Origin of the sequence: Thalassoglobus sp., from assembly GCF_048270125.1 — a bacterium.
Classification (GTDB): Bacteria; Planctomycetota; Planctomycetia; order Planctomycetales; family Planctomycetaceae; genus Thalassoglobus.
The window spans coordinates 1-85,541 of the sequence record NZ_JBLWTN010000025.1 but is presented as its reverse complement, the minus strand read 5'-3'; the positions used below and the strand labels follow the sequence as shown (position 1 = coordinate 85,541).

Below are 85,541 nucleotides of genomic sequence, written 5' to 3'. Positions count from 1 at the left end.
TCAACAGAAAAGAGGAAAGTTGTGATGCGTCAAGATGTTGCGTCGAATAAACCTAAGCGGCAATCACAGAATTTTCACCACGACCATGGAGGACATCCCAAGGGACAGTAGCCGCCGCATGCGCACCAGGTTTAGGCTGGTGTGTTTTGTTTGAGGGCGAATTTCGAGTTGAATTATAATTGGAGAGAACATTAAATCGATGGATCTTTCTGCATCCAACCGTCAACGTATTCGGTCCGCATAGCACACCTTATTTCCTGCTCTAATGCTCTTCAGCGTTTGCTTGTTGTTTCTCGCTCTTCTGAATTGAGCCATCATCTTCAAGTGCTGGATCGTAGGGATGTTCCCTTTCCCATTCGTGCCAGAAATCTGCAGGATGGACTTGTCGCCAGTTGGCAAGAGCAGATCCGACATGGCTGAAGAAAGTGTATCGCTGTTTGATCTCGGCGCGGGTCCGTGACTTCGTCGTTGCCACAACCCAGTCAACCGCCTTTTTGATCTGCTCATCCGGTGGATGAAGATCCTTTGGAGCAATCGACAACCATTCCAGATGATGCCCAGTAGCGATTACCTTCTTATAAATATCTTCGTCGCTTGGATTGCTCACCGCTTCTGCTCCGTCTGGCCAGTTTCCCGGCCATGAACCGTCAGGAAACTGGCTGACGATGATCAGATCTCGAACATCTTCGAGATGCGCGTAGACTGTGTCGCGAACAGGATCACTGAGAATGTTTTCGAACTTGTCATCCAGACGAATCAAGAGCACCAACGAGTAAACGCGGTGAGTCCCGCTGCAAACGCCCAGTTCTTTTTGGCCGCGCATTAAACGTTTCGCCAACAGGTCGAACGAATACTTCCGACCGCCGTCCCCAACCCATTCATTGGTCGGGGCAATCCACAATCCGAAGGCCATTGCGGTCCACTCGACTTCGCGTTCATCAAGCCGGAAGTCTCGCAGAGACTCCTGAACGACATCGTAAAGAGTATGGTCAGAACGTGACGGTCCATAGACCGGAGTATCCAATCTGGCTCCCGCTTCCGTTACGCAAGCAATCAGATGATCGTGATGATACGACGCACAAATTTCTTTTCCCCAGCGAACGCGGATGCCTGTCGGCTTCTCTTCAAGCAAGGGAAAATTTTTCATCCTCTCTCCCCAGGAATCGATATACACACTGTGGTCCGTCAGGAACCGGAGCATCTCTTGACCAGATACTGCGTTCGGATTTTGAAATGTCGCCTTCACTCCCCAAGTCCGCAAGGCGTGCTCGATGTGGTTTGGCTTCATTTCAGTATGATCAAAACGTGGTTGGATTTTCTCCAACACGGCCGCCAACGCTTCATCGGAAACAAGATCAGGCCGATTATATTCTCGCTCGATCTGCACCGGCTCTTCACGCGGGATAGGAACGGGAACGAACGGTTCCTTCCCGAGAAACTGAACCTTCAAATCAGTCCGAGCTTGTGAATTGCTGACAATCAACGCGATCGAAAATGCTCCCAGAACAAGAAGCTGCACGATGCTGAATGTTTTGAACGTTGATTTCTTTTTCATTTGAGGATCTCAAAAGTTGAGTCAGTGTTCAGCAGATGCAGCGCAATTCCAAACGCTGTATAGATGATCTGCCTCGTGGCGAGCAGAACGTAAAGAGCAATCTTGACTTTGCTTTAAATCGGATTCTTACGCTCGAAGATTATTGTGGTATTGGATTCGTAAGCCGTCTTCCATTTCTCTGTTTCCTGCTTGATTCGATCAACCAGTGCAGGATGCCTGCTCGGCCTCAAAACAATCGTGTTCACGCTGTAACGATCCATAATTGCTTGCCATGATGACGAGCCATGGGAGACGGCGTTGTAGTGCTCCCAGACTTCTTCAGGGATGAGATGCACGTGCGAAGCAGCAAAGACCTGCAAGTTCTCTGGACCTGCCCAAAGAAGGTAATCTCCCCAGTCAAACGTGTTGTAAATCTGCCCTTGTGGTGGATGCTGCTTCAGGTATTTGGCAGCTTCGAGAGGTGTCGACCGGGAAACACTTTTTTCAAACCGCTTCTGAGCTTCCTCTGGAGTCTTGGGGCCGCCATGGAGGACTGTGCCTCCAAACGGTGTGTATGCAAAGAAAATCCACAACAGTCCCAGAATGGAAACGGAGTACAATCCGCCTCGTTTCGGTGCAGCTGGTCGCGACTTCATCCAAACTCGCCAGACCGCTGCTGCATGAAGTCCAAAATAGTAGGCAGCGACAGGTGCCCACCAGACAATGATCCTTGAAGTCCACATCGCCCCGACTCCGAAGCCGACTAACAACAGGACTTCCCCTGTCGTCACGCGACGCGGTGAGAGCCGATACAGCGCGATTAAACTGAGAGCGAGGACCGCAGCCGCCTGACCTTGTTTCATTCGCAAAGTGAGCGGCTCCCATTCAATCACTCCGGCCATGTTCGGATGACCGGAGATCGAGAAGACAGCTGGATAAATTCCAATTCCGTATGGATTAAGCAATGCCGCCGCGGCTGCGAGTTCGGTCAGAATAAACAACTGCCGTGTCCGCGACTCTGCAAGCACCATTTTGACGTTTCTGGTTCGACGCAGCACATCGATTGCGCGACCGACGGTCAACGCCCCGAGCGTCACAATGCCGACGATAAACGAGCCATGAAGATTCGCCCAAATCGCGAAGATCGCAGGAATCGCAACGTAATACCATTTTCGCCAACGGAAAGATGTCGCCATCGCCAGAACCGCAGCGAAGCACATCATCCCGGTCAGTTGAGGGCGGACGATTGCCAGTTGTTGGTAATCTGCCCAGTAGAACAAGAAGACTGCCAGCAATGAAATAGCGGCGTGTTGAGTCCGGGCATAAAGCGAAAACGCCAGACAGCCAGCGACAAAAACAATCGACGAGGCATACAGGAATTGAATTCCCGGCACTCCGAACTGTTCAATCGTGAGATAGCCGATCAATTGGCTCAGCCAGGCAGTGTCAGTCAATGACATACCGACTGAAAGAGGCATGAACGGTTCTGTTTTGGGAAGCGCACCGTGAGACCAGATCCATTCCCCATAAAGGAGATGTCCCCAGAAATCGGTATGCCACAAAGGCGAATAATTGAGCAAAACGAACAACGTCCCGAGCGCGCCGATAATCAGCGTCACAGCACTAGAGGCTTTCAGCCCTTCGGGAGTACGATCCTCCAAAAGAGCGAGATTCGGTTGTCCATCTTCAGTTTGGTATTGTCTGGTCACGGGAGTCTCTTCGACCGGATGTTGATCAACGTCTTCAAGGACTGTACTCATGGGACGGAACTTATCATAAGAGAAAGCTTGAGACACCCTCAGTCTGCTGCAACCTGAGTCGTCCGGAAACAATCCGAACCCTGAGTTTGCTTCCTCGATTTGCGAGAAAGCCTTCACAGCATCGGTCACCGGACAGGTTCTTAAACCGCTCAGCCATCAAGACAATCAAATCATCAATCGAAACAATTGAGATGGCATCAGAGCGAAGAGACTGTGTTCTAGGACTCTAGATTTACTCGGACAGCGAAGTCGACCAAGAACTGAGAGAGCCCAGTTCACAATCAAAAAACCTGCCATCATTGCGGGTCGCACGAATACTGACGAAACTTACGAATTGCACAACGACAACCAGTTTTAGCGATACGTCTACAAAACACACCCTTTTCACACCTCCCGAGAACTCTGACAGAGGTGATCGACAAATCGAAGCCGCTGGTCGAGGTGGCGAGGAATAATCGGACCGGGAGAAATTTCGAACAGATCCAGCTGCACCTTGACGCGAAACGCCTCTTTGCGATCTGATGACGATTTTCCGGGCAAAGCAGACCTTGTCACTTCTGAAAAGTCATCCAAGATGCAAAACTTGGAACTGTCAGAGGCATAGACCCGTTTCGCTGGAGACTTCCAGCGACCAGCGAAACAAATCAGGAACTCCCAATGTACGGCTCAATTCAACAGCAATTACAAAAACAACTCGAAGAAGTCCGCGAACAGGGACTGGAAAAACGAGAACGCAAAATCCAGACGCCGCAGAACGCGCGTGTTCTTGTTGCAGAGCGAGAAGTCTTGAATCTGTGCGCGAACAACTATCTGGGTTTGGCGGATCATCCGAGAATTGTGGCAGCCGCTAAACAAGCTTTGGATGAGTGGGGATTCGGGATGGCATCGGTCCGTTTCATCTGCGGAACGCAAACGATTCACCACCAGCTTGAACAAAAACTGTCCGACTTTCTCGGCATGGAAGAGACGATTCTGTATTCGTCCTGCTTCGATGCCAACGGCGGCCTGTTCGAAACGCTTCTCACAGATCAGGACGCTGTCATCTCTGATTCCTTGAATCATGCGAGCATCATTGATGGCATTCGCTTATGCAAAGCACAGCGTTTTCGTTACAAAAATAACGACATGCACGATCTGGAGGAGCAACTCAAGCAGGCTGAGTCGGCTCGCTTCAAGCTGATCGCCACAGACGGCGTCTTCTCGATGGATGGGTATTTTGCCAACCTGCAATCAGTCTGTGACTTAGCAGAGAAGTACGACGCGCTTGTCATGGTGGACGATTCCCACGCAGTCGGGTTCGTCGGTGAAAACGGTCGCGGGACACATGAACATTGCGACGTCATGGACCGGGTCGACATCATTACCGGAACGCTTGGCAAAGCCCTCGGCGGCGCGAGTGGAGGATATACATCTGGTCGTAAAGAAATCATTGACTGGTTGCGACAGCGCTCACGTCCTTACCTGTTCTCAAACTCTCTCGCTCCCCCGATTGTGGCTGCTGCCATTGAAGCCCTTGATTTCCTCAGCGAAGACAAATCTCAGATTCAAAAGCTCAAAGAGAACACAACTTTCTTCCGAACTGAAATCGAAAAACTCGGTTTCACGGTCCTCCCCGGCGAACATCCTATCGTCCCGATCATGCTCGGCGATGCCGCCTTGGCAAACAGTATGGCGGATGAACTCCTCGAACGAGGAGTGTACGTCACCGGTTTCTCGTTCCCCGTCGTCCCCAAAGGAGAGGCAAGAATCCGAACCCAAATGTCCGCCGCACACTCGCGAGAAGATTTGCAGTTCGCGCTGGAACAGTTCGCTGCCGTGAAAGCTGAACTCGGATTATAAGTGATTCACCGAGAAGATCAGGGCTCATCTGGACTCGACAGATTCCCCAATTGATGCCGCCCGCTTAGTCTCCGGAGAATGACTGGGGGAATTAATTGACATTGAGAAGAGTCGCCATTTCAGTGATGAAAGATGCCCTGCACGAACACGAGAATCACGAATGCGTGGTAAAGTAGCGGTTGTGTCGATCCTGCTGCTTTTTTGGATGTTTCACATCAAAGCTTCATTCTCGACATATTCAGGTTCTGCAAATCCGGAAAAACTGGAAGCGTGACCAGAGGTTTGTCATCAATCGATGAAAGTCGGCCTGTTCGTTGGTTTCCAGACTGAGTTATCATCGAAAACCAAACAGGGGAAGTTCGATGCTGGTTCGGTTTGACCTGGCTATCGGAGTTTGGATAATGAATCGATCTTTCTAGAACTGATCCTAAAACCTGCTTGCCGCTTTTCATCCAAATGAAAGGCTTCGCGACCAAGGTTTCCGGACAGGGACTCAAACATTCGACCGAGAATGGTTACAGAATGAAATTTTCATCTTGCTTTGTACTCACTTCAGCGATGATCTTGACTCTTGCAGTCGATGCTCAAGCTCAGCTAACGCGAGGCTTTGATCGACGAATCCCTTCGACAGCGTTGAACGCAGAAGTGATTCGACAACCATCGCTGCAAGTTATGGAAGTGCAGATCAAACTGGTCCGCCTTGCCTGGGTCGATCCTGCTGATCCAAAAGCAAGTGATGCCAAGAAAGCAGAAGTCTGGTATCTCGTCTGGCGTGCAATCAATCGCCCTCTTCGTTCGCGTGAGGGGAGTGACACACTCGCTGTGAACCAACTTGATCCTTTGCCGGGACCGATGCAGTTTATCCCGCAGTTTACGCTCGTGACTTACGACGATCCCAACACTGAGATCCCGAATCAAATTCTCCCGGACCAGGTGCTGCCTGGCGCGATCAAAGAGATCGAGAGAATCGAACGTGTGCCGTTGAATAACTCTGTTTCAGTGATTCAGGACTTCCCGGAAACTGTGGCAGAGGATGCTGAAAAGCAGCCATGGATTTACGGTGTGGCGACCTGGAAGGGTGTTGACCCCAAAACCGACCACTTCAAAATCCTTATGACAGGTTTCTCAAACGGGTATGAAAACAAAGGGACGATTGAAGAACCGGAAATCTGGCGGAAAATTATTGTTCAACGATTCTATCGCCCCGGAGATGAGTTCGACCCGACATCGAAGGAGTTCCAGTTCAAAGGTGAGCCCGAATGGACCTACCAACCTGAGCGAGGAAAAGCTGCTCCCGAAGGAAATTGATTCTTCGCGACGCCAGCCATCAGAAAGAGCACTTTCGTTCATTTCCCGTAGCACTGGGCCAGCAACCTGTGAAATGAACTCTTTTCAGTAGTCGAGAGATCAACTTCAGAATCAGTCCTGATGATGTGGACGTCCTGCCTCGTGACTTGCAGTTTATGAAGCCATCAAAGTTGAAGTCATAAAAGAGATCTTCGCGGAGACAAGAGAAACTGTAATTCTCTTACGAAGAATTCGATTCGTCGTCGGTCGCAGGTTCATACTTTGCGACCTCAACCAGAATCGGTTCGCCAGGTCCACCTTCTTTGATGACCCGAAAGTGTAAGCCTTCCCAAATCGATTCATCTCCAACCTCGGGGAATCGCTCGAGGGATTCGTGCATTAACGCCACGATGGTTAGCAACCTGTCTTCGTCCGGCTCGAAATCAATTTTGAGCCATTGCGACAAATAGCGGAGTGTCGTCACCCCTTCGGCAATGATCTTTCCATCTTTTCGCCGTCGAACCGGTTCACGGTCCAAGAGACGTTTTGCCCTGCTTGATTCCGGGTCGAGAAGCGTGTCGAGAATATCATCTTCTGTGATCACGCCGATCGATTCCCCATACTCATTGATCACCACAGCGATGCTAATCAGTTGAGACCGTAACTGGCTGAGAGATTCTGCCACGGTCGCACACCAGGGGACATAGGTGACCGGTTCCGCAATTGCTTCCAGATCTCGCTCTGGAAGTGAACTGATCTCATCAAGTGGGATGGCAGAACTGATTGTGTCTCTATCTTCACCGCCGATCAACAGATAGGCCGGCATCCGAGAATGATTGTAGATATCCTCTACGGTCACCGGAGACTGATAGATTTCGTAAGTCCCGCGCGGACGCATCAGTTCTTCTGCCGTCATTTCTGAAAGATGCAAAATTCGCCCGAGGATTTTTTGTTCAAGTTGAACGAGTTCTGTGCCAAGCTCAGAAGTCTCAATGGCTCTTTCGATATCGTCCAATTCCAGATAAGGCTCTGCTTTCAATTGCGGCCACATCGCCCTGCGTAATCCGCGTGTTGTTGCTCCCAGAACAGGCAGGATCGGAGCCAGAACACGCACAGCCCCAGAGAGTGGCCAACTCGCCCAAACTGCGATCGTCCTGCGGAATAATACGGCAAGGCTTTTCGGAGCGACCTCGCCGAACAGGATCATGGCGAGGAGCGAAAGGATACTGAAAGCTCCGGCCATCGTCGGAGCGCCAGCTTCCACAAGTCGCTTGGCAGTCACCAGGCTGATGGAAAAGTAAGTCAGGTTGATGACCAGATTCCAGAACAGAACAACCGTCAGTAGCTGGTCTGGCTGACGCATCAGTTTCGCAGCCTGCCTCGCACTTGCCCCCCCTGAATGCAGGCGACGCAATTCTTCTCTGGAGAGATAGAATAATGCCGTCTCACTTCCCGAGAAAAAAGCCGACGCCAGAATGAGCATGCTCATAAAGAGCGCCCCAGGCAGCCACACGGAGACTGTCGCGAAAAGTTCGTTCATCCTCGATCAGTTGTCGTTCGTCCAAGAGCAACATCGAAAGCGCTCACCGCAGGGACTAGAATTGCAGTAATCGTGAAGCCGAACGGGAACAAAACCGCCATCAGCACAGCGGCTGTATTCCCCAGTAAAAAGCTGACAATGGCGTAGAACGTCATGAACGGCAGGATCAATCCGCAAATCGACAAGGCAGTCGAAGGATTCTTATGCGTAAGTGACATCCACAGTCCCAGGCTGCCCCCACCGATGAAAGCAATGAATGGGACAAATTGCATCTCGAATGAGCTGCGAGCTTCGACAATCAAGATCATGCAGACAAAAATTCCTATGAACAGAAAGAAGACAGTCCCCAAACTGTTCAAGATCGCTGATCGCGAGTTTTCAAAGGACAAGCCAGAGTGAATTCCGAGCGCCGTGGCGAACAGAACCAGTGTCAGGTTTCCGATGATGACAAAAATGAGCGACTCCAGATTCATCTCGCCGCGCATCCAGGACATCGCCACAAACAGAAATGGGACGAGAATCACTTCTTTCATATTGAAGAGAACACCACCCATCTTGCCAAAGATAAATTCTTTGGCTGTGACCTCCGTGACGAGCAGGAGTTCCAGAGTCTGGCCATCACGTTCGGACGTTAAGGAGGTCACCGCTTGAGCGTTGATCAAAATGAACGAGATCAGTGAAAGCAGGGTGAATGCCAAGCCAGGTGCTGAGATAATTCCCAGCATGAATGTGGTCTCTTCAGGAATTTGCCGCAGCCAGAAGATGCAAGCCACAGCGAACGCAAAGTACGCTCCCTTAATGAGTCCGACTTTTTTACCGTAGGCCTGTGTACAAATCTCTCGCCAGATAATTGGCGACTCCCAGATCGTGCGTGAATCGCGAACGTGCGATGGTTCCTTTTCGCGATCCTCGCTCGTCTTATCAGCTGCACTGAGTTCTTCAGATTTAATAAAGATCGTACGTGGCGGGTTCCAGACTCGAACGCGTAAACAGGTCCAGATCGAAATTCCGGATGCCAGCACAAACAACCCTGCAACTGCGGGCCACGCTTGAACTGTCGGAATCGCAACACTTGGCTGGCTTGTAAGTGGATTAAGAATGTCACCAAGTGCACGAAACGGATTGAGAGCACCAGCAATCATGGCCAGCGACGAGCCTTCTCCCCCAAAGAAACCGACCGTCTCGACAGCTCCCAAAAAAAGTCCTGCCCCCATTAATGTGATAGCAATGATCTGAAAAGTTTTCTCTTTCCAGTATGCGACGAGCGTCCCCCAACTCCCAGCTGCCAATGCGGTGACAAAACAGAGGGCCTCAAACCAGACAACTTGTTCGAACGTCACTCCCCCCAGCTGAGTCAATAATGTGAAGATCGGGACAGAGACCAGAATCATCACAAAAATCGGCAGCAGGCTGGCGATCGCTTTCCCGATCACAAGCTCGCGTGACCGCAGATCTGTCATTAACAGTAGAATGAGTGTGCGACGATCTTTTTCTTGAGCCACGCTTCCTGCTGTGAAGAGCAACGACGTCCCAAGAACAACAACCAGCTGCACAAAGCTGAGCAAGTTGAAGATGAAGACGCCAAAACGGGAAATATCGCCTAAACCACGCGGCGGAGCGAGCGCAAATGTCGCTTGCGCACCTGTGAATACCAGAATAGTCAGGGCTGCCGCATAGCCAGCTCGGATCCCGAAGTGCTTCGGTTTTCGTGGGTCAGTAGTGAGTTCACGGGTGACAAGTGGTCCAGCAAGCAACGCATTCTCCGCGTGGACTGGGTTATCGAATTGAAATTTCAGAACGCGAAGTATAAACGCTGACGACGAAAGTGGCTATGAGGGGACCTGCAAATTTTATGCGAAGGTGTTGATGTTGAGGTGCCGAATTCGTTGAAAGTCCCAGGTCTGATCCGTAAAGTGTACGTGTGTTATTTGTGTCACAATCTTTTTTATTATTGAGACAGTGACTCTTCTGCTCCAAATTCGGGACAGATTCCGCATTTATATTATTTTCGTTTCTTTGTATCGGAGCATCCGCTCCTGTTCACGAACAACCTAGAGGAACTGATGTCAGATTCTGTAATCGAAATCCGCAACCTCTCGAAAGTTTATCGAGACTTCTGGGGACGCTCTAAAGTCAAGGCTCTCAACTCTTTAAGCCTGGATGTCAAACGTGGTGAAATTTTCGGTTTGTTGGGGCCGAACGGATCAGGGAAAACGACAACCTTGAAACTTCTGCTGGGACTCCTGTTCCCATCTGAAGGTCAGGTTCGAATCCTGGGTCAGCCCGCACATGACGTCGAAAAAAACGAACGGATCGGCTACCTGCCGGAAGAATCATATCTGTATCGCTTCCTGAATGCGGATGAAACGCTCGAATTTTACGGGCGGTTATTCAAGATGTCGAAAGCGGAACGCCGGAAACGAAGCGATGAACTCATTAAACGAGTCGGCTTGGATCAAGCACGGCGGCGACAGCTCAAAGAGTATTCAAAAGGGATGACGCGCCGAATTGGATTAGCTCAAGCCTTGATCAACGACCCGGAACTTGTCCTTCTTGATGAACCGACCAGTGGACTCGATCCGCTCGGAACGCGGGACATGAAGGACATGATCCTGAAACTTCGTGACGAGGGGAAAACCGTCGTCATGTGCAGCCACCTGCTGGCAGATGTTCAGGATGTGTGCGACCGAATTGCGATCCTCTTCCGCGGTGAGCTGAAAGTGATCGGAAATGTTCAGGAACTGCTGTCTTCAAACGATGAGACTCAACTGCTGACAAGCACTTTGAGTGAAGAAGCAATTCGTGATGTCAAAGAAACACTGAAAAAACATGGAGCGGACGTGAAAAACATTTCTCATCCGACTTCGACTTTAGAAGACCTCTTCCTACGAACTGTTGCTGAGAGTGAAGCACGACCAGGACGTCGGTTCGAACCGGGCGAACGTCCAACGAGCGAAAGCGCCTAAGTTCCGCTTGGTGCCGTTGAAATTCTCCCCATACAACATTTCGGACTGAGGTAATCATGTCTATTGAACCACCATCCTTTGACGTTGCCGCAGCGTTATTGAATTGGGTCATCGCTATTGTGGCATGTTCGGTCATCGGCCTGGCAGCCGGTTTTGCTGGATCGCTTGCATACCGGGGGACGTCCGGTCCTCGCGTGTTCTGGAATACTCTGAAGCGTGGATTCCGTGATTTAACACGTCTTTCACCGGGTCGCATCGGAGCCATCGCGTCGCTGACAATCAAAGAAGCGATTAGTCGGAAAGCCTTCGTGATTGGCTTTCTGTTCCTGCTGCTGTTCATGTTCGGCGGCTGGTTTCTATCCAGTTCCGACGCAGAAAAGCCCGCTCTTCCGTACATCACATTCGTGATGACTATCATGTACTTCTTGCTAAACCTGATGGCGATTTTGATTTCTTGCTGGGGTCTTCCGGCAGATATCAAAGCGAAGTCAATGCACACCGTCGTCACGAAGCCTGTTCGCCGTAGCGAAATTGTCATCGGTCGTATCGTCGGTTATTCCGGTGTTGTACTCTCAGTTCTCGCCGTCACTTCGATCTTCGGATACGTTTGGATTCAAAGACAGGTTCCGCAACAGGCGAAGGACCAATTGATCGCGCGTGTACCAGCCTATGGAAGCCTTTCTTTCCTCACACGCACTGGTCAACCTTCGGAGACAGGTACGAACGTTGGAGATATCTGGGAATACCGGGGTTATATTGAGGGGCTCTCAAAAGCGCGGGCCATCTGGAAGTTTGACAACCTCGATACAGCAGAGCTGAGAAAACGTGGAGAGATTCGCTTTGAGCAAAAGTTTGAAGCGTTCCGAACATATAAGGGCGATATCGAAGAGCAGACTCGGTATCAAATCACCCTCGTCAATCCGACCACAAAATTGCGGATCCCGATTGAAAAATCTTACCCTGTTGCTGAACACAAACAGGACCCTGAACTCGCAGTCGTCGTAATTCCGGGTGAGATTGAATACCAGGAGAGCTACGAGGTCGGAGCGAATGCGAAAGTCGCAAATCTGTTCGACGACCTGATCGATAACGGTTCATTAACCGTTGAAATCGCCTGCATCGACGATCAACAGTATATCGGTTGCGCCGAAGGGGATCTCTTCGTTCGAATGGAAGACCGATCCTTCTTGTCTTCCTATCTGAAAGCAAATATCGGATTGGCGTTTATGTTGGTTCTGGTCGTCTCGATCGGAACGACATCGAGCTGTTTCGTCAAAGGACCGGTCTCAACATTGCTCACAGGCTCCATGATCATCATGGGAAATGTGATCTACGAATTCGTCAATGAAGCAGTCAAACAGCAGCAGGAAAGACAAGACGGCAAGATCATTGGTGGAGGGATGTTGGAGTCGATTTACCGGCTTGTCACAGGGATGAATCAAACAACCCCCCTTCCCGACAACCTCGGAATTGCGAAAGATATTATAGAGAAGCTGGACGAGACAGTCTTCAACATCCTGTTTGTGGTCCGTTCTGTCATTCCCGATTTCACTTTTTTCAGCATGAACAAATACACTGCCAACGGGTATGACGTCCCTTGGACAGGAGCGTTGCTGCCAAGCATTTTGATCACTCTCGGATTTTTATTCCCATTAATTATTCTCGGTTATTTTAGTCTTCAATTACGGGAGCTTGAGCACAAATGAGCAAACTTACTGTTCAGCAGCGAAAGCTGCTTTATGCCGGAGTTGCTTTGTTAGCACTCATTCCGGTTTTGTTCCTGGGTCCTCCTTCGACCCCTGCGGTCCTGAAGGAAGACGGAACAAGAAACGAAGGCTCTCGTGGAGGAACTTTGGCCCAATTGCGTACTGAGTACGAATTGGGAGAGTCCAGCCTCGGTGATGTTGACCCAACCAGTGCCTCGTGGAACCTGGTTCTACTGGGGATGCGCGGAGTTGCCGCGAGTTGGTTGTGGCAGAAAGCCGACCACTACCGGACCACGAAAAACTTCAACCAACTCGCCGAAACGGTTGAGTCCATCATCCTGTTGCAGCCGCACTTTAAGGCTGTCTGGGAGTACCAGGCATGGAACTTAACCTACAATGTCTCTGCCGAGTGCGACGATGTCAAAGATCGTTATCACTGGGTGAAGCGTGGGGCAAAGTTCATGATTCGAGGAACAGAACGAAACAAAAAAGTTCCCGAATTACAGTTCAGCACTGGTCAGTTCTTTGGAACAAAGATCGGCGTCGCTGACGAAAAAGAAGTTTACCGCCAATTCTTTCTAAGCGACCCGAATGTTGAGATCTGGGGCGGAGGACCTGATGAGACCATCAACCCCAAAGGAATCGACAATTACTTAGTCGCCCGTGAGTGGTATCTCAAAGCGAACGACACACTGGAACTGCCGAATGTGGAACAGCATCGGATGGACCAGGCCTTGTTTGTGGCCTACCCCTATCGTTGCCTGATGGAGTACGCACGCTTCCATCAGCAGGACGGAGTGGCGGACCAGCTCGATGAAATCGAAACACTCAACCTCGAGCCCGAAGAGGAACTTGCTCGACGTGAAAATGTCTACAAGCAATGGGCGAACGAAAGCCAGAAAAACTGGAGCGACGCCTATCGCGAATGGACCGACATCTACGGACGGAAGCGAATCGAATCGAGCGGTGGCGGCACGATTATCCTCGAATACGACAATAACGTCCTCGAGCAACTTGCCGAGGAAGACAAAATGACACTTGCCGACAAGCAAAAGTGGCAAAACATGTATCGTAAGACCACATCTTACGATAAATGGAAACGTCATTGCGAAATCGAACGTCGAGACGAAATGACTCGAGCCCGCTATCACCTCACCGAAGGTCGCCGGTTGTATCGAAACGTGCAGGACTTCGAAGGTGCGAAAAAGTACCTTGAAGAAGGAATGGCACTACTCGATTCAGTCATTCAACAGTATGTCGCAGAAGATGGCAGTAATGTCATGCTGGTTGATGAGCCGGACACCGTTGAAGATTCCATCAAGGCGATCCTGATGTGGCAAGCGGTTCTTGAACTCCTCGGGGAACCAGTTCCGGAGGATTTCCCATTGAAGCAAGTTTGGGAGAACCCAGAATATCAAGCCTTACGAGAAGACCTCACTGATCGCTTCCTGCTTTGGCAAGGTGGTTAATCAGTACGCAGCCGATTTTTTGGTAATTGGGTGAGGTCGAGCAAATTGCTCGACCGTTTACCCGTGAACAGCGATTACGTCCATGAAATAGCGTCTACCCACAAGGCAGATCCCGCTACAACTTTCAAAACTTCTCCACTGAAGTTTTTGAAAAGGTGTACGTGAGTTGACTCGTGGAGATGAGTGACTCGTCACACGAAAAGGACGTTTCACGGACATTAGAGCATCTTTCGAATTAGCTCGCAGGTTCTGCCTCGTGGCGAACAGCATTTCTACCAGTGAAATGCGTTCTTCACGGGCACACGGTAGAGCAGGCTGCTCTAGAAACACGAAAGTCTTTAAGTCAAAACGTCCCCGGTGAAGATCGGGGACGTTTTTTTATTGAGAAGCTCAAATCTTGAGCAGATCGTGTCGTGATTTCTAACGGCAGCAACAGAAAATCGTGTCTGCCTGTTTGAGTCTTGTTGAATTCGTCGATACACTTAGCGTTTGCGATGAGTCATTGTGAAGAAGTGTCTTCGAAACTGAGCACACTCTCGTTCTCAGCCGATGTTGTGACACAGACGCACCTGTCGCTGGCAATGACCTGAATACCGTTTTGTGAGACGTTTTATGTTGGGTATGTTTGGACTTGGAACTCCTGAATTAATCATCCTTGCGGTGATCGTCCTGCTCCTGTTTGGCAGTCGACTTCCGTCAGCGATGAAGAGCTTGGGAATGTCTGTCAATTCCTTCAAAAAGGGCATGGAAGAAACAGACGAGGACGACAAAAAAGACCCTGACCACATCGACTCTTGAGTCGACACTCCCCCAGCGACTCGCCTTTCATCTCGTCACAAATAAGCCCTGTTTTCGTGCCGAATGCAAGATGTCAAAACTTCATCTCTGCGGTTCATTCTTACTAACGCTCACCAACAGACTGACTGACGTTCATTGAGATCACCGCAAATCCTTTCAACCTAGATCCTCTTGCGTATGTTCAGACTAACCGCAAGCCCCGCAAGATAATCAGACTCCCAGTAATCACGGGAGTTTCACCTGCTCCCGTCCCATGCCTCCCGGGTTCGTCAATTTTGTAATTCCTTGAGCATTTCCGAAAATTGTTTTTCTGTCCTTGGCGAACAGTCCATGACCTCGTGAAAGCAATTTTCACGGCCAGGAAAAGCACTGGAAATCTCTGAATTCAAATTGGCTCAAAATGTTGCAGGAAAAATCATGCTGTTCGCTGCTGAAACGATTGCCAACTTAGAAGCTAACTCACACTATCTTGGGCTACATTGGGCTGACTGGGCCATTCTGTGTGCATACCTGCTCGGCATCACTGCACTTGGAGTCTGGTCGTTCAAGAAGGTTAACGACTCTGACGACTTCTTCATGGGGGGACGTCGGTTTGGCAAAGTCTTCATGATGTTCTTCGCGTTCGGATCGGGAACAAGTAGCGAACATGCCATTAGTGTTTCGGCAGGATCATTTCGTAACGGCCTCGCTGGAATTTGGTATCAGTTTCTTTGGCTTTGGGCGACTCCGTTCTACTGGATTGTGGCCCCTGTTTTACGACGTATGCGAGCGCTCACAACCAGTGATTTCTTCGAAGCCCGCTACGACACATCGACGTCGCTGCTTTATTCAATCCTCGGCATGTGTATCTCGATTACGTTCATTTCAGCATCGCTCTTCTTTGGCGCAAAGATGGTCACAGGCCTTAGCGGCGGGGAATTTCCCGTGGAATATGCCGTCGGTGCCATGACGGTGATGTTTGTGATTTACGGACTGGCTGGCGGACTGGGAGCTGCTGTCATTACCGACTTCGTCCAGGGGATCCTGACTATCATCTTTTCTTTTCTCCTGCTCCCATTTGCGTTGTACTACGCCGCTCAGGTTACCGGTGCTCCAGGTGGGTTCGCTGCACTTCATCAAGGAGTCCCCGGCTTCTCAGGTGAGGACATGCTTAGCATGACGCTCACGAAAGAACTTGCAGAGAGCCTGGGTAAAGAGCCGATCACAATTTTTTATATCGTGATGATGTCAATCAACGCGTTGATTGGAATCGTGGTTCAACCGCACATCATGGGCGTTTGCGGTGCGGGGAAAACGGAATATGAAGGACGCTTCGGGTTTACGGTCGGGAACTTCATGAAACGTCTTTGCACAATTGCCTGGACGTTTACCGGCTTGGCGTGTGTGATCATTTACCTGACTCCCGACAATGGGTTCATTTCGTCTGAACGTTTGGCTGAGCTCAATGCTGACCCAGTCAAGATGAAAGATTTTGCCGACAGCGTTTTTGGATACGCGGCTCACGATATTCTCCCGCGAATCAGCCCGGGACTTGTTGGCTTACTGTTTGCCTCTCTGCTCGCAGCGATCATGAGCTCGTGCGATGCCCACATGGTGATGGGCTCTGGTCTGTTCACGGAAAATATTTATAGAAAATTCATCAATCCGAAAGCTTCGGAAAAGGTTATGGTTTGGGTGGGGCGGTTTTCCGGAATTGGAATTGTCGCTTTGTCGCTGTTGCTGATGTCCCAATTCGACGATGCCATTCAAGTGCTGACCCGTTACGTCAATGCTGTGCCAGCGTTCATTGGACTCGCGTTTTGGTTCGGAATTATCTGGCGAGGCTACACGCCCGCTGCAGTTTGGACATCAACACTCACCGCCGCCGGACTATGGTATCTGACAACAAAACATTCTCCCTTCGACTGGACCACAGCTGAAGAGGGCTCCAAAATCTTACAACGCAATATCGACTATCTTCCCGGATTGTTCCGTGAATGGCTGTGGGACAACTTCCCCTTCACGAAGTATGAATCGCTCAAAGAGGGCAAAGTTGCGACAAGCATTCCATGGCAGTACGTCATCTATCTGGGAGGTGGTGCAGGAGTTGGGTTGGTGACAAGTTTCCTCACGAAGCGTCCCGATGAAAGCAAGCTGGAGCACTTCTTCACCTTACTAAGAACGCCAGTTCGGCCGGGAGAGAAGGTCCACGAACCTTGCACCTTGCCGGAGAATCCTCTCCCACCAGAAACTGGAAAACTGATTCCGATCAAAGATATTGAGCTGCCAGCACCAAGCTTCGTCGGAATGGCTGGTTTTATCATTTCATGGATCGTCGTCGGATTGCTCGTCGCCTTAACGTGGTGGTTAGCACAGCTAGGCGGATAAGCAACTCCCCTTGAGCCGGATTGCTGCACTGAAATTCAAGATCACACCACAATCCCTCGGGTATCGTTCTGATCGATGTTGGTTTTGATGTCTCGTTAGAGCAGTTTGCTCTACCGTGTGCCCGTGAAGAACGTATTTCTCCAGTAAAAATGCTGTTCGCCACGAGGCAGAACCTGCAAACCAATTCGAAAGATGCTCTAGTTTTTGTTCGAGCTGACAGGCTTGATTCTCTCAATGATTTTTGGAGAGAAGAAAGCCAGCAGCAGCCCGATGATTGAGAGAACAGCACCGCAACGGACACTCCACGGCTGATACTTCCAACGAACCGTAGCCTGCTTTGCAGGTTCGTCTAATTGAATATGCTGGCGACGAAAGAGGGACTGCTTCTCGGCAGATTTTTCATATCCGGTCCAACCGGGATAGTTGAGATCGGTCAGCACGACGTCTGCATCAAGAGTCTCTGCGGAACTTTGGAACGTCACGACCACTTCATTCGGTGATGAATCGACGTTCACTTCGATTTCCGGGTGCCCTTCCACATACGCTCGTCCAAGAGCGTCGTTAAGTCTGTAAAGGTAGTACGGTTCCCGGCGTCCGAAGGCGCCGTTGAGCATGAGGTCGATCCACTGGGAGTGCAGCGTCACATTCCAGGTTGCCTCGTCGATTGGAGCTTCCAGAAGTAAGTGAGTCACACCAAAGCTTCGCAACCGGTCACCCGACTCCTGAATCTCAGCTCCATTGTCCGTCGAGAAATCGAAGCGGACCTGATCCTTTTCGTAGATCTCCGGCCCCAACCCGAGGTACACCGGCAGCGAGGAAACTCCTAACATCGACGGGACATTCTCTCCCGGTGCATACAATCGAATGTTCCCGCCAGCCTGTTTAAAGAAGTCTCGCAATTCACTTCGCTCTCGAGCAGCGATCGGCGGATGATCGACCATCACGACATAAAAAATGCTTCGTCCCCAAGCGGCTCCAAATCCGGGAGCATATTGCCGGCTGACAGCCCATAGATCAGCAACCAGGATTCCAATCAAAACTGAGCCAAGCAGCGATCTTGAGGAACTGCTCAATGTCAGTTTTCGAACCAGAGAATCAAAAATCCCTCCTGCCATTAGTGAAAATGCGAAACAGGTAACGAGAGAATATCTGCCGGGTCCACGGAAGAATCCGAATCCTGGGACATCCGACAAATAATACGTGGGCCAACCGGTAGCAAAGAGCAGCCCGCCCAATCCGATTAGCCCCCAACGCCAGAAACCGGGGAGAGGATTTCCACGTCGCAAACTTGGAACCAGACAGCCCAAGAGAATTAAAAGGATGGTCAACAGTCCGCAATAAATGAAGGCCTCCACCTGATTCGTTTCAGCGGGAACGTTCAGCCATCCGGCATCACGAAGAAGATGATCAGTCAAATCGTCCTGAGCATGCCAAGCCCAGGGTTGCCACAATTGTGAAATTGCTTCTGGTGGAAGGTTCCCATAGGTCGGAGAGAATTTTTCATTCACGTCTTGCCGTTGGCTGAGAGATTTGAGCTCCCAGCTAGGCAGCAACTGAACGGCACCAATTAGAAATCCGCAGCCGATGAGAAGAAAAAGCGGGAGCAGTTGCTGAGTCGGCCTTAGAGTTTCGATCTCTTCTTTTATATGCACTAAGAACGGGAACCACACCAGGACGAGCAGAGTGATAAAAGCCATATTGTAATGACCAGCAAGCAGATCCATCCCCAGAAACAGCCCGATTGCAACGAGGGCCCACTTCTTCTGTGACTGCAAATAAACAGTTGCTGCCCACAAAATCGCGGAAAACCAGGCTCCTCCGATAATCGTCCACTCCAGGCAGATGCGAGCTGGAAACCACCCATAAACGAATGCTGTTGCAGTGAATGTGGCCGCCAAAACAGTGAGCCCCAAACGGCGCCCCAAAGCCCAAGTCGCCAGGAAGGCGATCAAATAGTGGAAAAGCTGAGAGACGTTATAAGCAGCGTTGACGCTCAAACCGCTGTAAAGGAGGAGATTTGGAGGATAGAGGACTCCCGTCTGCGATTCCCCAAGAGTGGGATATCCGAATCCGACAAATGGGTTCCAAAGCGGAATTGTGCCCGACTTCACAGAATCTGCAAAAAACGCTTTTTGCGGGAAGTAATACGGGTACATATCCCCCCCCATCAGCCCGCCCCCGGTCCAAAGCGGCCAGAAGAAGACCCAAGTCAACCCAACCCCCAGAAGAAAAACGACGCAAACCTTTACAGTCGAAGACCTTACCAAAGATTCCCCAGATTGTTTCCGACTCATTTCTGAATCCAGTTTCGAAGTGGCACGGAGCCTGCATTGTTACGTATTTCGGCATCGACGCCATGACCATCATTCAGATGGTTGAAAATTTCCAAAATCAAAATCACACATTCACCAGCAGAAAGACTCAGGCAAACTCAATGAGCGGGGGGTTTCCCCGTGCGGTCAGTTGACAGACACGATTGTCGATTCAACAATCCCGCATTGTAAGTCTTTCAAAAGAGTGGCAGGAAGCCAGATGGAAACCATGAACGGAATCAGACTTACTTTGAGTTCCATCGGGACCTCAATCTCTCAACTCCACAAGTTTGGTGAGCTTGTCCAACTTCTCAAAGACGCACAGCTCGATTGACCGAGAACGGAATCCTATCGTCGAATCCAGCTTCCTCTGATCTGTGCTGATCAAAACACATTCCTCCTCCGTCGACACCAGCGGGGGATTTACGGAGATACACTCATGACACGAAGTCTCGCGTCCTGTATTGCATTCGTAGCATCCGCTTTCGCAGCCTCATTCTCATTTGCAGCAGATCCGGACAACATTGTCTACGATTTTAGTGCAGTATGGTGTGGGCCTTGTCAACAAATGGCTCCACTTGTCGCCCGGTTAGAACGAGAGGGCCTGCCAATTCGCAAAGTTGACTTCGACAAAGAGAAGGAACTTGCGAGCAAGTTCAACATCACTAGTTTGCCAACGTTTGTGCTGGTCGTTGATGGCAAAGAAGCTCATCGCCAATCGGGAGCAATGACAGAGACAGATCTTCGTCGTCTCGTCGCAAAAGTTCCAAAGGCCTCTGGTCCGTCGATCGCACAAGGGAATGGAGTCCCCAACGTCAGTCTGGGGAATCCTGGTCCTATGCCTGAGACATCCCCCAATGCAAATGCAGCAGAGAACAGAACGTCAGAGCAAGCTTCAACCGGATCGCAATTGAAGGAAATGTTTTCACTCGGAAGGAATTCCAGCAAGAGTGATGAAAACACTTATCGCGGAAATGATACGAGCCTGGGAGAAGCGACTCCCAACCAGAACATTGCCAACCATTCTGCCGACCCTATGGACTCCAGTGTCCGTATCCGTGTCATTATCGATGGGAAGATCAACCTTGGTTCGGGAACGATTATTCATTCTCAGGAAGGGATCGCCAAAATTCTGACTTGTGCCCACATCTTCCGCGGCTTCAACGATGAGGCCAAAATTGAAGTCGACTTGCAGATCAATAACCAAAAGCAAACGCACATCGCACGATTAGAGAACTTCAACGAAGAGGCTGACCTCGGACTGATTTCGGTCTCCACAAGCAAGCCGTTACCAGTCGCGTTGATTGCGAAAGCTTCGCGGGCTCCTGCCGCAGGGGAACCCGTTGTCGGGATCGGTTGCAGTGCTGGCGATGACCCGACTCGCGAACAGATTCGAGTCACTCAAATCGACAAATACCTTGGACCACACAACATCGAGTGTACAGGACTTCCAGTTCGTGGACGCTCAGGTGGTGGGTTGTTCAACTCGAACGGTGAAGTCGTCGGGGTTTGTATCGCTGCCGACAAAGAAGGAAACCGTGGACTCTATTCTGGTTTGCTTGCAGTTCATTCTCTTCTGGAGGAAAACCAACTCGCGTTCCTGTATCAGGAGCAGCAGCCAGCGGTTCCCGCACAGACACCACAAGAGATGGTCGTGCCTGAGCCGGCTACACCTGCTTCCGCATTTCCAGTTGCATCTCACGAACCTGCTCCGACATCGAATCCATGGCCGGGCGATCAAGGTGGACTCGTCGCCAGCACACCAGTCGATCCCGTTGCCCCCCGTGTCCCGGTTGATTTGAAAACCGGCGGAGCTGAAGTCGTCGTCATCATTCGTGACCCTGCTCATCCCGAGCAACAAAATCGTGTGGTCATAATTCACGATGCAAGCTCCAAGTTCATGACCTATCTCGATGGAGAACTGGAAGGTCCTCAAGATGGGCACGGACTGATGTCCCAATACACTCCGATCCGCCCAGTCGTCCGACAGTTGCGAACTCAGAACGTCAACAACACACAACTCGCAGGCTATCAGTCAGAGTCACCAGCGAACTCGCAAAATCGTCTTCTTCGCAGCGAAAGCCTTCAACAAACATCTCTCTCAACGCCTCTCGTACCACGCCGTTACGTCCGATCAACGGGCGGCTCGCTTGTGAAATAACCTCATTTTATTGACTTCGCACAAGCATTCACTTATCCTGTGGTGTGCCAATTCTGGCAAAGAACGAATGGATTTTCCTGAAGAACACATCTCAAATTGACAATCTGGATATGGAGGCTGGCATGAGCACTAATCGGCGATTGCAACAATGTACGGAGTTAGAGTACATCCTCTTGGGGGATTTGCGAGATCTCTTGGATGAACCAGCTGACAGTGAGACCGCTCACTGGCTGGAAGCTGTCTTAGACGCTCTGCTCGATACCCTTCCAGAAGAATTCGCATTGAAATCCGATCACGGATATCTTCAGGATGTTCTGGATCGATTTCCAAATTGGGATTCGAAAGTCGCGCAGCTGGAAGAAGGCTACGCAAAGCTCTTTCAGCGTCTTGAACAACTCCGTGATCAACTCACACAAGGTGGCGATTTCCAACGAATTGCCGTCAACGTCTCTGCTGACCTGAATGAATGGATGACAAACTTCATTCAACATCATCAACAGGAACGAGAACTTGTTTCGATTGCTGCCAGCTACGATGTTGGTGGCAACGGCTAAAGTGTTCTTGAGTAACGCGAAAGAGATTGACAACAAACGGCGTTGTATTCACCAACTCAGTCAAAAATGACGCCGTTTAAACAGCTATCGAGATCACTTCATTAAGAAGATTGCTCTGATCAATCCTGTTCAGAGTAACTCCCGTTCTCTCAATCAATTCGTTTCTCACTGAACTGTCTTGAGATGCTGCAATCTTTAGGCAGCATCCGCTACAACTCTAAAATTTCTTTATGCGTGAAAATCCCTACTCGCTTCGCTACTCTATACCGTAGTAAAGAGATGAGCCTCGCTGTCATGCGCGTTTAATATGCCTGTTCGACGCTCTTAAATCTCGCACTTTTTTTATATGCTGAACCTGAGGAATTCGAATGCCAAATAAAACGACACGTCGCGACTTTCTTCAAACCAGTGCCGCAATTGGAGCGGCCGTTTATGTTGGAAGTCCTAAGGCGTATGCACAAGGTGAAGAACGCTCTGCGAACGAGGTAGTTTCTTACGCCTGTATTGGAGTTGGTGGAAAAGGAAGTAGTGACTCCGCAGACGCATCGAAGCACGGAAACATCGTCGCAATTTGCGATGTCGACGATAAGACACTCGCAAAAACTGGAAATCGACCAGGTTTCAAAGAAGCTGAACGCTTCAACGATTTCCGTGAAATGCTCGACAAGATGGGCAGCAAAATCGATGCGGTGACGGTTTCAACTCCCGACCACACTCATGCTCCCGCTGCTGCGATGGCCATGAAAATGGGCAAAGCCTGCTTCTGCCAGAAACCGCTGACCCATTCAGTTTGGGAAGCTCGCCGACTTGTCGAAATCGCTGAAGAAAAAGGCGTGAAGACAATGATGGGCAACCAGGGAACTGCAAGAGACGGCTTACGCCAAGCAGCTGAACTGTTGAAGGCAGGGAAAATTGGACGGATCAAAGAAGCACACATCTTCACCAACCGTCCTGTGTGGCCTCAAGGTGGACCTCGTCCCGAAGCAACCACTCCGCCACCGAACCTCCATTGGAATTTATGGCTTGGAGCTGCACCTGAGCGTCCATACGGTAAAGGTGCTTATCACGACTTTGCTTGGCGTGGATGGTGGGACTTCGGAACGGGAGCATTGGGCGACATGGCTTGCCATACGTTCAACATGCCGTTTGCCGGTTTGAATTTGGCGAATCCAAAATCAATTCAGGCAGCTTGCACCGGGCACAATCAGGACAGCTATCCGAAGTCATCGAAAATCGAATTCGAATTTACTCACCCGAGTGGCGAAGGAACGATGCCAGTCCACTGGTACGATGGCGGAAACATGCCCGATGAGAGCTTACTCAAAGGTGTGAAATTCAAGCACAAGAGTGGCGCCATCATTGTCGGTGAAGACCGGACACTTTACTCCTTTGAAGACTATGGAGATAAGTGGGTTCTGATCGAGAACGACGGGACCGAGATTGCTCAAAAAGACGCTCCTCAAATGGAGTTTGAAAAATCTCCAGGTCACTTCACGGAGTTCCATGAATCGATCATCGGCAAACGAGAAAACGCGATGTCCAACTTCGCGAAGTATGCCGGCCCGTTGACCGAAACCATCCTGCTCGGCAACCTTGCTGTCTGGGCCGCTGCAAGCGGTGAGAGCAAGAAAATCGAATGGGACGCGAAAAACTTGAAAGCGACCAACGCACCAGAAGTGATGAATGTCGTCAAGAAAGAATACCGAGAAAACTACGGTTCTTACCTGGACGCTTAATCAACTTTATTGAGTTCTAGAGCAGTTTGCTCTACCGTGTGCCCGTGAAGAACGCATTTCTCTAGTAAAAATGCTGTTCGCCACGAGGCAGATTTTGCAAACCAATTCGAAAGATGCTCTAAATCGAACAGCCCTGAGAAAACTCAGGGCTGTTTTTATTTCGACTCCACAATTTTAGAGCTGGTCCTGAAACTTGAAATTGCTCTCTCAAACGTTGAGGAAAGCGACGATTCCAGAGGTTTTCGGACTGGTTCTAAATTAAAGCTGCTGCATCTTCACGGGCAACACCGCAGAGCAAACTGCTCTAAAACAAGAGCGGTTCCACCTTTGGGCCGTCAATTTCAATTCCGGGTGGACCATCGAAATGTTCTTCAATGAATCGATCCCAGGTGTCTCGGGTCTGTTTTGAAATCAGCTTGCCTACTTCAGAGTTACACTCCTGACAGAGCATCATGGGAGAACTGAAGCTGATGCCCTGCCCCGAATCAAGTAGCAGCTCGTTTTCTTGAAACAGTCCGACCATTTCATAACGGTGAGTACTCGCTCGATCGGCTCCACAAAACGAGCAAGCCGCCAATCCATCTTCGACAGTGAACTCTTCTTCTTCTTCGAGTTCCGATTCTTCCTGGTCAGACTCTTCTAACGCCTGAATGCGTGCCAAGAGTTTCTCACGAAGTTTCGTTTCAATGTATGCCTGAATATTCCGAGATGTTTCTTCCGAATATTGCTCGCGCATTTTCATCGCGCACGACATGCAAATTGCCATCTCGAACACAGTCTCTTTCCCCACGATGTGTTTCACGACTGTGTAGACTGTTTCCGACTCAAACAGATCACATTCACAATCAATGCACTTCGCAAATGGGAGTTCAGTGTATTCAGAGTAGAAAATCCGGGGGATGTCATCGCGATCAGGCATGCTGTCTTTTCTGTGTATTACTGGCTGAACTGTGTGGAAGGTGCCGCGCTGTGTGCGATATCCAACTTAATGCAGGATCTCATCAGGTCGCTGGACCAGAAGAATTACAATATTCTTCATGCCCGCGAAGGCCACTTTCAGGACATCCTGGATTGCTTGCAATCGCTCAAAATACAAACACCAATTTTGGATCTGCCTCAGAGTGGGAGGACCAAGGTGATAACATTTGAAACCGAACTGACAGATACTATCCCCTGGATTTCAATCTCCGAATCGTTGATCAGCACGAGAGACCGCTGACAGGCAGGACTCTCATGCTTTGAGCGACGATCGTCATAAAGTTGTTAGTCGTTGAGCAGTTACGCCGGGTCGTCGGTTTCATCTCCATCTTCGTGGACATCAATAAACTCGACGGCTTTGTCTTTATCGCTTTCGAGCACAAACAGTCTCACTTTTGTGACTCCGGTAAAGCCTCCCTGGTGCTCGTTTTCCATTTCACATCGAATCCCCTCTCCTTCGAGTGCAGCACGGATTACGTCAGCTTTGGAAATATCGCGGGTGGTGTAAATCGGGACAAGCTTCTCATCAGACATCGTCGTTTCCTTTAGGAGATTCCAATTCAATTATACGAGACCGACTTCAAATTCCGGAGTCGGTTCTCAAAGCTTCCGCTGCTTCAGCTTCGGACTGATCAATGAAATGGTCGCTGTTTGTATCGAGAGTGTCAAACATCTCGCGAGGCCCCAGGAATTCTCTCCAGGAAATCTCTCCATCGAGATTATCATCCATGCGACTGAACCAGACCGGACCGGAGACCTGCTCATTGGTGCGGCCTTGTCGCTGATTCATCATATTATTCTGGGCTCGGGCCGGGTCGATCTCAAAGAGTTGTGGCTGAGTGAAAGTGACTCGGAACTCAGACATCAGTTCATCGGGAAGTAGTGCCTGATCGCCGTTTAAGTCGTGCTCCAGTAAGCGTTCGGGGCCAGCGAGAAATTCTCTTGGATTCAATCGCCGGTCGAGATTGGTATCGAGAATTTCAAACAACGTTTTGGTTTCATTCGAAAGCAGTAAAATCAAACGGCTTTGAGCAGCCAAGCCGTCCATTGTAAAGAAGAACTGAATTTCCTCGCGAGTGACTTGCTGATTTCCGTCGAGGTCGACGGCTTCAAAAGGGACATCTGCCTGCAGTCCATTGAACTCCATCGGGTCCAGATATTTGTTTTTGTCGACATCAGACATGATGAAGCGTGTTAAAAATAACCGTGTCGAATCGAACTGCTGGTAGACTTTACTTGTGGCTCGCCATTCTACGGGCATCCCGCCGATATCGATCGTCGGACGGTTCCTGCCTGTGTATTCCCCTTTGACAACTTCCACACCTGGTGGTGAAAGTGAGACTTTCATAACGAAATCTGGGCGAGAACGCTTGAGGTAAAGCTCCCAATCATCTCTGTCCCAAGCTTGATCATCATTCAGATCAAACCGGCTGAAGTCGCGCTCGGCCAACCCGGACAGGATTTTCGCAGAGACAGCCTCTTCGGTGGAGTAATGTTCGAAGAGCCCGGAGATGGCCTGTTCGATTTCTGCATCGTCTCGAATAAAGAAGAGCGGAACCGGCTCTTCCTTCGCTTGTTCCTGCTGCTGAGCCTGGACCACTGAAATCGGAAACGGCTGAAGTTCCGCCACACTCAGAGTCTCGTCATCGTCAAAGTCAAACGCCTGCAAGACTTTCAACCCCTGCTCAACTTCGTCCGCTGAAACTTTCCCGTCCTTATTAATGTCGAGATCCTCATACAAGCGAACAGTCGCCGCCAGCTTGGGAGGTGCTCTCTCGATTGATAATGACGGACCGAGTGCATTTTGAATATGTGCAGTCAATTCCGCCAAAGTCACTTGCTGATCATTTGGCGAGACATCAATGCTCGTCCACGTTTCACCGAGTCGCTCGACGCCCACTCGCAATCTCCCCTCGGTCGGAATTTGCTTTGCTTCTTCCGGGCTGAGCGTTCCGCTGGAGTCTTTATCGAGTTGTTTGAAGACTTCTTTTGCGTATTGGCTGCGCATCTCATCGATGCTGAACCGACCTGCAATAAACTCCATCTCAAGTACCACAGGACGATTCGGGCCTAAAAACAGCAGACGAGACGGACCTGACTGCTGACCGAAAAGTTCAGCGGGAAGAATCGTCAGGCCAACACAAACGAACAGAAGAATCAGCCTTTGGAGATGGAATTGCGGCATAAAACGCTTCCTTTCTCAGAAGCAGACAGACTCACAACTGGAGACTCACTACGTTCGCGGCTGAAATTTTGTTTGCTAAAACAGCAAATCGAGCTAAAAACCCATCAAACATCACAATTTTGACTCACTTGGGCGTCCATCACTGAGTTTTCCGATTAATACTCAACTTGGAGCAGATTCCATCGTTGTCCTCACATTCTGTCTCGTGGTGAACAGTCTATGAACTTGTCAAAGTGATCTCTTCGAGGAGGAGAACCATTGAAATTGCCTGCATTGATTCTACGGCGTACCGAGCAGGCTGTCACGCAGGAAATAACTCACAAACCGGGGGATGACCGGAACTCCGAGAAGAATTACGGACTCGAAAGCCGGGCTGTGTGCGAAGCGAATCTTCTCGGGAATCAATTCTCTGAAGACCGCAGCTTGACCAGTTTTCATAAACGTTCTTATACTGGGGCTTTGAGACAGATCAGACAAAGTTGACAGGAACTTTTCCATTGCAGTGAGAGTTCCCTTCCACGGAAGATGTTTACACACAAAAGTGTCCATTTGTTGGTTTGAGGGGTCAAATCAAGGCAATCGGCGTCAGCTGAGTCTGAATACAAATTTGACCCTTTATTGCAGCCTGACAAGGCACTACGCCAGGATGACGGACCGCCATGAGCGAACAAACACAACAACCCCCTGTCCCAGCTACTCCGGACGAGAAGCCTCAAGGACCGGAACACCACTATCATCATGCAGCCGAGAAAACGGAACTGGAGAAGTGGCTGACTGCAGGCTTAAAAAAGATTGAGCCGTATTCCAATCAGATATTGATGGGATTTATCGGCGTGACCGTCGTACTGATCGCTGTCATCCTCTGGTCAAGAAGTTCCGTCTCTTCACAAAAAGCGGAATGGGAAGAATTCGTTGAGAACCGCGTTCCCGACGACTACATGAATCTGGCAAAGAAAACGCCGGGGACAACAGTTGGAGCCTGGTCCTTGCTGCAAGCAGGCAGAGGATTTCTTCAAGAAGGGTTACGCACCGCCCTCACCAATCGTGAAGTGAGCGACGCAAGGCTGACAGAATCTGTCGAAGCCTTCGAAAAACTCTTGAAGCAAACGAATGCTCCAGCAGCCGCTCGGGAAGAAGCTCTTTTCGGTTTGGCAACAGCACGTGAAGTTCTCAATGGCGATGACACATCTCAAGCGATTGCTACCTATCAAAAACTGATTGAGGAGTTTCCCGAATCAGGTCATAAAGCTTGGGCAACACAACGCGTGGAAGCCTTGCAGAAAAAATCGACCCAGGAATTTTATGCCTGGTTCCGACAACAAGATCCAAAACCAAGTGACAGACCGCTCCCGAGCGATCTCCTTCCCGGTGGCATTCCCGCACCCGACCCAACAAACCTGGAACTTCTCCAGGACAATCTCTTGAACTTGCCATCGGCAGGAGTCGGTGAGGCCAATCAGAACACTGTTCCTTCAGAAGAGGAAATGAAAAAAGAGGGCGAAGAGCCGGTGAAGGCTGATGACGAAGCCCCCAAATCATTCCCAAACCCTGAAAAAGATGATGCCGCAAAAGACGCAGCCAAAAAGGGATCTGAAGAAACAGCTGACAAACCGGCTGAGCCCGTAAAAGAAGAAGGCAAACCAAAAGAAGACGCCAAGCCAGCTGAACCAAAAGCTGCTGAGCCAAAAGCTGCTGAACCAAAGGCGGAAGAACCAAAGGCGGAAACTGAAGCAGAAGCTAAACCTGCGAAAGAGCCTGAAGCCTCAGCTGAAGAGGAGACCAAGGAATAGAGCCGCCTCGCGCAATCTGAAGACATCTTTTCAATGTCGTCACAGACATAATACCTGCTCTTCCGTTTAGCTCCGCGCTTCATGTGTGGAGCTAAACTTTTTTCCGACACCAAATTTCATGAGTGATGACCTTTACACCTCGAAACAGGACCTCACAGTCGAGTCTCGCGCACACGGTTGGCGAATCGACCACTACTTGACCCGTATCTTCCCGAACCACAGCCGTGGTCAATTTCAACGAGCGATCGAACAGAATGTCGTTCTGGTCAACGGTCTCCCGGTCAAGGCTTCCCGCCGCTTGCGTGTGAATGACCGCATCTCTGTGCAGTTACTGGAAGAAGCTGAAAGCGGGATTGCCGCCGAAGACATCCCTATCGAAGTGATCTTCGAAGATGAGTACATTGCCGTCATCAACAAGCACGCAAATCTTGTCACGCATCCCGGAAAATCAAACTTTACGGGAACTCTCGCAGCTGCAGTGCAATATCATTTCGATCAACTGAGCGATATCGCTGGCCAGCTTCGACCAGGCATTGTTCATCGCTTGGACCGAGACACGACTGGTGCGATCGTGATCGCAAAGAACAATCAGGTCCATCACCAATTGACAAAACAATTTGAACAGCGAACCGTGAAGAAGGAGTATCACGCTATTGCCCGTGGGAACTTGGAACGGGATGCGGACTACGTTCGCACTCACGTCAAAGTTCATCCGAAAGTACGGGAGAAAATGATCGTCTGTGAGCCGACTGAAAAATCGAGAGAGGCGATCACCAAGTACAATGTCCTCACACGATACCGGGGCTTTATCTACGTTCAGTTGCTACCCGAAACAGGCCGGACTCATCAGCTCCGGGTCCACTTGCAGCATCTCAAAGCACCAATCATTGCAGACAGATTATATGCCGGGCACGATCGTGTTTTTGAATCGGAACTTGCAGAGACAGACTCCACCGAAGACGAAACTCCATTGATCTCTCGACAGGCATTACACGCACACAAACTGACAATTCGACATCCAGTCACGGATGCCATCATGGAGTTTGTCGCTCCACTTCCGGAAGACATGCAGCGAACCTTGGTTGCCTTAGAGAAATACCGTTTATTGAGCTAGACTCCTTCCAGAAGCCTTCTTCTTCAAGAACATTGACTGAAAGAGATAAGATGAAACTCGCAAAAGTAAAAACCGCAGACGGCACTGTTCGAGTTGCAGTTGTTGAAGAAGCTCAAGTCCAGTTACTCGATCTTTCGGAATCAGAAAACATCTCCACGCTGGCGGATGTGCTGAACTCAGAGAAGCCGCAAAAACTTGTGGAGAGCCTTCTTGCGAGTGCAGAAGCCTGTGCATTGGATTCCGTGCAATTCTTAGCACCGGTCGATCATCAGGAAACATGGGCAGCAGGTGTGACTTACAAACGGAGTCAGGTCGCGCGAATGGAAGAATCCGAGACAGGAGCTTCTCACTATGATCTCGTCTACACCGCTGATCGTCCTGAACTCTTCTTCAAGGCCACGCCGAATCGCATTGTCAACCCGGGCGAGGCTGTCCGTGTTCGCTATGACAGCCAGTGGAGTGTTCCGGAGCCGGAATTCACGCTTGTCCTGAATCCGAAAATGGAGATTGTTGGTTACACAATTGGCAACGACATGTCCGCCAGAGACATTGAAGGTGAAAACCCGTTGTATCTCCCGCAGGCAAAAGTGTATCGGCAATGCTGCTCGATCGGACCAGTCGTTCAACTCGCTACGGAAACGTTAGATCTTGCAGCTACCAAGATTGACCTGCTCATCGAACGTCAGGGAGAGACCATCACTTCCGATTCCACAAATCTCGGCGAACTGTATCGCAAGTTGCCCGATCTGGCCGGCTGGCTGGGGCGAGAAGACGAATTCCCAAACGGTGCGTTTCTGCTTACCGGAACAGGAATTGTTCCCGATGATGATTTTTCTCTTGAAGATGGCGACGTGGTCACCATTTCAATTACCGGAATCGGCTCGCTGAAAAATCCCGTTGTCAAAGGAACTGGTCCGGTTACTCATTGAGTGCTCGCAGACGAGCAAGATGAATCTTGCGAAGGTCACCCACCCAAGCCACTTGAACCATCGACTGTGATGCTACGTTTCTTCGGGATGAATTCAATCAGCCGGTGCGAAGATGGGCTGAAGGAAGCTCCGGGACGTTCCTGGAAGTACAACGTCGCATCTTTTCCAATTCCGCGAAGAATGAACCGTCCGAGTCGTTCGTCAAAGGAAAGTTCATCTGCAACAGCCCGGAAAACCTGTCCTTCCAGCTCATTGACATTTTGTGCGAACAGTTCCCAGTATGCTCGGTCGTTGAACTCTTTCTGGAAAATCTTCAGAGTGCGGCAATCAAGTCGCACCGCATCCTTCACCATCGAGACATGATCTTCTTTGAACTTCACTTGTGCCTGTTCCACGGGTGCTGAGAGAATGCCGATTCGCTGCCGCTCAAAGTTTGCGACCTTCTGCTCGAAGTTTCCAGTCAGTTTCCCAGAGAATTTTAGACGAGAATACCGCCACTTTTGCTCTTCGTCAGAGCGAATAGGCCGGTTCGCCTCAGCTGCATCGCTCGGTGCAAGTTTCAAACCGTCGCCCAGCGACCAAGAGTGAATTTCTCCGTCACCGAGTCCGACAAAATCACCGGTCAGCTGATTGATCGTAAACTCTGCAAGCTCTCCCTGATAGACGCCGACAAGTTTCGTTCCTTCAAACTTCCTTGATTCCAGTTGAACCCCAAGTCGGGCCTCGATCGATTTCACATCGACTTTCTTTGCGGGGTCAGGCTTTTCCAGCAGAGAAATTCGCTGGGTGAGTCGAACAGTTAAGTCATTGCAATTCATTCGTGAAATTGATTCCTGATGACCACTCAGCGAGCAACTGACAGCTTCAAAGAAGCGAGCATCAAGTCCGTTGAACACCATCTTCTCCTGCCATTCCACTTTGAGGGTGGCAGGTTGATCGAGCTCTTTCCCGTCCAGATCGCGAGTGACTGGAATCAGAAACGCTCCGGGACCAATGACCGAGACTTCGTTTCGTTTTTGATTGAAGCTAAGATTTGCTCCGCCGATACGAGTCGGTCCGAACTCCACGGTCGCTGGATTTTCAATTTCTCCGAATTGATCGAGTGTTCCAAGGACAGTCACCTGTTGATCCTCGGCCCCGTCTCGCGTCGCGACGACACGTGTCCCTGTCAAAACCACTGGTGACTCTCCACCAAACTGCTGCAATGAAGGGCTGGCTTCCGGTTGATGTCGGACATTGACGTTTCCGACGCCATCGAGTTTCTTGAGTTCAATTTTTCCATTGCTCTGATCGTGGATCAAGTTGATCTGAATTTGATCAGTCGACACATAAATGGGATCACGCTCTTTAGAATTTCGTGAATCGTCGGTGTAGCTCGCACCCAAAACTTTATTGTCCGCTTCTTCTTGAATCACTCCCGGGACAAGCAACACATTGATGAGATCCGAGTTTTCAACAATGACATCTTTCGAAACCATTTTGACGTTTCCAGCTGCCAGTGCTCTGGTCAGCGGAAGTTCCTGATTGAGAATCGTTTCCGGTTCTTTAATTTGTTCGGCCTTATCCAGATCGACCCACAATCGGAGTTGGTTCGCAGCCATACCCATTTCAAACGTTCGCTTCCCCGAAGCACTTTCCATTTCAGGAATGACGACTTGAGCCCCTTCGAGTAGCTCAAGAATGTGAAGTGGTCCTGTCTCATCAGGAAAGACGTTGACAGCTCCAACCCAGGATGCTTCTGCATGCGACTTCCCGAATCTCTCGTGCGCAACTTCAATGCTTCCCGGGCCACGGCATTCGATTTTTTGAATCCTGTTTTCAACGGTATGTTCGACCAAAACATTCGGGCAGGCGAATGTTGCATCTCCTCGCTTCACCACGACCTGTTTGGGATCAAGAAATCTGGCGGTTCGAGTGACGACGTCGTAGGCGAGATCCTGCATCGTCGCGACAAGTTTCTGTTGTTCAGAACGGATTCGAATCTGAGAGTTGCGTCCTACTAATCCGTTTTGCGTCGATCCAAAAGCTCGAACTTCACGAAGAACGAGATCGTCGAAGAACTCACTTGATTTGCCGTTTTCTTTTGCAGTCGGAGCCGGCTCAAATTGAAGTCGAAGCCTTTCCGCTTCCAGAGTTTCGGCCATCACCCGTCTCTCGCCAGGCTCGAGATGAGTGATCTTGACTCGGCTATTAAATGTCGCCTGCTTTTTTAAGACGTGATATTCGAAAGGGCCATCACAAGTCAGCAATGCCTGGTGACGCACACCATCTTCAAAGAATGTGGTATCAAGCCGAACGTCTTTCCGAAGAGTGATAACAGAAACTCCACCAACGCGAGGCATATCTTTCCCCAGCACTGCATCCTCGGAAGGAGTCAAACTCAAGTTGATTTGATCGGCTGTCCCGGCGACTTCAGTCTGATCGTTCGCTGTCGGGCCGTAGTGAAAGCTTACAGGATAGTCGCTGTAGAGCTGTCCAGATTGTTCGGAAAACACAAATTGCTTTCCATCGATGACAAGTCCGTCAGCTCCGTCGATATGGACAACTCCTTCGAGTGTCGCCCACACGATCCGCCCCGGCTTCGCATCTTTCAGGTGTAAAGCTGCGTCGAAGAATTGATTCTCGAACTGAACAATGCCTGTCTCTGCGATCAGCCGATAAGGTTTTGCATCAGGACGGCGCGGGTCGGTCCAGAGCATGGCAATCGGGGACATGCGGACTTTGTTTCCACTCGTCTTGTCCCGTTCGACGTCGCGTGTATAGAAAAGTGTATTCTTCGACTGGAATGTTTTAATTTCGCCCGCTTGAAGCCATTTCACTTCGGAGAAATGCTCAGAGACGGCGTCAGAAAGAACCGGAGGCTGATAGCCAGAAATTTGCGCGACCACCTGATCCGCAGGAATCTTTTGAGCCACGGTGAAAGGAACGACAAATGATACATACAGAAAATACACTGACGAGATGAATAACATCGTCCCAGTCGTCAGCAGTAAACGAATCAAGAGTTCGGCTCCGCTAAATCATCGGTCGTGGAACCTTCCGCAGGCAGCCAGCCAATCACGTCCGTAATGTCAATCAATCCGACAGGCTTTCGGTCCGCACTGACAACGGGAATTTCACTAATTTTTCGCGTCGAGAGAATCTCGATGACGTCTGAGAAAATGGAATCGGTACTGAGTGTGAGCGGTTCTTTCGTCATGACTTTTGAAACTGGCTCATCAAGAACGGAGTCTTGTCGAGTTTCAAGGAGTCGCGCCAGGTCACTATCGGTGAACAGCCCCGAAAGAGCCCCCTGTGCATTCACCAGCAGGACGGCGCCTGTTCGACGTCCCGGTTTGGCTGATTGTGTAATCACGTCGCGCACGGTCTCGAAGTCGGCAGCAATGCGAAGTTGATCTTTGGGACGCATCAGTTCAGTCACCGGCTTCAGTTTCTGTCCGAGACTTCCACCTGGGTGAAACTGGGCGAAATGATGCGGCATAAATCCTTTCGCTTCACTAACGACAAGTGCTAACGCATCACCGAGCGCCAACATCGCGGTTGTACTGGTCGAGGGAGCGAGTCCCCAGCGGCACGCTTCACGAACACGCCCAATTTCCAGGACGATATCGGATCGAAATGCTAAGCTGTTGTGGTGGGTCGCTGTGATACAGATGACAGGGATCGCGAACCGTTTGGCGGTGGGAATGACGTTTAGAATTTCTTCCGTTTCACCACTGTTCGAAAGAACAATCAAAACGTCGTCCTCATGCAGACAGCCTAAGTCTCCATGGACCGCTTCTGCGGGGTGCAGGAAGTGAGCGCGTGTTCCCGTTGACGAAAGTGTTGCGGTAATCTTCTTCCCAATCAGCCCAGCTTTCCCCATCCCGCAAACAATGACACTTCCGGTACATTCTTTGACGAGATTCACAGCGGAAAGGAATGATGCGTCCATATTCCTTGCCAGATTCAGCAGGGCTTCCGCCTCTTGTCGAACAATTTCTCTTCCGGATCGGAGTTGTTCAACTTGCGAATATGGGATCAAATGTTCAGCGGAAGAACTCACAATACGCATCCTGCACTAGAATAAATCCGAGATTGGGCAATCATTGCCACAATTTTTCATCATAAGTCCGATACCGAAACTGGGTCAACGTGTCTTCAGACCGTAACCAGTCGGCAACCCACTAGAAAAAGCGAACTCTTTCACCTGAATTTTAGAGATTTCCGGCTCTCAAACGGCACCAGAAACAGCAAGCTCAAAACAATTGCGTACCGACAATGAGGCAGATTTTGCAGCCGCTGCGTTAGACTCAGAACACGCAAGAGCTCTAGCGACCGAATTCAATTTCGAGAGCTGGATTCTCTTCCGAAGTGACTTTAATACTGAGAGCCTGATGCTGAACTTGCCCGATCACGCGAGATGGGTGTTCAAAATAGTGATCGAGAATTTTCTGAACGTTTGGTGAAGCAACCTGAGATTCGTCAAGAGATTGATAGCGCGAAGCAAAAAGGATGAGATAGTCCCCTGGGGCCAAATTCGAAAACGTAAATTCTCCCTCATCATCCGCCAGCTGAAACCCTCCGCCTAAGGCTGTCACGGCGGCAGCGAGAACATCTTGGTCAATCTGCTTGGCTCCCACTCGAAAACCGTTTCCTGGAAGTTTGGTATTGGATCGATTTTGCGCAGGAAGAATCAGGACACGCCCTCCTTTGTCAGGACGAATTTCTCCGGTGGCAGATTTGTAACTGAGTGTTCCGGCCACCTCTGAGCCTGCCGCTTGCACGACATCTCCCTGAGGCAAAGCTGGTTCAGCCTTTGGAGCGACGACTTCGATTTTCGCTTTTCCGTTACGATTCACCACAGATTCAGACAAGCCTGATGAATCTGGCGAGGTGAAGCGGCCGATCAGAAATCCGAGTATCAAGCCTATGACAATCCCGAGAATGGCGAACCTGATCGAATTCCCCGAGCGGATGAAGACTTCCTCAGGTTCTAGAATGGGGATCGCCATGTCGAGTTGGGCGAGTTCTTCCTGAAGTTGCTCAGGCGTTGCAGTCTCCGCCTCCGAGGAGACCTTGACCGGCGCCGATCGAGGAATCGGTTCAGCAACGATGACCGGGATATTCTCGGCATGCTCAGATTCCACCGCATCGAGGATTTCTTCGGGATGTGGCTCCTGAGAAACGGGGACATCGACAGGCTCGCCATCTGGCCCGAGCGAAGCCAGCGCGCCAAGAGCACGCTGAAGGTCACGGTCTTCGAAATTCAAACGAGGCGGAGGGAGCGGAGAGACTTCCCCATCGAGATTCGGAACTCGCAGAGTCCTCCCGCAGGTCGGGCAATCTGTAACACTTCCGGCCTTAGAGCGAGAAATTCCTAAAAATTGCTGGCAATTTGGACATCGAAATTTAATGGGCATGGAGAGTCACCTGATTTTGCGGGACTTCGTTCCAAATATCTTTCCCGAAAAAAAACGCTAGTCAACATTCCATCAATGATCAAGCGCGTCTGGGACGATCATAACGATACAGCCGATTGTTCTCCTTAGACAGTCTGCAGAATCTGCCGATTCATTGACTTTGTTGGTGTAATGTACCATGCGTGATCAAAACATAATTCAAGAATCCACTGGGATTGGGTATCGAATTCTCACCGCGCCCTGGATCTGGGCCGTTGGTGCCACCTGGCTCTTCTATCAACAGATTCCCCACCTGCCCGTGGCGAAAGAGCTCGCGCTGCGATACTTCTGCGGTCATCCGCTAGAACGTGTCCTCGCTGGGTTGTTCTTCGTTGGACTCTCAATCATCGCAGTCAAAGCTGTTTTGATGATCTTTGAGTTACGAGCATTATACAGCGTTCCGAACTTTGGCATCAAAGAGGTCAGCGACGATCTCGACCTAAACGTTGGTCGCTTTCAAAACCGATTAACTTCGGCCTCGGCACAACTCCAGAATACATACTGGGGACGTCGACTCGACCATATCCTCGCGTTCTTCAAGGGCAAGCGATCCGGTCAAGGAATGGGAGATCATCTCACTTATCTCTCTGAAGCGGCCGCCGACCGGTTGCATGCCAGCCATCAACTCCTGCAAACTGTCATCTGGTCGATTCCGATTCTCGGGTTCCTCGGAACCGTTATGGGAATCACGCTGGCGATTGCGAATGTCACTCCTGATCAATTGGAAACGTCGCTGGATGAAGTGACAAATGGATTGGCCGTCGCGTTTGATACGACCGCTTTAGCACTTTCTTTGTCGCTCGTCTTAGGCTTCGCCTCGCTATTCATTAAACGAGCGGAAGAAGATCTACTCAGCCAAATCGATGAACGAAGCCGCCTCGAAGTCAATCGATGTTTCCCGCTGACCCCAGACAACAGTCACCCGTTGCTGGAAGCCGAGACTAAGGCGTCTGAATCGCTACTTGAACAAACAGCAGCGATGATCGGCAAGCAAACCTCTGCTTGGTCATCCGCTCTGGAAGAATTGCGGACTCAGTGGTCAGACACTCTTCTCGTCCAGCAAGAGAAATTGACACAGGCGCTCACTGACGGGACTGGGCAAACTCTTTCGACACATGCTCAACAGCTTTCGGAATACCGTCAGCAGTTTCTGGACTCACAAGAATCAATGAGCTTGCAGTTCTTCAAAGAAATTCAGGCACTTGCTGCCAGTCGTGAAGCTGCGGAACGGGAAATGTTCGCAAGCATCCAAGAGCTCTCCAAGACATTGAGCTCAAACGTCGAAGCCACTTCGCAAGAACAACATGAGAAACTGGACGTGTTGCTGACAGGCTTCGCGAACAGAATTGAAAACTGGCAAGAGAACTTCTCACAACTGACATCTGCACTTGCCAGCCAAAGTGAGAACATGGTGAAACAAGGGGGCCAGCTTGAGAGAATCATTGGTCAGGAAGAATCCTTGCTACGCTTGCAAGGCCAGCTCGACCATAACCTCGACACGCTCCATACCGCCGAGACGTTTGAGCAAACACTCCACAACCTCACAGCCGCTGTGAACCTGCTCACAGCACGATCGCGTACCCGTGATGCAGCTTAACCGAAAGACCGCTGAGTTGTGAGACTTTCCAGTTCACGACACCTTCCAGTTCTGTTTTCAGTTCTCTATTTATTGTCTCAAATTACTGAGTTTCCGTGCGTCGACGTTCCAGCACACCTTCTGTCACTCTTTTCCCATTTCTGGCCGTATTGGTCTGCACAATGGGTGCGCTGATCTTTTTGCTGCTGGTCATCACTCAAAAAATTCAAAAACAATCTCAACTCCCAATCGTTTCTATCGAAATTCTGAATCAGGAACCGGACGAAGAAGTCGCTTCTCCTGAATTCCCGGTAGTGAAGTCAGTCGAAGAACTTGAGAATCTTCTTGGAATTGTGACGCCAATTCTCACTGATGAGCCGGACGAACTCGATGAGAACGAGCCAATCCTGCCTCTGCTGGCGGGGAATAGTCTCAAAGAAAATGAACTTCTTAAAGCAGATTGGGAAGCCAAACAAGCTCGCCTGCGTGCGGAGTACAATGCTCAATTGCAAGTCGCGATGCGCAAACAAAACCAAATCGACCAAGAGTGGAAAGCGAAGGTTGCAGCCCTCTCTTCAAATATGCAGCAGTTGGAAGAACAACGGAAAGCGATGGAGCGAGACCGCTCCCGCTTGCACGACGAGTTGAAACAGATCCAGTCTGAGCAAGAAAGTCTTCTCCAATCGCTCAAACAGAAACAACTTGAAATGGGTCAACTCAACAGCCTGACGGCCGAAGAGAAAGAGCAAAGTCAACGTTTGCAGAATCGTGCCGCAGAACTGACTCGCCAGCTTGCCCGGCTCGAAGAGGAGATTGCCAACCTTCCTCCCGAAACCGAAATCGTCGCTTATGATTCACTAACGGGAACGGCTCGAAAGCCAATCCTGATTGAGTGTCGCAAAAAAGAAATCGTATTTGTCGCTGAGGGAGTTGTCCTGACAGCAGCGGATCTCAGTGGATTTCCGCCCGAATACAATCCGGTTCTGGCTGGCGCGGAAGCACTTGTTGAGTATTGGTCGCGGGAACGAAACAACAACGAAAAACCATATATTTTGCTTGTGGTCCGACCAGAAGGGACAACAGGATTCTATATCGCACGTGGCCTGCTCTCAAAACTGGATCACCGTTTCGGCTATGAGCTCGTCGATACGAACACCGACATCAGATGGTCAGAGTCAGAACCGGGAGCGATTCGCGCCTGCGAAGAAGCGGTCGCTGCGGTCTTAGAAAATCGAAACCGCGTCGCTGCAAAAACCGGACGGCTCGCAGCAGTACGGGGACCACTCAACTATTCTAACCGAGCAGGCGAGTTTCATATCCCGGAGCTTGACGCCTCGAACCGTTCCAAAAAAGGGAGCTTCTTAGGCGATGAGAAATGGCTACCTCCCAGCCGAGATGACTCAGCAGAGATTCCTCGAATCTCACCAACGCACCCGCAATCAGGGGCACAGTCAGGAACTCAATCACGGTCACAATCACTGTCTCAATCACAACAGCAGGCACGTTCGCTAGGACAGTCGCCAACTGAGTCGCAAATTCAATCACAGCCTCCATCACTATCGCAGTTGCAATCACAACTGGACGCTCAACAGCATACTTCCCGCCAACCTGAAATGGCTGGAGCACCAGAGAACTCCAATCGGGAATTTTCTTCTCGGGAACCTTCATCTCGACAGCCTTCCAACAGGGCCCCCCGGACCGAATCTCGACGCTCCAATTCTGGTGCTGACGCGCAGCGAGTTTTTGATATCAACCCAAGGCCAAGATCAGCGCAAGCACAACAACCACCGGGACAATTCTCCGCTCAAAACGCAAAGCCAATGCAGCAATCAGAGATGCCTGCAATGCTTCCCATCAATCCCTTCGAAGGACAAACCTCAGACCAAAAATCTGGTGGAAGCAGCACGAACGGAAGACCTGCTCCGCAGAGGCAGGGAACGATTGGAATTGAACGCGAACTGGAAATTCATTTGTGGTCGGATCAATTCCAGATCGATGATCAAATCCCTCTCAAAGTTCCAGAAGGAACAGCCCCGGCTGAGCTGAAAGCAGCACTCTCTTCAGCTGTTTCGAAATCAACTGGAGACTGGGGAACTGCTCCTCAGACGTACTTCTGGAAGCCGGTCGTCAAAATTGTGATTCACCCCGGAGGTCTGCTCCACTACACAAAAGCGAAAGAACTGACTCAGGATTGGGACGTTCCTTCGAGTATTGAATACGAGTTGCAGTAGAAGTCCGTTAAGCACTCATTCACGATTTCTCAGAGTCCCTTTTGCCAACCTGAAATCGAATAGAATATTCTCGTGTTTATACCTCAATATCGAGAAGGCTCCAGTCACGGGAGAACAACATCATGAGTCGCCGACATGTCGAAGAGTCATCATTCGGCTCAGATTCCTTCCTTGATGTGATCGCAAATATCGTCGGGATTCTGATCATCCTAATCGTGGTTGCAGGTGTTCGCGTAAGCCAGGCCCCTCTGCTCTCCATTGAATCCGAAAAACTCAAAGTCACCGAACCTGAAACATCTGCTTCCATTGAACTGCTTCCAGCTGGACCAATCGAGGGAGAGTTCCCGGTCGATGCAGAACTGTTCAGCGAAGTTCAGCCTGAATCCGAGCAAATTGTGTCTGCTCCCGATTTTGTCGCTCCACCTGATCTGAACTTCCCTGCCATAGCTCAAGTCGTGATCCCCAAAGAGTTGGAAGAGAAGACGAACACGATCAAAGAGCAGGCAGCGAAGAGCAAAGAGCGAGTCTCCAGCCTCAAAAAGGAACTGGCAGTACTCAAATCGAGCAAATCCAAAGAACAATTGAAGCTTGATGAGCTCAAGGCGCAACTCTCAGCGCTCTCAAATTCGCTGCAACAGAAGAGTCAGCTTTCAGAATTGCATGAGACGGATCAACTGAAATCGCAACAAATCATAGATCTTCTCGAGAAGCGACTCGAAGAGACCAGCGAGAAACGACCAGATCCTGAAAAGCTCGCCCACCGCTTGAATCCTGTTGGGCGAGTTGTTTCCGGTAAAGAAGTTCATTTTCGCATTCACGACAATAAAATTTCGTACGTCCCTGTCGACCTGTTAGCAGAACTTGTGAAACGTGACATGCATCGTCGACGTGATTTTTTGATGAACCAACCACGCTTCCAATCAACAGTCGGACCAATTAGCGGATACGAAATGGAGTTCCTCGTTCAGCGAGAATCGGGGTCACTCCTCGAAGGAGCTCGTTTCGGGACTGGCATGATACGAATCTCGGTGACGGACTGGGTGATTCACCCTACGAGAGATGTGGAAGCGGAAACCTTCGAAGAGGCAATTCAGCCAAGGTCTCAGTTTCGCTCGGCCCTCATCTCCGAAGGATCGAACGCCACGATTACATTCTGGGTCTATCCTGAGAGTTTCGAATTACACCGAAAACTGAAAGAGCTCGTCCAGGATTCTGGATTTTGGGTCGCTTCACGTCCACTTCCAGAGGGCTATCCGATCGCCGGATCATCATCGAGCGGTTCAAAGTCAATCGCGCAGTAACGGCAAGAATTCTATGACGAAATCTGCCACAACTTCTTTTGAACGACCGAACAAAAACATCAACACTGGAAGCGGGCTGCACCAATTCCACACGCCTGCAACAACGCGACCGCTTAATTGCCGCCAGTATTTCCGCCGTTCGCATTTCCATTATTCAAATAACTGAAAGTGAAGACATCGGTCACATTCGTAATTGATGGTTGAAGCGACAATCGGACGTAGCGGCGGTCTGGCGAAACAACTGCTTGAGCAGTCATCGATGTTCCTTCTGGAATCGTTTGCACAACCGGAGCGTACCCGACGGCCCCTGCTCGACGTGTAGGACCGAGACGATCTTCAGCAAACTGTTGATGAACTTTTGCCTTTCGCTCGTTGAGACTTCCGACAGAATGAAACCGTAACGGAGCTGTATTGAGCATCGACAATTGAGTTCCAGAAGTCGGTTCCAATTGGGAAAGATTGCGTGGCTGTGTTCTCCGTCCATTTGGAAGATCGATCGTGAACCCACTTTCTTCGTCGTTGAAAACCACGGTCCGGACGATCTTCTCTTCTTCAGGAGTCCCGGCATTGATGAGGACCGAGACAGTTGCCCGGTTTCCGACGACCTCGCCAAATGACTTCTTCACTCGAATCTGGTAAGGGCCGGTCACTCCCTGTGGGCATACATACGACTCGTAGCAATTCGCTTGGTCTGGCCCAGCTCCGTCGTGCATGAAAATACCACCCGCGATCGTCAACGGGGTTTCAAAAGAGCAGACGGCTCCGAGTGGCTCTTCGACATACAGATCAAGATCGCCGCCTCCGCTCCAGTCGACACGGATGATGAGATCACGCGCCAGGCATTGGGAAAGTTGGCTTTGCAACTGCTGGGCTTGTTCCTGATTTCCCTCTTTTTTCAACAGTTGAATACGATCAACAACGATGTTTTCTGCATCGCGATGTTTATTCAAATAGTCTTTGCCCCAGTAGTATTGCAGGACTCCCGTTGCTGCCCAGATCACATCATCCGGGTTTCCAGCGTCTTTGGCCAACTTGAGCGACAGCATGTAGGGTTCATGTCTTTCGGGTGCCAGGCGAGAAGCTTGCTGATACAGACCAAGCGCGGCACTCTTTCGATCAAAACGGGTCAGGTACGCTGCCGAATAGATCAAGTTATCAAACGTGACGGCACCGAAGTCCGAGAGAGAAAGAACGACACGCTCGATTTCCTTACGCGGCTTATTCTCAATCTCCATAGAGAGAGCGAGCACTTCGTACATCCATGGCTGTGCCTGCCCTTGGATCAGAGCGGATTCGAGACAACCAATGACGGTTTTATGCTTCCCCTCCTGGTGGAGTTTCATCACCCACTGGCGGATGCGAACTGGATACGGACGATTCTTTGAGAAGAACTTTGACCAGTCTTTCCGGGCTGATTCCTCGGAGATTTCTGGCATTTTGACGTCGTCGTATTTGAAGGGAGTCTCAGTCGATTGTTTTCCCTGGGGTTGAATAAATAAAGGGGCAGCCTGCTGCCCTTGTCGAGCGGCGGGTTGCCCCTGTTTTTGATCAACCGGTTGAAAGAGAGGTTTTTGCTCTTCTTTTTTTACTTCAGGTTGAGTTTTTTTTTGCCGGGAATCGGCTGTGCTGGGACGCTGAACTGTCCTCCACCACCAAAGCCGCCGCCACCGCCACCGCCGCCACCGAAGCCGCCACCACCTTGCTGGCCGCCTTGCTGACCACCAAGTTGACCGCCACCTTGTCCACCAAGACCGCCACCTCCACCGAATCCACCGTTCAACGGGAAGATTGGAATCACAAGATCAGCAACTGGGTAAACACGAGTAGTGAGCGAGTCAGCCGACTTCAGAAGTGTGGTAATTTTCATCACTTCGTCTTCAATCACATAGGTCAGAGCATGTTGCTCAAGCAGAAGTTTCAGAGCAGCTTTGAGTGTGACACCGGAAAGAACCAGTGAAACTTCATCATCCGGGCTCAGACCTTCGTTACTCAGCTCTGCTTCATCAATGATGATCGGAATTCCGTGCTGGCTACTGAGGAACTGAACCACGTCAGAAAGTGGGTTTCCTGGGAATTCGATGTTCGTGATATCATCCAGAGCATCGTAGATTTTTTGTTCGTTCGGACTGTCATTACGCAAGTCGACTGACTTCCACTTTTCACGCAAAATTGTAAGTGCCTGCCAAACTTCAGCTGGCGGATACAAGATTGGAGGTTCGTCCGGGAACGGAACGTGTGAGAGTTCGACTTGATAAAGCGATTCGAGAAAACGATCCGAACGCAGGTGTCGTAATCGATTCGATTTGTCAATCTGTCCCGCAGCTTCTGAAACGAACACTACCGAAACACCCATTGCACTATTCGGGTATTCGCTGATAACTCCACGAGCGACAGCTTCCGCTGATTCGAACGCCCCTGCATCTCCCTGATAGCCTTCGATCAAGAGTGCCCGGATTCGATCCACCATTTGCTCAAGCTTTGCATCACGCTCTTCTGCATATTGGACCAGTCGGGCCTGAGCTTCGACTTCCACCCGTCGTTTATTTCGTTCAGCATTCTTGAGGGAAATCTTCTGCTTCTGGGAGATCACATCCAATTGCGTTGAAGTCAGTTGACGCAGCAACTGGTTGCGAGCTTCCGGATCAATGTCAGTCGCGGATTTGATTGTTCCACGAATCTGATCAAGCCCACTCAATGCGGCATCAGGATCGATTTCAACAATCGAGAGTGCTCGTTGAATTCCTTGATTGACTTCGGCTCGCAGGGCTTGGGTCCGAGCATCTTTCAATTGTTTGTAGGCTTCAATCGGGTTTTCTTCACGTGGTCCTGTGCGATCTGTATCGAGTTGCTTCGCTGCATCGACAGCTTGGTCAACTTCAAACTGCACAGTTTGTAGTACCATTTTCTGACCAGCTTGATCGATCAATTGAATCGCTGTCGTATTGCCGGGATCGATTTCTTGAATTGAGAAGCCGATCTTCTCAGCTGTGTCAAAAGCACCCTGGTTCAGTGCTTGAACACCTTGTGCTTCCATACGGACAATGTTGTCTTCGAATTGCTGATGAGCAAGATTGACAAGCCAGTCACCTGCAAGACCTAATGAGAGACCTTCAGTTGCTTCACTCTGGTACCACAACGTTCGAAGGAAAGTGTTTCCGGCTGAACGTTCCAGACCTGAAAGGCTCCACTGATGAACCCCTGAAATGAAGGTTGCATTGGGCTCAACACTTCCGTTGTAAAGATAGACAGTTTCACGATCTGAACGGAGTGGCAGAGCGTAACCTGGAAGAAGCTGAGCTTCGTTGTCTTTGATGGTCACTGTTTCTGGATACGAAACGACTTTCATAGCGGCAGCTGCAAGAAGTTCACCTGCTTGTTCTCCGGTGAGAGATGTTTTGCTTGATTCGTCTCGCATGACGAATCCACCTGTTTCCTGAGCAAGCACACCGAGAAGCTGCATATCTTTACTTGAACCGACAGCGAATCCATGAACTGGAATCTGCCGGGCTCGAAAGTTTGATGTCAGAGTTTTCATCTCATCAATCTGGATGAGATGAGCAGCGCTCATTCCATCACCGATGAATGTGATTGAACCGTTTTTGCTTTCTGCAAGAATTTTGGAAGCTGCATCCAAACCTTTGGCGATGTTGGTCGCTCCCGCTGGAAAACGTTCTTCCAGTTTTGCAAGAGATGCTTCAGCAGCCTTTGCGGGGGATGCAAATCCGTCCATCATTGGGACAGCTTCAACATCAACTGCAATGACAGTTGCTCGATCAGTTTCGGGCAGATTCTGAAGAAAGCTTTTCAGAGCTTTCAGAGCAACAGTGCGATGCTCACCAATTTGGCTGGCAGAAGTATCAATCACGACAACGTGATCAACCTTACTTCGCGATTCGTTGCTGGCCGGCAGCTGAACCGAGATCGCCCCGAAGGTGTCCCCTGAAGGTGACTCGTACGATCGTACGATTGGAGCCCGAACGACCGGGTCGTTGGCGAAACCCAGACTCGCAACGAAGAGAGTTGATAGTAATGCGGAAAATTTCCAAGCGGTCTTCATAATGTCAATCCCCGGGACTTCGCCGCTGCCGGATGGCTGTTGACGAGAATCATGGAAGGTGGCAACAACTTTGAAATAAAGCTGCTGTCTCATTGTATAAGGAGTCTCGGAACGATTGAAAACAAATTCTCAGCAATCTCTCCGAATCGGAAGCAAGTTTCTAATGTCCATCGAATCCGTTGGAATGACCCGAACAGTCGGATTGAACGATTCTATTGTGCTTAGAAGTTCACTTCGGTCAATTTGGTTCGGTTGGCTAAGACTCGTTGCAATCGTGATTTCGAGTAAATTCGGATCACTTCGTCGTTGTATGTCAGTCGATTCTGTTCGTCTTTTCCAATCAAATCCTGAATTTCCGGGATCGCACGACCAGCGTACAGCCCCGCAAAAGTTTCCGGATCGACGCCACGCCCAGATTCAAGATCCTGACGAGCACTTCCGCCCCCACTCAGAATCAGAAAGGCGTTCGGCCCCTCCGTCACAGATTCGTACAACCCTGCCGATTTCAATGCCTCCATGGCTTCGTTCAAATTCCGGTTGGCGGCACGGATCTTTTCGACTGTCTCTTCTGGAACGTTCTCTCCAACCTGTTGTGCATTGACGAAGTTCGCCCCCACGTTTGCCTGCCCGAGAAGATATCCAACGGACATCAAGATCGCTGCTAAGGCCAGTGTGCGCAAAGTTGTCATTCCAGTAATCCTTCTAAATCTATGGCGAAAAAATCAGTGAACCAGCCTCAAGCTTAACGAGAATCCTCTAGACTGAGCAAGATTCCCAGTCTCTAGGCTGCCCGTCGCGGCCGATTTTCATCGAGATTTTCGGATTCCTGCTGACCGTTCGTGCTTGCTTCGGGCAAACTCTTGCGGTTCCTAGGGTTTGCATGAAAGCTCAATGTCAACATGAACATGGCTCCCAGCATTGCTGCACCACACCCAAGAAGAGCTGTCTGATCATCACTTAGTTGTTGAAACAGTTCCAGCACCAGGACTACTCCATTTTGTTGAGTCACTCAAACATTCGATTGGCAACTTGCTGACTTTTGACAGGTCAGTTCAAACAATTTACCTGAGGTTTGGTGATTCGATTCGACTTCTGTGTCATCGATCAATGAGAAAGCGAAGGTTTCGCAATCTCATTCCATTTCATCTCTTTCGGTTCGCAGACAGGATGACTCAATAAAGAGTTGCGCGATCAAATCGAGAAGAGACAACCCGTCGACAGCGAAACGTTCGTGCCGCACTTTCCAAATAGAGAACTCATAACGATTCTACGGATTAATCAGGGAAAGGGATCGAAAGAAGGCCCTCACGAAACAAAACGAGCAGCATACGAAGTCGCATGCTGCTCGATCACATTTCGCAATAATGTCGCGGTAAAGTCGCAGAAAAATCAGTTGCTATCAGCTTGGAGAATCAAGTCTCTGTTCAGAAATCGATTCTTCCCCAGGAGATTACTGATCACTCAGCACTCAACTCAGCTTAAGAATGTTTAGAACTCACCGATCACTTGACCATCGCTTCGTTGACCAAGATTTCTCCAGGTTCCTAGATCGATGTTCTCACTGATCGATCGAACGGAGCCGTCCATCAGCAAGCTGTTGACGATTCCGGTGTGCCAGCTGCGGGAAGTGACAGCGGCGTAAGTTGGTCCGGAGCAGGGCTTGTCTTCGCGGCATGAAGTGTAATCCCCTTCTTCAGCTCGATCTCCTCCCGGAACAGTCACTTCTGCGTTTGGAGGAAGAGTGACAGTAAAACCAGTTTGATGAACTCGGCCATCGACCCATTCAGTATGACCACTGTTGGCCTTGTTGCTTCCCCCACCTGCAATCAATGCTGAGACTTGTGAGGAATCGTTGGGGATCGTTGAAGTGCCAGTTTCGCCATCGCGATTGTAGGCAGTAAACGCTTTAACCTCAGAGAATCCAATTGTATTGCTCATCCCATCGGTGAAATCACGCGGCTTGAAGTTGCGGTTCGGAGCGAATGCCCCATCTCCAGGAACTCGAGTGCCATTCGTCCAGACTCTCCACGTTCCCCCATTGAATCCGTAACTGAGCGGATAGTGGATTGCGTTTCCTGAAGAATCTGTTCGGGCAACGTCATTGGGATCGCTGGGACATTGATAGGCTGCGATTCTCATCGCAGGAATCGCAGCGTTAATGGTTGAATCATAGGCTTGGGACAAATCTGCAGCATTGTAAAGGCTGGCTTGCTCCAGATATGGCAGTAACCGTGCCTGAGCCGACCACTCCCCACCGTTTGTCTGATTCACGCCACCGGTGGTGATGTCCGAGATGAAGGAAGGAGGAAACCCATTGTTCACATCCAGATAATTGTGAAGAGCAAGGCCGATCTGCTTCAGATTATTCTTGCACTGGGTTCGCCGAGCAGCTTCGCGAGCCTGTTGGACAGCAGGTAAGAGCAACGCAACAAGAATTGCGATGATGGCAATCACAACTAAAAGCTCAATCAGCGTAAAGCCCTTGCGGGGGCGATAGGAAACCATGTTTTCAACTCCAGAAAAGTCATCAAGGACTGACACCTGCAACCGTGGCTGGCGATCTGGCTGGCTAGCTTGAGGTGGAAAAGTTAATTGACACTGAGTCTCAATTTCACCTAGAGTAGTTTTGGTATCAGCTGATTTCAATTCAGAATCGACCCGATTTAAGCACATTTTCAAAAGTGGAATTGATGAATTCCCTCGAAAACGATCCCGACCCGAAAAAACAGGCTGCACCAGAGCCTGAGCAGAAGTTGCCTTGCGCGAATGGTGTCTACAATTCTTGCGACCTTTTCAAGGAACGCACGGAAATCACGATCTGCCATAACGGAGAGTGTTACCGCCTTCGCCTGACACGCAAAGGAAAGCTCATCCTCAACAAATAAAGTGGGCCCCAGCATGTCTTCGTAGAACACTTTCTTGTTTTTGTCCCCGTGAAGAGTGTTTCTGATGTGGAAACTCGCACAGGCTTACTTGGCAAAACACGAAAATCGCTGTCAAAACGGCCCTGGCTCGTCGATTTCTCCCTGCTACTTAGCGTTTTCCAGAACGTGATCTAAAAGGAAAGCAACTGAGTCACGACGAGCAAGATCGGAAAGACTGGGAGAAAGAAGAGGCAGAAAAAGTAGTAGCAGGTTGAGACAACCATTCCGCTTCCGAACGAAATCTGCAACCGTTGCGACACCACACCACCTGTCAAAAGTACGCAAATCGGAATTGCCATCAAGAATCCAATTGCCTGAGCCCTCATTGAAAACCCAACAACAGCTCCTAGTATTAAATTCAGCAGAAAGATCGGCCCAAGGCAAACGAGAAAAGAGATCACCACGATCTTGAAGAGCTCTAAACGCGAAGGAGGGTAGATCAAACTCTTGCCACCGATCAGTGCGCGATATGTCGCAACCGCTGCCCGTAAAAAGAGACAGGCAATGATCACTGCCACCGGAGTGAACAGAATCAGCAAGAACAGAAACACTTGTGCGTGCGGCAGCGATGTACTCAATACGACAATCCCACTGAAATCTGTTGACATGCCGTCTTCTTTTCGAAGAGCAGCTTAACGCAATTTTCTTTGTTCTCCGAAGAGTTTCTAATTTTTTAAGGCTTTCAAAATAATGCTCGGGTTCAGTTTCGCGGAGTTTATCGTTTCTCTCGGAGAGAACCGTTTCTTCATCGACACTGAAATCACGAAAGTAACGAACCGTCTCTCCTGATCAAGGTTTCTTGCGGATCGATCCAAGAGGTGAAGCAGCGTCGTTAAGGTAACACGTTACACTCGACCAAACTCATCACTAACAATTCACTCTTTCATCCAATGACCAAATGAAACGGTCTTACAGCGAATCACTGTGTGAGCTTCCCGACTTGAGGAGTGAGGTCCTGAAGTTACTCGCCCAAGTTCCAGTAGGGCAAGTGACAACGTACGGAGATCTTGCCAGAGCTCTGGGTGACGATAAGACATCCTCAGCCCGCTGGCTGGGAGCATTCTTCAAGGACCATGATCATCCACATGGCTGCACATGCCATCGTGTCGTCCGATCCAATGGCGAAATCGGGATGTACGTCACCGGTGATCCAAACGAGAAGGCCCAGCTGCTCAAGAAAGATGGAGTCACGCTAACCGGCTTGGGGAACGTTGACCTTGCCTGTCGTTTTTCCGATTTTCATTCTGTGAAACCGCTCAAACAACTGAATGAGTTCCAATTCACGCTGGCCAAGCGGCGTCAAAGAAATCCGCAGGAACTCACTCCGCGCACTTTCGCAGGGGTCGACTGTGCTTACCGGGACGATGGGAATGCAGTTGGCGCCTACGTTGAGTTGGACGCGGAAACGCTCGCTGTGACTTTTGAAGAATCTGTCGTCGCTCCAGTTGAGTTTCCTTACATCCCGGGTTTTCTTTCCTTCCGAGAGATGCCGGTGTTGCTCTTACTTCTCGACAAAGTGAGACGTCGCCGAAATTTAGCGGACATTATCTTCGTCGATGGAAATGGAATTTTACATCCTCGACGTGCCGGGATTGCAACTTGCCTGGGCGTGTTGATCGATCACCCAACCCTGGGGATTGGAAAGTCGCTGCTCTGTGGAACTGTGGACACAAAGACAATGAGAGCCGGCGACATTCGCCCCATCGAAGAGAATGGTGAGTTCATCGGCAATGCGCTGAAAACAAAAAATCAAAGTAAGCCCATTTTTGTCTCGCCGGGGAATTTGATCACGCTCGAAGAGGCGACGCTGTTCGCCAAAGCGACAATGACAAAACACCGCACCCCGGAGCCGATCTTCTATGCAGACCGGCTCACCAAGCAGTTGCGCAAAAACTGAGGCATTGCAACCTTTCATCACACTGGCCCGAAAAAAAGCCGCGCCCGATTTCTCCGGCGCGGCTGAGTCACGAATTCGCTAAGAGCAGTTTGCTCTACCGCGTGCCCGTGAAGAACGTATTTCTTTAGTAGAAATGCTGTTCGCCACGTGGCAGAACCTGCAAACCCATGCGAAAAATGCTCTAGAAATCAACAGGGTTGCCGTCGTTCTGTTGGATCAGATTGGAGAATGTTGTCTTGTCGAGATCTTTGGTCAGGTCACGAACCGAACCATCACAGATGAGGACCATGAAGGCTTCGCCAATGTTCCCCAAAGCTGCGAACGGGTCCTCTGCGTTAAACTTCAGCCCACCCGGTTTAGTCCAGATTTCGGCGGCATCGTCACCCGCTTTGACTGCCAGAATGGTATTGGAAGTTCCATCGGTATAGTCGCGAATTCGGGGGCCGGGCTTGCCTTCATTGAACGCCAGATTTTCACCGACGAAGACATGAATTGACGTTTTGCCTTCCGGGTTACCACCAAAGACTTCCGGCATTTCAGCGATGAGTGCTTTGTTGTGCTCGCTGTCCCAAGCTTCGTCAAGATTGAATTTTTCGTAAAGCGGGGCATGCTCAAGGAAAGGAAGCAGATGGACGCGCCAGCTGAGCCCTTTTCCTCTCACACCAGCTTCATCTTTTTCGCCATTGGAATCGACTGCCGGGAAGTGCTTATAAACATCGTGATAGTTGTGGAAGGCCAATCCGAGTTGCTTCATGTCGTTGCGTTTTTGAGCCCGCTTAGCAGCTTCGGCAGCTTCGGCAAATGCGGGTTTGAGCATTTCAGGAAGCTTCTCAAAGTTCTCAGGACGTGGCAGCGTCAGGCTGACGACTGTATCCGAAGTGGACAGCTTGGCTCCATCAACGAGTTGCTTTGCCATCGCTTGCATTTCTTCGGGAATCTCGCCCTTGCCCTGCTCATATTGTTGTTTCCCCATTCCCAGGAAACCATTTAGCATGCCGTGTACTCCCTGAGCTGCGTCGACATTGGGAGTGCTCACATTCACTTCTACAAGATTCGCCGCTTCAAGATCAGCTGCCAGTGAAAGAGTTTGCAGTTGCGTCACGATGGGCATCACCATTGTCATGACCATCCCGGGCGGGTTGGGGTTTTGCTTCATGGCATCCTGCAAGAGGACTTTGACAGGTTCCAGATCCACAGCGAGTGCAAAGTCACTGGCTGCCGATTTTGAAATCATGCTTTTGACCTTCCCGTTCGATGCGTTCTTGAGAACCGATTCGAGTTTCTCTTTTGAGGAGTAAACAAGCCGGGAATCGCTCACCTTGAAGAGAACTCCGCCATCGGGAGTTGTGACTCCAGTTCCGCCTGCGATCTCAATCGATTCTCCCTGAGGAACGGAATCCAGAATCAGTTGCGAACTGACTCCAGAAGCAAGTTGCACAACGATAACCGGAGAGGGTCGTGCTCCTCCAGTTGCAATCATTGGTGCCATGTCCAGCATTTTCTGGTCGACGACAACCAGCACATGATCTACCTGTTCAGGCTTGACGCCAACTTCATCTGCAAAATCTGCCATTTTCTCCTCGACTTTCTCGCGAGGATTGGCTTGATCCATCAGAGTGATCATCTCTTTCACAAGTGGATTACTCAAAACCTTCGAAGGGCGAAGGATCACCACAGCGACCGCGTTTTCTGGAACGTAGTTCAGTGTTGAACCATCGGGACTGGCAGCTTCAGCTGAACCACTGGAAGAAGCTGCTGGAGCCTCATTGGCTGCTGGAGGATCGGTGGATGGCATTTCCCCCGGGGTTCCGAGTGTTGAACCATCCATCGGGTCATCGAGACCTTCGGCATTCGCACCACCATCTGCAGGTGAGTCCGCCGGTTTGTCTCCTCCTCCACAACCGTGGAGGCAGATTGCCAGCATGAGAAATGATGTCAGAGAGAGCATTCGCATCGAGGTGACCTTTGTAAGAAGTGATTGTCGTGAATGATCGTCCAAAATTGGAGCAATCGACGCAAGTGATTCGAACCGAAATCACTTTCCTTTACGAAGAATTCAAGATCCGATAACAATTCAAAGAACGTATTCCGGGCAATTTGGATCAAAAAAACTTTCGATTCGTAGAAAACCGAGAGCGCAAAAATTTAGCCGGACACTTGAAGTGTCCGGCTAAAGAGGGAAACGCAAATTGAATTACACGCCCTTTTTCTCGCTACGACGGCGTCCACGATTCTGCGAAAGTGCTTTATTCAGAGCCTGCAAATAGGCGTGAACGCTCGCTTCAATGACGTCGGTACTGACTCCCTTCCCGTGGAAGATCACCCCGTCGATATCAATCGAAAGGCTCACTTCTCCCAATGCATCCTTTCCACTCGATACACTACGGACGTTATAGTCAGTCAGTTTTGCCGAGATGCCAGCGACTCGTTCCATGCACTTGAACGCAGCATCGACAGGACCGTCTCCCGTGGCAGCATCCTGGACAATGTTGCCCTCCTTGTGCTCCAGTTCGAGTGTTGCTGTCGGAATCGTCCCTGTTCCGCTGAGTGTATGAAAGTTTACGATCTTCCAATGCTCTTCGATTTGTGAACTCGTCTGATTATCAACGAGGGCAACGATGTCCACGTCAAAGATTTCCTTCTTCTTATCCGCCAAGGCAATGAAGGCATCGAACGCTTTTTGAAAGGACTCGTCACTCAATTCATAGCCGAGTGACTCCACACGGTCGCGGAAGGCGTGGCGTCCGCTATGTTTCCCGAGGACCAGATTTGTCCCCACATACCCCACGTCTTGCGGTCGCATAATTTCGTAAGTCGTCCGCTCTTGAAGCATCCCATGCTGATGGATTCCGGCTTCGTGCGCGAAAGCATTTTGCCCAACGATGGCTTTGTTTCGCTGAACCGCCATGCCGGTGATCTTGGAAACCAGACGGCTCGTCGAACACAATTTTTGGGTATTAATATTCGTCGTGACACCGTAATAGTCGCCACGAGTGCGAATAGCCATCGCCAACTCTTCGAGTGCCGCGTTGCCAGCACGTTCGCCCAGACCGTTGATAGTACACTCGACCTGCCGCGCTCCCGCTTCGATTCCGGCCAAGCTGTTGGCAACCGCAAGTCCCAAGTCGTTATGGCAATGCGTGCTAATGACTGCCTGATCGATGTTCGTCACGTTTTCCTTCAAGTAAGAGATTACTTTGAAGAAATGGTTCGGCGTCGCATAGCCAACAGTGTCTGGAATGTTGACAGTCGTCGCCCCGGCTGCGATGGTCTTTTCGACGACTTCGCACAGGAAATCGAGCTCAGTTCGCGCGGCATCTTCGGGGGAGAACTCCACGTTCGGCGTGATGATATCACTCCGCGAGGACATCTGATCACACGAATACTTCACCATCTCGACAGCCTGGCGAACGATTTCCTCCTTCGCCATCTTCAGCTTGAAATCTCGGTGAATGGCACTGGTGGCGAGGAACACATGAATGCGAACATTCTTCGCATCCTGAAGCGCCCCCCAGGCGCTGTCGACATCCTCTTTGCGACAACGTGCCAACCCGCAAATAGTCGATTGGTCACCGAATTTCTGAGCGATCTTCTGCACAGCCTCGAAGTCGCCGGGAGAAGCAATGGGGAATCCGGCTTCGATAACATCGACTCCCAGATCCACAAGAGCCTTAGCCACTTCCAGCTTTTCAGCTGTATCCATACTACAGCCGGGCGATTGTTCGCCGTCACGAAGAGTCGTGTCGAAGATGGTAATGACGTCAGACATCAGATTGTCCCTTTCGGTGGACCGTGAAAAATAGTTGTGTGTGGTGTGTCCAAAATTGGTATTGGGCGAGAATGGACACGTTTCTCGTGTTTTCAACAATAAACTGTCAATAAAAAAACACCCTGAGGCTTCGTGAAGCCTCAGGGTGTTTTTTCTGGAAACAATATCAGAACAACAGCCTAAGACCCCCTTCGCAGGAGGAGGTTGAGTAGCAGGCTGAAGTGAGTTGACTGATTGTTCATGATCACAGAGTAAGTCGAATTCAGATTGACGTCAAGTCGGACTGACTTGAACTATTGCAGTCGACACAAAGAAATCAAGGGTGGTTCGCAGCCGATCATAGAGAATTTAACTTCACCGAATCTCACGCTGAAAGCCCCAGCTTTCCTGAGAATCAGGACGGAATTTCCGTCTGTCGGGTTTCAACAATAGATGAACTTTGCAGAATGCCAGAGCGTTTGCACTGTTTGGACGTGCAATCAGAAAAGAGACAGAGAGCACTCAAAATGTGTGTCCGATGTCGCTGACAGTTTTGCATCGTCCGTCAATTTTCTGACGCAACAAGCTGCGAGTCACCAAAACCCGCGACGAGCCCCCTCCTTGCTTCGGACTTGCTTGGGAAATTGCAACTGATTTGACGTCCCGGCTTCGATTGGGTCAACTGTGCGCAACACATCGAATGCAATAAATGCGTCGACAAGGACTCTCGACGCATCAACGTTATCATCTTCGCGACCAGCCAAGGAGCAGCAGTTGGACCCTCTCGTCATTCTCGCCATCGGTATTGCCTCTGTTCTCGGCCTAATTCTGATTTTACGAGTCAACGCCTTCCTGGCATTGATCATCTCGGCAATTGTGGTGAGTTTGCTTGCTCCGGGACCAATCGAAGATAAAATTTCTCGCGTCGCAACTTCGTTTGGAAATTCGGCGGGGAACATCGCTATTGTGATTGGCCTGGCTGCCATCATCGGCGAGTGCATGATGGCGAGCGGCGCCGCAGACCGAATTGTGCAGGCTTTCCTGAGATTACTCGGCGAAAAACGGGCCTCTTGGGCGCTCATGGGAAGTGGCTTCGTGCTCTCGGTTCCCGTCTTCTTTGATACGGTTTTCTATCTTCTGGTCCCGTTGGCCCGTTCACTCTTTCGTCGAACAAACAAGAATTACCTGCTCTACATCTTAGCGATTGCCGCTGGGGGTGCGATTACCCACACATTGGTCCCGCCGACTCCGGGACCGCTGGTCATGGCCACGACGCTTGGAATCGATATCGGTGTGATGATGCTGGTGGGCTCGATGGTTGCTTTTCCAGCCGCTGTCGCAGGCTTGGCTGTCTCGGCCTGGCTCAATCGGATGATCGAAATTCCTTTTCGTGACGACAAAGTCGTCGGCACCGAAGATGATGATCCGCAGATTCCACAAACAACGCCTCCGTTGTTCTTGTCTTTGTTACCGGTCATTTTGCCAGTGGCGTTAATCTCTGCGAACACTGCTTTAGAAACCATGGCCAACGCCGAACAGACACCTCGCCTGACAGTTACCGATGTCACTGACTGGCCGGCATTTCATACAGCTCTGAAAGATCAAAGTGAACCGGCGGCAATTCCTCAAATCGTCAATGTCCTCCCCGAAACGACGCAGGATGTGATCGCCAAAGATTCACTTACGGACGACGATAAAAAAGCGATTGTCGCTGCAATGAATGCAGCGTTACTGGAAAAAGACCCAGCGATCTACAGCAACGCAGCATTCGATGCTGTCGTGCGAAAGAGCTGGAAAATTGCTGCCGATTTAGAGAACGAGCAGTTGACCTCCCAAGAAAAAGAGATGCTGACTCGCGAAGCCCTCGTGAATGAGTTGTCGCAAAGTGATCTCAAAAAGATGAAGGTCCACGAACGGCAACGGTTCAATCGACTTCTTCTTGAGGTCACTTTCCCAGAGACTATCAAACCACATAACTGGGACACAGGTCTCCGTAGTGCCGCGAATATTTCAAAGCTGTTCGGAAACGCAAACTTCGCATTGTTAATTTCGACGCTCGTCGCCATGGGGTTGGTCTTTAGCACACGGAAGCCAACACTCGTTGAAATGTCCAAGACTGTTGAACTGGCATTGATGAGCGGCGGGGTCATTATCCTCATCACCGCTGCCGGGGGAGCGTTTGGAGATATGCTGAAAATTGCCGGGATCGGTGAAGCGATTCAGGACAAATTTTCCGACGGCGATACAAAGAACACTGGAATGGCCTTTCTGATTCTGGGTTACTCACTCGCCGCGCTGCTGAAGGTTGCTCAGGGATCGAGCACCACTGCGATGATCGTTGGATCGGGTATGCTGGCATCGATGATTACCGGGATCGACCTCGGATTCAATCCGGTCTATCTGGCAACTGCCATTGGAGCTGGCTCGCTGATGGGAAGCTGGATGAACGATTCCGGTTTCTGGATCTTCACAAAAATGGGACGGCTTACTGAATCTGAAAGCCTTCGCTCATGGACTCCAATGCTCGCAACCCTAAGTATCGTCAGTTTCGCAATGACGGTTCTGCTCTCGAAAATCCTGCCACTCCTGTAAGGATCTCCGTGATCAGACTCGCAGCGAGTAGGGCGCGTGGAGAACAGTGATCCTCCACGCGAAACGCAATTTCTACAGCCACCGTAAACACGAAACGGTTGAGTTCGTCACTTCAGCTGTTCTGTCTCTTTTGCTGTCCTGGGGCAAGAACAGCTGTGCGGCGCACGTCTCCCCATCTCAGCACAGACTCTTCTCGCAACAGACTCTCCCGCCAATCTTGCAACAGGGAATGTAACCGGGCTCTTACGCGTCATCTTGATAGCGGTCGCTCAGTAGTCGCGGTGTTACAATCATCACAACCTGCAACTTCACATGCATGTTGTGCAGACATCTGTTTTCTTCTGGTCTTCCTATCCTACCCAGCCCTCTGTTGGACGATGAAATGCATATCGCCCGCAGAAGCCAAAGTGCTGATCCGAAAACCTGAATCTGGTTTCTCAATCATCGAGAAAACCTTTCACCGCAGGGGTCCCCGGAAAGGTTTCCACCACGCTTCAAGGTTGGGAAAAGCCCGGTCAGAAAAGTTTTAAGACCATTTTATATCATACCGAGCCAATCCGTTGATCACGAGATTCGGTTCTTAGCGAGGAGTCAGGAAGATGCTCGTTCTTTCACGCCACCGAGACGAAAGCATTATGATTGGTGACGATGTCGTCATCACAATTGTCGACATTCGTGGCGACAAGGTTCGCTTGGGGATACAAGCTCCAACCGAAATCCCCGTACACAGACAAGAAGTGTACGAAGCCATCCAGCGTGAGCGTTCGTCCGAAGGGACTGACGATCAGGCGAAATCGGCAAAATCCTCGGCATAAGGTCGCTGTCAGCCTGCGGGCGTGGTCTCGAATTCCGATCAATCGATTTTCGAAGTGATCGATGAGGGCACCTTCTCTCTGTTGATCACGCCCAGCTGAGTTATGTTGACGATTTTTCCCCCATCACAGAAACGTTGCCATGTCCCTTCACTTGGCAACGTTTTCTGTTTGAATCAGAGGCTTACGAGCATCTTTCGAACTGGTGTACAGGTTCCCCCTCGTGGCGAACAGCGATTTTATTCATGAAACGCGTTCTTCACGGGGACACGGTTAAGCAAACTGTTCTTGAGCCATGCATGGATTCACTCAGAATCTGTTTTGAGCGCTGCTCGCAAATCTCACTCAGTTCGATAAAGTGTTTGCCTGCGACTTTGAAAACTCTTTCCACGATCTGAAAGAGGTCCCCTCGGGATATGCTCTGGTTTTTGCTGGTCTGTTTCGTTCCTGCTTTTGTCATTTCGACGACAATGACAATTGTCATTCGCCGCTGCGCACCGAGGTGGGGACTTGTTGACCACCCGGCTGCCCGGAAGGTTCATGTGACACCGACGCCACTCGGTGGTGGACTTGCGATTTACCTGGGTACGTTGTTTCCACTGATTGCTGCTCAACTAATCGTGTTGATGATTCAGCAGAACGTTCTCCCGGCAAGTTGGATTCCCGAAGAGTTTCGCATCCACCTGGCGGGTATGCTGCACCGCTCCCCTCAACTATGGGGACTCTTAACTGCTGGAACAGTGCTGGTGTTAATGGGGCTACTGGATGACCGATTTGGCCTTTCCTGGAAATGGCGGCTGGGCGTTCAGTTTTTCGTCGCCATCTCTTTAGTCAGCACCGGAATGAGTGCCAGTCTGTTTGTTTCGCAGCCGTGGGTGGGCCAAGTCGTCAGTGTGTTGTGGATCGTTGCGCTGATCAACTCGTTGAACTTTCTCGACAATATGGATGGACTGAGCGCCGGAATCGGGCTGATCGCCTCTGTAATGTTTGCGAGCATCATGCTGACACTGGTTGGAGAGCCTCGCTGGCTCGTCGGTGGATGCCTCGTCATTCTCGCTGGATCTCTGAGTGGCTTTCTCATTCACAACTGGCCTCCTGCCAACATCTTCATGGGCGATGCCGGAAGCACATTCATCGGCTTGATGCTGTCGAGCCTGACAATTCTGGGAACCTTTTACGATGAAACGATGCCACAGCGGCATGTCATGCTTGCCCCCCTTTGCATTCTGGCGATCCCGCTTTACGACTTGTGTTCCGTCATCTTGATTCGCCTGAGGGAAGGCCGCAGTCCGTTTCAGCCAGATAAAAAACATTTCTCACATCGCCTGGAAGCGTTGGGACTCAGCAAAAAACATGCAGTGATGACCGTTCACTTTGCGACCCTGACGACAGGCATCGGAGCATTGTTGTTGTACCAGGTTCAAGACTGGCAAGGGGCGTTTCTGGTCGTCTCGCTGGTCTTGTGCGTGCTGGTGATTGTCTCGATCCTGGAAATGGCTCCGCGCCCCACCTCGAAAGAAGAATAGGACTTTGCGAATTCGCAGCGTCGGCGTAAGCTTATTGCATTGTGAATTATTTTACCCATGCGATTCGATATCTTGACCGTCCCTATTACGCAGCTGGTGTATGTGTGCCAGACTGGTTGAGTGTTGTCGATCGTAAAGCCCGTGTACGTGGGAAGAGAATCACGCAAGAGTTGCCAACTTTATCGGGCGACGAAGTAGAGATTGCTTTAGGAATTCAGAAACATCTCGACGACGATCGCTGGTTTCACGGGACAGAAGCTTTCTATCGAGTCACCGGGATTATCGCTCGCTCCTTCCGTAAAAATCTGGACGAAAGCAATGCCTGGCGTTGCGGATTCCTTGGTCACATCGTGATGGAACTTCTGCTCGACGCCGCTTTAATCGAACAGCGACCTTCGCGTCTGGAAGAGTTCTACAAACTTCTCGATGAGATTGATTTAACCCATTTACAAAGTGTTGTCTCTTCACTGGCAACAAAAGAGGTCACAAAGCTCGCCTGGATGGTGGAGATGTTCATCCGTGAGCGATTTCTGGAAGATTACCTCGATGATGAGCGTCTTCTGTTCCGCTTGAATCAGGTTATGAAACGAATCCAGTTAGAACCTCTTCCGGATGCCTGCCTCGAAACGTTAGAGGTGGCCCGAGAAGTGGTCCGTTCAGAAGTAGGCAGCTTGTTGCCCGAAGCGAACTTCCCAGAGCGAACGATTCTCCCGATTCCTGGTTGACTTAATACTGCCCGACACACAAAATTGTGATAGAGCGATTCCTGCCTCTGGCGAGCAAGCGATGCAATAGTGAAAACGATCTTCACAGGCAAGAGAATTACGATTACTGCTTCAAGAACTGAGCTGAGAGCTGGATTCAACCACTCTAAAAAATCTGGTCTCTCAAAGAGCAAGGCTTCCAGGTCAGGGAGCAAATCTCATCCTTTACGTAAATAAACACACATCAGTGAGTTAGTAGTGTTCTGAGGTTTCTTTTGAATTTCACTTCAACGCCTCAGCCAAAATCACATCAACTCATGTACATCACTTTCCCTAGCTGCTTTTGTCCACTACATTTGTGCCAATTCTATTCAGACACCTCAGTTCTGAATTGAGTCAATTCACAATTAAAGTGCATTCAAACCTTTCACTTCACTCCCCTCATTTGCGGAGAGAGATTCCTTATGGCAGGTAACGACTGGCTTCAGCAATTCATCGACGACGGTACCATTGGTGCTGATCAATTGGCGGAAGCGATTAACGTCGCGAAAGCGGGCGGAATCATGCCCGAAGATGCGCTAATTAAACTCGGATACGTCGACGAAGGTCTCATCAGCGAGGCAAAAGCGGCTGCATTCGGGTTCAAATTCACAGATTTAGACAATCTGGACATCTCCAGTGCGGTGATTGAACTGGTCCCGGAATCAGTGGCTCGTGAAAACACGTGCTTGCCCGTGGAGTTTATCGGAGAGCGACTGGTCGTTGCGGTCACTGACCCGATGAACTTCGAAGTCATGGAAAAACTTCGCTTCATCCTCAATCGCGATGTTGAATTGACGATGGCTCCCAAAGAGTCGATCAACGATGCCATCAACCGATTTTATGGAGGATCTGAAACAGAGTCTGTCGATTCCATGCTCATGGAGTTTACAGAAACCGCGATTGACTTCACCGAAACGGAGATCAACGAAGCTGCGAAGGATGCTGAAGGTGAAGAGACCTCGCCGATTGTCCGCCTGGTCAATCTGATTATCACAGAAGCAGCGAATATGCGGGCCAGCGATATTCACGTCGAACCGTTCGAAGACCGAATCCGCATTCGATACCGAATCGATGGAGTTTTGGTCGAACGGGACAGCCCACCACGGCGACTGCTAAGCGCTTTGACATCTCGTATCAAAGTGATGGCGAGTATGGATATCGCAGAAAAACGACGTCCGCAGGATGGACGAATCAAAACGCGAGCCGGTGGAAAAGAGATCGATTTACGGATCAGTGTGCTCCCAACCAATCATGGTCAGGCCATCGTGATGCGTATTTTAGACCGAGATAACATCAAAGTCGGAATTCGAAGTCTGGGCTTCAGCGAAGAGAACTACCGTCGATTCCAAGCAATTATCCGCCGCCCGAACGGTATCTTTTTGGTGACAGGCCCAACAGGGAGTGGCAAAACCACCACACTTTACAGTGCCCTGGGAGAGCTGAATCGCCCCGACCGAAAGATTATCACAGCGGAAGACCCGGTCGAATACTACCTTCCCGGGATCAATCAGGTTGAAGTGAAGCATAGCATCGGCCTCGATTTCGCTCGAATCATCCGTGCGATGTTGCGACAAGCTCCGAATGTGATCCTCGTCGGTGAAATTCGAGATACCGAGACCGGAGAGATGGCAATTCAGGCATCTTTGACTGGACACTTGGTATTCAGTACACTCCATACGAACGATGCGCCCGGTTCTATTACACGTCTGATCGATATGGGTGTACAGCCATTCCTGGTTGCTTCCAGCCTCATGGCGGTCATGGCACAGCGCCTGGCACGTGTCGTTTGTTCGAAATGTGGAGAGTCATATCAACCGGATCAAACGGAGCTGGAGTTTTTCGAATTGACTGAGGAACAACTCGAAAATGCAAACTTCCGCAGAGGAAAAGGATGCAAAAACTGCCAGCATACCGGGTTCCGGGGGCGCAAAGCTGTGTTCGAATTGATGATGATGAATGCGACCCTGCGTGACCTCGCCTTCCGAAGCGAACCGGCCCAGCACATTCGTCGACAAGCTCGGTTATTCGGTATGAAAACATTAGTTGAAGATGCGGTCGACAGAGCAGTTGAAGGAATTACGACACTCACCGAGGCTTATAAACTTCGTTCAGGAGGGCACTAAGCTACAGAGACGGAGTGATCATTCTGGACTCACATCAAGAATGATCACCTGTCAAAACGAGCGGGGGAACTGTCGTCAATTTTCCAAACAGCCCCCATAACTGACTCAAATCGACGCCACACCAACAGGAACTGCCATCACTACGACACAACAAACCTCCCTGATGGCTTTTTCAGAGTTCGCAAAGACAGCAGTCAGCAACTGAGACATCCCGGTTGAGAAGGTTGATTGAAAATTTATTAACAGCAGTTGCCGCACTGCATGGAATAGGTTGGTAACTGAGACACGGATTCGTCATTGAACCTGATCATGTGAATAATTTCGGTGTTACGCATGTTCTGTGCGTAACGTCTTCATCATGTCCTGAAGGCTCATATTCGTGACGATTCAAATTGATAAATTACTCGAAACGGTTGTCCGTGAACGAGTCAGCGATCTGCACATTAGTACCGGGCAGCCGCCCGTGGTCCGTCTTTCTGGTCGAATGCAACGTCTCGACACAAAGGTGCTGGAACCTTCAGACACCGTCGCGTTGATGAAAAGTATCACGCCTGAGCGAAATCAGCAGGAACTTCAGGAAGTTGGGGGAACGGACTTCGGGTTCGCTTTTGGAGACAAGGCCCGCTTCCGTGTTGCGGTGTTTAAGCAGCGCGGTCATATCGGGATGGTGCTGCGGCGAATTCCTAATGAATTCCTCACATTCGAACAATTGGGGCTCCCGCCGATTGTGTCTGAATTGATCACCCGTCCGCGTGGTCTCTTCCTGGTGACAGGCCCAACCGGATCAGGAAAAACGACTTCGCTTGCGAGTATGATCAACTACCTCAACGATCATGAGCAGCACCACATCATCACTCTTGAAGACCCGATCGAGTATTACCACGACCACAAAAAATCGACCGTCAACCAGCGTGAGGTTGGAGTCGATGTCCCGGACTTCCCGGAAGCTCTTCGGCGGGCATTGCGTATGGACCCCGACGTGATTCTGGTGGGGGAAATGCGAGATTTGGAAACAATCTCTGCTGCGATCACCGCTGCGGAAACAGGTCACGTTGTCTTTGGAACACTCCACACAACCGGTGCTCAGGGAACTGTGGACCGAATCATCGACGTGTTCCCCACAACCCAGCAAGAGCAAATTCGAACACAGCTTTCAGCAGCGATCATTGGCGTATTGAGCCAGGCTCTGTTGCCGAAGAAGCCGAAAGGGCTTGTCGCAGCTTACGAAATGCTGGTCGTTACGCCGGCGATTTCCAACCTGATTCGCGAAGCCAAAACCTTCCGTATCAACTCCTCGATTCAAACCGGACGAAAGTTCGGAATGCAATTGCTCGACGATGCTCTCTACGACTTGTGGAGAAAAGGATTGTGCGAAGAGAAGGACGTGATTGTCCGCTCCAATAACCCCGGTGAACTTCGAGCCCGCATCAACAACATCAAGCAGGGTGCTGAAGATGATGAAGCCGAAGATGGCGAGGACTGGGACGACGAGGACGATGATTGGGATGACGACTAACAATTGATTCGGATTCGGATACTTTCACAACTGATGAGATAAACAAGAAGCCTGACAAGATCATTAAAAGACTGTTGAAATCGTTGTGATGCACTCGTTTTCGACCTCCTGTTCGGATTTTGTCAGAGCTAATAAGTGATTCGCTGGGAAAGCTACTCATGGCACAACGGAAATTGGGACAAATTCTGGTCGACCTGGGTTACCTCAATGAGGACCAACTCTGGGATGTGCTTGAGGAGCAGAAGCAGTCGCCCGGCGAGATCATTGGCCAAGTCGCCAAACGCATGGGGCTGGTCACCGAAGAGCAGATCACCGAAGCGCTCGCAGAGCAATTCGGGATGCCGGTCATCAATCTGGCCGAGACAACGATCCCACCAAAGGTGTTGGAACTTGTCCCGGAAACGATGGCCAGTGTCTACAAAATCATGCCTGTCTCACTGATCGACAACGTGTTGACCGTGGCGATGGCGGACCCTCAGAACCTCGCTGCGCTGGACGATCTGCGAAACTTCCTGGGGTACGATGTTCGTGGGGCAGTCTCTTCTCTTGCTGAAGTCGAAGAGTCGATCGAGCGACACTATGCCGCCAGCGAAGACGACATGGAAAACCTCATGGATCAATTGGAAGATCTGGAGGTCGGCAACAAAACCCTGCACGCAAAAGTCGGGGCCTTTGATATCGGTGGTGAAGACGAAGTCACCAGTTCACACCCGATTCGAAAACTGCTCAACATGGTGATGCTCCTGGCAATTAAAGACCAGGCGAGTGATATTCACTTTGAACCCTTTGAAGATGAATTCAAAATTCGCGTGCGTGCCGATGGTGTGCTTTACGAAATGGTTCCTCCGCCACGCCACTTGGCTACGGCAATTGTTTCTCGCGTCAAAGTCATGGCGAACCTGGACATCGCAGAGCGAAGGATGCCCCAGGATGGTCGTATCGAACTGAACGTCGGTGGTAACCCCGTCGACTTGCGTGTGAGCGTGCTCCCGACCATGTTTGGCGAAGCGGTCGTTATGCGAGTCCTGGACCGAACAGTGGTTCAGCTCGACTTGAACAAAATCGGCATGGACCCGCACATCCTGTCACGCTTCCGCGAGATGATTTTCCGCTCGAACGGGATCGTCCTTGTAACCGGCCCTACAGGATCGGGAAAGACGACCACGCTCTATTCGGCGTTGAATGAACTCAACGATATTGAAACAAAGTTGATCACCACTGAAGACCCGATCGAATACGACATCGATGGGCTGATTCAGGTGCCGATCAACTCTGATATTGATGTCACCTTCGCAGCTGCCCTGCGTGCGATTCTTCGGCATGATCCCGATAAAATTCTCGTGGGAGAAATTCGGGATTACGAAACTGCTGAAATCGCAATTCAGTCGGCACTCACAGGGCACTTGGTGTTCTCCACGTTGCACACCAACGACGCACCGTCAGCGGTCACTCGTTTGCGCGACATGGGAGTCCCGGCGTTCCTGATCACAGCGACGGTCGAAGCGGTCCTCGGGCAACGATTGGTCCGCCGCATCTGCACCGAATGTCGAACCGAGTTCGAACCGAGTGATGACCTGCTGATGGAGTTGCAACTCCCCATCGAGCAGGCCCGAAAATACAGCTTCTACTACGGAAAAGGTTGCCAGCGGTGTAACAACTCTGGCTACAAAGGTCGAACCGGCCTTTACGAACTCCTGGAAGTCAACGACGACATCCGGGACATGGTTTCTTCCAACGCTTCTGTGGATGAAATGCGTAATCTCGCACGAACCCATGGAATGACAACACTGCGTGAAGCAGGGTTGAAACTCATTTTCGACGGAGTCACCACTATCGATGAAGTCGTTCGGGAAACGGTCATGGAGGATATTGAGTGATCCCCTGAAATCATCGGGGTCCGTCACGCGGAAATCGAAAGCAAATCAACGTTCTGCTCAGCCGTTCGGCGGATCAAATCAGAACCAGTCCGACAACCTTGGGTGGAGTCGCTTTTCTCAATGTTCGAGAGAGCAACTTCGGGTTTCAGGATCAGTTCACACAAAACCAATTTATTGACAATCAGACAACAGCTGTACAAACCTGTTCGCGTTCAACTGCTGTCTGAACATTTTAATCTACGATCGCCACCTGGTGATCATTTTCTGTCCTGAAGATGGATCAGCGTCATGCCAGTCTTTCAGTATGAAGCCATGGACAATACCGGTCTCGAGGTGAAAGACACCATCGAGGCTCCCTCGGAGCAAGAGGCACAAACCCTCATTCGTGAGAAAGGGTTTTATGTCACGAAAATTGCCGAGAAGACCAAGAAGAAAAAGAAGGACGATGCTGATAAACAGAAGCAGGCTCCTAAAAAGAAGCAGACCTTCACAATCGGTGGAGTGAGTGCGAAAAAACTCACCATGTTCACCCGGCAACTTTCGACGTTGCAGGATGCTGGACTGCCGATTTTGCGAAGCCTGCGAATTCTTGAAGGTCAGGAGAAACCGGGGGCGCTCAAGAACTCCTTAATGGGTGTGATTGAAGACGTCGAGTCTGGAAACACCTTGTCGGAAGCGATGGCCAAACAGCCCAAAGCGTTCGACAACCTGTACGTCAACATGGTGAAAGCGGGAGAGGCAGGGGGAGCACTCGAAGTCATCCTTCAGCGTCTTGCCGAATTCAAAGAACGTGCCGAATCACTCAAGCGAAAAGTGAAAGGTGCGATGATTTATCCTTGTGCCGTGATCACCGTCGCGACCGGGATTGTCGGTTTCATCATGTACTGGATTATCCCGAAGTTTAAGGAGATCTTCCTCGACTTCGGTGTGGAACTGCCAGCGATCACTGAAGTGCTCATCTCGACGAGTGATATCGTCGTGAGCTACTGGTACCTGATCCCGGTGATTCCGTTCACGCTCTTTGTGATGGTGAAGCTCATCAAGAAGAACAAGACGGGGGCGTACATCGTAGACAGGATCATGCTCAAGATACCCATATTGGGGAAGATCATACAGAAGTCGACGATTGCGCGAACGTGTCGAACGTTAGGCACGTTGATCGCGTCCGGGGTTCCGATTTTGGAGGCCCTCTCCATTGCCCGGGATACAGCCGGGAACGAAGTGTTCCGAAAGGCCTTCGATCACATTTACTCTTCCATTCGCGAAGGGGAATCGATGGCGGTTCCACTTCGAGAGACCCGCATCACAGATGACCTTGTGGTGAACATGGTCGATGTCGGTGAGGAAACCGGTGCGCTCGACAACATGCTCTACAAAGTCGCGGACATCTACGACGAAGAAGTCGCTGTGCTCGTCGAAGGTTTGATCAGCTTGCTTGAACCACTCATGGTGGTCGTCCTGGGGCTGATCGTCGGTTTCATCGTGATCGCCCTGTTCATGCCGTTGGTGAAACTTCTCAACGAACTCTCCTGATCAGACCAGTCGATTCGGGGGCAACAAGGACTTTGCTGATTGCCCCTGAATCCCTGAGCCCAGGCCAACCTTTGGCACAGCGAATGCGTTACCTACATTAAGAAGCCACTACCGGCGAAAAGCGGATTAACACAAAACAACCACCACAGCGAAGCAATGCAGACTCGTAGCGTTTCGCAACACCCGGTCAGCCGGTTTCAATGGAGTCGAGCCATGCAAAGACAAACTAAAAAATATCGCAACTGTCAGTCAATGACTCGACCGACAGCGCCTCAACGAACACGGCGAGCCTTCTCGCTCGTGGAAATTATGATTGTGCTCGTCATCATCGGGATTTTGCTCGGACTGCTTTTCCCCGCGATCAGCAAGGCAATTACGACAGCCAGAAATGCCACCGTGACATCAGAGATCAGCAATCTCGCCAAAGCAATCGGCGAATTCAAACTGAAATATGGCGTTGAGCCACCGAGTCGAATCTACTTGCATGAAGACTCCAGCAACTGGTCGAACACAGACTTGCGGACCCGAGAGAGTAAAGCGTTCATCCGTCAGGTCTGGCCTAACTTTGACTTCACTTACGCCAATGCGCCGACAGCTGGCGAACTCGATATCAACGGGAATGGGATGACTGACTCTGATCCGATCGACTTGCGCGGAGCAGAGTGCCTGGTCTTCTTCCTGGGAGGAGTCTGTGCTACCGAAGATGCAACTGGAGCTTCGATACGAGGGGCAACCGGGGTTCTCGGAAGTGGATCAGCTCCTGTGACGAAATGGTTTCCGCTCGGTTTTTCGACCGATCCGGAAATGCCATTTGCTCGCGGGTCCGGAACTCGAGTGGGTCCGTTCTTCGAGTTTGATGCCTCTCGTCTGGTTGATGTTTCCGACTCACCACCTGCAAACATTTTGCGAAACATGCCTGAGTATCTGGATACCCTGCCTGGGCAAACGTCTCCATATTTGTATGCCAGCTCGTACGAGGGGCGAGGGTACAACGTGAACGGTAGTTTTGCTCACACAGACTTAAACCTGGCGTCCTCTTCGATCACCGAACCGACATGGGTTTATCTCCAAAGTGATCCGTCAACTGAGGGAACAGCTGCGGCTATTCCTTACAATAAAAACAGTTTCCAGATCATCTCTCCGGGGGCTGATACCCAGTACGGGACAGGCGGAAGCTATGACAAAGATGAGGGGTTTACTGGCTTCGCTGATGGTGTTCAGAAGGACAACATCACGAACTTTTCCGGTGGAGTTTTAGACGCCAGCTAAGCCAGGCGAGCAGGCCTTTACCCGTCATGGACTTGATGAAGAATCGATATGTTCAATCGTCAACAACAATTTCGCACAACTCGTAACAGTGCCGGTTCATCGCGCAGTGTCGATTCATTGCGTGGTTACACACTGATGGAGGTTCTGGTGGTCATGATGATCATCGGAATCCTGCTCGCCCTCCTTGTTCCTGCTCTGGGGCGATTACTCGGAGCATCCAAAGGGGTGGCAACCCGGACCACGATCAACCAGATCGATTCCATTATCCAGGCCCGTTACGACGCCGTGCTGGAAGCGGACGTCAGTGTCGAAGCGAAAAAACTGGCAGCCTTAAATTCCGGAGTGGATGAAAAAGAAGCAGAGTTCCTCATCCGCAAACTGATGTACCGCCAGGCACTCCCGCAGCGTCCGGAAGATTTAGGAGGGTTTGATGTTGACCTGTCGACGACTGGCGATAACCCCCCTCTTGCTAGCGCGTGGACATCGAAGGGAGGAGCTTCGGCATCGGATGACAGTAGTGTCACAGGCTCGGAGTTATTCCTATTCGCCATGACGCAGGGAAGCAGTGTTCAGGTTATTCCTGGTGGGAAGTCATACCCGATGCCTGTTCTGGAAATGGACAACATCAATCAGGCACACCTGCAGGACAGCGACGGTAACGGACTTGACGAACTGATCGACGACTGGGGTCAGCCACTTCGGTTCTACAACTTTCCGACACACCTGTTCCGTGATGATGGAGACACATCAGTTGCCCCCACGCGAAACAATGCCAGCATTCTCATCGCGGGACTTCCTAACGACATGAGTTTAAGCGGCCCGCTGGACCGTGACCCACTCGACCCAAGCGGCCTGCTGGCAAGCCAGTTTTCCTCGGGGGACAGTAACTTCGAATACACACCGGGCGGATCAGTCGTAAACCGTGTTGCCATGAGCACATTCAACTACCACATTCCCAGCACTTATTACGTTCCACTTCTCGTTTCCGCTGGACCGGATGGCGTTCTCGGATTAGGAGAACCAACATCAACAGCGACATCACCCGGCCCGCCGCAAACAGCTGATCGACTGGCAAAAGTTGAGTCGACATCTGGAGCGGTTGATATTCGCGATAACATCACAAACAGAAATACTCAGCAATAATTATTCAGCAGCAACCATTTAGGTCTTAGTGAACAGAATGAAAAATTCGCTGCGACAATTTGAATCGATCTCATCCGAAGCGAACTCTCGTCGTGGATTTACACTTGTCGAGTTGCTCGTCGCGATCGGGATTCTGGTCATCTTGACGACCCTGACAGTGAGTGCATTCACACTCAATGATGGGGACCGCGTGAGTAACAGCATCAGTACATTCAAAAATGCTCTGGAAGGAGCCCGCTCGCGAGCGGTCGCTGACGGTCAGGTCCGTGGGCTGCGTCTGATTCTTGATGAGAACGATCCCCGCATCGTGAAGAGCATGATCTATGTCGGTGCAAGTGATTACCACACACGCGGCACAGTCCAGGCGGTCTGGAATACTGCCGGATTTTGGGAGATTGAATTCGACTCAGCTGGCCTCAACAATCTTAAAGATATTGGCGCATTTGACGACACCGTCGGCGGATATCGCATCGAAGTTCCAGCAGGTTCGGGGAATTGGTTCACTCTGCGAAACAACCTGGGACCGATCAATCGCTGGCGAATCATCGAACATTTCGAGCCGAGTTCATGGAACACCACTCTTGCAGGATGGTCACCAGCACCAACTCTTACAGCAACTCCCGCTCGTACAGAAGAATTGCCATACCGCCTCGAACTTAAGCCGACCATTCTGGAAGGTGAAGACCCGATTCTGCTCGATCCACTCACCTGCATCGACCTGGATGGATCACGCGTTCCGGAAAGCTGGCGTGCCCGTGAAGACACAAACCGAGACGGAACACTCGACACGATGGGTTCCGAGCCCGACGCCAACGGCAACGGCCTCTTTGATTTTTCTGCAGGGTATGCTCAAGGCTCGAACCGCATGGATATCCTGTTCAGTCCCGATGGGACATTAGCAGGCAACCTGAAATCAGAAGGGGTGATCAATTTTCGAATCGCCTACGTCAGCGATGTCATTCTGGCTCTTCCCCTTCGCCAACGAGCCCTGACTTACGACTACTCTGGAATCGCCACCTACCCCGATTTCATTCTGCCTGCTGATCCGGAGAAGGATCACAAAGCACTCACGATCTTTACTCAAACGGGCAGCATTATCATTACTGATATCGACCCCACAATTTCCGGGTCACTGACAAACGGGTTTAATAACGATATCGCAACGCAGCCCTATTACTACGCACGTCTTGGACGGGAGTCGAACTGATGAAGAATACTCCCACGACAACCCAACCCACTCGTACAGGTGCGACACTCACCGAGGTTCTGGTCTCGCTGTTGATTTTCAGCGTCGGGATCGTCTCTGTCTTTACGTTGTTCCCGGTCTCACTTCTCAGTTCGATCCAAGCGACCAAGCTGACGAATTCAAAAATATTGGCAGACAACGTTGTCGACATTGTCCGGACAGCGCCTCACATTCTGAGACCGCCGGGAGTATCTGCCAATGATCCGTGGACAGGAGAATGGGAATCAAACAAGCCTTATAATGTGAACGATCTGGTTTGGCCACGAATTCAGTCGGGACAACTTTTTCCGCAACCGAATCTCGCTTATCGCTGTACAGCCGGTGGGACTTCCGGTGCTGCAGAACCGAAATGGTTAACGACTGGTGCTAACGTGAATGATGGCGGAGTCACTTGGCAACGTGTTGCTTTGAGCAATTATGTTGTTGACCCGCTCGGTCGATTCCGAGACGGCACAACGACAGGCCTTCGAAGGGAATCATTCGGATACAATTCCGGTACTATTGTCACAGGATTGGCGCGAACTGACGGAGGAGGATTCACTGATTATGTTTCTGCTCGCCCGTTTTTCACCCAGCCCGACAGCTGGACAATTGCACTCAATGAGACTCCTTCTGCGATCAATGCCACATCTGTCACCTTTCCTGCTTCCGTCCCGCTTGAGAGCGTGAACGCAACAGATCAGCGGCTGGTCGTCGTCTCAGCAGATGGAACTCAGTCGGCATCACGTTCAATCAACAATATCTCAGGTCAGACGATCTTCGTTCCGGCGGGACAGAACTTTCCAGCAAACCTGAACTCTCTAGCAGAGGTCAGCACAGTACGTGTCGAAGCGTTTGCACCAAGATACAGCTATATCCTCACTGTTCGTCGACCTGACGAATATGTGCAGCCAAAAGTCTCTGCCGTCATTCTCTTCAACCGCTCATTCAGCTTTGAAGATGAAGAGGTGTTCAAGGCGAATTTCGGAAATTCAGGTTACAACGATGAATCTGAAGTCGATGCGACAGCCATTCCCTTAGCCATGTCTATGACAGACAATCAGGTGCTCATCTCATGGGCTGGTAAAAAACAACCGCTACTACGCGAAGGCAATTACCTTTTCGATGCTCGTGAAGTCATCTGGTATCGAATGTCGGTCATCACACTGGACGCGGACAACGAACGTGCACTCATCACGCTGGATCGCGCTGTCGAACAAATCACAGTCAATACCGGAAACTCCAGCGACGTTGGCCGAGCAATTTTCCTGCCTGGGATTGTTGAGATCTTTGAACTGTAGAACATTATGAATCAATACCATCACACAACTCGACCAGATTCGAACAAGCAGCGATCGGGGTTCACCCTGACCGAGATGCTTGTTGCGACGGCGCTTGTTGTTTTGATCATGCTGATGTTCGCGCAAATTTACGGTTCAGCGGTCGGTTCCATTACTGAACAACGTGGGCTGGCGAACAACGATCAGAAAGCCCGGTCGGTGGTCACCACTCTACGGAAAGATCTGCAAGCACTCACCTATCGTCAACCATCGTTTCCTTATGGAGATTTGCAGGGCATTGTTCCGATCGATAACGGGGATCAACCGATTATCGACCCGGTCAATCAGCGGGGATATTTCTTCATCGCTGAAAACAGTGACACGAACGACACCGATGACATCCTGCAATTCACGATCCAGCTCAAACGTGGGCAGCGTGGTGATCAGGATGACCGTGGACGCTCCAATCGATTTATTGGCAAAGCGGCCAACTTGGGAATTACCAACGAAGCTGAAAAAGATGATGGAATTTCCGGGAACGACCTGGGAGCCTCCTCAGCTGCCGAGGTCTGTTACTTCCTTCGCGGAGGAAACTTGTATCGCCGACTTCTGTTACTCAGAGACCCAATCCATTCAGCTATTCGCGAAGATGGCCAGCCGACCATCGGAGTCGGTCGCACCCGACGATTCCGGACTCCCAGCAATCCAGACTATACCGCATCAAATTTCTATACCGATTTCGATTACTCAGCGACCCGTCGTGATGACGTCTTGTGGTTCCATTCGGTGGACTCACTTGCGAATGATCGTGGAGTTTCCAACTGGCCGATTGCCTTACCGAAAAATCGATTTGGATTCCGGGCGAACGGAGCCTCTTTTGAAAACGACAGCAACGGAGTTTACTTCGGTCGCTTCACGCACGCAGAAACGTCTGACCCAAACTTTGGATACCCAGGCATCCAACCGACCACAGCTAACGATCCTTACCAGCGTGGTGACTTGACCGACTCGGACGGCGATTACGTTATCGATCAACTCTCTAATGGTTCACGTTTCGGAGAGGACATCATCCTCACACATGTGGAAGCCTTTAACGTGGAAGTGTATGACTTCGACACGGATACCTTCCTCGATCTTCCGTCGAATGACACTTACGACACGTTCCACCCCAATGCCAGTGGTACCGTTCCAACTGAATATTTTATTGACACGTCAAGCTTAGGGACCTGGGCAGCCACAAGCAGTTCGCCCCCCTCAGTTCTCGGAGTGCCGGTGCTGTCTCAGAATTCACCGGTTCGCCGAAGCATGATTTATCGACGCACCTCAACGGGTGGTACAACGGGTGATGTCAAACCTGAGTTCCCACCGATTCCCGGAACGATTATTCAAGACGGAACCGTCACTTGGGAATGTATTGACAATCGAAAACCTCTTAAAGCGATACGAGTCACACTACGCTTTCGCGATACACGCAGCGGGCTTGTCCGTCAGCTTTCTGTTATTCACTCATTTGTGGAATAGCAGAGCGACTTGAGTCCATTTTGAACCGTTCGGTTCCTTTCAGAATCTCTCGGCGTCAAGAACCTTACCGACAACCTATGAAACGAAGGATTTCCTCAGTGTTGAAGCGATCAATGTTGAAGAGGTCAATTTCAAGGACTCGGCTCAGTTCTGAAACTTACGAGAGGGAGAAGAACATGTTGCTCCATAATCATATTTCCAAACAGAATCGAGCTGATCACTCTGCGAAGGCAGCAGTGCTCCCGGCTTCCCGTCGACATGGGGGCGCGGTGATCATCATGGTCGTCTCGCTGATGACCACGCTCGTGGTGATCGGTCTGTTCTTCTATAGCTGGACCCAACAGGAACTGGTCTCTTCCCGAACCTTCGCCACGAAGAAGCCATTAGAATTCGACCCGGACCCGGTTTTCGATTTCGGACTCCAACAAGTCCTCGTGAGTACCCCCTCGACCTACACAAACAGTGCACTGTATGGGAGTCGCTGGTCGCTGGCAGCACACATCATGGGGCCGCTCACCCCAGATGGAGCTCCGCTCAAAGCACATCCGTATTCCGGAACCGGGATCACGGTCACTTCAACAGGACCGACTTCGTTCGACCTTGATTACAACGGCGATGGAATTCCGACTCATGATGAATCGAATTTCATCGTGAATTTCAGCCGCCTGACGAATGGGGGATCAGACCTGTTGGGAACGGTCACTGACTTCGACTTCAACCCAGCTGCGGGTTACACCTACCCCGACATCAACAGCTTGTTCCTCTCACTGGATTATGTCGATTCCATCACCGGGGAACGAGTCGTTAAACCGTCGTTTGCTTTACCGGGATATTTTGTTGAACCAGGATTCACTTTTGCAGACTGGTACACCGCAGGTTCGGCGAACCGTGTGATGCGTCCGCACCGCAACCTGACCGATCGCTATGTCACAAATGCCAATGGAGAGAACGCACAGAGTGGGGACCAGGACCGCTTAATTGAACCTTTCCCGTTTCCTAATCCAAGATTGGGTGTTTGGGATGGCGCGACTTCAAGTTATGAACTGGATGTCGATCTGGATGGCGATGGTCTTAAGGAATCGATTCTTGTCGATCTGGATCACCCGATGGTGGAACTTCCGAATGGTCGTCAGGTCGTGCCGGTCTATTCGTTCAAGATCACCGATCTCGACGGCTTGCTGAATACCAATGTTCATGGAAACATGTCGGACTTTGTTCGCAGATCACGCGTGTCGACCGGTGAGGCAGGCATTTATGAGCACATTGGCAACAAGTCGACCTGGGTTCACAGTTCGAATCTGGGGCTGACCCCCTCGGAAGTGAATCCTTTAATCGCCATGTATGCCGACCCGTCAAGTGCGGACTTTATCGAACAGGATAACACCCTCAAAGGCTACATCACATTCCCGCATCGTGGTATGGCGGCTCGTCGATTTGATGGAACGTCTCTTGTTGACCCGCCTGTAAACAGGATTGGCGTAGGCTCATTCAATCACCTCACAACAGCCAATCTGGAATGGGCAATGATCTCCCTTGGTCGTCCGGACTTTAATCCCAGCGACCTGCGATACATGGCGACCAGTGGAACTGATCGTCTGAACGGAGTTGTCCCCGGCCGATACGGGTTGGATGCTGGTCAACTTTTGACAGGCTTGAATAACGAAGGGCCAACGCCAGCAATGGGACGTTTTAACGCTCCCGGGAACGACCGTGTTGATGAGGACGAGGACAGTAATGCTGGAACAACTCCCGGTGGGGGAGTCCTCTATACGGATCCTTCGATTGGTGTTGATATTCCTCCGTTTGTGCATCCACTCGATTTCGGCGGGACTGGAAATCACATTCCAGATCTGGGCACCCCGACTAACGTGGCGTCGATCGTGTATCGAACAATGGGCGTCGGCACAATTGGTGAGAGAATCCTCGAAGCAGGCGGGCTGACCAACAACCCCATGCGCTGGCCAAGTTATCCCGCTCAGGGAGCATGGCAAAATCAGGGAAGCGGGAACCCAAACTATCTCACCTATCGCGATGCGATTTCAGTAGGAGCTTTGCAGAAATCGAGCACAGATATGCTCGTTGATGAAGAGGATGAGCGGGTTGTCGATCTTGCTTTCCCGGATCTCCATGACGCACGCTTTGCACCGTCAGAAATCGCAGCGATGCATCTTTCGGAGTCTGACTGGTCGGGAACGAAATCGACTTCACGTTTGCGAGCGTTGGCTCCGTTCAACTTTGAATTCAATCGACAGGCCAGCAAGATTCGCTCTCAATTCACGACCGAGAGTTGGGACCGCCTGCAGTTTGCCTTTTCGCCTTTCCCTTCCTCAGCAGGCGAGCGCGCCTGGGAATTTAATGACAACTTAGATGGCGACGACCGATTCCCACCACAATTTGGAACAGTGCAGCCATCTCGTCATGAGAATGGAGCGATCTCACCACGTGACCCGTTTCGGCCTGAGATCCGGCGTTTGCTGACCATTCGAAATACCGGCTGGGCGAACCAGAATAGTGCGCTCCCGCAACGCAAGCTGCATCTGAACCGGATTCTTTCCGATGATGCGATTTTCGACACATCTGCGAACGACGCCTTTGACGACAATTCAAACCCTCAATATCGCAACCTCGTCCCGCACGCCATCGAGTTTTACAACGGTGCAGGGGCACCGCTCGGAACGGAAACGTATCTCAACACTGCCATCCCTCACGACAACGTTTTAGATGGGACAGGACTTCCACCCTTTGCAGATATTTCGACAGACCCATTTGTTCAGGAGTGGTGGGCACGTTACGACCGCCAGCGATTGGCCCGTGATATCTACGTGCTGCTGTATACACTCGCTGGGAATGACGGCACAGGCATGAACATCGACCCTGACTTTGCCACAAGCCCGGTAAATGTTGCGATTGACCCCGATGTTGCTAGAGAGATGGCACAGTTTGCAGTCAACTACGTCGATGCACTGGACCGCGACGATGTGATCACAGAGTTTGTTTACGATCCTGATCTGTCGGATGGTTGGGACAATGCCCCCACTGAGGCTGTCTATGGAATTGAATCACAAAAGTTGTCATTCAGCGAAGTCATGCTGATCGAAACAGATGTCATTGCGTCTGACTCTGGTCGCACACTGCATGACGATACCGGGGTTGGTGGAAATGGTCACCGATTCCTGTACATGGAACTTCGAAACCTCAGCCCGTTTGACATCAGCCTCAACGATGAGTCCTGGCGAATTGCTCGCGTCTCAACAGTTGGAGGAAATGAAGTGGTCGACATGGCTGTGGAGTTTAAGGAAGATGCAGGCGGGACGGCTCGTGTCATTCCAGCAGGCGAAAACTTCTTGCTCGCGTGTCATGATGGAACTGTCGTGAACGGTTCTGGAGACTCGATTGGAAGTGAGTTCTATGTCAATATCGATGACGATCAGAGTTCGAGCCCGTTGCAACTGATCTATCCCAAATCGAACACGACAGTACAGATCCCGAATAATAATCAAACGCCCGATCCTGTCGTCGACCTCGACTTAACTCCACGAACCGGGTTTCCTCACGAAGACTTCCGCACCTTCGGCGGAAAAGATGCTTCAAGCACCTACACTGGTTCGACGCTGGTCGAGCAAACAGTCAGCGGAGCTTCTGGCCCAGAGTTCACGCTGCTTCTTCAGCGTCGCAGAAATTTGCGTGGCCAGGGAGCAGGAGAAAGTGACTGGATCGAAGTGGACCGATTTAGAGTCGCTCCTAATGATTTCCGTCAATCCGGCAACCGTTTCCTCTCGACACACACTGCTCCGATTTCTCCAAATCAGTCCCAGTTGCAAGCTGAGTTGAGAGGGATGCATAGCCAGGAACGATTGCACCCATACACCCACGATAGTGATAACCATCCATTTTTTGATGACTCCGGAACTGACCCAAATAACTCAGAACGCAATCACACACTCCGAACAGCGACGCATCCAAATAAGAATCGTGCCAATCAGCGATGGATTGAAGATTTTGGAGATGTGGAATTCTGGTTCTGGCAACCCCATTTCGATCGCGACTTTTCTTCTGTGATCGAGTTACTTTCAATTCCGCGTTACGGAAATCGCAGTGCAGGATCAACCAGTGCAGCAGCAGACTACTTGCGGTTGATCAATGGAGGCGTGATTGGAAACCTGACTGAAAATACGAATCACGATACACTCGAGGCGTCGCGTGTTGCTCAGGTACGGTTCCTCGCTACCGATCAGCGTTGGAGTCGTCTGTTAAATTTCATCGAGACACCTCCACGAACTCAAGATGTCATTAAAAATGATCTCTACTGGCAACGTCGCACACCTGGTCGTGTCAATCTGAACATGATTCGTCATGAGCATGTTCTGGCTGGTTTGATTGACGATACAGTCCATCACGATCCACTTGCCGCTCGCCCCACACAAGACTTCATCGAGCCACTTCGCGACTGGATGGATGAGTTTCAGGACTCAAGGGATGTCCGGCGTGCAGGTGGAACATCGCTGCCAGGCTCACACCAGGCGAGACCGTTTCGCCCATTAGGTTACGTGCACCCCGGTAGCCCTAACCAGAGTCGTCAACACACGATCCTGCGAAGGAACATCAACAACAACCCGCCTGACCTGAACTCACTCGGCATTTTTGAAGCTCGTCCGACCACCGATGTGGGAACCAATACGATTGACTACCACACCCGACAGCGGATTCTTGCCAAGGTCGCGAATAACAGTACGACCCGTTCACATGTTTTCGCAATGTGGGTCGGAATCGACTTACACGAAGCCCACATTAACGGTGGAAACGTCAAACTCGGCGATGTCGCTGGCGACCTGCCACGTTATCGGATGTTTTGTGTGGTTGATATGTCTCGGATTGAGGAGGCGTATGACCCGAATCGAGGGACGTTTGATTTCCGGAAGTTTATTATTCACCGTCAACTGTTGCCGTAACAGTTTATGAAGCGCATCTTCATGACTACCCCAGACGTTGGGGCGGCCACTGATGGTGACATTGGAACAGACTTTGAAAATTTCAAAAATTTTGAAAAGTCTGTTGAGAAACGTGCTTTGTTCACGTTTCTAGTAACTAGGCCAGAAAGTGATGGAAGTTGCCCGATCCGACAACATCGGACTTACGTCCAGCAAAATGGTGACGAATGACGTAGTTTCTATTGTCTGGCCTGAAAGTTGCATGACTAAAGAATATCTTTTGTTGTGCGTAAGTGTTAATTTCCTCAGAAGGTGATGAACACAACGAGTTCTTGTTGTTTTTTCACTTTCGATCGAGAGTTGTAGATGTCATAATGCAAGGCCTAACAAGCAGAAGCGGCGAAACGTTGTTTCATTTTGCATGAGTGTCATCTCAGCAGAGACTCAAGCTGGTTTGAAATGCAGCATGAGCCAAAACAGTTTGAGTCAGGTTTTCGCCTCTCTCAATATATTTTCAAGAAACTTGTTGAACTAACATCAATTATTCATTTCGTCGTATTCGTTGTTCCTTCTCACCCTCGCCAGCGACCACGACATTTCCTCTCGACGGTGCATTCCTCTAACGGATGTGTCGAGCCTGAACATCTGGAGATTTAAAATGAGAATTCGTTTCACCCCTGTCCAAGGGAAGTCCCGAGATTCGCGACGACGCAGCGGATTCACGCTGATCGAATTGCTCGTCGTGATCTCGATTATTGCCACCTTGGCCGCCCTGATTCTTCCAGGTGTCCAGCAAGCCCGTGCCACTGCCCGTCGTACGCAGTGTCTCAACAACATGCGAAACGTCGGTATTGCGATGCAAAGCTACGCCACCGACAACCGCGGAAAACTTCCACCGCTCGCAGGTGGATTAGCAATTCAAGAAGATCTTGCAGCTGATGGTGACTGGGGACCAGCTTCCTGGGCTGTCCATCTCCTTCCCAACCTCGAACAACGTGCTCTTTACGACCGCCTGCTGGACCGTACACTTCGTCCTTCCGGAAACGGACGACACACATTGATGTCAACAAATATCGATGTCTATGTTTGTCCAGACGACCCGAACGATGGGGCTAATGGCGCTATGTCATACGTGGTGAATGCTGGATACGCGACCTCTTCGGACTGGGCTGCCAACAGCATCGGCCATCAGGTTCACAGTTACATTTGGCCTGCAATTGGCGGGGCAGCGAGTGATTCACAGAATGTGAATGTAACAGCTGCAACCGGCGCCTTCTTCTACACGCAGTTCGACTTTAATGGTTCTCCATTCGGGGCTGCTCCAGCCGGATTTGAAAACACGATCGACAAAATTTCCGCTGGGGATGGCTTGAGCCAAACGATTTTCTTGAGCGAAAACCTTGACACTCCTGACTACAACTCAACTGTGACCAATACATTCGGAGCTTACACGTTTGGACTTGGAAACGGTGGATTTGCTGGGTACCGACTTGGTGCTGCCGGATTTGCAGTTCGCATGGCAGAGGCAAGTGGACATCCTGATTCGTTTGCAACACCTGGCGGTTTTGGAGACTCATCATCTCCACCAGCACCGGCGACTGCATTGATCGCAAATTCAGGAACTCCACTCCTTGAGTCAAGCAAAATTAATAATCAAGTCGGATTGGCCACTCCGGGTGCGAGCCCACGTCCAAGTTCGCTTCACCCAGGTGTTGTGAATGTGATCTTCGGAGACGGAAGTGGACGAAACCTTTCACAGAACATTGATGGTACAGTCTACATCCGTTTGGTCTCCTCCAACGGAAACCGATACGGTCAGGCAATCCTGAGCAACAACGATTACTAAGATTTTTCAACACTTGTGGTGTTCGCCACGAGACAAAATGTGAAGAGCTTCTTTCGAATTGATGGACGCTTTTGCATCTCGCGGGATGAGCGACTCATCACAGAAAAGCACTCTCTGCGGAGGCTGGGATTACGAAAGTCCTCTCAGCTCAGCGTAGAGCAGACTCAGGAAGGCTCACAAAACTTCTGAAACGCCCGTCCTTCACTTGAACGACGACCTTGATTTCAGCCCTTGTGAGAGCGAATGAGGTTGAATAAAGCTTAAAACCCTAAGCAGCGGCTCGTTTGAGTCGCTGCTTTTTTTCTGTCTGAAGGTTGTGCTGTAGAATTTCTGTGCGGGCAAACGTAAGATGCGTCCAAGACTTTGCGCCGCTTGGTTGCCGGCCGATGCCATGTACAGGACGTTGAACTCACCTTCGTGAGGTCAATTGCTCCCATGCACATTGGCCTTCACTACTACGTTCAACAGACTTGTCGGGCAACCTTCACCAAGCCTTCAGAAATAGATAACCTACCATAATGCTGCTTCTCATAATCCGGGCAATTTACATTCTGATTTGCGTTGGGGCACTGGCCACCTTTGCCTTCACACAAAACTCCGGCGCTCCTCCATTCGTTGAAGCCCATCCGGTTGCGTCATTCTCAGTGATGCTGCTCATCATGCTTTCAATCTTATTGATTGATGTCCTGATTCCCCGCAAGCGCGTCGAGGTAATCTCGGCGATTTACTTTGGCTTGTTAATTGGTGTGCTGCTGACGTATCTGTTGAACCTTGCGCTGGCTCCGCTGTTCGCGATGCTTGAGTCCATGAATGCCGATGGTGCAGCATTCCGTGGAGCTGTCACACTGATGGCGATCTTGATGATGCCGTATGTCTGCATCACTTTTTTGCTGCAAACCAAGGATCAGTTTCGCTTTGTGATTCCGTACGTGGAATTCTCTCGCGAACTCAAAGGGGGATCACCCATGGTCCTCGATTCGAGTGCGCTGATTGATGGTCGAATCGCTGATCTGATCGACACCAATATTGTTGAAACTCAATTCATAGTGCCGAGTTTCATCTTGCAGGAAGTTCAGGACATCGCTGACAGCCAAGACAAAATTCGAAAGAGTCGTGGTCGTCGTGGACTGGATGTCTTGAAACGACTTCAGCAGGATCCGAAAGTCGAGATCAAAGTTCACGAAACGATTGAAGATCGAGAGAAAACAGTTGACCAGAAATTGGTCGATCTGTGCATCGAGATTAACGGTCGACTCGTAACGAATGATGTGAACCTGAATAAGCTGGCCGGTGTTCAGGGTGTTGATGTTGTGAACTTGAATGATGTCGCCAATGCACTGAAACCTCGTTTCATTCCTGGCGAGCAACTCCGCATTCGCATCATCAAGGATGGTGAAGGGCAAGGGCAGGGTATTGGATATCTGGACGATGGCACGATGGTTGTCGTCGAAAACGGGACTCGCGAGATGGGCAAAGAAGTCGATACCGTTGTTACCAGTGTTCTCCAAAACAGTGCGGGACGAATGATTTTTTCCAAACTTGCCGATGGTCATGTCTAACAAAATTGAAGTCGATCCCGAACGACTTCAGCAAGCATTTGAGTCCGTCCGCGAGCGGTTACTTCGTGAGCAAAACTCCGAAGGACACTGGACGGGAAAACTTTCCACATCACCGCTCTCGACCGCGACCGCTGTGATGGCGTTGCATCAGGTGGTGAAAGGGAATCCGGAGCGCACTGCGGAACTCTCTCCATTGATCGAAAACGGGCTCGCCTGGCTTGGCAGGCATCAGAATGATGATGGCGGTTGGGGGGACACCCTCAAAAGTTTTAGCAACATTTCGACGACCATGCTCTCGCATGCAGTTTTTCATGCGACAGAACAAACTGCAGAGTACGCTGAAGTTGCCGAACGAGCGGATCGCTACATCACAGAGATGGGCGGGATAGCTGCCGTTGTCAAACGGTACGGTAAAGACAAAACATTTTCCGTTCCTATTCTCACGCACTGTGCGCTTGCTGGCTTAGTCGACTGGAAAGAGGTTTCGGCACTTCCGTTTGAACTCGCCTGCTTACCACACCAGTTCTATGCGACAATTCGCCTTCCAGTCGTCAGTTACGCACTGCCGGCTCTGATTGCAATTGGGCAAGTGCGTCATCATTTCCGAAAGCCCTGGAATCCGCTTCATAGCTGGCTTCGAGATTCCTGCATTCCACGAAGCTTGCGGATCCTCAAGCGAATCCAACCAACAACGGGGGGCTACCTGGAAGCTGCTCCGTTGACGAGTTTTGTCACAATGAGTCTGGCAGCCAAGGGGCTTTCCACACACCCGGTCGTTGAAGAGGGGGTCAGATTCCTGAAAGACTCGGTACTGGAAGATGGCAGTTGGCCCATTGATACAAATCTGGCGACCTGGGTCACAACACTTTCGGTAAACGCATTGGGCGAGGAACTGCCTGAAGAAGATCGAGAGAAAATCCTGCAATGGTTGCTCGACCAGCAGTACAAGGAGGTCCATCCTTTCACTCAAGCGGCTCCCGGTGGTTGGGCCTGGACCAATTTGAGCGGAGGCGTCCCGGATGCAGATGATACTCCGGGTGCAATGCTTGCGGTCTTGGCACTCTCCAAAGAAGAGGCATCGCCCGAAATTCAATCAGCTTTGAAGAATGCCGCGAGATGGCTCCTCGATTTACAAAATCGCGACGGCGGTTGGCCGACCTTCTGCCGTGGTTGGGGAGCTCTCCCGTTTGATCGAAGTTCAGCAGACATCACGGCACACTGCATTCGTGCCCTCGATAGAGTGAAAGCTCTCACGCCGTTCACGTCGGAGATTGAATCGGGGATACGAGCAGGGTTCCGTTTTCTCGATAAGCAGCAGCGGCCAGACGGATCGTGGTTGCCATTGTGGTTCGGAAATCAACATGCTCCGGAGGATATCAACCCGGTGTATGGGACAACGAAAGTCATCGCTGCGTATCGAGATACTGAGCGAATCGAGGCTCTTCCGGCTCAGGACGGGTTACGATGGCTTCGAGAAGCACAAAATGAAGATGGTGGCTGGGGCGGCGTTCAGGGGGCTCCATCGTCAGTTGAGGAGACCTCTCTGGCAGTGGAAGCTCTGTTGTCATCAAATGTTGCGACGACAGAAGTCGCTCGGGGAGTCCACTGGTTGATCGACCGCGTGGAGTCCAAAACCATCGATGAAACGACTCCGATCGGTTTCTATTTTGCCAAATTATGGTACTTTGAACGGTTGTACCCCATCATTTTTTCGGCAAGTGCCTTACGAAAAGCAAAAGAGACTTGTCAGGGGCACTCGAGTACTGAAAACTGAGCATTAAAATATAGACTGCGCGGTCAGATCCCGTATTAACAGTCGTCGTCTGGCGGCGTGAAAATATCAAAGGAGCAGACGTTGGACATCGCGACTAACTCGTCGTCCGCGCCCTCTACGGATGTGGCTGTGGCAGAGTCCGCCCCTACAGGTGAGGCCATTACGACTAAAACTGCAAAGCAACACGACGACGCTCCGACACCACGGAAGCGCAACAAACGTAAGAGTTCTGCTCATTTAAAAGCAGTTCCGGAAACGTTGGCGCTCCGCGATTTGATCAAGGCTGATGCCGAAGTGTTCGCTAAAACGCTCGACAAAGCGAATGCGTTCACGCGAAGCGACCTTGAGCAATGGGGCAGGGAATTCCTGAAGAAGATTGACCAGCCCGAGAAATATCTCGGCTTTGCCATGGTCATGATCGGGAACTATTTCTGGAAGCGACAATTCCTGGCGACACCTTTCGAGCGACGGATGCTGCTATTGCCGCATTGCCTGAAGCACGCAGAAGGGTGCCCTGCGGACTACGATGAGTTTGGACTGGATTGTGAAAAATGTGGAGCCTGCTCCATTGCGGACTACAAAGTCCGAGCTGATCAATTGGGTTATAAAGTTCTCGTTGCTGAAGGGTCACCGATTGTCCTGAAGATTATTGTCGAAGGATACGTCGACGGAATCCTTGGCGTCGCCTGCTTAAATGTCCTGGAAAAAGCGATTGATAAAGTCCTCATCGCTGGCGTCCCATCATTCGCGGTTCCGCTTCATTCAAGCGACTGCAAAAACACATCTCTCGACGAATCCTGGGTCTGGGAAGTTCTCGATAAGTACGAGCCATTAGAAGAACAGGAAACTCGCAGCTACGTCCCGCTCATGCGGAGTTCCGTCGACATCTTCACGAACCAGTTTGAAGAACTCCTCCCGCGTGTTCGCAGCAACACACCTGAGAAGGCCAAAACGCCACTCGGGATGACAGAAGACATCGCCTACGACTGGCTTTCAAATGGCGGCAAGAGGTTTCGTCCATTCATCACTCTGGCAGCCTACGACGCCGCCACGGGTGGAGAGATTGTGAACGGACGACATGACCGGGACAATCCTGTTCGATTCTCTCCTGCAATTTCTAAAGTGGCAATGGCGATCGAAGCATTCCACAAAGCGTCCTTAATTCACGATGACATCCAAGACAACGACTTATATCGCTACGGTCGAGAAACACTGCATCGGACTCAGGGAATTGGCCCAGCGATCAACATCGGTGACTACCTGATCGGTCTGGGGTATCGGCTTGTCAACGAGTCTCGTGACGAACTAGGCAGCGACGTCGCCTGTGACATTCTCGACAGCATGGCCGCAGCTCACATCAAACTTTGTGATGGACAAGGGGCTGAAATGGCTTGGCAGGACTCTCCTGACTGGGACATGACACCTCTTGACGCACTGCAAATTTACGCTTTAAAAACATCTCCGGCGTTTGAAGCAGCTCTGTTTTCTGGCTTGCGGATGGCGGGTGAGGTCGATCCATACCGCGAGATGATTCCACAATTCAGTCGCCAACTTGGAGTCGGATTCCAGATCCTGAACGACCTGAAAGACTGGCGTGGAGATGACCACAACAAACTTGTTGCCGGTCAGGATGCCCTCGCATTGCGTCCCACCGTCCTGCTGGCTTTGGCACTTCAACTTGCCACGCCTGAGCAGCGCATCGAGATTCGTGAAATCTACGAATCGTCGGGCAACGACCTCATGAGAATCGGGAAACTCCGAAAAATCTTCGTTGCCTGTGGCGCGTTTGAAAAGGCCGAAGGCCTGATCGAGAAGTCACGCGAGCGTTCAGAAGCACTTGCAGATTCTGTCGAATCGGACGAGATCCGTCAGCTATTGTACTTCTTTGTTGATTCAATTCTGGCTGAAGAAGGTGAGCCGACTCCACTGGAGCAACAACAGGCTGCCGACTCCATGTTAGTCTCGCTGCCAATCGTCTCTTAGAACAGTTCGACCTAGAGCAGTTTGCTCTACCGTTTGCCCGTGAAGAACGCATTTCCCTAGTAAAAATGCTTTTCGCCACGAGGCAGAA

General features: G+C 50.6%; 56 protein-coding genes. 36 read left to right on the top strand and 20 right to left on the bottom strand.

The window, feature by feature from the left end:
- Nucleotides 1–262: 262 nt before the first annotated feature.
- Nucleotides 263–1,555, bottom strand: a complete 1,293-nt coding sequence (locus ACN0YR_RS20350) for a hypothetical protein (RefSeq protein ID WP_417851054.1) — start codon at nt 1,553–1,555, stop codon at nt 263–265.
- Nucleotides 1,556–1,668: 113 nt separating this feature from the next.
- A complete protein-coding gene (locus tag ACN0YR_RS20345) occupies nt 1,669–3,294 on the bottom strand; it encodes a hypothetical protein (RefSeq protein WP_417851053.1) in 1,626 nt (541 codons plus the stop codon).
- A gap of 657 nt (nt 3,295–3,951) precedes the next feature.
- Here ACN0YR_RS20345 and ACN0YR_RS20340 point away from each other — a divergent pair.
- Complete coding sequence (locus ACN0YR_RS20340; protein ID WP_417851052.1) at nt 3,952–5,133, top strand: glycine C-acetyltransferase; 1,182 nt, start codon at nt 3,952–3,954, stop codon at nt 5,131–5,133.
- Nucleotides 5,134–5,655: 522 nt separating this feature from the next.
- Nucleotides 5,656–6,441, top strand: coding sequence for a hypothetical protein (locus tag ACN0YR_RS20335; protein ID WP_417851051.1), 786 nt, complete (start codon nt 5,656–5,658; stop codon nt 6,439–6,441).
- 220 nt (nt 6,442–6,661) lie between these two features.
- Here the strand turns inward: ACN0YR_RS20335 and ACN0YR_RS20330 are convergent, their stop codons facing one another.
- Both ACN0YR_RS20330 and ACN0YR_RS20325 read right to left on the bottom strand, forming a co-directional pair.
- Complete coding sequence (locus ACN0YR_RS20330; RefSeq protein WP_417851050.1) at nt 6,662–7,960, bottom strand: CNNM domain-containing protein; 1,299 nt, start codon at nt 7,958–7,960, stop codon at nt 6,662–6,664.
- Nucleotides 7,957–9,714, bottom strand: a complete 1,758-nt coding sequence (locus tag ACN0YR_RS20325; RefSeq protein WP_417851049.1) for an ABC transporter permease subunit — start codon at nt 9,712–9,714, stop codon at nt 7,957–7,959. Before ACN0YR_RS20325 ends, ACN0YR_RS20330 begins: the two co-directional genes overlap by 4 nt.
- Nucleotides 9,715–10,023: 309 nt before the next feature.
- Between ACN0YR_RS20325 and ACN0YR_RS20320 the strand changes: the two genes are divergently transcribed.
- From ACN0YR_RS20320 to ACN0YR_RS20300, 5 genes are all read left to right on the top strand, one after another.
- Nucleotides 10,024–10,926, top strand: a complete 903-nt coding sequence (locus ACN0YR_RS20320) for an ABC transporter ATP-binding protein (protein ID WP_145200528.1) — start codon at nt 10,024–10,026, stop codon at nt 10,924–10,926.
- A 56-nt stretch (nt 10,927–10,982) separates the two neighbouring features.
- Entirely contained in the window at nt 10,983–12,632 is a 1,650-nt protein-coding gene (locus ACN0YR_RS20315) for an ABC-2 transporter permease (protein ID WP_417851048.1), read from the top strand.
- A complete protein-coding gene (locus ACN0YR_RS20310; protein WP_417851047.1) occupies nt 12,629–14,101 on the top strand; it encodes a hypothetical protein in 1,473 nt (490 codons plus the stop codon). The genes ACN0YR_RS20315 and ACN0YR_RS20310 overlap by 4 nt, the downstream gene beginning before the upstream one ends.
- A 612-nt stretch (nt 14,102–14,713) precedes the next feature.
- Nucleotides 14,714–14,899 carry a Sec-independent protein translocase subunit TatA/TatB gene (locus ACN0YR_RS20305; protein WP_145200537.1) on the top strand — a complete coding sequence of 62 codons (186 nt, stop codon included), beginning with the start codon at nt 14,714–14,716 and terminating at the stop codon, nt 14,897–14,899.
- A gap of 417 nt (nt 14,900–15,316) precedes the next feature.
- Complete coding sequence (locus tag ACN0YR_RS20300; protein ID WP_417851046.1) at nt 15,317–17,266, top strand: sodium:solute symporter family protein; 1,950 nt, start codon at nt 15,317–15,319, stop codon at nt 17,264–17,266.
- A 197-nt stretch (nt 17,267–17,463) separates the two neighbouring features.
- Here ACN0YR_RS20300 and ACN0YR_RS20295 read toward each other — a convergent pair whose 3' ends face one another.
- Nucleotides 17,464–19,560 carry a hypothetical protein gene (locus ACN0YR_RS20295; protein WP_417851045.1) on the bottom strand — a complete coding sequence of 699 codons (2,097 nt, stop codon included), beginning with the start codon at nt 19,558–19,560 and terminating at the stop codon, nt 17,464–17,466.
- 457 nt (nt 19,561–20,017) lie between these two features.
- Here ACN0YR_RS20295 and ACN0YR_RS20290 point away from each other — a divergent pair, with 457 nt between their 5' ends.
- The 3 genes from ACN0YR_RS20290 to ACN0YR_RS20280 all read left to right on the top strand — a co-directional run bounded on the left by ACN0YR_RS20290 (nt 20,018) and on the right by ACN0YR_RS20280 (nt 24,029).
- Entirely contained in the window at nt 20,018–21,739 is a 1,722-nt protein-coding gene (locus tag ACN0YR_RS20290; RefSeq protein WP_417851044.1) for a trypsin-like peptidase domain-containing protein, read from the top strand.
- Nucleotides 21,740–21,861: 122 nt separating this feature from the next.
- A complete protein-coding gene (locus tag ACN0YR_RS20285; RefSeq protein WP_417851043.1) occupies nt 21,862–22,293 on the top strand; it encodes a hypothetical protein in 432 nt (143 codons plus the stop codon).
- Nucleotides 22,294–22,661: 368 nt separating this feature from the next.
- Nucleotides 22,662–24,029, top strand: a complete 1,368-nt coding sequence (locus tag ACN0YR_RS20280) for a Gfo/Idh/MocA family protein (RefSeq protein WP_417851042.1) — start codon at nt 22,662–22,664, stop codon at nt 24,027–24,029.
- Between the two features lie 304 nt (nt 24,030–24,333).
- On the opposite strand, the gene ACN0YR_RS20275 is transcribed toward ACN0YR_RS20280, so the two are convergent.
- The 4 genes from ACN0YR_RS20275 to ACN0YR_RS20260 all read right to left on the bottom strand — a co-directional run bounded on the left by ACN0YR_RS20275 (nt 24,334) and on the right by ACN0YR_RS20260 (nt 27,630).
- A complete protein-coding gene (locus ACN0YR_RS20275; RefSeq protein ID WP_417851041.1) occupies nt 24,334–24,948 on the bottom strand; it encodes a hypothetical protein in 615 nt (204 codons plus the stop codon).
- Between the two features lie 359 nt (nt 24,949–25,307).
- The gene (locus ACN0YR_RS20270) at nt 25,308–25,541 is read right to left on the bottom strand and encodes a DUF2007 domain-containing protein (protein WP_417851040.1); all 234 of its coding nucleotides are present in this window, start codon (nt 25,539–25,541) and stop codon (nt 25,308–25,310) included.
- Between the two features lie 46 nt (nt 25,542–25,587).
- Entirely contained in the window at nt 25,588–27,192 is a 1,605-nt protein-coding gene (locus ACN0YR_RS20265; RefSeq protein ID WP_417851039.1) for a hypothetical protein, read from the bottom strand.
- A 279-nt stretch (nt 27,193–27,471) separates the two neighbouring features.
- Nucleotides 27,472–27,630 (bottom strand): hypothetical protein, encoded by a 159-nt coding sequence (locus ACN0YR_RS20260; protein ID WP_417851038.1) that lies wholly within the window; start codon nt 27,628–27,630, stop codon nt 27,472–27,474.
- 221 nt (nt 27,631–27,851) lie between these two features.
- Here ACN0YR_RS20260 and ACN0YR_RS20255 point away from each other — a divergent pair, with 221 nt between their 5' ends.
- From ACN0YR_RS20255 to ACN0YR_RS20245, 3 genes are all read left to right on the top strand, one after another.
- Nucleotides 27,852–28,982 (top strand): tetratricopeptide repeat protein, encoded by a 1,131-nt coding sequence (locus ACN0YR_RS20255; RefSeq protein WP_417851037.1) that lies wholly within the window; start codon nt 27,852–27,854, stop codon nt 28,980–28,982.
- Between the two features lie 118 nt (nt 28,983–29,100).
- Nucleotides 29,101–30,096 (top strand): RluA family pseudouridine synthase, encoded by a 996-nt coding sequence (locus ACN0YR_RS20250; protein WP_417851036.1) that lies wholly within the window; start codon nt 29,101–29,103, stop codon nt 30,094–30,096.
- Between the two features lie 50 nt (nt 30,097–30,146).
- Nucleotides 30,147–31,025: a fumarylacetoacetate hydrolase family protein gene (locus ACN0YR_RS20245; protein WP_417851035.1), complete on the top strand. Its 879-nt coding sequence runs from the start codon at nt 30,147–30,149 to the stop codon at nt 31,023–31,025.
- A gap of 35 nt (nt 31,026–31,060) precedes the next feature.
- Here ACN0YR_RS20245 and ACN0YR_RS20240 read toward each other — a convergent pair whose 3' ends face one another.
- The 3 genes from ACN0YR_RS20240 to ACN0YR_RS20230 all read right to left on the bottom strand — a co-directional run bounded on the left by ACN0YR_RS20240 (nt 31,061) and on the right by ACN0YR_RS20230 (nt 36,427).
- Nucleotides 31,061–34,027 (bottom strand): hypothetical protein, encoded by a 2,967-nt coding sequence (locus ACN0YR_RS20240; protein WP_417851034.1) that lies wholly within the window; start codon nt 34,025–34,027, stop codon nt 31,061–31,063.
- Nucleotides 34,024–35,079 carry a KpsF/GutQ family sugar-phosphate isomerase gene (locus ACN0YR_RS20235; protein ID WP_417851033.1) on the bottom strand — a complete coding sequence of 352 codons (1,056 nt, stop codon included), beginning with the start codon at nt 35,077–35,079 and terminating at the stop codon, nt 34,024–34,026. Before ACN0YR_RS20235 ends, ACN0YR_RS20240 begins: the two co-directional genes overlap by 4 nt.
- A 256-nt stretch (nt 35,080–35,335) precedes the next feature.
- Nucleotides 35,336–36,427 (bottom strand): hypothetical protein, encoded by a 1,092-nt coding sequence (locus ACN0YR_RS20230; protein ID WP_417851032.1) that lies wholly within the window; start codon nt 36,425–36,427, stop codon nt 35,336–35,338.
- Between the two features lie 178 nt (nt 36,428–36,605).
- Here ACN0YR_RS20230 and ACN0YR_RS20225 point away from each other — a divergent pair, with 178 nt between their 5' ends.
- The 3 genes from ACN0YR_RS20225 to ACN0YR_RS20215 all read left to right on the top strand — a co-directional run bounded on the left by ACN0YR_RS20225 (nt 36,606) and on the right by ACN0YR_RS20215 (nt 41,574).
- On the top strand, nt 36,606–38,063 hold the full coding sequence (locus tag ACN0YR_RS20225; protein WP_417851031.1) for a MotA/TolQ/ExbB proton channel family protein: 1,458 nt from the start codon (nt 36,606–36,608) through the stop codon (nt 38,061–38,063).
- 95 nt (nt 38,064–38,158) lie between these two features.
- Nucleotides 38,159–40,273 (top strand): hypothetical protein, encoded by a 2,115-nt coding sequence (locus tag ACN0YR_RS20220; protein ID WP_417851030.1) that lies wholly within the window; start codon nt 38,159–38,161, stop codon nt 40,271–40,273.
- A 122-nt stretch (nt 40,274–40,395) separates the two neighbouring features.
- The gene (locus ACN0YR_RS20215) at nt 40,396–41,574 is read left to right on the top strand and encodes a hypothetical protein (protein WP_417851029.1); all 1,179 of its coding nucleotides are present in this window, start codon (nt 40,396–40,398) and stop codon (nt 41,572–41,574) included.
- Nucleotides 41,575–41,687: 113 nt separating this feature from the next.
- On the opposite strand, the gene ACN0YR_RS20210 is transcribed toward ACN0YR_RS20215, so the two are convergent.
- The 5 genes from ACN0YR_RS20210 to ACN0YR_RS20190 all read right to left on the bottom strand — a co-directional run bounded on the left by ACN0YR_RS20210 (nt 41,688) and on the right by ACN0YR_RS20190 (nt 48,136).
- On the bottom strand, nt 41,688–43,010 hold the full coding sequence (locus ACN0YR_RS20210; RefSeq protein ID WP_417851028.1) for a hypothetical protein: 1,323 nt from the start codon (nt 43,008–43,010) through the stop codon (nt 41,688–41,690).
- Nucleotides 43,011–43,159: 149 nt separating this feature from the next.
- Nucleotides 43,160–45,724: a vWA domain-containing protein gene (locus ACN0YR_RS20205; protein WP_417851027.1), complete on the bottom strand. Its 2,565-nt coding sequence runs from the start codon at nt 45,722–45,724 to the stop codon at nt 43,160–43,162.
- A gap of 128 nt (nt 45,725–45,852) precedes the next feature.
- Nucleotides 45,853–46,320: a hypothetical protein gene (locus ACN0YR_RS20200; protein WP_417851026.1), complete on the bottom strand. Its 468-nt coding sequence runs from the start codon at nt 46,318–46,320 to the stop codon at nt 45,853–45,855.
- Between the two features lie 92 nt (nt 46,321–46,412).
- Nucleotides 46,413–46,640 (bottom strand): hypothetical protein, encoded by a 228-nt coding sequence (locus tag ACN0YR_RS20195; protein ID WP_417851025.1) that lies wholly within the window; start codon nt 46,638–46,640, stop codon nt 46,413–46,415.
- Between the two features lie 479 nt (nt 46,641–47,119).
- Nucleotides 47,120–48,136 carry a DUF1559 domain-containing protein gene (locus ACN0YR_RS20190; protein WP_417851024.1) on the bottom strand — a complete coding sequence of 339 codons (1,017 nt, stop codon included), beginning with the start codon at nt 48,134–48,136 and terminating at the stop codon, nt 47,120–47,122.
- A 185-nt stretch (nt 48,137–48,321) separates the two neighbouring features.
- Here ACN0YR_RS20190 and hemP point away from each other — a divergent pair, with 185 nt between their 5' ends.
- Complete coding sequence (hemP, locus tag ACN0YR_RS20185) at nt 48,322–48,516, top strand: hemin uptake protein HemP (RefSeq protein ID WP_417851023.1); 195 nt, start codon at nt 48,322–48,324, stop codon at nt 48,514–48,516.
- A gap of 170 nt (nt 48,517–48,686) precedes the next feature.
- Here the strand turns inward: hemP and ACN0YR_RS20180 are convergent, their stop codons facing one another.
- Entirely contained in the window at nt 48,687–49,163 is a 477-nt protein-coding gene (locus ACN0YR_RS20180; protein ID WP_417851022.1) for a hypothetical protein, read from the bottom strand.
- Between the two features lie 290 nt (nt 49,164–49,453).
- On the opposite strand from ACN0YR_RS20180, the gene ACN0YR_RS20175 reads away from it, so the two are divergent.
- Nucleotides 49,454–50,452, top strand: coding sequence for an endonuclease V (locus ACN0YR_RS20175; protein ID WP_417851021.1), 999 nt, complete (start codon nt 49,454–49,456; stop codon nt 50,450–50,452).
- 181 nt (nt 50,453–50,633) lie between these two features.
- Here the strand turns inward: ACN0YR_RS20175 and ACN0YR_RS20170 are convergent, their stop codons facing one another.
- Both ACN0YR_RS20170 and ACN0YR_RS20165 read right to left on the bottom strand, forming a co-directional pair.
- Nucleotides 50,634–52,406, bottom strand: a complete 1,773-nt coding sequence (locus tag ACN0YR_RS20170; protein WP_417851020.1) for a DUF1559 domain-containing protein — start codon at nt 52,404–52,406, stop codon at nt 50,634–50,636.
- A 240-nt stretch (nt 52,407–52,646) separates the two neighbouring features.
- Complete coding sequence (locus ACN0YR_RS20165; RefSeq protein WP_417851019.1) at nt 52,647–54,221, bottom strand: 2-isopropylmalate synthase; 1,575 nt, start codon at nt 54,219–54,221, stop codon at nt 52,647–52,649.
- Nucleotides 54,222–54,974: 753 nt separating this feature from the next.
- Between ACN0YR_RS20165 and ACN0YR_RS20160 the strand changes: the two genes are divergently transcribed.
- The 18 genes from ACN0YR_RS20160 to ACN0YR_RS20075 all read left to right on the top strand — a co-directional run bounded on the left by ACN0YR_RS20160 (nt 54,975) and on the right by ACN0YR_RS20075 (nt 85,453).
- Nucleotides 54,975–56,792 carry a GntP family permease gene (locus tag ACN0YR_RS20160; RefSeq protein ID WP_417851018.1) on the top strand — a complete coding sequence of 606 codons (1,818 nt, stop codon included), beginning with the start codon at nt 54,975–54,977 and terminating at the stop codon, nt 56,790–56,792.
- A 599-nt stretch (nt 56,793–57,391) separates the two neighbouring features.
- On the top strand, nt 57,392–57,607 hold the full coding sequence (csrA, locus tag ACN0YR_RS20155; protein WP_417851017.1) for a carbon storage regulator CsrA: 216 nt from the start codon (nt 57,392–57,394) through the stop codon (nt 57,605–57,607).
- Nucleotides 57,608–58,074: 467 nt separating this feature from the next.
- Nucleotides 58,075–59,130 (top strand): MraY family glycosyltransferase, encoded by a 1,056-nt coding sequence (locus ACN0YR_RS20150; protein WP_417851016.1) that lies wholly within the window; start codon nt 58,075–58,077, stop codon nt 59,128–59,130.
- Between the two features lie 41 nt (nt 59,131–59,171).
- Complete coding sequence (locus tag ACN0YR_RS20145; RefSeq protein WP_417851015.1) at nt 59,172–59,855, top strand: hypothetical protein; 684 nt, start codon at nt 59,172–59,174, stop codon at nt 59,853–59,855.
- A 443-nt stretch (nt 59,856–60,298) separates the two neighbouring features.
- Nucleotides 60,299–61,999, top strand: coding sequence for a GspE/PulE family protein (locus ACN0YR_RS20140; RefSeq protein ID WP_417851014.1), 1,701 nt, complete (start codon nt 60,299–60,301; stop codon nt 61,997–61,999).
- A gap of 379 nt (nt 62,000–62,378) precedes the next feature.
- Nucleotides 62,379–63,515, top strand: a complete 1,137-nt coding sequence (locus tag ACN0YR_RS20135; protein ID WP_417851013.1) for a type IV pilus twitching motility protein PilT — start codon at nt 62,379–62,381, stop codon at nt 63,513–63,515.
- A 158-nt stretch (nt 63,516–63,673) separates the two neighbouring features.
- Nucleotides 63,674–65,392 carry a GspE/PulE family protein gene (locus ACN0YR_RS20130; protein WP_417851012.1) on the top strand — a complete coding sequence of 573 codons (1,719 nt, stop codon included), beginning with the start codon at nt 63,674–63,676 and terminating at the stop codon, nt 65,390–65,392.
- Nucleotides 65,393–65,680: 288 nt separating this feature from the next.
- Nucleotides 65,681–66,925, top strand: a complete 1,245-nt coding sequence (locus ACN0YR_RS20125) for a type II secretion system F family protein (RefSeq protein ID WP_145200638.1) — start codon at nt 65,681–65,683, stop codon at nt 66,923–66,925.
- 213 nt (nt 66,926–67,138) lie between these two features.
- Nucleotides 67,139–68,194 carry a type II secretion system protein gene (locus ACN0YR_RS20120; protein WP_417851011.1) on the top strand — a complete coding sequence of 352 codons (1,056 nt, stop codon included), beginning with the start codon at nt 67,139–67,141 and terminating at the stop codon, nt 68,192–68,194.
- 48 nt (nt 68,195–68,242) lie between these two features.
- Nucleotides 68,243–69,337 (top strand): type II secretion system protein, encoded by a 1,095-nt coding sequence (locus ACN0YR_RS20115; protein ID WP_417851010.1) that lies wholly within the window; start codon nt 68,243–68,245, stop codon nt 69,335–69,337.
- A gap of 37 nt (nt 69,338–69,374) precedes the next feature.
- A complete protein-coding gene (locus ACN0YR_RS20110) occupies nt 69,375–70,544 on the top strand; it encodes a pilus assembly FimT family protein (protein WP_417851009.1) in 1,170 nt (389 codons plus the stop codon).
- On the top strand, nt 70,544–71,863 hold the full coding sequence (locus tag ACN0YR_RS20105) for a type IV pilus modification PilV family protein (protein WP_417851008.1): 1,320 nt from the start codon (nt 70,544–70,546) through the stop codon (nt 71,861–71,863). Before ACN0YR_RS20110 ends, ACN0YR_RS20105 begins: the two co-directional genes overlap by 1 nt.
- A gap of 6 nt (nt 71,864–71,869) precedes the next feature.
- Nucleotides 71,870–73,363: a PulJ/GspJ family protein gene (locus ACN0YR_RS20100; RefSeq protein WP_417851007.1), complete on the top strand. Its 1,494-nt coding sequence runs from the start codon at nt 71,870–71,872 to the stop codon at nt 73,361–73,363.
- 176 nt (nt 73,364–73,539) lie between these two features.
- Nucleotides 73,540–78,312 (top strand): hypothetical protein, encoded by a 4,773-nt coding sequence (locus tag ACN0YR_RS20095; RefSeq protein WP_417851006.1) that lies wholly within the window; start codon nt 73,540–73,542, stop codon nt 78,310–78,312.
- A 637-nt stretch (nt 78,313–78,949) separates the two neighbouring features.
- A complete protein-coding gene (locus ACN0YR_RS20090) occupies nt 78,950–80,137 on the top strand; it encodes a DUF1559 domain-containing protein (RefSeq protein ID WP_417851005.1) in 1,188 nt (395 codons plus the stop codon).
- A gap of 518 nt (nt 80,138–80,655) precedes the next feature.
- Nucleotides 80,656–81,696, top strand: coding sequence for a PIN/TRAM domain-containing protein (locus ACN0YR_RS20085; RefSeq protein WP_417851004.1), 1,041 nt, complete (start codon nt 80,656–80,658; stop codon nt 81,694–81,696).
- Complete coding sequence (locus ACN0YR_RS20080; RefSeq protein ID WP_417851003.1) at nt 81,689–83,470, top strand: prenyltransferase/squalene oxidase repeat-containing protein; 1,782 nt, start codon at nt 81,689–81,691, stop codon at nt 83,468–83,470. Before ACN0YR_RS20085 ends, ACN0YR_RS20080 begins: the two co-directional genes overlap by 8 nt.
- Before the next feature lie 81 nt (nt 83,471–83,551).
- Nucleotides 83,552–85,453 (top strand): polyprenyl synthetase family protein, encoded by a 1,902-nt coding sequence (locus tag ACN0YR_RS20075; RefSeq protein WP_417851002.1) that lies wholly within the window; start codon nt 83,552–83,554, stop codon nt 85,451–85,453.
- Nucleotides 85,454–85,541: the final 88 nt, after the last annotated feature.

Bases quoted from the DNA above. Each gene is read 5' to 3' on its own strand.
- ACN0YR_RS20350 (WP_417851054.1), bottom strand. From the start codon at position 1,555: ATGAAAAAGAAATCAACGTTCAAAACATTCAGCATCGTGCAGCTTCTT.
- ACN0YR_RS20345 (WP_417851053.1), bottom strand. From the start codon at position 3,294: ATGAGTACAGTCCTTGAAGACGTTGATCAACATCCGGTCGAAGAGACT.
- ACN0YR_RS20340 (WP_417851052.1), top strand. From the start codon at position 3,952: ATGTACGGCTCAATTCAACAGCAATTACAAAAACAACTCGAAGAAGTC.
- ACN0YR_RS20335 (WP_417851051.1), top strand. From the start codon at position 5,656: ATGAAATTTTCATCTTGCTTTGTACTCACTTCAGCGATGATCTTGACT.
- ACN0YR_RS20330 (WP_417851050.1), bottom strand. From the start codon at position 7,960: ATGAACGAACTTTTCGCGACAGTCTCCGTGTGGCTGCCTGGGGCGCTC.
- ACN0YR_RS20320 (WP_145200528.1), top strand. From the start codon at position 10,024: ATGTCAGATTCTGTAATCGAAATCCGCAACCTCTCGAAAGTTTATCGA.
- ACN0YR_RS20315 (WP_417851048.1), top strand. From the start codon at position 10,983: ATGTCTATTGAACCACCATCCTTTGACGTTGCCGCAGCGTTATTGAAT.
- ACN0YR_RS20310 (WP_417851047.1), top strand. From the start codon at position 12,629: ATGAGCAAACTTACTGTTCAGCAGCGAAAGCTGCTTTATGCCGGAGTT.
- ACN0YR_RS20305 (WP_145200537.1), top strand. From the start codon at position 14,714: ATGTTGGGTATGTTTGGACTTGGAACTCCTGAATTAATCATCCTTGCG.
- ACN0YR_RS20300 (WP_417851046.1), top strand. From the start codon at position 15,317: ATGCTGTTCGCTGCTGAAACGATTGCCAACTTAGAAGCTAACTCACAC.
- ACN0YR_RS20295 (WP_417851045.1), bottom strand. From the start codon at position 19,560: ATGAGTCGGAAACAATCTGGGGAATCTTTGGTAAGGTCTTCGACTGTA.
- ACN0YR_RS20290 (WP_417851044.1), top strand. From the start codon at position 20,018: ATGACACGAAGTCTCGCGTCCTGTATTGCATTCGTAGCATCCGCTTTC.
- ACN0YR_RS20285 (WP_417851043.1), top strand. From the start codon at position 21,862: ATGAGCACTAATCGGCGATTGCAACAATGTACGGAGTTAGAGTACATC.
- ACN0YR_RS20280 (WP_417851042.1), top strand. From the start codon at position 22,662: ATGCCAAATAAAACGACACGTCGCGACTTTCTTCAAACCAGTGCCGCA.
- ACN0YR_RS20275 (WP_417851041.1), bottom strand. From the start codon at position 24,948: ATGCCTGATCGCGATGACATCCCCCGGATTTTCTACTCTGAATACACT.
- ACN0YR_RS20270 (WP_417851040.1), bottom strand. From the start codon at position 25,541: ATGTCTGATGAGAAGCTTGTCCCGATTTACACCACCCGCGATATTTCC.
- ACN0YR_RS20265 (WP_417851039.1), bottom strand. From the start codon at position 27,192: ATGCCGCAATTCCATCTCCAAAGGCTGATTCTTCTGTTCGTTTGTGTT.
- ACN0YR_RS20260 (WP_417851038.1), bottom strand. From the start codon at position 27,630: ATGAAAACTGGTCAAGCTGCGGTCTTCAGAGAATTGATTCCCGAGAAG.
- ACN0YR_RS20255 (WP_417851037.1), top strand. From the start codon at position 27,852: ATGAGCGAACAAACACAACAACCCCCTGTCCCAGCTACTCCGGACGAG.
- ACN0YR_RS20250 (WP_417851036.1), top strand. From the start codon at position 29,101: ATGAGTGATGACCTTTACACCTCGAAACAGGACCTCACAGTCGAGTCT.
- ACN0YR_RS20245 (WP_417851035.1), top strand. From the start codon at position 30,147: ATGAAACTCGCAAAAGTAAAAACCGCAGACGGCACTGTTCGAGTTGCA.
- ACN0YR_RS20235 (WP_417851033.1), bottom strand. From the start codon at position 35,079: ATGCGTATTGTGAGTTCTTCCGCTGAACATTTGATCCCATATTCGCAA.
- ACN0YR_RS20230 (WP_417851032.1), bottom strand. From the start codon at position 36,427: ATGCCCATTAAATTTCGATGTCCAAATTGCCAGCAATTTTTAGGAATT.
- ACN0YR_RS20225 (WP_417851031.1), top strand. From the start codon at position 36,606: ATGCGTGATCAAAACATAATTCAAGAATCCACTGGGATTGGGTATCGA.
- ACN0YR_RS20215 (WP_417851029.1), top strand. From the start codon at position 40,396: ATGAGTCGCCGACATGTCGAAGAGTCATCATTCGGCTCAGATTCCTTC.
- ACN0YR_RS20210 (WP_417851028.1), bottom strand. From the start codon at position 43,010: ATGCCAGAAATCTCCGAGGAATCAGCCCGGAAAGACTGGTCAAAGTTC.
- ACN0YR_RS20205 (WP_417851027.1), bottom strand. From the start codon at position 45,724: ATGAGACAGCAGCTTTATTTCAAAGTTGTTGCCACCTTCCATGATTCT.
- ACN0YR_RS20200 (WP_417851026.1), bottom strand. From the start codon at position 46,320: ATGACAACTTTGCGCACACTGGCCTTAGCAGCGATCTTGATGTCCGTT.
- ACN0YR_RS20190 (WP_417851024.1), bottom strand. From the start codon at position 48,136: ATGGTTTCCTATCGCCCCCGCAAGGGCTTTACGCTGATTGAGCTTTTA.
- hemP (WP_417851023.1), top strand. From the start codon at position 48,322: ATGAATTCCCTCGAAAACGATCCCGACCCGAAAAAACAGGCTGCACCA.
- ACN0YR_RS20180 (WP_417851022.1), bottom strand. From the start codon at position 49,163: ATGTCAACAGATTTCAGTGGGATTGTCGTATTGAGTACATCGCTGCCG.
- ACN0YR_RS20175 (WP_417851021.1), top strand. From the start codon at position 49,454: ATGAAACGGTCTTACAGCGAATCACTGTGTGAGCTTCCCGACTTGAGG.
- ACN0YR_RS20170 (WP_417851020.1), bottom strand. From the start codon at position 52,406: ATGCGAATGCTCTCTCTGACATCATTTCTCATGCTGGCAATCTGCCTC.
- ACN0YR_RS20165 (WP_417851019.1), bottom strand. From the start codon at position 54,221: ATGTCTGACGTCATTACCATCTTCGACACGACTCTTCGTGACGGCGAA.
- csrA (WP_417851017.1), top strand. From the start codon at position 57,392: ATGCTCGTTCTTTCACGCCACCGAGACGAAAGCATTATGATTGGTGAC.
- ACN0YR_RS20150 (WP_417851016.1), top strand. From the start codon at position 58,075: ATGACAATTGTCATTCGCCGCTGCGCACCGAGGTGGGGACTTGTTGAC.
- ACN0YR_RS20140 (WP_417851014.1), top strand. From the start codon at position 60,299: ATGGCAGGTAACGACTGGCTTCAGCAATTCATCGACGACGGTACCATT.
- ACN0YR_RS20130 (WP_417851012.1), top strand. From the start codon at position 63,674: ATGGCACAACGGAAATTGGGACAAATTCTGGTCGACCTGGGTTACCTC.
- ACN0YR_RS20125 (WP_145200638.1), top strand. From the start codon at position 65,681: ATGCCAGTCTTTCAGTATGAAGCCATGGACAATACCGGTCTCGAGGTG.
- ACN0YR_RS20120 (WP_417851011.1), top strand. From the start codon at position 67,139: ATGCAAAGACAAACTAAAAAATATCGCAACTGTCAGTCAATGACTCGA.
- ACN0YR_RS20115 (WP_417851010.1), top strand. From the start codon at position 68,243: ATGTTCAATCGTCAACAACAATTTCGCACAACTCGTAACAGTGCCGGT.
- ACN0YR_RS20110 (WP_417851009.1), top strand. From the start codon at position 69,375: ATGAAAAATTCGCTGCGACAATTTGAATCGATCTCATCCGAAGCGAAC.
- ACN0YR_RS20105 (WP_417851008.1), top strand. From the start codon at position 70,544: ATGAAGAATACTCCCACGACAACCCAACCCACTCGTACAGGTGCGACA.
- ACN0YR_RS20100 (WP_417851007.1), top strand. From the start codon at position 71,870: ATGAATCAATACCATCACACAACTCGACCAGATTCGAACAAGCAGCGA.
- ACN0YR_RS20095 (WP_417851006.1), top strand. From the start codon at position 73,540: ATGTTGCTCCATAATCATATTTCCAAACAGAATCGAGCTGATCACTCT.
- ACN0YR_RS20090 (WP_417851005.1), top strand. From the start codon at position 78,950: ATGAGAATTCGTTTCACCCCTGTCCAAGGGAAGTCCCGAGATTCGCGA.
- ACN0YR_RS20085 (WP_417851004.1), top strand. From the start codon at position 80,656: ATGCTGCTTCTCATAATCCGGGCAATTTACATTCTGATTTGCGTTGGG.
- ACN0YR_RS20080 (WP_417851003.1), top strand. From the start codon at position 81,689: ATGTCTAACAAAATTGAAGTCGATCCCGAACGACTTCAGCAAGCATTT.